The sequence below is a fragment of the Nocardia sp. NPDC004711 genome (assembly GCF_053601595.1).
Genome location: NZ_JBSGCB010000023.1, coordinates 1 through 112,617 on the forward strand (window position 1 = coordinate 1; position 112,617 = coordinate 112,617).

The 112,617-nt window shown below is 68.2% G+C and carries 106 protein-coding genes, 1 pseudogene and 1 riboswitch (1 of these 108 only partly in view); of the genes and pseudogenes, 60 read left to right on the forward strand and 47 right to left on the reverse strand.

Features of this window, described 5'->3' with window-relative positions; all coding sequences use genetic code 11:
• Positions 1 to 243: 243 nt before the first annotated feature.
• The 6 genes from ACWEKS_RS23675 (at position 244) to ACWEKS_RS23700 (ending at position 4,337) form a co-directional block, all read left to right on the forward strand.
• A complete protein-coding gene (locus ACWEKS_RS23675; RefSeq protein ID WP_452342081.1) occupies positions 244 to 687 on the forward strand; it encodes a PaaI family thioesterase in 444 nt (147 codons plus the stop codon).
• 129 nt (positions 688 to 816) lie between these two features.
• Entirely contained in the window at positions 817 to 1,119 is a 303-nt protein-coding gene (locus ACWEKS_RS23680; protein ID WP_452342082.1) for an urease subunit gamma, read from the forward strand.
• Positions 1,120 to 1,124: 5 nt separating this feature from the next.
• A complete protein-coding gene (locus ACWEKS_RS23685; protein ID WP_452342083.1) occupies positions 1,125 to 1,436 on the forward strand; it encodes an urease subunit beta in 312 nt (103 codons plus the stop codon).
• A complete protein-coding gene (locus tag ACWEKS_RS23690) occupies positions 1,436 to 3,157 on the forward strand; it encodes an urease subunit alpha (protein ID WP_452342084.1) in 1,722 nt (573 codons plus the stop codon). The genes ACWEKS_RS23685 and ACWEKS_RS23690 overlap by 1 nt, the downstream gene beginning before the upstream one ends.
• A gap of 121 nt (positions 3,158 to 3,278) precedes the next feature.
• Positions 3,279 to 3,950 carry an O-methyltransferase gene (locus ACWEKS_RS23695; protein ID WP_452342085.1) on the forward strand — a complete coding sequence of 224 codons (672 nt, stop codon included), beginning with the start codon at positions 3,279 to 3,281 and terminating at the stop codon, positions 3,948 to 3,950.
• 117 nt (positions 3,951 to 4,067) lie between these two features.
• Positions 4,068 to 4,337, forward strand: a complete 270-nt coding sequence (locus ACWEKS_RS23700; protein WP_452342086.1) for a hypothetical protein — start codon at positions 4,068 to 4,070, stop codon at positions 4,335 to 4,337.
• A 40-nt stretch (positions 4,338 to 4,377) separates the two neighbouring features.
• On the opposite strand, the gene ACWEKS_RS23705 is transcribed toward ACWEKS_RS23700, so the two are convergent.
• Positions 4,378 to 4,932, reverse strand: a complete 555-nt coding sequence (locus ACWEKS_RS23705) for a PadR family transcriptional regulator (RefSeq protein ID WP_452342087.1) — start codon at positions 4,930 to 4,932, stop codon at positions 4,378 to 4,380.
• Positions 4,933 to 5,019: 87 nt separating this feature from the next.
• On the opposite strand from ACWEKS_RS23705, the gene ACWEKS_RS23710 reads away from it, so the two are divergent.
• Positions 5,020 to 5,427 carry a nuclear transport factor 2 family protein gene (locus ACWEKS_RS23710; RefSeq protein WP_452342088.1) on the forward strand — a complete coding sequence of 136 codons (408 nt, stop codon included), beginning with the start codon at positions 5,020 to 5,022 and terminating at the stop codon, positions 5,425 to 5,427.
• 4 nt (positions 5,428 to 5,431) lie between these two features.
• The gene (locus ACWEKS_RS23715) at positions 5,432 to 5,842 is read left to right on the forward strand and encodes a YchJ family protein (protein ID WP_452342089.1); all 411 of its coding nucleotides are present in this window, start codon (positions 5,432 to 5,434) and stop codon (positions 5,840 to 5,842) included.
• A 30-nt stretch (positions 5,843 to 5,872) separates the two neighbouring features.
• On the opposite strand, the gene ACWEKS_RS23720 is transcribed toward ACWEKS_RS23715, so the two are convergent.
• The 4 genes from ACWEKS_RS23720 to ACWEKS_RS23735 all read right to left on the reverse strand — a co-directional run bounded on the left by ACWEKS_RS23720 (position 5,873) and on the right by ACWEKS_RS23735 (position 10,959).
• The gene (locus ACWEKS_RS23720) at positions 5,873 to 6,814 is read right to left on the reverse strand and encodes a formylglycine-generating enzyme family protein (RefSeq protein ID WP_452342090.1); all 942 of its coding nucleotides are present in this window, start codon (positions 6,812 to 6,814) and stop codon (positions 5,873 to 5,875) included.
• Between the two features lie 11 nt (positions 6,815 to 6,825).
• Positions 6,826 to 9,177, reverse strand: a complete 2,352-nt coding sequence (locus ACWEKS_RS23725; RefSeq protein ID WP_452342199.1) for an arylsulfatase — start codon at positions 9,175 to 9,177, stop codon at positions 6,826 to 6,828.
• A 168-nt stretch (positions 9,178 to 9,345) separates the two neighbouring features.
• Positions 9,346 to 9,936 (reverse strand): cadmium resistance transporter, encoded by a 591-nt coding sequence (locus ACWEKS_RS23730; protein WP_452342091.1) that lies wholly within the window; start codon positions 9,934 to 9,936, stop codon positions 9,346 to 9,348.
• Between the two features lie 354 nt (positions 9,937 to 10,290).
• Positions 10,291 to 10,959 (reverse strand): TetR/AcrR family transcriptional regulator, encoded by a 669-nt coding sequence (locus tag ACWEKS_RS23735; protein WP_452342092.1) that lies wholly within the window; start codon positions 10,957 to 10,959, stop codon positions 10,291 to 10,293.
• Positions 10,960 to 11,071: 112 nt separating this feature from the next.
• Here ACWEKS_RS23735 and ACWEKS_RS23740 point away from each other — a divergent pair, with 112 nt between their 5' ends.
• Positions 11,072 to 12,571, forward strand: coding sequence for an MFS transporter (locus ACWEKS_RS23740; protein ID WP_452342093.1), 1,500 nt, complete (start codon positions 11,072 to 11,074; stop codon positions 12,569 to 12,571).
• Here ACWEKS_RS23740 and ACWEKS_RS23745 read toward each other — a convergent pair.
• Positions 12,568 to 13,404 (reverse strand): hypothetical protein, encoded by an 837-nt coding sequence (locus ACWEKS_RS23745; RefSeq protein WP_452342094.1) that lies wholly within the window; start codon positions 13,402 to 13,404, stop codon positions 12,568 to 12,570. The genes ACWEKS_RS23740 and ACWEKS_RS23745 overlap by 4 nt on opposite strands.
• Before the next feature lie 187 nt (positions 13,405 to 13,591).
• On the opposite strand from ACWEKS_RS23745, the gene ACWEKS_RS23750 reads away from it, so the two are divergent.
• Entirely contained in the window at positions 13,592 to 14,425 is an 834-nt protein-coding gene (locus ACWEKS_RS23750) for an SDR family NAD(P)-dependent oxidoreductase (RefSeq protein ID WP_452342095.1), read from the forward strand.
• Here the strand turns inward: ACWEKS_RS23750 and ACWEKS_RS23755 are convergent.
• A complete protein-coding gene (locus ACWEKS_RS23755; RefSeq protein ID WP_452342096.1) occupies positions 14,414 to 15,391 on the reverse strand; it encodes a zinc-binding dehydrogenase in 978 nt (325 codons plus the stop codon). The genes ACWEKS_RS23750 and ACWEKS_RS23755 overlap by 12 nt on opposite strands.
• A 206-nt stretch (positions 15,392 to 15,597) precedes the next feature.
• On the opposite strand from ACWEKS_RS23755, the gene ACWEKS_RS23760 reads away from it, so the two are divergent.
• The 4 genes from ACWEKS_RS23760 (at position 15,598) to ACWEKS_RS23775 (ending at position 17,940) form a co-directional block, all read left to right on the forward strand.
• Entirely contained in the window at positions 15,598 to 15,825 is a 228-nt protein-coding gene (locus ACWEKS_RS23760) for a hypothetical protein (RefSeq protein ID WP_452342097.1), read from the forward strand.
• Positions 15,826 to 15,886: 61 nt separating this feature from the next.
• On the forward strand, positions 15,887 to 16,519 hold the full coding sequence (locus tag ACWEKS_RS23765) for an urease accessory protein UreF (RefSeq protein WP_452342098.1): 633 nt from the start codon (positions 15,887 to 15,889) through the stop codon (positions 16,517 to 16,519).
• Positions 16,520 to 16,586: 67 nt separating this feature from the next.
• Positions 16,587 to 17,300: an urease accessory protein UreG gene (ureG, locus tag ACWEKS_RS23770; RefSeq protein WP_452342099.1), complete on the forward strand. Its 714-nt coding sequence runs from the start codon at positions 16,587 to 16,589 to the stop codon at positions 17,298 to 17,300.
• Positions 17,290 to 17,940: an urease accessory protein UreD gene (locus ACWEKS_RS23775; protein WP_452342200.1), complete on the forward strand. Its 651-nt coding sequence runs from the start codon at positions 17,290 to 17,292 to the stop codon at positions 17,938 to 17,940. The genes ureG and ACWEKS_RS23775 overlap by 11 nt, the downstream gene beginning before the upstream one ends.
• A 25-nt stretch (positions 17,941 to 17,965) precedes the next feature.
• Here the strand turns inward: ACWEKS_RS23775 and ACWEKS_RS23780 are convergent, their stop codons facing one another.
• Entirely contained in the window at positions 17,966 to 18,970 is a 1,005-nt protein-coding gene (locus ACWEKS_RS23780) for a nucleotidyl transferase AbiEii/AbiGii toxin family protein (protein ID WP_452342100.1), read from the reverse strand.
• Positions 18,971 to 19,375: 405 nt separating this feature from the next.
• Between ACWEKS_RS23780 and ACWEKS_RS23785 the strand changes: the two genes are divergently transcribed.
• Positions 19,376 to 20,077: an SDR family oxidoreductase gene (locus tag ACWEKS_RS23785; protein ID WP_452342101.1), complete on the forward strand. Its 702-nt coding sequence runs from the start codon at positions 19,376 to 19,378 to the stop codon at positions 20,075 to 20,077.
• A 28-nt stretch (positions 20,078 to 20,105) separates the two neighbouring features.
• A complete protein-coding gene (locus ACWEKS_RS23790) occupies positions 20,106 to 20,525 on the forward strand; it encodes a tautomerase family protein (protein ID WP_452342102.1) in 420 nt (139 codons plus the stop codon).
• A gap of 117 nt (positions 20,526 to 20,642) precedes the next feature.
• On the opposite strand, the gene ACWEKS_RS23795 is transcribed toward ACWEKS_RS23790, so the two are convergent.
• The 4 genes from ACWEKS_RS23795 to ACWEKS_RS23810 all read right to left on the reverse strand — a co-directional run bounded on the left by ACWEKS_RS23795 (position 20,643) and on the right by ACWEKS_RS23810 (position 24,054).
• The gene (locus ACWEKS_RS23795; RefSeq protein ID WP_452342103.1) at positions 20,643 to 20,894 is read right to left on the reverse strand and encodes a hypothetical protein; all 252 of its coding nucleotides are present in this window, start codon (positions 20,892 to 20,894) and stop codon (positions 20,643 to 20,645) included.
• 361 nt (positions 20,895 to 21,255) lie between these two features.
• On the reverse strand, positions 21,256 to 22,704 hold the full coding sequence (locus tag ACWEKS_RS23800; protein WP_379386127.1) for an NAD(P)/FAD-dependent oxidoreductase: 1,449 nt from the start codon (positions 22,702 to 22,704) through the stop codon (positions 21,256 to 21,258).
• Between the two features lie 217 nt (positions 22,705 to 22,921).
• Entirely contained in the window at positions 22,922 to 23,812 is an 891-nt protein-coding gene (locus ACWEKS_RS23805) for a serine hydrolase (RefSeq protein ID WP_379400213.1), read from the reverse strand.
• An 89-nt stretch (positions 23,813 to 23,901) separates the two neighbouring features.
• Positions 23,902 to 24,054, reverse strand: a complete 153-nt coding sequence (locus ACWEKS_RS23810) for a hypothetical protein (protein ID WP_326361853.1) — start codon at positions 24,052 to 24,054, stop codon at positions 23,902 to 23,904.
• Between the two features lie 231 nt (positions 24,055 to 24,285).
• Here ACWEKS_RS23810 and recC point away from each other — a divergent pair, with 231 nt between their 5' ends.
• The 5 genes from recC (at position 24,286) to ACWEKS_RS23835 (ending at position 35,695) form a co-directional block, all read left to right on the forward strand.
• Entirely contained in the window at positions 24,286 to 27,606 is a 3,321-nt protein-coding gene (gene recC / locus ACWEKS_RS23815; RefSeq protein WP_452342104.1) for an exodeoxyribonuclease V subunit gamma, read from the forward strand.
• Between the two features lie 334 nt (positions 27,607 to 27,940).
• Complete coding sequence (locus ACWEKS_RS23820; protein ID WP_452342201.1) at positions 27,941 to 31,285, forward strand: UvrD-helicase domain-containing protein; 3,345 nt, start codon at positions 27,941 to 27,943, stop codon at positions 31,283 to 31,285.
• Complete coding sequence (recD, locus tag ACWEKS_RS23825; RefSeq protein WP_452342105.1) at positions 31,282 to 33,174, forward strand: exodeoxyribonuclease V subunit alpha; 1,893 nt, start codon at positions 31,282 to 31,284, stop codon at positions 33,172 to 33,174. The genes ACWEKS_RS23820 and recD overlap by 4 nt, the downstream gene beginning before the upstream one ends.
• A 189-nt stretch (positions 33,175 to 33,363) precedes the next feature.
• Positions 33,364 to 34,206 carry an alpha/beta fold hydrolase gene (locus ACWEKS_RS23830; RefSeq protein WP_452342106.1) on the forward strand — a complete coding sequence of 281 codons (843 nt, stop codon included), beginning with the start codon at positions 33,364 to 33,366 and terminating at the stop codon, positions 34,204 to 34,206.
• Between the two features lie 34 nt (positions 34,207 to 34,240).
• On the forward strand, positions 34,241 to 35,695 hold the full coding sequence (locus ACWEKS_RS23835) for a flavin-containing monooxygenase (protein WP_452342107.1): 1,455 nt from the start codon (positions 34,241 to 34,243) through the stop codon (positions 35,693 to 35,695).
• 35 nt (positions 35,696 to 35,730) lie between these two features.
• Here the strand turns inward: ACWEKS_RS23835 and ACWEKS_RS23840 are convergent, their stop codons facing one another.
• Positions 35,731 to 36,270, reverse strand: a complete 540-nt coding sequence (locus ACWEKS_RS23840) for an SRPBCC domain-containing protein (RefSeq protein ID WP_452342108.1) — start codon at positions 36,268 to 36,270, stop codon at positions 35,731 to 35,733.
• The gene (locus tag ACWEKS_RS23845) at positions 36,267 to 36,578 is read right to left on the reverse strand and encodes an ArsR/SmtB family transcription factor (protein ID WP_452342109.1); all 312 of its coding nucleotides are present in this window, start codon (positions 36,576 to 36,578) and stop codon (positions 36,267 to 36,269) included. The genes ACWEKS_RS23840 and ACWEKS_RS23845 overlap by 4 nt, the downstream gene beginning before the upstream one ends.
• A gap of 74 nt (positions 36,579 to 36,652) precedes the next feature.
• Between ACWEKS_RS23845 and ACWEKS_RS23850 the strand changes: the two genes are divergently transcribed.
• Positions 36,653 to 36,997, forward strand: coding sequence for a hypothetical protein (locus ACWEKS_RS23850; protein WP_452342110.1), 345 nt, complete (start codon positions 36,653 to 36,655; stop codon positions 36,995 to 36,997).
• A 259-nt stretch (positions 36,998 to 37,256) separates the two neighbouring features.
• Here ACWEKS_RS23850 and ACWEKS_RS23855 read toward each other — a convergent pair whose 3' ends face one another.
• Both ACWEKS_RS23855 and ACWEKS_RS23860 read right to left on the reverse strand, forming a co-directional pair.
• Positions 37,257 to 38,174, reverse strand: a complete 918-nt coding sequence (locus ACWEKS_RS23855) for an NADP-dependent oxidoreductase (protein ID WP_452342111.1) — start codon at positions 38,172 to 38,174, stop codon at positions 37,257 to 37,259.
• A 121-nt stretch (positions 38,175 to 38,295) separates the two neighbouring features.
• On the reverse strand, positions 38,296 to 39,003 hold the full coding sequence (locus ACWEKS_RS23860) for a TetR/AcrR family transcriptional regulator (protein WP_379386104.1): 708 nt from the start codon (positions 39,001 to 39,003) through the stop codon (positions 38,296 to 38,298).
• An 89-nt stretch (positions 39,004 to 39,092) separates the two neighbouring features.
• Here ACWEKS_RS23860 and ACWEKS_RS23865 point away from each other — a divergent pair, with 89 nt between their 5' ends.
• From ACWEKS_RS23865 to ACWEKS_RS23875, 3 genes are all read left to right on the forward strand, one after another.
• The gene (locus tag ACWEKS_RS23865) at positions 39,093 to 40,664 is read left to right on the forward strand and encodes a succinic semialdehyde dehydrogenase (RefSeq protein WP_452342112.1); all 1,572 of its coding nucleotides are present in this window, start codon (positions 39,093 to 39,095) and stop codon (positions 40,662 to 40,664) included.
• Between the two features lie 35 nt (positions 40,665 to 40,699).
• On the forward strand, positions 40,700 to 41,530 hold the full coding sequence (locus ACWEKS_RS23870) for an SDR family oxidoreductase (protein WP_452342113.1): 831 nt from the start codon (positions 40,700 to 40,702) through the stop codon (positions 41,528 to 41,530).
• 212 nt (positions 41,531 to 41,742) lie between these two features.
• Positions 41,743 to 42,471: an Imm52 family immunity protein gene (locus ACWEKS_RS23875; RefSeq protein WP_452342114.1), complete on the forward strand. Its 729-nt coding sequence runs from the start codon at positions 41,743 to 41,745 to the stop codon at positions 42,469 to 42,471.
• A gap of 30 nt (positions 42,472 to 42,501) precedes the next feature.
• Here ACWEKS_RS23875 and ACWEKS_RS23880 read toward each other — a convergent pair whose 3' ends face one another.
• Complete coding sequence (locus ACWEKS_RS23880) at positions 42,502 to 42,951, reverse strand: DUF3592 domain-containing protein (protein WP_452342115.1); 450 nt, start codon at positions 42,949 to 42,951, stop codon at positions 42,502 to 42,504.
• Between the two features lie 274 nt (positions 42,952 to 43,225).
• Here ACWEKS_RS23880 and ACWEKS_RS23885 point away from each other — a divergent pair, with 274 nt between their 5' ends.
• Positions 43,226 to 44,029, forward strand: a complete 804-nt coding sequence (locus ACWEKS_RS23885) for a thioesterase family protein (RefSeq protein ID WP_452342116.1) — start codon at positions 43,226 to 43,228, stop codon at positions 44,027 to 44,029.
• Positions 44,030 to 44,177: 148 nt separating this feature from the next.
• Here the strand turns inward: ACWEKS_RS23885 and ACWEKS_RS23890 are convergent, their stop codons facing one another.
• Both ACWEKS_RS23890 and ACWEKS_RS23895 read right to left on the reverse strand, forming a co-directional pair.
• Positions 44,178 to 44,687, reverse strand: a complete 510-nt coding sequence (locus tag ACWEKS_RS23890) for a DUF4442 domain-containing protein (RefSeq protein ID WP_452342117.1) — start codon at positions 44,685 to 44,687, stop codon at positions 44,178 to 44,180.
• 494 nt (positions 44,688 to 45,181) lie between these two features.
• Positions 45,182 to 46,000: a thioesterase family protein gene (locus ACWEKS_RS23895; RefSeq protein ID WP_452342118.1), complete on the reverse strand. Its 819-nt coding sequence runs from the start codon at positions 45,998 to 46,000 to the stop codon at positions 45,182 to 45,184.
• Between the two features lie 329 nt (positions 46,001 to 46,329).
• Between ACWEKS_RS23895 and ACWEKS_RS23900 the strand changes: the two genes are divergently transcribed.
• From ACWEKS_RS23900 to ACWEKS_RS23915, 4 genes are all read left to right on the forward strand, one after another.
• Positions 46,330 to 46,656 (forward strand): helix-turn-helix domain-containing protein, encoded by a 327-nt coding sequence (locus ACWEKS_RS23900; protein WP_452342119.1) that lies wholly within the window; start codon positions 46,330 to 46,332, stop codon positions 46,654 to 46,656.
• A gap of 119 nt (positions 46,657 to 46,775) precedes the next feature.
• A complete protein-coding gene (locus tag ACWEKS_RS23905; protein WP_452342120.1) occupies positions 46,776 to 47,327 on the forward strand; it encodes an ATP-dependent Clp protease proteolytic subunit in 552 nt (183 codons plus the stop codon).
• Positions 47,328 to 47,675: 348 nt separating this feature from the next.
• The gene (locus tag ACWEKS_RS23910; RefSeq protein WP_452342121.1) at positions 47,676 to 48,590 is read left to right on the forward strand and encodes an alpha/beta fold hydrolase; all 915 of its coding nucleotides are present in this window, start codon (positions 47,676 to 47,678) and stop codon (positions 48,588 to 48,590) included.
• Positions 48,591 to 48,603: 13 nt separating this feature from the next.
• The gene (locus tag ACWEKS_RS23915) at positions 48,604 to 49,368 is read left to right on the forward strand and encodes a MerR family transcriptional regulator (protein WP_452342122.1); all 765 of its coding nucleotides are present in this window, start codon (positions 48,604 to 48,606) and stop codon (positions 49,366 to 49,368) included.
• 355 nt (positions 49,369 to 49,723) lie between these two features.
• On the opposite strand, the gene ACWEKS_RS23920 is transcribed toward ACWEKS_RS23915, so the two are convergent.
• Entirely contained in the window at positions 49,724 to 50,122 is a 399-nt protein-coding gene (locus tag ACWEKS_RS23920) for a VOC family protein (protein ID WP_452342202.1), read from the reverse strand.
• 104 nt (positions 50,123 to 50,226) lie between these two features.
• Here ACWEKS_RS23920 and ACWEKS_RS23925 point away from each other — a divergent pair, with 104 nt between their 5' ends.
• The 3 genes from ACWEKS_RS23925 (at position 50,227) to ACWEKS_RS23935 (ending at position 53,742) form a co-directional block, all read left to right on the forward strand.
• Entirely contained in the window at positions 50,227 to 51,222 is a 996-nt protein-coding gene (locus tag ACWEKS_RS23925) for a helix-turn-helix transcriptional regulator (protein ID WP_452342123.1), read from the forward strand.
• Between the two features lie 528 nt (positions 51,223 to 51,750).
• A riboswitch (ZMP/ZTP riboswitch) is annotated at positions 51,751 to 51,830 on the forward strand.
• Between the two features lie 28 nt (positions 51,831 to 51,858).
• Complete coding sequence (locus ACWEKS_RS23930; RefSeq protein WP_452342124.1) at positions 51,859 to 53,004, forward strand: phosphoribosylaminoimidazolecarboxamide formyltransferase; 1,146 nt, start codon at positions 51,859 to 51,861, stop codon at positions 53,002 to 53,004.
• 507 nt (positions 53,005 to 53,511) lie between these two features.
• Positions 53,512 to 53,742, forward strand: a complete 231-nt coding sequence (locus ACWEKS_RS23935; protein WP_357280022.1) for a DUF6400 family protein — start codon at positions 53,512 to 53,514, stop codon at positions 53,740 to 53,742.
• 329 nt (positions 53,743 to 54,071) lie between these two features.
• On the opposite strand, the gene ACWEKS_RS23940 is transcribed toward ACWEKS_RS23935, so the two are convergent.
• A complete protein-coding gene (locus tag ACWEKS_RS23940) occupies positions 54,072 to 55,571 on the reverse strand; it encodes a cytochrome P450 (RefSeq protein ID WP_452342125.1) in 1,500 nt (499 codons plus the stop codon).
• A gap of 113 nt (positions 55,572 to 55,684) precedes the next feature.
• Here ACWEKS_RS23940 and ACWEKS_RS23945 point away from each other — a divergent pair, with 113 nt between their 5' ends.
• Positions 55,685 to 56,869 (forward strand): sensor histidine kinase, encoded by a 1,185-nt coding sequence (locus ACWEKS_RS23945; RefSeq protein ID WP_452342126.1) that lies wholly within the window; start codon positions 55,685 to 55,687, stop codon positions 56,867 to 56,869.
• Positions 56,866 to 57,489, forward strand: coding sequence for a response regulator (locus ACWEKS_RS23950; RefSeq protein ID WP_452342127.1), 624 nt, complete (start codon positions 56,866 to 56,868; stop codon positions 57,487 to 57,489). The genes ACWEKS_RS23945 and ACWEKS_RS23950 overlap by 4 nt, the downstream gene beginning before the upstream one ends.
• Here ACWEKS_RS23950 and ACWEKS_RS23955 read toward each other — a convergent pair.
• Positions 57,479 to 57,673: a hypothetical protein gene (locus ACWEKS_RS23955; RefSeq protein ID WP_452342128.1), complete on the reverse strand. Its 195-nt coding sequence runs from the start codon at positions 57,671 to 57,673 to the stop codon at positions 57,479 to 57,481. The two genes, ACWEKS_RS23950 and ACWEKS_RS23955, sit on opposite strands and share 11 nt — an antisense overlap.
• Positions 57,674 to 58,341: 668 nt before the next feature.
• Between ACWEKS_RS23955 and ACWEKS_RS23960 the strand changes: the two genes are divergently transcribed.
• A complete protein-coding gene (locus ACWEKS_RS23960) occupies positions 58,342 to 59,802 on the forward strand; it encodes a class I adenylate-forming enzyme family protein (protein WP_452342129.1) in 1,461 nt (486 codons plus the stop codon).
• Here the strand turns inward: ACWEKS_RS23960 and ACWEKS_RS23965 are convergent.
• Positions 59,799 to 60,053: an acyl carrier protein gene (locus ACWEKS_RS23965; RefSeq protein ID WP_452342130.1), complete on the reverse strand. Its 255-nt coding sequence runs from the start codon at positions 60,051 to 60,053 to the stop codon at positions 59,799 to 59,801. The genes ACWEKS_RS23960 and ACWEKS_RS23965 overlap by 4 nt on opposite strands.
• Positions 60,054 to 60,133: 80 nt before the next feature.
• On the opposite strand from ACWEKS_RS23965, the gene ACWEKS_RS23970 reads away from it, so the two are divergent.
• Together ACWEKS_RS23970 and ACWEKS_RS23975 are read left to right on the forward strand one after the other, a co-directional pair.
• Complete coding sequence (locus tag ACWEKS_RS23970; RefSeq protein WP_452342131.1) at positions 60,134 to 61,414, forward strand: phthiocerol/phthiodiolone dimycocerosyl transferase family protein; 1,281 nt, start codon at positions 60,134 to 60,136, stop codon at positions 61,412 to 61,414.
• Between the two features lie 199 nt (positions 61,415 to 61,613).
• Positions 61,614 to 61,943: a hypothetical protein gene (locus ACWEKS_RS23975; RefSeq protein ID WP_452342132.1), complete on the forward strand. Its 330-nt coding sequence runs from the start codon at positions 61,614 to 61,616 to the stop codon at positions 61,941 to 61,943.
• A 93-nt stretch (positions 61,944 to 62,036) separates the two neighbouring features.
• Here the strand turns inward: ACWEKS_RS23975 and ACWEKS_RS23980 are convergent, their stop codons facing one another.
• Together ACWEKS_RS23980 and ACWEKS_RS23985 are read right to left on the reverse strand one after the other, a co-directional pair.
• A complete protein-coding gene (locus ACWEKS_RS23980; RefSeq protein ID WP_452342133.1) occupies positions 62,037 to 62,342 on the reverse strand; it encodes a hypothetical protein in 306 nt (101 codons plus the stop codon).
• Positions 62,329 to 62,718 carry a hypothetical protein gene (locus ACWEKS_RS23985; protein ID WP_452342134.1) on the reverse strand — a complete coding sequence of 130 codons (390 nt, stop codon included), beginning with the start codon at positions 62,716 to 62,718 and terminating at the stop codon, positions 62,329 to 62,331. The genes ACWEKS_RS23980 and ACWEKS_RS23985 overlap by 14 nt, the downstream gene beginning before the upstream one ends.
• Before the next feature lie 161 nt (positions 62,719 to 62,879).
• Here ACWEKS_RS23985 and ACWEKS_RS23990 point away from each other — a divergent pair, with 161 nt between their 5' ends.
• From ACWEKS_RS23990 to ACWEKS_RS24010, 5 genes are all read left to right on the forward strand, one after another.
• Positions 62,880 to 63,764: a helix-turn-helix domain-containing protein gene (locus ACWEKS_RS23990; RefSeq protein WP_452342135.1), complete on the forward strand. Its 885-nt coding sequence runs from the start codon at positions 62,880 to 62,882 to the stop codon at positions 63,762 to 63,764.
• Between the two features lie 2 nt (positions 63,765 to 63,766).
• Positions 63,767 to 63,979, forward strand: a complete 213-nt coding sequence (locus tag ACWEKS_RS23995) for a DUF397 domain-containing protein (RefSeq protein ID WP_452342136.1) — start codon at positions 63,767 to 63,769, stop codon at positions 63,977 to 63,979.
• Between the two features lie 265 nt (positions 63,980 to 64,244).
• Positions 64,245 to 65,441, forward strand: a complete 1,197-nt coding sequence (locus ACWEKS_RS24000; RefSeq protein ID WP_452342137.1) for an SPFH domain-containing protein — start codon at positions 64,245 to 64,247, stop codon at positions 65,439 to 65,441.
• Between the two features lie 1,376 nt (positions 65,442 to 66,817).
• Entirely contained in the window at positions 66,818 to 67,672 is an 855-nt protein-coding gene (locus tag ACWEKS_RS24005; RefSeq protein WP_452342138.1) for a hypothetical protein, read from the forward strand.
• Positions 67,673 to 67,696: 24 nt separating this feature from the next.
• Complete coding sequence (locus ACWEKS_RS24010) at positions 67,697 to 68,197, forward strand: hypothetical protein (RefSeq protein ID WP_452342139.1); 501 nt, start codon at positions 67,697 to 67,699, stop codon at positions 68,195 to 68,197.
• A 5-nt stretch (positions 68,198 to 68,202) separates the two neighbouring features.
• Here the strand turns inward: ACWEKS_RS24010 and ACWEKS_RS24015 are convergent, their stop codons facing one another.
• From ACWEKS_RS24015 to ACWEKS_RS24025, 3 genes are read right to left on the reverse strand one after another with little or no spacing between them, the layout of a single operon-like run.
• Complete coding sequence (locus ACWEKS_RS24015; RefSeq protein ID WP_452342140.1) at positions 68,203 to 68,898, reverse strand: HAD family hydrolase; 696 nt, start codon at positions 68,896 to 68,898, stop codon at positions 68,203 to 68,205.
• Positions 68,895 to 69,851, reverse strand: a complete 957-nt coding sequence (locus ACWEKS_RS24020; protein ID WP_452342141.1) for a methyltransferase — start codon at positions 69,849 to 69,851, stop codon at positions 68,895 to 68,897. The genes ACWEKS_RS24015 and ACWEKS_RS24020 overlap by 4 nt, the downstream gene beginning before the upstream one ends.
• A gap of 58 nt (positions 69,852 to 69,909) precedes the next feature.
• Complete coding sequence (locus ACWEKS_RS24025; protein ID WP_452342142.1) at positions 69,910 to 70,800, reverse strand: YdcF family protein; 891 nt, start codon at positions 70,798 to 70,800, stop codon at positions 69,910 to 69,912.
• 242 nt (positions 70,801 to 71,042) lie between these two features.
• On the opposite strand from ACWEKS_RS24025, the gene ACWEKS_RS24030 reads away from it, so the two are divergent.
• Positions 71,043 to 71,891 (forward strand): bifunctional 5,10-methylenetetrahydrofolate dehydrogenase/5,10-methenyltetrahydrofolate cyclohydrolase, encoded by an 849-nt coding sequence (locus ACWEKS_RS24030; RefSeq protein ID WP_452342143.1) that lies wholly within the window; start codon positions 71,043 to 71,045, stop codon positions 71,889 to 71,891.
• 87 nt (positions 71,892 to 71,978) lie between these two features.
• On the opposite strand, the gene ACWEKS_RS24035 is transcribed toward ACWEKS_RS24030, so the two are convergent.
• Positions 71,979 to 72,725: a L,D-transpeptidase gene (locus ACWEKS_RS24035; protein ID WP_452342144.1), complete on the reverse strand. Its 747-nt coding sequence runs from the start codon at positions 72,723 to 72,725 to the stop codon at positions 71,979 to 71,981.
• 203 nt (positions 72,726 to 72,928) lie between these two features.
• Positions 72,929 to 73,567, reverse strand: coding sequence for a cyclodeaminase/cyclohydrolase family protein (locus tag ACWEKS_RS24040; protein ID WP_452342145.1), 639 nt, complete (start codon positions 73,565 to 73,567; stop codon positions 72,929 to 72,931).
• 126 nt (positions 73,568 to 73,693) lie between these two features.
• Here ACWEKS_RS24040 and ACWEKS_RS24045 point away from each other — a divergent pair, with 126 nt between their 5' ends.
• Entirely contained in the window at positions 73,694 to 74,731 is a 1,038-nt protein-coding gene (locus ACWEKS_RS24045; protein ID WP_452342146.1) for an LLM class F420-dependent oxidoreductase, read from the forward strand.
• A 93-nt stretch (positions 74,732 to 74,824) separates the two neighbouring features.
• Here ACWEKS_RS24045 and ACWEKS_RS24050 read toward each other — a convergent pair whose 3' ends face one another.
• The 7 genes from ACWEKS_RS24050 to ACWEKS_RS24080 form a co-directional block, all read right to left on the reverse strand.
• Positions 74,825 to 75,154, reverse strand: a complete 330-nt coding sequence (locus ACWEKS_RS24050) for an STAS domain-containing protein (protein WP_452342203.1) — start codon at positions 75,152 to 75,154, stop codon at positions 74,825 to 74,827.
• Positions 75,155 to 75,351: 197 nt separating this feature from the next.
• Positions 75,352 to 77,655: a SpoIIE family protein phosphatase gene (locus ACWEKS_RS24055; protein ID WP_452342147.1), complete on the reverse strand. Its 2,304-nt coding sequence runs from the start codon at positions 77,653 to 77,655 to the stop codon at positions 75,352 to 75,354.
• Between the two features lie 87 nt (positions 77,656 to 77,742).
• The gene (locus ACWEKS_RS24060; protein ID WP_452342148.1) at positions 77,743 to 78,396 is read right to left on the reverse strand and encodes a SpoIIE family protein phosphatase; all 654 of its coding nucleotides are present in this window, start codon (positions 78,394 to 78,396) and stop codon (positions 77,743 to 77,745) included.
• Complete coding sequence (locus ACWEKS_RS24065) at positions 78,389 to 78,802, reverse strand: ATP-binding protein (RefSeq protein ID WP_452342204.1); 414 nt, start codon at positions 78,800 to 78,802, stop codon at positions 78,389 to 78,391. Before ACWEKS_RS24065 ends, ACWEKS_RS24060 begins: the two co-directional genes overlap by 8 nt.
• Positions 78,792 to 79,181 carry an STAS domain-containing protein gene (locus ACWEKS_RS24070; RefSeq protein WP_452342149.1) on the reverse strand — a complete coding sequence of 130 codons (390 nt, stop codon included), beginning with the start codon at positions 79,179 to 79,181 and terminating at the stop codon, positions 78,792 to 78,794. The genes ACWEKS_RS24065 and ACWEKS_RS24070 overlap by 11 nt, the downstream gene beginning before the upstream one ends.
• A 14-nt stretch (positions 79,182 to 79,195) precedes the next feature.
• On the reverse strand, positions 79,196 to 80,089 hold the full coding sequence (locus ACWEKS_RS24075; protein WP_354832015.1) for an STAS domain-containing protein: 894 nt from the start codon (positions 80,087 to 80,089) through the stop codon (positions 79,196 to 79,198).
• A 166-nt stretch (positions 80,090 to 80,255) separates the two neighbouring features.
• Positions 80,256 to 80,762: a MarR family winged helix-turn-helix transcriptional regulator gene (locus ACWEKS_RS24080; RefSeq protein ID WP_452342150.1), complete on the reverse strand. Its 507-nt coding sequence runs from the start codon at positions 80,760 to 80,762 to the stop codon at positions 80,256 to 80,258.
• 280 nt (positions 80,763 to 81,042) lie between these two features.
• On the opposite strand from ACWEKS_RS24080, the gene ACWEKS_RS24085 reads away from it, so the two are divergent.
• From ACWEKS_RS24085 to ACWEKS_RS24115, 7 genes are all read left to right on the forward strand, one after another.
• The gene (locus ACWEKS_RS24085; RefSeq protein WP_354832019.1) at positions 81,043 to 82,719 is read left to right on the forward strand and encodes a fumarate hydratase; all 1,677 of its coding nucleotides are present in this window, start codon (positions 81,043 to 81,045) and stop codon (positions 82,717 to 82,719) included.
• A gap of 125 nt (positions 82,720 to 82,844) precedes the next feature.
• A complete protein-coding gene (locus tag ACWEKS_RS24090; protein ID WP_452342205.1) occupies positions 82,845 to 83,306 on the forward strand; it encodes a M15 family metallopeptidase in 462 nt (153 codons plus the stop codon).
• Positions 83,307 to 83,404: 98 nt separating this feature from the next.
• The gene (locus ACWEKS_RS24095) at positions 83,405 to 83,581 is read left to right on the forward strand and encodes a hypothetical protein (protein ID WP_452342151.1); all 177 of its coding nucleotides are present in this window, start codon (positions 83,405 to 83,407) and stop codon (positions 83,579 to 83,581) included.
• A gap of 283 nt (positions 83,582 to 83,864) precedes the next feature.
• A complete protein-coding gene (locus ACWEKS_RS24100; RefSeq protein ID WP_452342152.1) occupies positions 83,865 to 84,473 on the forward strand; it encodes a carbonic anhydrase in 609 nt (202 codons plus the stop codon).
• A gap of 72 nt (positions 84,474 to 84,545) precedes the next feature.
• Positions 84,546 to 85,016 (forward strand): cyanase, encoded by a 471-nt coding sequence (gene cynS / locus ACWEKS_RS24105; RefSeq protein ID WP_364618095.1) that lies wholly within the window; start codon positions 84,546 to 84,548, stop codon positions 85,014 to 85,016.
• A gap of 126 nt (positions 85,017 to 85,142) precedes the next feature.
• Complete coding sequence (locus tag ACWEKS_RS24110) at positions 85,143 to 86,540, forward strand: metallophosphoesterase family protein (protein ID WP_452342153.1); 1,398 nt, start codon at positions 85,143 to 85,145, stop codon at positions 86,538 to 86,540.
• 211 nt (positions 86,541 to 86,751) lie between these two features.
• On the forward strand, positions 86,752 to 87,024 hold the full coding sequence (locus tag ACWEKS_RS24115; RefSeq protein ID WP_379386021.1) for a hypothetical protein: 273 nt from the start codon (positions 86,752 to 86,754) through the stop codon (positions 87,022 to 87,024).
• 499 nt (positions 87,025 to 87,523) lie between these two features.
• Here ACWEKS_RS24115 and ACWEKS_RS24120 read toward each other — a convergent pair whose 3' ends face one another.
• The 5 genes from ACWEKS_RS24120 to ACWEKS_RS24140 all read right to left on the reverse strand — a co-directional run bounded on the left by ACWEKS_RS24120 (position 87,524) and on the right by ACWEKS_RS24140 (position 97,261).
• Positions 87,524 to 88,717, reverse strand: a complete 1,194-nt coding sequence (locus ACWEKS_RS24120) for a hypothetical protein (protein WP_452342154.1) — start codon at positions 88,715 to 88,717, stop codon at positions 87,524 to 87,526.
• 339 nt (positions 88,718 to 89,056) lie between these two features.
• Positions 89,057 to 93,523, reverse strand: coding sequence for an SbcC/MukB-like Walker B domain-containing protein (locus ACWEKS_RS24125; RefSeq protein ID WP_452342155.1), 4,467 nt, complete (start codon positions 93,521 to 93,523; stop codon positions 89,057 to 89,059).
• Positions 93,523 to 94,941 carry a TIGR02678 family protein gene (locus ACWEKS_RS24130; protein ID WP_452342156.1) on the reverse strand — a complete coding sequence of 473 codons (1,419 nt, stop codon included), beginning with the start codon at positions 94,939 to 94,941 and terminating at the stop codon, positions 93,523 to 93,525. Before ACWEKS_RS24130 ends, ACWEKS_RS24125 begins: the two co-directional genes overlap by 1 nt.
• Positions 94,941 to 96,491, reverse strand: a complete 1,551-nt coding sequence (locus ACWEKS_RS24135) for a TIGR02677 family protein (RefSeq protein WP_452342206.1) — start codon at positions 96,489 to 96,491, stop codon at positions 94,941 to 94,943. Before ACWEKS_RS24135 ends, ACWEKS_RS24130 begins: the two co-directional genes overlap by 1 nt.
• Before the next feature lie 197 nt (positions 96,492 to 96,688).
• Entirely contained in the window at positions 96,689 to 97,261 is a 573-nt protein-coding gene (locus ACWEKS_RS24140; RefSeq protein WP_452342157.1) for a GlcG/HbpS family heme-binding protein, read from the reverse strand.
• A gap of 231 nt (positions 97,262 to 97,492) precedes the next feature.
• On the opposite strand from ACWEKS_RS24140, the gene ACWEKS_RS24145 reads away from it, so the two are divergent.
• Both ACWEKS_RS24145 and ACWEKS_RS24150 read left to right on the forward strand, forming a co-directional pair.
• Entirely contained in the window at positions 97,493 to 98,668 is a 1,176-nt protein-coding gene (locus ACWEKS_RS24145; protein WP_452342158.1) for a sensor histidine kinase, read from the forward strand.
• Positions 98,665 to 99,306 (forward strand): response regulator, encoded by a 642-nt coding sequence (locus ACWEKS_RS24150; RefSeq protein ID WP_452342159.1) that lies wholly within the window; start codon positions 98,665 to 98,667, stop codon positions 99,304 to 99,306. Before ACWEKS_RS24145 ends, ACWEKS_RS24150 begins: the two co-directional genes overlap by 4 nt.
• Position 99,307: 1 nt before the next feature.
• On the opposite strand, the pseudogene ACWEKS_RS24155 reads toward ACWEKS_RS24150, so the two are convergent.
• Positions 99,308 to 99,556, reverse strand: a pseudogene (locus ACWEKS_RS24155) (acyl-CoA dehydrogenase family protein); the annotation flags it as partial.
• A gap of 219 nt (positions 99,557 to 99,775) precedes the next feature.
• Here ACWEKS_RS24155 and ACWEKS_RS24160 point away from each other — a divergent pair.
• From ACWEKS_RS24160 to ACWEKS_RS24170, 3 genes are read left to right on the forward strand one after another with little or no spacing between them, the layout of a single operon-like run.
• Entirely contained in the window at positions 99,776 to 100,138 is a 363-nt protein-coding gene (locus ACWEKS_RS24160; RefSeq protein ID WP_354832051.1) for a YidH family protein, read from the forward strand.
• On the forward strand, positions 100,135 to 100,506 hold the full coding sequence (locus tag ACWEKS_RS24165; RefSeq protein WP_452342160.1) for a DUF202 domain-containing protein: 372 nt from the start codon (positions 100,135 to 100,137) through the stop codon (positions 100,504 to 100,506). Before ACWEKS_RS24160 ends, ACWEKS_RS24165 begins: the two co-directional genes overlap by 4 nt.
• Positions 100,503 to 102,404 carry an alkyl/aryl-sulfatase gene (locus ACWEKS_RS24170; RefSeq protein WP_452342161.1) on the forward strand — a complete coding sequence of 634 codons (1,902 nt, stop codon included), beginning with the start codon at positions 100,503 to 100,505 and terminating at the stop codon, positions 102,402 to 102,404. The genes ACWEKS_RS24165 and ACWEKS_RS24170 overlap by 4 nt, the downstream gene beginning before the upstream one ends.
• A gap of 306 nt (positions 102,405 to 102,710) precedes the next feature.
• On the opposite strand, the gene ACWEKS_RS24175 is transcribed toward ACWEKS_RS24170, so the two are convergent.
• The gene (locus ACWEKS_RS24175) at positions 102,711 to 103,304 is read right to left on the reverse strand and encodes a TetR/AcrR family transcriptional regulator (RefSeq protein ID WP_452342162.1); all 594 of its coding nucleotides are present in this window, start codon (positions 103,302 to 103,304) and stop codon (positions 102,711 to 102,713) included.
• 204 nt (positions 103,305 to 103,508) lie between these two features.
• On the opposite strand from ACWEKS_RS24175, the gene ACWEKS_RS24180 reads away from it, so the two are divergent.
• Positions 103,509 to 105,584 (forward strand): alkyl/aryl-sulfatase, encoded by a 2,076-nt coding sequence (locus tag ACWEKS_RS24180; protein WP_452342163.1) that lies wholly within the window; start codon positions 103,509 to 103,511, stop codon positions 105,582 to 105,584.
• Positions 105,585 to 105,930: 346 nt separating this feature from the next.
• Here the strand turns inward: ACWEKS_RS24180 and ACWEKS_RS24185 are convergent, their stop codons facing one another.
• A complete protein-coding gene (locus tag ACWEKS_RS24185) occupies positions 105,931 to 106,731 on the reverse strand; it encodes a DUF2127 domain-containing protein (protein ID WP_452342164.1) in 801 nt (266 codons plus the stop codon).
• Between the two features lie 60 nt (positions 106,732 to 106,791).
• Positions 106,792 to 107,931, reverse strand: a complete 1,140-nt coding sequence (locus tag ACWEKS_RS24190; RefSeq protein WP_452342165.1) for an XRE family transcriptional regulator — start codon at positions 107,929 to 107,931, stop codon at positions 106,792 to 106,794.
• A 245-nt stretch (positions 107,932 to 108,176) separates the two neighbouring features.
• On the opposite strand from ACWEKS_RS24190, the gene ACWEKS_RS24195 reads away from it, so the two are divergent.
• Positions 108,177 to 108,482, forward strand: a complete 306-nt coding sequence (locus ACWEKS_RS24195) for a hypothetical protein (protein ID WP_379385993.1) — start codon at positions 108,177 to 108,179, stop codon at positions 108,480 to 108,482.
• A 71-nt stretch (positions 108,483 to 108,553) separates the two neighbouring features.
• Here ACWEKS_RS24195 and ACWEKS_RS24200 read toward each other — a convergent pair whose 3' ends face one another.
• Positions 108,554 to 109,447: a PAC2 family protein gene (locus ACWEKS_RS24200; protein ID WP_452342166.1), complete on the reverse strand. Its 894-nt coding sequence runs from the start codon at positions 109,445 to 109,447 to the stop codon at positions 108,554 to 108,556.
• A gap of 116 nt (positions 109,448 to 109,563) precedes the next feature.
• On the opposite strand from ACWEKS_RS24200, the gene metH reads away from it, so the two are divergent.
• Positions 109,564 to 112,617, forward strand: the 5' portion of a protein-coding gene (metH, locus tag ACWEKS_RS24205; protein ID WP_452342167.1) for a methionine synthase. The gene runs 525 nt beyond the window's last position; only the first 3,054 of its 3,579 coding nucleotides appear in the window; its start codon is at positions 109,564 to 109,566; its stop codon lies beyond the right edge, outside the window.

Sequence of the window (112,617 nt, forward strand, 5' to 3'; positions counted from 1 at the left end):
CGATTTCAGTTCGCCCATGGTTCGCATGCTGAGGAAGCGGTGCCGGGGTACGTACACGTTCTCGACCACGACGGTGTTGGAACCGGTGCCGCGCACACCACCGGCAGGGGATCGGGGCCACCGCAGCCCTCGGGGCCTCGCTCGATCCTGACGCCGAAGCCAGTATAGGTCAGGCTTACCTAACTAAGCAAGTGGCGCCAACCCGGCGGTCCGGACCGAGATCCCGCGTGCGAACGTGGAGCAATGAGCGACGACTTCTCCTCGATCAAGTCCCTGGCCGATATCACCCCGGAGCTGATGAACAAGTTCAGCGAGGGCACCTTCACCGACCTGCTGGGACTGAAGTTCACCGCGCTGAGCGGTGACGGGGTGGCCGCGGAGTGGGTGGTGACGCCGCAGCAGTATCAGCCAGCGGGGATCGTCAACGGCGGCGTGTACTGCACGGTCATCGAGACCCTCGCCAGCGTGGCGGCCGGCGCCTGGCTGGGCGATCGCGGGACCGTGGTGGGCGTCAACAACAACACCGACTTCCTGCGCGCGGTGCGGGAGGGCAAGCTGACCGGTGTCGCGAGCCCGATCCATCGCGGGCGTTCGCAGCAGCTGTGGCAGGTGGTGATCACCGACGAACAGGACCGGACGGTGGCGCGCGGTCAGGTCCGGCTGCAGAACCTCAACCCCCAGAACTGAAGGCGCGGAACCGGAATCGCCGCGCCGGAACTCGTCGTCCGCGGATCGTATATCACCGAAACATGCTGGTAACGCAGGTCGTGCCAGAATGACCGACGATCCGTCCCCGCGATTCGACGAGGAGTCCGAATGCGACTGTCGCCGCACGAGCAGGAGCGCCTGCTGCTGAGTTACGCGGCCGAGCTGGCCCGGCGGCGACAGGCCCGTGGACTCAAACTGAACCACCCGGAAGCGATCGCGATCATCACCGATCACGTGCTCGAGGGGGCGCGCGACGGCCGCACCGTCGCCGAGCTGATGGCCTCGGGCCGCAGCGTGCTCACCCGCGACGACGTCATGGACGGCATCCCGGAGATGATCCACGACGTCCAGGTCGAGGCCACCTTCCCGGACGGCACCAAGCTCGTCACCGTCCACCACCCGATCGGATGACGGCCGTGATTCCTGGCGAATACCTCTGTGCCGAAGGCACGATCGAGCTCAACGCGGGCGCGGAACGCATCGAACTGGACGTGGTCAATACCGGTGACCGGCCGGTTCAGGTCGGCTCGCACGTGCACTTCCCGCAGGCCAATACCGCCCTCGAATTCGACCGCGCGGCCGCCCGCGGCCGCCGCCTCGACATTCCCGCCGGCACCGCGGTGCGCTTCGAACCCGGTCTGGGGCAGCGGGTTTCGCTGGTTCCGCTGGGCGGCGCCCGCGAGGTGCACGGAATCAGCCTCACCCCACCCGGAAAGCTGGATGCCTGATGGCCGAACTGTCCCGCGCCCGTTACGCCGAACTGTTCGGGCCCACCGCCGGCGACCGAATCCGCCTGGCGGACACCGATCTGCTCATCGAGATCACCGAGGACCGCAGCGGCGGACCGGGTCTCGCCGGTGACGAGGCCGTCTTCGGTGGCGGCAAGGTGCTGCGCGAATCCATGGGCCAGGCCCGCGCCACCCGCGCCGAGGGCACCCCGGACACCGTCATCACCGGCGTGGTGATCGTCGACTACTGGGGAATCATCAAGGCCGACATCGGTATCCGTGACGGCCGCATCGTCGCCATCGGCAAGGCCGGCAACCCCGACACCATGAGCGGGGTGCACCCGGACCTGGTGGTCGGGCCCTCGACGGAGATCATCGCCGGCAACGGCCGGATCGTCACCGCGGGCGCCATCGACTGCCACGTGCACTTCATCTGCCCGCAGATCCTCGACGAGGCCATGGCCGGCGGCATCACCACCCTCGTCGGCGGCGGCACCGGACCCGCCGAGGGCTCCAAGGCCACCACCGTCACCCCGGGCGCCTGGCATCTGGCCCGCATGCTGGAGTCCACCGACTCCTGGCCGGTGAACATCCTGCTGCTGGGCAAGGGCAATACCGTGCGCGAGGACGCGCTGTGGGAGCAATTGCGCGGCGGCGCGGGCGGTTTCAAACTGCACGAGGACTGGGGCACCACCCCGGCCGCCATCGACCACTGCCTCACCGTGGCCGACGCCTCCGGCGTGCAGGTGGCGCTGCACTCGGACACCTTGAACGAGGCCGGATTCGTGGAGGACACGCTCGCCGCCATCCGGGGCCGGGCCATCCACTCGTATCACACCGAGGGTGCGGGCGGCGGGCACGCACCCGACATCATCACCGTCGCTGCGCATCTCAACGTGCTGCCCAGCTCCACCAACCCGACGCGGCCGCACACCGTCAACACCCTCGACGAGCATCTGGACATGCTCATGGTGTGCCATCACCTGAGCCCGTCCATTCCGGAGGATCTGGCCTTCGCGGAGAGCCGGATCCGGCCCTCCACCATCGCGGCCGAGGATCTGCTGCACGATCTGGGCGCGATCTCCATGATCGGCAGTGACGCACAGGCCATGGGCCGCATCGGCGAGGTGGTCATGCGCACCTGGCAGACCGCGCACGTCATGAAGCGCCGTCGCGGCGCGCTGCCCGGCGACGGTGCGGCCGACAACAACCGGGTGCGGCGCTACGTCGCGAAATACACCATCTGCCCGGCGGTTACACACGGCCTCGACGCCGAGATCGGCTCCGTCGAAGTGGGCAAACTGGCCGACCTGGTGCTGTGGGAGCCCGCCTTCTTCGGGGTCCGCCCGCACGCGGTCATCAAGGGCGGCACGATCGCGTGGGCCGCCATGGGCGACGCCAACGCGTCCATTCCCACTCCGCAGCCGGTACTGCCGCGCCCGATGTTCGGGGCCGCGCCGAGCGTGGCGGCGGGCACCTCGCTGCACTTCGTGTCCGAGCACGCCATCGAGGACGGCCTCGCGAACCGGCTGCGGGTGAACCGGAAACTGGTGCCGGTGGCCAATGTTCGCAGCCGCACCAAGGCCGACCTCCCCAACAACGACGCCATGCCCCGCATCGAGGTGGAGCCGGACACCTTCACCGTCCGGATCGACGGGGAGGTGTGGGCCGAACAGCCCGCCACCGAACTGCCCATGGCACAGCGGTACTTCCTGTTCTGAACGGAGCCGGCGCCGGGCGCGGCGAGCGCGCGCCCGGCACCGCGCCCGGCTCCCGAGTGGGAAATCTCTCGGCGTGAGCGCAATGCTGGGAGTGCGCCGGAGGCGGTGGCAGACTTCGGATATGACGACTGCCGAGTGGGCCGAAGTTGATCACTATCTCATCGAAACCCTGGTGGGAGACGAGGATTCGGAAACCTTGCGGGCGAACGCGCAGGCGGGGCTGCCCGCCATCGACGTCTCGCCGCCGCAGGGCAAGTTCCTGTATCTGATCGCGAAATCCGTGCGGGCGCGGCGCGTACTCGAGGTCGGCACGCTGGGGGGATACAGCACCACCTGGCTGGCGCGGGCCGTCGGGAAGGCCGGCCGGGTGGTGACCCTCGAATACGAGCCGAAGCACGCCGAGGTGGCGCGCCACAATCTGGATCGCGCGGGGGTGGGGGAGCGGGTCGACATCCGGGCCGGCGCGGCGCTGGACTCGCTGCCGGTGCTGGCCGAGGAGCAGCCGGAACCGTTCGATCTGGTCTTCATCGATGCCGACAAGGTCAACAACGCCAACTATGTGCGGTGGGCCCTGCGGCTGACCCGGCCCGGGTCGGTGATCATCGTCGACAATGTGGTCCGCAATGGTGGCATCGCCGACGCGGCGTCGGCGGATGCGGCGGTGCGGGCCAGCCGGGAGGTCATCGAATTGATCGCCGCCGAGCCACGATTGGACGGGAGCGTACTGCAGACCGTTGGCGGAAAGGGCTGGGACGGTTTCGCTTACGCGGTCGTGCTCGGCGAGGACGACTGAGTTTCAGGTCACGGAACGGAGGGTGAACTGGGCATACTATGCCCGGTCCGCGTCGCCCGGAAAATTTGCTGCACGTTCGCTTGTCATCCTGTGGGTGTCGTCAATACGGTCGTACGCATGACGGACCCGTACGGCTCGACCTTTCCGCCGCCAGCCTTCGCGGCCCTGCCGGAATCCGGGCATCGACCCGGCGCGCTCGAGCGGTTGCGCTCGGCCGTGTTCGTGGCCGCGCCGGTCGTCGCGCTGGTCGGGACGGTGGGTGTGCTCGCCGTCGTCATCTATCGCGGCGAGCATCCGGCCACCGCCGACCCCGGCCGGAACCAGCGGGCCGGCGTCTCCACCACCGTGTCGGCCAGTCCGGTGCTCCCGGTCGTGCACGCGTCGTAATGCCCTGTGGGGCAATCACTGTCACCTGCCCTGCGGGCGATCACTCTCGCGAACCGGGCGTTTCGTCCGGGTTCGCGGCCAACTCCTCCCAGTAGTCCACGTACGCCTGCTCGTGCATGATGCCCAGCCGCAGCACGCGGGCGCGGGAGGTCGCGCGCTCGCTGTCGTCCGGATCGATCTCGCTGTACAGCGTTCGGTACAGCTCCAGCCAGCCGCGATGCTCGGCGGCCTGATTGCGGGCCAGTGCCACCACGTCACCGGGCTCGCCGAGGTCGGCGAAGAACAGTTTCAGCTGCGCGGGATCGCGGGTCTCCGGCGGCGGCGAGGTGGGGTCGCCCAGCCAGCGGGTGAGTTCGGCGCGGCCGGCTTCGGTGAGATGGAAGACGCGGCGGCGGCGTCCGCTCTCCTCGGCCTCCTCGTGCAGCAGGCCCTGCTCGGCCAGGCGCGGCGGGACGCGATAGAGCTGGGCGTGCGGGATGGGCCAGAACTTGTCGACGCTCTCCTCGAGGCGGACCTTCAGGTCGTAGGGCGTCAGCGGGCCGTGCCGGGCGATGAGGCCCAGCACGATGTGGTCCTGCGGGCCGAGGTCGGTCATTCGGCAACTCCTCTCGGGTTGACACGGTATCGCTGAGACTATACATTCATTCCCGTCATACCGTATCAATGAGACTATGGAGTTGGGATGCGCGACTACGCCATCGACCTGTACAACCGCTGGGCCGCCCTCTGGAACGGCGACCTCGCCATCGCCGCCGAGATCATGGCGCCCGAATTCACCCTCCGCTACGCCCAGCCCGGCGCGTCCGCCTTCGACGACGTCCGCGACCCCGCGGCCCTCGCCGCCGTCGTCGACGCGTTCCGCGTCGAACGGCCGGGCCTGGAGTACGCCCCGCAGGGCGTGCCCGTCGTCGACATGGCCGACAGCCGAACCGGACTCGTCGCCCAGCCCTACGGGGCCCGGATCGTCGATCCGGACGGCACCGTCGTGCGCGACATCAGCGGTACCGACATCCTGCGGTTCGAGAACGGGCGGATCGTCGAGGTCTGGTCGGTGTCCGGTGGACCCACCGGACGCAGCTTCTACGCTTGAGCCCATGTCGAAGCGCCGCACCCCCCGTCCCGTGCCCGAGGACTGCCCGTGCGGGCTGCCCGCCGCCTACGCCGACTGCTGCGGGCGCCTGCACCGCGGCGAGGTCAGCGCGGGCACCGCCGAACAGCTGATGCGGTCGCGCTTCAGCGCGTTCGCGGTGCGGGACGAGGCGTATCTGCTGCGCAGCTGGGCCCCTGAAACCCGGCCCGCCGATGTGGATTTCGACCCGGGACTGCGCTGGGACCGGCTCGAGATCCTCGGCACGACCGGCGGGGGACCGTTCCACACCGAGGGCACGGTGGAGTTCCGTGCCCACTACCGCGCCCACGGCAGGGCGGGGCAGCTGCACGAGAACAGTCGCTTCCGCCGCGACCGCGGGGCGTGGGTCTACCTCGACGGCGACATCGAGAACTGATCAGCGAGTTCGGTTCTGCCGCACCACTCGTCACGGACCTTCGTCGCGCACGACACAACGGAATCCGAGATGGCAGGTGGCGGTGTCCTCGGTCTGCCCCTGCCGGGCGGCCGGGCGGTAGCGCAGACAGTAGTCGGCCGCGCACAGATACGAGCCGCCCTTGACCACGCGGCGCGGAAAGCGTTGCGCCGCTTCGACTTCGGGTGTGTCAACCTGTGGGTTGCGTGGCGCGCAACAGGACGACGCCGAGTGCCCGGGGCGAAAGAAGTCGACCGTCCACTCCCAGACGTTGCCGGTCACGTCGTACAGGCCGTAGCCGTTGGGCGAATAGGTGCCGATCGCCGTGGTGCCGGGTGTGGACGTCTGCCCTCGGCCGGGATGGAACTTCCAGGGGAAGGCGCCGACCCAGACATTGGCCAGGCGCCGGCCGGTGGGTTCGAATTCGTCACCCCAGGCGTAGGTCGCCGAATCGAGTCCGCCGCGGGCCGCGTACTCCCATTCCGCCTCCGTGGGCAGCTGTTTGCCGGCCCAGGCCGCGTAGGCCGAAGCGTCCTCGTAGGCGACCTGGGTGACCGGGTGACGGTCGAGCCCGTCGAGCGTACTGCCGGGTCCGTGTGGATGGCGCCAGCTGGCTCCCGGAACGTACCGCCACCAGCGGCGCCAGTTGTCCAACGACACCGGACCCGAGGTGGGCCCGAACACCAGCGCGCCCGGTGTCAGGTCCGCCGGCTCCGCATCCGGGTAGTCCTCGGCAGCCGGAATGCGTTCGGCGACAGTGATGTATCCGGTTTGCTTGACGAATCGCCGGAAGGCGGCGTTGGTCACCGGGTGCGGGTCGATCCAGAACGAATCGACTCGCACCCGATGCACCGGTCGCTCCTCGGGGAAGAAATCCTCCGAACCCATGCTGAAATCGCCACCGGCTATCCGGACCATGCCGCGGTGGACCTGTGCGCGGATCGCAGTGGCCATGGGCGCTCGCCTCAATCGCGCGAAAAGGCCGCGGCCGCCGCCATTTCCAGATCCTGGTACGGCTTTCCGCTCACGTCCTCGATGACCTGGTGCATGGTCCCCCCGGTGAACGGGAACGGTGACCGGTACCGCGCCGTCACGGACTGGCCGGTGTCCCGGCCGACCCGGACGCCCTCCCCGACACCGGAGAACACGGTCGGCTGGATCCGCATGTCATCGAGTGAACCCACGGGGTTCTCATCGATGTAGAGGACGGCCTCACCCGTGGGCGTGAAGTGGTCGGGCCGGGTGCCGTGCCGTTCGTACCGCACCCCGAGGATGTGATCGCCGAGCGGTACCCGGCGGTCGGAGACGATGGCCTGCTCCTCCTCGCCGAGGAAGTTGTAGATGTAGCACAGGCGACCGTCCTGGACGAACAAGGCGTGCCCGCCGAGCCGCCCACCGTGGGCGAACAGCACTCCCTCCGCGTCCGGGCTGGTGATCGTCGTCTCGGCCAGCAGTGCGAACGAGCGTCCCAGAATCTCGAGCGCCGCGCCCGGTCCGACCTCCGCGCTGTCCGGGTAGTAGACGGCCCGGTCCAGGCCCTTGGCGTAGGTCGGGCGATAGCGCACCATCGCGGAGACGATGTCCAGATCGTTGAGCGGCATCCCGTTGTATTTCTCGGCCTCCGAGAACCACAGTGCCTTCAGTTCCTCCAGCTTCTCGGGATGAACCTCGGCCAGGTCGTGCATCTGGCTGCGGTCCTGTTCGAGATGGAACAGTTCCCAGCGGTCCTTGTCGAAATGTCCCCAGCCCGACGGGCATGCCGCGTGAATGGTGTCGGCGAACCACCCGCGATGCCAGATGCCGCGCGTGCCGAGCATCGAATAGAACTGGGTGTGCTTGCCGATATCGGCGTCGGCGTCTTCGAACAGGGCCCGGAAGCTGACCCCTTCCAGGGGGCGCTGCTCCACGTTCTTCACCGTGTCCGGCGGTGTGATGCCGAGCAGTTCGTAGACGGTGGGGGTGATGTCGCAGACGTTGAGGTACTGGTGGCGGATCTCACCGCGGGCCGGGATGCCGGCCGGCCACGACATCACGCATGGATCGGCGATGCCGCCTTCGTGCGAGGCATACCGCTTGTACAGCTTGTACGGGGTGTTGAAGGCCATCGCCCACCCGATGCTGTAGTGGTTGTAGGTGGTCGGCAAACCCAGCTCGTCGAGCTTGGCCAGACTGTCCTCGATCGTGTCGATGTAGCCGTTGAAGAACTTCATCTCGTTGACCGAACCGTTCGGACCGCCCTCGCCGCTGGCGCCGTTGTCCGAGAAGGCCACGATGATGGTGTTGTCGAGCTGGCCGCTCTCCTCGAGATAGTCCAGCAACCGGCCGATCTGGGCGTCCGTGTAGGACAGGAATCCGGCGAACACCTCCGCCTGCCGGGCGAACAGCCGTTTCTCGTTGTCGGACAGCGAATCCCATGCCCGTACCGTGTCCTGCGCCGGCCACGGCTTGCCATCGGCGCTGGTGATGTTCAGGTACGGGTTCATGGGCGACAGCTCGGTGTTCTCCGGCACCAGGCCCATGCGCTTCTGGTTCTCCAGCACTATCTCGCGATACTTCTCGTAGCCCATGTCGAACCGGCCGCGGTATTTGTCGGCCCACTCGTGCGCGACGTGGTGCGGCGCATGCCCGCATCCCGGGCACAGGTACATGAACCAGGGTTTGTCGGGGGCGATCACCTTTGCGTCGCGAATGAACTCGATCGACTTGTCGGCCAGATCCTTCGACAGGTGATACCCGTCCTCCGGCGGATAGGGCTGCGAGATCGGGTGATTGTCGTACACCAGATTCGGATACCACTGGTCGGCCTCGCCGCCCAGGAAGCCGTAGAACCGCTCGAACCCGCGGCCCAGGGGCCAATGCCGCTTCGACGCCGCGAGATTCTCCTCCTCGAGCGGCGTCATGTGCCATTTGCCGACGGCATAGGTGTTCCACCCGCGCTCGGCGAGCACCTCCGAACACAACGCGGTGTCGGCGGGTATGCGCCCCGACAGGCTCGGGAATCCATCGCTGAATTCTTCGATCGTCGCCATGCCGACCGATGACGCGTTTCGCCCGGTCAGCAGCGAGGCACGCGTGGGCGAACACAGTGCGGTGGTGTGGAACTGCGTGAACTGCACGCCGCGATCGGCGATCCGCTTCATATTCGGCATATCGACCAGACCGCCGTAGCAGTCCCAGGTAGCGATTCCGATGTCGTCCCACACGAGATACAGCACGTTGGGCGCGCCCTGCTTCGCGGTCGGCTCCGCGTACGGGCCCCAGTCGGCGACCGAGTCACGGATATCCAGGGCGACATGTCCTTCGAACTTCCTGGCCATCATTCACCTCGGGAAAAGGAGAATCGTTGGGAGTGATACCCAGCTCCGGCGATACCGCTGGGAGTTCATCGACGCGTCGGTGACCATGCCATTCCTGGACTCGGTGTCCGGAACTCTCGCTGCTCACCGGCCTCTCGTTCCGATAGAAGAGTACCGACCGGAATGGACTCATAGCAGCAGTTGGCCGAACACGAGGCCCGAACGGTCGATGATGTAGAGCCCGAGCACGATCAGCACGACCGGCATCATCCAACGGCTGTAGCGACGCAGGATTTCGGCCGGCCGGCGATGGGCTATCAGCACCATGCCGGCCGAACACCAGGCGGCGGTGAGGATGGCGAACACCATGACGGTGAGCAGCGCGTCCGCCGCCCCCATGATGCGAAAGGCCGGAGTGTAGACGGAGATATTGTCCCCGCCGTTGGCGACGGTCAGTCCCACCACCGACCACAGCCCGGTGCCGGCCGCGGGCGGTGTGCGGTCGCAGCGTCGACGGGCCCGGACCAGCATCCCGATCCCCAGGCTCAGCGGGACCACGCCGAGCAATCCGATCCACTCCACCGGGACGGCGCAGAGTCCCAGCGCCGCCAGCCCGGACACCGCCACGATCAGCCCGACGCCGAGGAACTGCCCGGCCCAGATCTGCCACCGCCGCGGGATTCCCGTGCTGCGCGAGGTGACGTTGAGCACCGTCAACACGACCGCATTGTCGATGTTGGTACCGACGAACATCGCCGCGGCGGTCACGACGGTGGCCATCTCCGCCAAGCCTGGGTGGGCGCCGGATGGGCTAGGGCGCGGTTCCGAGTTCGGTACACATCGACCACCGATCGATGGACGGAACGGATGCCGAATCAGGTCGACGGCAAAAGCGTGTGGCCGGCGCCGGGGTCCCGCTGGATATCACGGCCTGCGACCCGGATGGCCTTGCCTGGGAAGTCGAAAGAGAGTGTTCGAGTCTACGAGTGATCGAACAGGGGCACAAGACGCCGTCGCCGTCTGCACGCAGAAGCCGCGGAACTGCATCGTCCGCAATATTGCAGTCCATGCAAGAGTGCAGGCGATGCCGGACAACGGGATTAGGTGGTGCCCATGATGGTGATTCCGGGCGGATCAGTGAGCGGCGCGGGCCTCGAAGCCGTCGCACAGTGCGGTGAGACCGGTGTCGAGCAGATGCTCCGGATTCAGCAGGGCGGTGTCGCCCGTGCCGACGAGATCGGCGAGCGGGGGCGGGATGGGCCAGCGCGGGTCGCCGTCGAGCAGGGCGGTGAGCCCGGAGCGTTCGTCGGCGCTGCTGTCGCGGCCCTGCAGCAGCCGGGCGCTGACCTCCTGTAGAGCGACCCCGGCGATGTAGCTCCACACCGACAGTGACATACGGGTCGCCTCGCGGGTGTCGACGCCGAGTTCGGCGAAGCCCTCGACCAGCCAGCTCAGCACCACCAGGCTGTGCTCGCCGAAGTTGTAGCGCGGCACCGCGAAGGTGAACAGCACCCACGGATGTTCCTGGTAGAGACGCCAATCCACCTCGGCCGCGATCCGCACCCGGTCCCGCCAGGTCCAGCCCTGGCCCTCGGCCGGCGGGTAGGGGTTGCGCCGCGAGACCTCATCGGTCATGGCCGCCAGCAGGGTGTCCTTGTTGGGGATGTGCCGGTACAGCGACATGGCGCCGGAGTTCATCCGCTCGGCGATGCGGCGCATGGACAGGGAATCCAGTCCGGACTCGTCGGCCAGGGTGATGGCGGTGTCTACGATGGCGGCCCGGGTGAGCTTGGCCTCGGTCATCGGACGAATTGTTCCCTTCCGCGCAGGGGTTGCGTACACTGTACTCGCGCTCGTGCGTACAACGTACGCGCGCATTTTCTTGCAAGCCCGAAATCAGCCCGAAGGATAGGTCATGACGAGTACCCTCGCGCGTCCCGACGCGAAGACGCCGCGCCGCGCCTGGGCGGGCCTGGCGGTTCTGCTGCTGCCGGTGCTGCTGGTGTCGATGGACATGTCGGTGCTGTACCTGGCCATGCCGACCCTCACCCAGAGCCTGGATCCGTCCGCGACACAGCAGCTCTGGATCCTCGACATCTACGGCTTCATGATCGCGGGACTGCTCATCACCATGGGCAATCTGGGCGACCGCATCGGGCGCCGCAATATTCTGCTCGCCGGTGCCACGGTCTTCGGAATCGCCTCGGCGCTGGCCGCTTTCGCACCCAGCGCGGACGTGCTCATCGCGGCGCGGGCGCTCATGGGCATCGGCGGCGCGACACTGCTGCCGTCCAGCCTGGCCCTGATCTCGACGCTGTTCCCGAACGATCGGGCACGGGCCACCGCCATCGGCGTCTGGACCGCGTTCTTCGCGGGCGGGTCGGCGGTCGGGCCCATCATCGGCGGCATCCTGCTGCACCACTTCTGGTGGGGCTCGGTGTTCCTCATCAATACGCCGGTGCTGCTGGTGCTGCTGATGTTCGGTCCGCTGCTGCTGCCCGAGCACCGCGAGGCCGGGCGCGGGCGCCTGGACTGGGTGAGCGTGCTGCTGTCCATCGGTGGCATCCTGCCGCTCGTGTACGCCGTCAAGCATTGCGCGGCCGAGGGATTCGACCTGCCGGCCGTCGGCATCGGGATCCTCGGCGTGCTGCTGCTGACCGCGTTCATCCGGCGGCAGCGGACGCTGGCCGAACCGCTGCTGGATCTGAGCCTGTTCCGGCGCGGGCTGTTCTCGGTGGCCATCGGGTCCAGCACGGTCGGCATGCTGGCGCTGGCCGGCATGAGCTACCTGACCAGCGTGTACCTGCAGTCGGTGACCGGCCGCGACGCACTGCAGTCGGCGCTGCTCGGGATTCCGGGGGCCGTGGTGGTGTTTGTGTTCTCGATGAGCGGCGCGCGGATCGGGCGCAGGCTCGGCACCAAGACCACCTTCGTGCTGGCGCTGAGCATGGCGTCCCTGGGCAATCTCATGCTGCTCGGGGTCGGTGTGGACGGCGGGATCGGCTGGTACATCGCCGGTTCCGTGGTCGCGGGCGCGGGCTTCGGCATCGCGTTCACGCTGGTGTCGGAGGTGGCGGTGTCGTCGGTCCCGGCCGAGCGGGCCGGGTCGGCGGTCGGCATCTCCGAGACCAGCTTCGAACTCGGCAACGGGCTGGGCCTGGCGCTGCTGGGATCCCTGGCGGCCCTGGTGTTCCGCTCCGGCGGGAACTTCGGGCCGACGCTGGGCGAGACCGTCGACCAGGCCGGTGACAATGCCGCCCTGGTCGAATCGGCGCGGGAATCCTTCGTGACCGGTATGCACGTGGCGACCACGACCGGTGCGGTGCTGCTGGCCGCGATGGCGGTGGTGGTGTTCTTCGCCAAGTCCGGCGCCCCCGCGACCAGCGCCGCGGTGCCGGCCGGTTCCGCGCACTAGCCGAACAGGGTGGTCCACACCTCGGTGATGCGGGCGCGCCAGGGCATGACCACCCGCTGATACGCCCAGCGCACCGGGCTCGCGAGGGCACGCCAGGCGCGGGCGACGGCCGCGAAGAGTGGTTGCAGGACAGTGCGGTGGAACCAGCGGCAGGGGGCCACCACCGTGATGTGGACGACGGTGGTGGCCACCCGCCAGCCGAACAGGACCGTCACGACCACGGCGTAGACCAGCGGACGCAGCACCCATCGCCACAGGTGCTCCGCGGGCCACACGATCAACCAGGTGACGAGCGGTTCGAGCACGGTGACCAGCAGCCAGTGGCCGCCGGGCCGCAGGATTCGCCGCCACAGGGCCGAGATCGGGACGGCGACCAGCCACTTCCACGCCATGGCCAGCGTCCACCCGATAGCCTCGGCGATCGGTCTCACCACGGTGCGGAAGATCCACGGGATGCCCGGCTTCAGGACCCGCCGCCACAGCCACTCCTCGATGACGCGCTGGATCGGGCGCAGGACATAGGCGAGCAGGAATGCCCCGATCGGGGTGAGGACCATGCCGAACAGCAGCTGCTGGATCAGCAGGTGCCAGAGATAGTTGCGCACGAAATTGCGCAGCGGGCGGAAGACCCAGTCCCGGAACAAGATCGCCAGCGGTCGCGCCAGATGCTCGTCGAACAGCCTGAATGCCGCGGCGATCAGTCGCGGTATCCGTCTGAGCGCCTCCCACACCAGCCGCGGTGGAACGAACAGCACCAGCACGATGCCGCGTGCGATCCAACCCGGGATCGAGACGTGTTCCGGCGTCGGCTCTTCCGGCGCTCGATGCGACATGACGGATTCCTTCCCCCGGTAGACCGCCTCCCATCCTGGTGCCGGAAAGCGGGCTGCGCCCAGGGTATTTCCACTCAGTTCCCGATCACATACCGGTCCGACGGTTAGGCTCGGAAACGTGGCTGAGCAAGACGCTCCGAACAGTGCGCGACCGGCCGGGTCGAACGGACGTCCGTTGGCGGAACGCGTGGCGACCAGACTCTTCTATCCGACCTCCCGGCCGCGTGAGAAAGCGCTGCGCGAGGCCGTGTCCGGCGAGGTCATCCTGGTGACCGGCGCCTCGCACGGCATCGGCAAGGCGGCCGCGCGGAAACTGGCGGCCGCGGGCGCGACGGTGCTGCTGGTGGCGCGGTCGCTGGCGGACCTCGAACGGGTGGCCGCCGAGATCCGGGAAGCGGGCGGGACGGCGCACGTCTACCAGTCGGACATCACCGAATTCGATGCCGTCGAGGCCCTGGGACAGCGGGTGCTGGCCGAGCACGGCCGGGTCGACGTGATGATCAACAACGCGGGCCGGTCGATTCGCCGCCCGATCGACGAATCCTATGACCGGTTCCACGATTTCACCCGCACCATCGACGTCAACTATCTCGGACCCGTCCGGTTGCTGCTCACCCTGCTGCCGAGCATGCGCGAGCACCGGCGCGGGCACATCGTCAACATCTCCACCTGGGGACTGCGCATGCCGCCCGCGCCGCGGTGGTCGGCCTACGGTGCGTCCAAGGGCGCCTTCGACATCTGGTTGCGCACCGTGGCGACGGAGATCGCCGCCGACTGTGTCACCACCACCTCGGTGTACATGCCGCTGGTACACACCCGCATGAGCGCGCCCACCGATTTCTCCGGCGTGCCCGGGCTCAGCGCCGACGAGGCGGCCGATCTCATCTGCCACGCCGTGGTGGCGCGGCCGCTGGAGATCTCGCCCTGGTGGACCGGTCCGGTGCAGGCGTTCTCGGATCTGCGGCGCGGGGCCGCGCAACGGTTCATGGAGCGCGGCATGGGGCGCCGGTCAGGGAAGTAGCACCACTTTTCCGGTCGTCTCGCGGGATTCGAGGGCCCGGTGCGCGGCGGCGGCTTGCGCGAGTGGGAAGGACTGGACGGCCGGGCGCAGACGACCGGTCGCGGCCTCGGCCAGCGCGCGAGTCTCCAAGGCGCGCAAGCCGCCCGCGCGTTCCAGCATGGGCGGGCCGAGCACGACCTGCGAGGTGATGCCGCGTGCGGCGAGGGCCTGCTCGTCGAGGTCGATCTGTCCGCCGGACCAGCCGAACACCAGTCGCACGCCGCCGGCGCCGAGCAGATCGACCGCGGTGCGGGCGATCTCGCCGCCGACACCGTCGAACAGCAGGGTGGCCGGACGGTCGCCGTAGCGGGCGCGCACCGCGTCCGGCCATGCCGGGTCCAGGTAGTCCAGCGCCAGATCCGCGCCGTTCTCGTAGACCTGATCGGCCTTCGCCTTGCCGCCCGCGAGTCCGATGACGGTCGCGCCCGCTGCGGCCAGGTACTGCACCAGCAGGGTGCCGATGCCACCGGCCGCGGACGGCACGATGGCCACGGTCTCGGCGCTGACCTCGGCGAAGCCGAGAATCCCGAGCGTGGTGCGTCCGGTGCCGATCATGGCGACCGCGGCCCCGGCATCGACACCGTCCGGAATCGCGTGCAGCCGTTCGGCTTCGGTGACGGTGAGTTCCGCGTATCCGCCCGGCATCTGCCCGGTGTGGGCGACGACCGCGCGGCCGAGCCAGCTGTCGTCCACTCCGGAACCGACCCGGTCCACCGTCCCCGCCACTTCCCGTCCGGAGATGGTCGGCAGTTCCGGGATCGGCGTCGGCGATCCCGAGAAGCCCTGCCGCAGTGCGGTATCCAGCAGATGCACCCCCGCCGCGCGGACCGCGATCCGGACCTGGCCGGGACCGGGCTCGGGGTCCGGGACCGTCTCGTACCGCAGATTCTCGGCAGGTCCGAACTCATGAAGACGGATGGCGCGCACAGCAACTCCTGATCTCGGCAATGAACGTGCCCCCAAAGCCTGCAACCTGAAGATTGGTTCAGGTCAAGTTCCCTGGCGCGGGCTCCGCCGCCTGCGGCGCTGAATTCACCTCGCGATTTGAAACGAATTGCCTTCACACTCACGGCCTTCGGGTTAGTCTCGCTGCGTTCCGCTTCCTGTGAGCTTGCTGTGAGAGAGGACGATTCATGAAAACTGTTGTGCTGAAAGCCTGTGCGATCGCGGCCATCGGCTCCGGACTCGGCGCGGCCCCGGCCCTGGCCGCCCCGCTGTCGCTGCAACCCGCCGCCCCCGAACCGGCCGCGGTGAACCCCGTCGCCGGGCTGGTCCCCGAGACCGGTTCCGCGGGCGCGCTCAATTCCTTCACCTGCGCCCTGAAGAGCATCTCGGCCTCGATGCCCTGCCTGCTCACCTAACCGAGGGGCCGCGGCCGGGCACGGCCTAGGATCGGGCCATGCGATATCCGGACGTACGGCGATGAGCCTGGCCACCCTCCTCACCCTCGCCGATTCCCGGCTGCCGATCGGCGGGCACGTGCATTCGGGCGGGGTCGAGGAGGCAGTCGCCTCCGGTCTGCTGCGCGATGTCGCGAGCGTCGAGCTCTACCTGCGGCGGCGCATCCGCACCTCCGGGCTGGTGGCGGCCGCACTGGCCGCCGCCGTCTGCGCGGGGACCCTCGAACCGGCGCGCGCCGAACTCGAGGCCGACGCGCGGACGCCGTCGCCGGCGGCTCGGGCGGCGTCGCGGGCCCAGGGGCGCGGGCTGCTGCGGCTGGCCAGACAGGTCTGGCCGCACGCCGATTGGCGGGCGCTCGGTGCTCGACCGCATCTGTCCACGGTATTCGGGGTGGTCGGTACGGTGTGCGACGCCGCGCCCGAGGACATCGCCGCCGTCACCGTCTACACCACCATGACCGGGGCCGCGACGGCCGCGCAGCGACTGCTGGCCCTCGATCCCGCCGCGGTCGCCGCCTGCACCGTCCGGCTCGCCGAGCTGTGCGACGCCACCGCGCGGCAGGCGGCGAAATCGCTTGCCGCGCTCTCCGACCCGCTGCAGGACGTGCTCGCCGAGCGGCACCTGCGGCGGGACATGCCGCTGTTCGCGTCCTAGCCGGTCACCGGGTTGGTAACAACCGGTTTACGTGGCTGGGCAAGGATGGGGGTGAAAGGAGCCGCACATGCCACCTCACCTCATCGACGGGGAACCGCACGACCACAGCCACGACCGGCCCAAGCGGGAGCGGACGCCGGGGGAGCCGCTGCGGATCGGGATCGGCGGGCCCGTCGGGTCCGGGAAGACCGCGCTGACCGCGGCCCTGTGCCGGCAGCTCCGGGACGAGCTGTCGCTGGCCGTGCTGACCAATGACATCTACACCACCGAGGACGCGGACTTCCTGCGCCGGCACGCGGTGCTGCCCGACGAGCGGATCACGGCGGTCCAGACCGGCGGCTGCCCGCACACCGCGATCCGCGACGACATCACCGCGAACCTGGACGCCATCGACGACCTGATCGAGGCGAACCCGCCGCTGGATCTGATCCTGGTCGAGTCGGGCGGCGACAATTTGACCGCCACGTTTTCCTCCGGCCTGATCGACGCGCAGATCTTCGTGGTCGACGTGGCCGGTGGCGACAAGGTACCGCGCAAGGGCGGACCTGGCGTGACCTGGTCGGATCTGCTGGTTATCAACAAGACCGATCTGGCCCCCATGGTCGGCGCGGATCTGGCTGTCATGGACCGGGATTCGACCAAGGTGCGCGAAGGCCGGCCGTTCGTGTTCACCTCCCTCACCGAGGACCCGGCCGCGACGCCGGTCCTGGCCTGGGTGCGCGAACAGCTGCGCGTGGCCACCGAACAGGACGCGGCGGCGGGCAGTGCCCATTCGCACTGAGCTCCGCATCACCGCTACCGCCGGGACGCTGCCGCACATCCACGCGATCGGCGGCCTGGCGGCGCGGCACACCGGTGTGGACACGGTGCATATCATCGGCACCGCCGCCACCCCGCTCGGCGGCGACGTGCTGGACATCGTCGTGTCGGTGGGTGCGGGCGCGCGGTTGACGGTCCGGTCGGTGGCCGCCACCATCGCGCTGCCCGGGCGCGAGACCCGGAAGTCCGTGGCGCACTGGCGGTTCGACGTGGCCGCCGGCGGCGAACTCGATGTCGATCCCGAGCCGACGGTGGTCGCGGGCGGCGCCGAGCACGACACCTTCACCACCATCCGGCTGGAAGAGGGTGCGCGCCTGCGCCTTCGGGAACGCATCCAGATCGGCCGCACCGGCGAGGACCACGGCTTCTGGAGCGGCGAGCTCACCGCCGACATCGGCGCCACCCCACTCCTGCGGCACCGCCTCGAACTCGGCGCGGACACCATCACCGACGACGCCCTCTCGGCCCCGCGCGCACTGGAGAGTGTGCTCACCTACCCTGACGACCGCCCGGCCGACACCACCGGCCTGGACGCAGCACTCCTACCCCTCGCCGCAGGCGGCACCCTGTTCACCCGGACGGGTCGCCTGCTGACCCGCTGACCCAGGGTTCCCCTCTCGAGGAGATCTATGCCCGGGCTCGGGTGAGCGCTCGGACCAGTCGTTCGAGCCATTCGCGCAGGCTGCCGGTGACGTCCGGATGGTTCTGCCGGAACGTGTCCCAGCGAACGTTCCAGGTGAGGATGTCGTCGGCGTCGAAATCGTCGGCTGCTGCGCCGAGGGCTCTGCGCAGCAGCGGCCGGGGTAGGTGGATGCGCGGGGACTCCGCCAGGAGCACGGCGTCGTAGAGATCCTTGCCCGCGCCGCCGTCGCGGATGTCGACGTACTCCGAGGTTCTGGTGGATTCGGCGAACAGCCACAGGAGTTTCCATGCCAGCGACAATTCCGGGCTCGCCGTGACGCAGGGGGTGGGCGCGCTGCCGTCGCCGCGTGGCACGAGGGTCCAGACGGGGGAGTCGGGGAGGGATTGGTCGGCGGCGAAATCCACTTGGACCGAGCCCGTCATCGCGTCGGGGCCGGTCGTGTACCAGGGCACCCGGACCCTGAGGCCGGGGGTGTCGTTGTAGTCGAGGGCATAGCTCCCGTCCGCAGTGTCGTCGACACCGTCGGCGCTCAGGACCACACCTGCCGGGGTCGCCGGTCGCTGCCGGATCGTCTCGACCAGGTTGTCCAGCAGGGGAGTCCAGGTGTGGTTCTCGCTGTAGTCGTCCGGATCCACCCAGTGCAGGCCCTCCGGCGGCAGGATCGGGCATAGCCCGAACGACTCGAACTGCTCGTCCTCCCACATCTCGCCGGTCACCGCTCCGAACGCGGCCTCGGGCCAGTGCTGTACCCAGGACATGTCCTCGACATAGGGAAACGGGTCGGCCGGATCGGTGAAGGCGACATCGGTCGGGTCGGGCACGATCCAGTCCAGATCGGCCGGCGGCCTCGCCTTGTCGCCGACCCACGCGGCCATGGTGATACTCCCGCGCAGCACCAGCCCACGGCCCCAAGGTGATTCGGCGATCAGCTCCAGCGTGTGGTCCAGCGCCGCCCGATGAGCAGCGCGGAACCGCGGTGTCGTCTCCACCTCCCCGACGCTAGAACAGGGGTGTGACAGGAAGTCACGGTCATTCCGGGTTGTAGGACCGCGAAAGCGCCACGCGCTCACCGGACCTGGACGATCAAGATCAGGGAGCTGTCACTGCGGAATTCTGCCCTGTCCCACTCCGGGAGCTCCCTGATCTTGTCGCCGGGATTGCGCCGCAACAGATTCGGGCCCCCGATCATCGCGCTGCGCGGGGTGGCTGACCGGCGACGGCGTCGCTACTTCCCGGCTCGGGCACGAGATGGCGAAACCGGGTGGTTTCGTAGCGGCCTCGGCGAGATCGATGCCCATCCCGACGTCGGCAGATCCGCGACCTGTATTTACTCGCCCAAGGTGGCTATAGTTAAATATAGTCAGATGGAGCCGTCAGTGAATCAGGAGGTAGATATGACGACAATCGAAGGTGCGAATGTTCTGGTGACGGGCGGGCAGCGTGGGCTGGGCCGTGCATTTGCCCGGGAGTTTCTGGACCGGGGTGCGGCCAAGGTGTACGTGAGCGCCCGGAAGCCGGAGTCGAGTGACGATCCGCGGATCGTGCCGGTCGAGCTGGAGGTCACCGATCCGGATTCGATTGCCGCGGTCGCGGAGCGGGCCGGGGATGTGAGCATCGTGGTGAACAATGCGGGGGTGTTGCGGCCGGCTCCGCTGTTGCAGACCGAGATGGCGGATGTGGTGGAGACGTTCGAGACGAATGTCTTCGGGCCGCTGCGGATCGCGCGGGCCTTCGCGCCGATCCTCGCCGCGAACGGTGGCGGGGCGCTGGTGGATATCCACTCGGTGCTGTCCTGGAGTTCGGGGGCGGCCGCGTACGGCGCGTCGAAGGCCGCGCTGTGGTCGATCACCAATTCCCTGCGGATCGAATTGGCGGGGCAGGGTACGCAGGTGGTCGGTGTGCATCTCGCGTTCGCCGACACCGACATGGTGAAGGCCATCGCGGCGCCGAAGATCAGTCCGGCCGAGGTGGCGGCGGCGGTCGCCGACGGGCTGGAGCAGGGGTCGACCGAGGTGCTCGTGGACGACTTCACCAGGCAGGTGAAGGCCGCGCTGTCCGGCCCGGTCGAGGGCCTCGTGCTGTCGTTCGGTCGCTGAAAATCCGTCTCTTCCAAGGGAGTTCATCATGCCGCTGTGGCACATCTATCACCCCGCCGACACCCTCACGGCCGAGGACAAACAGAATTTCGCCAAGGACATCACGGCGTACTACGCGCGCTTCGGGCTGCCGGAGTTCTACGCGGTGGCGCTCTTCCACGAGGTCCCGGCCGACTCCTTCTACGTCGGTGGGGTATCGATCCCCGCGGTGCGGATCACCATCGACCATCTGGCGCGCCAACTCGAGGACCCCGATCTGCGCAAGCACATGAGCGAGCGTCTGCACGATCTCATGGCCCCGTACACCCTCGATCGGGGGCTGCATCTCGAATTCAATATCAACGAGGTACCCCGGGACACCTGGATGATCGGTGGACTGTTCCCGCCCCCGCCCGGCGGCCATATCGAGCGTGGCTGGGCCGAGGCGAACAAACCCATTCCCTACTGACCGAGGACGTGGCCCGGATCGGCGCGGTGGGATGGCGGGGCCGGCGGGAACCGGCCCTCACCGCCGGTTCCCACCGCGAGCACAGCGGTGCTCGATCGAGCTGCTCGGCGGCGAGGGTCAGTCGCCGACGACGCGGGGTTGAGCATTGAACGCGTTGAACGCACTGGCGGCCGCGCCGGCTACGGCGGCGGCCGGCCGCTGCGCCCTGCGCGCGCCGTCCTGCTGTGCCATCGGAGCGACCTCGGCCGGTGCCGCGTTCGCGGTGCCCGATCCGACGATCGCCGGTATTAGTGGAACCGCCCCTGCCGCAACCACATTGCCGACCTTGTTCCGGTGCGGGTTGAGTGGTCGGTGCTTACCTGCGGCCATGCAGAACCTTTCTGTTCAGGCAGAACATCTAGGGGTACATCGACGCTCGGCATTCGAACCCACCGGTCGCCTGGATTGGTGACAAAGTGGACAACCGGAAATCATTGCCATAACTGAAAATTAGCCACTGTGCTCGTGAAAAGCCATGAAAGAGGCCGGAATCCAGTTCGGGGATTCCGGCCTCAGTGCATCTGCGCTCACTCCTGAGTGCCGACTCGTTCGCGACGGCTCCGCCGACGGGTGCGGAGTCGTCGATTCCCGCTCGCCGACTGCTCGGCCGGAGCACCGAGGGTGGCCAGGGCCAGGTAGTCGGCGCCCGCGGCCCGCCACCACCGGCGCGGCCATCGGGTCGGGCTTGCTGTCAGCCCGCGCGCTGTTGCGAGGACTTCTCCGCTTCCGCATTCGCCGCGGATTTGCCGTTACCGGAAGAACTTTCGCCGCCGATCTGTTTGGCGAGCTGACGCGCCTCGGCTGGATCGTCGAGCGCCTCGAGCGCCAGCCGCGCGAACACCCACTGCTCGGTGGCGGCCATCTGACCGCGGTGGCGGCCCAGGAAGGAGACGAACCATTCGAGCACGGTGACGAAACGGCTGCGGAAGCCGACCAGGTACCACAGGTGCAGGCCCAGCCAGGCCAGCCACGCGAAGAAGCCGCTGAACTCCAGCTTGCCCACCTGGCACACCGCGCTGAATCGCGACACCGTGGCCATGGAGCCCTTGTCGAAGTACTTGAAGGGCTTGCGGTCGGCCACCGTCTGCTTGCCCGCGACCTCGGCCTTGATGGCCTTCGCGGCGTAGGTGCCACCCTGGATGGCGCCCTGCGCCTGCCCGGGCACGCCCGGCACCGACATCAGGTCGCCGACCACGAAGACGTTCGGGTAGCCCTTGATGGTGAGGTCGGGTTCGACGATGACGCGCCCGGCCCGGTCCACCTCGGTGCCCTTGGAGCGGTCGGCGAGGATCTTGCCCAGGCCACTGGCCTGCACGCCGGCCGACCACACCTTGCAGGCGGATTCGATGCGCCGCTCGGAGCCGTCCTGCTCCTTGATGGTGACGCCGCGCGCGTCGACATTGGTGACCATGGCGTTGAGCTGGATCTCCACGCCCATCTTCTCCAGCCGCTGCTGCGCCTTGCCGCCGAGCTTGGGGCCCATCGGGGCGAGCACCGCGCCCGCGCCCTCGACGAGGATGACGCGCGCGTCGCGGGTGTCGATATTGCGGAAGGAGCCTTCCAGGGTGCGGTCGGCGAGTTCGGCGATCTGCCCGGCCAGTTCGACGCCGGTGGGCCCGGCGCCGACCACCACGAAGGTCATGAAGCGGTCGCGGACTTCGGGATCGGTGGCGAGCTCGGCCTCTTCGAAGGAGCCCAGGATGCGCGCGCGCAGTTCGAGGGCGTCGTCGATGGTCTTCATGCCGGGCGCGTAGGTGGCGAAGTGGTCGTTGCCGAAGTAGGACTGCTGCGCGCCGGTGGCCACGATGAGACTGTCGAACGGGGTGACGTAGTCCTGGTTGAGCAGGCGCGAGGTGACGGTGCCGTTCTCGACGTCGATGTCGGTGACCTCGCCCATGACGACGCGCGCGTTCTGCTGCTGACGCAGCACGATGCGGGTGGCGGGGGCGATCTCGCCGGTGGAGAGGATGCCGGTGGCGACCTGGTACAGCAGCGGCTGGAACAGGTGCGTGGAGGTCTTCGAGATGAGGGTGATGTCGACGTCGGCCTTGCGCAGCTGCTTGCAGGCGAACAGTCCACCGAACCCGGACCCGATCACCACCACGCGATGACGCTGTGCGACGGATTTCTCGGCGTTCATCTAGTTCCTGCTCCTCGCCAGACGGGGAAAGTACGACAACTCACCCGTAACGGTAATGCAGTGCGAGTAGCGCGGACCAATCAGGATCGACCGAAAACAGACCTTTTAGACAACAACCTTGAAACTACAATATGGGCGGTCGTCCAGCGAGAATTGCCCAGAAGTGCGCCGCGGGCGGCCCCGGCCGTGCCGGAACCGCCCGCGCGCAGGTTCGGTGTCAGCGCCCCTGGAACAGCAATTGCGCCACGTGCGTGGTGGTTTCGGAGCCGTCGGCGTAACCGCCCTGATCGCCCTGCTCGGTCATGATGGCGAGGGTGTAGCGCTCACCCGGGCCCGCGAAGCCGACCGAATTGACCACCCAGCCACCCTGCTCGTCGGACCAGCCGTTCTTCAGGCCCGGGTTCATGGCCGCGCCCGCGCCCCATACGCCCCAGTGCTGGTTGGTGTCCACGTGACGCATGCGGTCGAGCAGGTAGGCGCGGTCGTCCGGGTGCATGCGGGTGAGGACGTTGTCCATCAGCCGGTCCAGGTCGGCCGGGGAGCACTGCTGGAAACCCCAGTCGGGGAACAGCTTGACCTGCTCGATCGAGGTGGTGGGCGGCATGGGGACCAGTCCGGTCATGCCGTTGGCGCGGAAGGCGTTGTTGAACGACATGCGGTCGATGCCGGCGTACTTGTTCCACAGGATGTCGGCGGCATTGTCGTTGGAGGTTGCCAGCATGGACTCCATCAGCGCGCGGTCGTCGGGGCCGAGCTGGATGGCGCCGATCCGGGCGCGGTTCAGCAGATCCTCGGCGATTGCCAGCTTGATGGTGGAGGCGGTCCAGAAGTTGGTGTCCGCGTTGCCGTTCCGATAAATGCCGCCGGTGACGCGGTCACGCATCACGTAGCCGGTGACGCCGGGGCGGGTGCCGAGGTAATTGTCGACGGCCGCGATGCGGCTGCTCATATCGGCGTCGAATCCCGCGATCGGACCCTGGGTGTGCACCGGTGCGGCACCGGCCATGGGGACGAAGGCGGGGGCGGCCGGAATGAGGGCCGCGGCAGCGAGAACACAAGCGGAGGAGGCCACGCGCCGGGCCTTGGGGGAACGCACGAGGGAACACAATAGAGGGGACCATGCCCGATACGCACGTCTTGAGGTGAATCGGTGGGTGTGTTATCGAATCGACACTGTTGCACGGACTTTCGCGCGAGTCAGTGGAAAGCCGCTTGTAGCTCTTCGATGCTGCGCCCATTGAGGCGGTAGCAGTGCTCGAATGCCTCGGTGTGCCGCTCCCGCGGCCACGACTGCAGCACCACGCCGCGTCCGTAATGCCGGGAGTTGACGAGTTCCCAGCGGTCTCCCACCCGCCGAACGGTGAACCCGGTTCTGGGCACGAGCGGAATCACCGACGCAGACATCGACGCGGACCAGCCTTTCCTGAGAACTTCGAACCTCCCCGAAAGGCACTGTCGCATACCACACTCGAATTTCGGGGTGACGCGCCCTAGCAAATCCTGGGCATGTGGCAGGTGTCACCCGGCGAGCCGGGGCGCTCGGTGTTTGCATGTCGTTCGCCGACTGTATAAACACAGCTCGTGCACATTCACCGGGCCGAACGAGCGGACACGCTCGCCGACGCGCTGGCCGAGCTGCTCGCCGATCCGCTCGGCGATCCGTTCACCCCGGAGGTGGTGGCGGTTCCCGCCAAGGGGATCGAGCGCTGGCTGAATCAGCGGCTGGCCACGGTGCTCGGCAGTGGCGCGGCGAATGACGGTATTTCGGCCAATATCGATTTCGCGGATCCGGCCGCCCTGGTGGCGGCGGCGCTGGCGGAGGCGACGGGAGTGGATCCGGAGCAGGATCCGTGGTCGCCGGAGCGGCTGGTGTGGACTCTGCTGCCGGTGCTGGACGGGGTGCTGGCCGAGCCGTGGGCCGCGGTACTGGCGCGCCATCTCGGGCACGGGGACGCGGGCGGCCATCGGGTCGGCCGCCGGTACGCGACGGCCGCGCGGATCGCGTCGCTGTTCGACAGCTATGCCGCCCAGCGCCCGGCCATGATCACCGAGTGGGCCGACGGCCGCGACACCGACGGCGCGGGCCGGGCGCTGCCCGCGGATCTGGTGTGGCAGCCACTGCTGTGGCGGCGGCTACGCAGCGTGGTCGGGGTGGCGAGTCCCGCCGAGCGCCTGGGCGCGGCGTGCGCGCGGCTGCGGGTGGAGCCGTCCATCGTGTCGCTGCCGGAACGGATTTCGCTGTTCGGCGTGACCCGGCTGACCACCGATCAGCTGGAGGTGCTGTCGGCGCTGTCGGCGGGGCGGCAGGTGCATCTGTGGCTGGTGCATCCCAGCCCCGTGCTGTGGACCAAGCTCGCCGATGCCGAGGTGATCCCGAGTCCCGGTGTGCGCGTGCGGCATCCGCTGCTGGCGGCGCTGGGCCGGGATGTGCGGGAGCTGCAGCAGCGGCTGTCCGGGTACGACCACATCGACACCTATCACCCGCGCCCGGAGACGGCCGCGCCGCGCACGCTGCTGTCGGAGTTGCAGGCCGCGGTGCGGCAGGACCGGTGGTCGCTCATGCCGGAGCCGAACCTGGCCGACGGGACCATCGCGGTGCACTCCTGCCACGGGCCGGCACGGCAGGTGGAGGTGCTGCGCGACGCGCTGCTCGGACTGTTCGCCGCCGACCCGGCGCTGGAGCCGCGCGACGTCATCGTCATGTGCCCGGATGTGGAGCGTTACGCGCCGCTGGTGCGCGCGGCCTTCGGGCAGTGGTCCCTCGACGGGGCCGAGCCCGGGCATCCGGCGCACGGGCTGCGGGTGCGGCTCGCCGATCGCGCGCAGCGGGCGGTCAATCCGGTGCTGGATGTGGTCGGCACGCTGCTGGAGCTGGCCGACGGGCGCGTCACCGTGACCGAGGTGCTGGATCTGTGTGCGGCCGAACCGGTTCGGGTGCGCTGCGGCTTCGACGACGACGATATCGAGCGGCTGCGGGAATGGGCCGCCGAGACCGGGGCGCGCTGGGGGATCGGGCAGCGGCAGCGGCAGGCGTTCGGGCTCGGGGACTTCGCGCAGAACACGCTCAATGCGGCGGTGGATCGCATTCTGCTCGGGGTGGCGGCCGGGGAATCCAGTGAGGACTGGCTGGATCTGGTGCTGCCGCTGGACGATGTGGACAGCAATGACATCGATCTGGCCGGTCGGTTCGCCGAATTCGTGGACCGGCTGGCGGTGTGCCTGCGCGATCTGCGCGGGTCCACGCTGGAGGAACCGGCGGGCACCGCGCGGCCCGCGGCCGAGTGGGCGGCGGTGCTGGGCCGGGCGCTGGACCTGCTCACCGAGATGCCCGCGAGCCAGGGCTGGATGGGGGTGCAGGCGCGCCGGGAACTGGCGACTGCGCTCGAGCCCGCGAGCGGGATTCCCTTGCGGCTCAGCGATATCGGGGCGCTGCTGACCGCCAGGCTGGCCGGGCGGCCCTCGCGCGCCAACTTCCGTACCGGCGAGCTGACGGTGTGCACCATGGTGCCGATGCGGTCGGTGCCGCACCGGGTGGTGGTGCTGCTCGGTCTCGACGACGAGGTGTTCCCCCGCGCGGGCGGTGTGGACGGCGACGACGCGCTGGCCCGGCACCGCTGCCCCGGGGATCGGGATCCGCGCAGCGAGGACCGGCAGCTGCTGCTGGACGCCATCATGGCCGCCGGGGAGCGACTCGTCCTGCTGCACACCGGATCCGATCCGGTGTCGGGTGCGCACCGCCCGCCCGCGATTCCGCTGGCCGAGCTGCTCGACACGATGCGCGCGCATGTCGGCGCGGCCGCCCTGGAGCAGGTGGTGACGCGACATCCGTTGCAGCCCTTCGATCGTCGCAACTTCCGGCCCGAGCAGCCGTTCAGTTTCGACACCGTGGCACTGGCGGGCGCGCTGGCCGCGGGGCGCTCGCCGCAGCCGCGGCCGTTGTTCCTGGGTACGCCGCTGCCCGCGCGTGAACGCGGCGATGTGGAGCTGGCCGATCTGGTGGCCTTCGCCGAGCATCCGGTGCGGGCATTCCTGTGGCAGCGCTTGGGGATCCGGGTGCCGGAGGACGAGGAGGAGATCGCCGACCGCCTCCCCATCGAGCTCGACGGCCTGACCAAATGGAACATGGGCGAGCGCATGCTGTCCGCGCGGCTGACCGGCGTGGACCCGAACGTGCTGCGCGCGGCCGAATGGCGGCGTGGCACCCTGCCGCCGTTCACCATGGGCGCGGCCGTGCTCGACGAGGTCGAGGGCACCGTCGACCAGCTGGTGCGGGTGGCCCGGCCGCTGCACGAGATCCCCGCCCGCACCGTCGATATCGCCGTGGATCTGGGTGACGGCCGCCGCCTCACCGGTACCGTCCCGGACGTCCACGACGACGCGCTGCTGCGCACCACGTTCTCGCGGCTGGCTCCGAAACACCGGATGGCGGCCTGGATTCGCCTGCTCGCGCTGGCCGCGACGGGCACCCACCAGTCGTGGCGCGCCATCACCATCGGGCGTGGCAAACACCATCGCCCCGCCTGGCAGTCCACCCTCACCTCGCCCACCGCGCCCCTGGCCCGCGGCATCCTGCGCGACCTGGTGCTGCTGCGGGACGAGGGCCTGTCCGAACCCCTGCCCATCGCCCCCTCGGCCTCGGCCACCTACGCCGAACGCCGCCTCGCCGGTGCCTCCGCCGAGGACGCCCTGCACGCCGCCGGACAGGACTTCGACGATCGCTTCGGCGAACACACCGACCGCTACTTCCGTCACATCCTCGGCCGGTCGCCGCGCTTCGACCAGCTGACCGAAGCCGCCGCATCGACGCTCCCCGGCGTCGACTCCGAACCCACCCGTTTCGGCGAACTGGCACGCCGGCTCTGGAACCCCTTGCTCACCAACGAGAATCAAGGTCAGCCATGACCACCCCGAGGAGGAACCCCCTGCCCGTCACCGCGCCCGGGAGCCCCGAATGACCGACGACCTCTTCTCCCTCACCGATCCGGACCTGGCGCCGCGCCCGGCCACCCGCACGCGCCGCAGCAGCGACGGTCCCGCCGGCGAGAGGCGCCGTCGGGAGACCGCATCCTCGATCGGCGACACCCCGGATCTATTCGATCTGTCTGCCGCCGAGCCGGATTCGGCGATGCCGGGCGGCGAACCGGACCGCGATCATTCCGGGGCCGCCGACCACGGGCTGTGGGATGCGCCCGCCGATGTCGGCGATGATGCTGGGCCGCAGGATGATTCGGTCGCCATGTCCGCAATTTCCCCGTCGTCCGGGGATTCGGGGAATCGGTTCGAGCTGACGGGGCCGTTGCCGGTGGGGACCACCGTGCTCGAGGCGAGTGCGGGAACCGGGAAGACCTACGCCATCGTGGGGCTGGCGGTGCGGTTCGTGGCCGAGCTGGGGGTGGATGTCTCCGAGTTGCTGCTGGTGACATTCAGCCGGGCGGCGACGCAGGAGTTGCGGGAGCGGACGCGGGACCGGTTCGTGGGAGTGGCGGCGGCGCTGGGGGATCCGGAGCGGGCGCTGACCTCCGGGGACGAGCTGATCCGGCATCTGGCGCAGGGGAATCCGGCGGAGATCGCGACGCGGCGGGAGCGGCTGCTGGCGGCGCTGTCGGACTTCGACACGGGAACCATTGCCACCACGCACAGTTTCTGCCAGCGGATGCTCGACGAGCTGGGGCTGGCGGGGGAGCAGGATCCGGGGGTGCGGCTGGTGGAGGGGATCGAGGATGTGGTATCCACGGTCGCCGATGACCTGTATCTGAGCCGGTACGCACGTGGCGGCGCACCGTTCGGTCCGGCGGACGCGCAGCGGCTGGCCGCGGCGGCGGTGGGCGATCCGCACGCCCTGGTGCTGCCCGAGGCCGAGGGCGAGGAGGATCCGGCGGCCGAGCGGGTGGCGTTCGCGACGGCGGTGCGGGTGGAAACGGCTCGGCGGAAACGGCTTTCGGGCCTGCGGGACTTCGACGACCTGCTGGTGCTGCTGCACGAGGTGCTGGCCGATCCCGAGCACGGGCCGCGCGCCTGCCAGCGCATCCGGGACCGGTACCGGGTGGCGCTGGTCGACGAATTCCAGGACACCGACCCGCTGCAGTGGGACATCCTGCGCCGCGCTTTCCACGGACGCGCCACCCTGGTACTGGTCGGTGACCCGAAGCAGGCCATCTACGCCTTCCGCGGCGCGGAGGTGCTCAGCTATCTGGACGCGGTGGCGCACGCCGACAGCAAACGCGAGCTCACCACCAACCGGCGCAGCGACGCGGGCCTGCTGACCGCGCTCGAGCATCTCCACGGCGGTGCGGCCCTGGGGCACAAGGAGATCACCGTGCACCGGGTGGCGGCGACCAGGCCGTTCTCGCGGCTCTCCGGTGCGCCGGAGCGGGTCACGCCCCTGCGACTGCGGTGCCTGCCGCGCAGTGGCGCGGGTCCGCTCAACAAGTCCGGGTATCCGACGGTCGGCCGCCAGCGGGAACGGGTCGCCGTCGACGTGGCCGCCGATATCGTCGGCCTGCTCGAATCCGGGGTGCTCATCGACGCGGGCACGCCCGGCGAAAGGCCGATCGGGCCGGGCGATATCGCGGTCCTGGTCCGCAACCGGAATCAGCTGGAAATGGTGCGCACCGAACTCGAGGCGGCCGGTGTCGCCTCGGTGCTGGCGGGCGGCGCGAGCGTGTTCGGCACGCCCGCGGCCACCGAATGGCTGTGGGTGCTGCACGCTTTGGAGCAGCCGCATCGGGCCGACCGGGTGCGCCTGGCCGCCGGCACCGCGTTGCTCGGGCTGCGCGCCGAGGACATCGACGCCGGGGGCGCGGATCTGGTCGGCCGCCTCAGCGCCGAACTGCGCGACGCGGCCCGGCTGTTCGCCCGCGCGGGCTTCGCCGCCGTCGCCGAAAAGCTCAGCGCCGAAACACAATTGGCCCCCCGCCTGCTCGCTCTCGAGGGCGGCGAACGCCAGCTCACCGACCTGCGCCAGATCGCCCAGCTGCTCGACGACGCGGCCCTGCGCGAGGGCCTGGGCCTGTCGGCGCTCACCCGCTGGCTGGCCGACCGGGTGCGTGATCCGGCCTCCGGCAGCGTCGCCGACCGCAGCCGCCGCCTGGACCGCGACGCCGCCGCCGTGCAGGTCGCCACCGTGCACGCCAGCAAGGGTCTCGAATTCCCGGTCGTGTACCTGCCTTTCGCGTGGGACGCGGCCAAACTACGCAACCCGCCCACCCTGCTGTTCCACGACGAGCAGGGCCGCCGCGTCCTCGATGTCGGCGGCCCCGACGCACCCGGCTACAGTTCCCGCCGCCTGCGCGCCGAGGCCGAGGAGCAGGCCGAGGAACTGCGCCTGCTGTACGTCGCCCTCACCCGGGCCGGCGCGCAGATCGTGGCCTGGTGGGCCCCCGCCTACGACACTCAGACCGCGCCCCTGCACCGCATGCTGCTGGGCCGTGAGCCCGGCAGTCCGGCCGTGGCCGACAAGGTGCCGGTGCCCGCGGATTCGGTACTGCTGGAACGCATCCGGGAGTGGGCCGCCACCGCGGCGCCGGGCGTGATCGCCGTCGAGCCGGTGCGCGAGATCACCCGTGCCCGGCTGCCTCTCGACGACACCGCCACCGCCACCGAGCCTTTGGCGGCCGCCCACTTCGGCCGGGCCCTCGACCAGGCGTGGCGGCGTACCTCCTATTCGGCGCTCACGGCGGGCGCGCACGACGCCCTGCCTGCCGCCGATCTGCCCGAGGGCGGCGTCGCCGACGAACCGGCCACCCCGTCCGTGCTCGCCGAGGACCTCACCGCCTTCGCGGGAGCCAGGCCGTCGCTGATGAATTCGCTGCCCTACGGCGCGGAGTTCGGCACGCTCGTGCACGAGGTCCTCGAATACGTCGACACCGACGCACCCGACCTGGCCGCCGAGATCCGCGCGCGGGTCCAGCACGCGGTGAGCGAGCAGATGTTCGACGCCGACCCGGATGTGCTGTCGGACGCGCTGCTGGCGGTCATGCACACGCCCATCGGTTTCGGTGCGCTCGCCGACTTCCCGACCCGGGATCGCCTGAGCGAGCTGGACTTCGAGCTCCCGCTGGCCGGTGGCGACCATCCGGTCGCGGCGCGGGTGACCGTCCCGCGCATTGCCGACCTGCTGCGCCGCCACCTGCCCGCCGACGACGTCTTCGCCCCCTACGCCGACCAGCTGGCCCACCTCGACGACACCCCGCTGCGCGGCTACCTCACCGGCAGCATCGACGCCGTGCTGCGCACCACCGGACCGCGATTCGTGGTCGTCGACTACAAGACCAACCGGCTCGGCACCGGCGACCTCACCGTCGCGCACTACACCCACGAGCGCATGGCCGCGGAGATGATGCGCTCGCACTACCCGCTGCAGGCCATCCTGTATTCCGTTGCCCTGCACCGGTATCTGCGCTGGCGGTTGCCCGGCTACGATCCGGCCGCACACCTCGGCGGCATCCGCTACCTGTTCGTGCGCGGCATGGTCGGACCCGACACCCCGGACGGCTGCGGCGTTTTCGACTGGCTGCCGCCCGCGGACCTGATCGTCGAGCTGTCGGCCCTGCTGGCCGGGGACCCGGAGGTGGCGCGATGACCGCGATCCAGCTGGCGCAGCGGGGCACCGGCCCGCTGCAGGTGTTCAATGCCGCCGGGGTGCTGTCGGCGGCCGACGTGCATGTGGCGCTGCGGCTCGCCCGGCTCGGCGGCGAGCGGTCCCCGGCCGTCGTCTTCGCCACCGCGCTGGCCGTGCGTGCGGTGCGCTCCGGGTCGGTGTGCCTGGAGGTCCGGCGCATGCACGAGATCGGTGTCGACGCCGAGGGCACCGAGGAATCGGCGATCGACCCGGCCACCCTGCCGTGGCCGGACGTGGATTCGGTCATCGCGGCGCTGCGGGTGAGTCCGCTGGTGACCGGCAGCCCGTCCGGGCCGCTGCGCCCGCTGCGGCTCATCGACCCGCCCGGCGCGAACGACTCTGGCCCGCTGCTCTACCTCGACCGGTACTACCGGCAGGAGGAGACCATCCGCCGCGTCCTCACCGAGCGCGCCGCCACCCATCCCATGGTGGACGCCGAACTCGTGCGCCGTGAACTGGATCGGCTCTTCCCCGACCACGCCGGACCGGGCGAGCCGCCGGACCGGCAGCGGCTGGCGGCCGCCCTGGCCACCACCCAGTGGACCACCGTGATCGCGGGCGGTCCCGGTACCGGCAAGACCCACACCATCGCCCGGGTACTGGCCCTGCTGGTCGCGCATCAGCAGGCCGTGCCCGGTGCCCCCGCCCTGCGCATCGCCCTGGCCGCCCCGACCGGCAAGGCCGCCGCCCGCATGCAGGAATCGGTGCGCGAGCAGGCGGGCGAGATCGGTCTGCCCGAGCTGACCGCCGCGACCCTGCACCGTCTGCTGGGCTGGCAGCGTGGCGGCGCGGGCCGGTTCAAGCACAACGAGTTCAACCGGCTGCCCTACGACGTCATCGTGGTCGACGAGACGTCCATGGTGTCGCTGACCATGATGAGCCGCCTGCTGCCGGCCGTGCGACCCGACGCCCGCCTGGTGCTGGTCGGCGACCCGGACCAGCTGGCCTCGGTCGACGCGGGCGCGGTGCTCGCCGACCTGGTCGCGGGACCTGTTCCGGGACAGGCGAATCCGGCGCTGGAACGCATCCTCGGCGGCGATCCGGCCGCCGCTGCCGCCCATCCGGACGCCCTGTCCGGGCGCGAGCGGGAACGCCTGCGCGGCGGCATCGTCCGGCTCACCCGCGGCCGCCGCTTCGGGGGGCGCATCGCCGAACTGGCCGTCGCGATCCGGGCCGGCGACGCGGACTCCGCCCTGGCCCTGCTGGCCGACGGCGGCGACGAACTGTCGCTCTACCCGCCCGACGACATCACCGAGGTGCGCGCCGACGTCCTGCGCGCCGCCCGCGAGGCCACCGATGCCGCCGTCGACGGGAACGCGACCGCCGCGCTCACCGCGCTGGAATCCCATCGCCTGCTGTGCGCCCACCGCCAGGGCCCCTACGGTGTCGAGCGCTGGGATCGCCTGGCCGTCGGCTGGGTCACCGCCGCCGGGATCAGTACAGATCCCGGTGCCGGGCACTGGTACCCGGGCCAGCCGCTGCTGGTCACCGCCAATGACCACGAGGCTCGCATCTACAACGGCGACACCGGCGTCATCGTCCGTGCGGCCGACGGCACCCTGCGCGCCGCCCTGCAGCGCGGCAGCGAGCCCTACCTGGTGCATCCCACCCAGTTCCCCGGCGTGACCACCGTCTACGCCATGACCATCCACCGCAGCCAGGGCAGCCAGTACGACACCGTGTCGGTCGTGCTGCCCGGACCGGAGTCCACGCTGCTCACCCGCGAACTGCTGTACACGGCCATCACTCGCGCCCGGCGGCACGTCCGCATCCTCGGCACCGAGGAATCCATCCGCTCCGGCATCGCCCGCCGCGTGCTGCGCGCCAGCGGCCTGCGCAACCGGGAATGACCCGCCGCGCCGACCTCGGAACACGCGCCGACCTCGGAACACCTGGCCGCCGCCGGAGTATCCCGCTGGCAGGCCGGCCTGCGGTGGCGCGATCGGCGTAGCGTGGACGGGGCCCGATACGGCTGTCGCCGTGGTCTTTCGGAGTGTGCGGCCGAAAGTGGCGCGTGCGGCCGAAGCGGAAGGTTGCCCATGGCCGAGTGGGAAGGCGAGCGGTCCACGGATGCCGTGGTGTCCGCGGACGGTACGCGGATCGCCTACGTGACCGAGGGAACGGGGCCGGGGGTGATCGTGGTCCCGGGGGTGCTGGCGCTGGCGCAGGGGTACAGCGGGTTCGCCGACGCGCTGGCCACCGCGTTCACGGTGCACACGATCGAGCGGCGCGGGCGCGGGGACAGCGGCCCGCAGCGGCCCGGCCATGGTGTCGAGGACGACTGCGCGGATGTGCGTGCCCTCCAGGACGAGACGGGTGCGGCGTTCCTGGTGGGGCATTCGTACGGCGGGTTCGTCGCCCTCGAGGCGGCGCGGAACCATCCGGGCACCCGCAAGGTCGCGGTGTACGAGCCGGGCCTGTCGGTCCGGGGTTCGATGCCGTCCGACTGGATGGGTCCCTACGAGAAGTACCTGGCCCAGGGCAAACCCTTCGACGCCTTCGTCGACTTCATTCGTGCGATCGGCCCGGACGGCGCGCGCAAGGTCCCGCGCTGGATGTTCCGCCGCATGATGCCCAGGTTCATGGAGGCGCCCGAGATGGACATGGTCATCGCGCAGCTGCCGCAGAATCTCATCGAGCACCGCCAGTACGTGCGGCTCGACGGTACCTACCACCACTACGCCGAGATCACCGCCGAGGTGCTGCTGCTCGAGGGCGACAAGGATCGGCGCGCGTGGACGGCCTCCGATCAGGAGCTGCTGGCCTCGGTGATCCCGCAGTGCGAACGCGTCACGGTGCCGGGACTCGACCATTTCGGCATCGACAGGGGCGATCCGGACCGGGTGGCGGGCTTGGTGGCCGAATTCTTGTCGCGTTCGTAGTGGTCTCGCTCACCGCGGTCGATAGGCTGGGGCTATGGCCACTACGCCCGAGCACGTCGACGTGCTGATTGCCGGGGCCGGACTGTCCGGTATCGATGCCGCCTACCATCTGCAGCGCGCCTTCCCGTGGCGGACCTACGCCATTCTGGAGATGCGCGAGGCCAGCGGTGGCACCTGGGATCTGTTCCGCTACCCCGGGATTCGCTCCGACTCGGACATGTTCACCCTCGGCTACCGGTTCCGGCCGTGGCTGGGGGAGAAGGCCATCGCCGACGGCGGCTCGATCCTGGAGTACGTGCGCGACACCGCGGCCGAGAACGGGATCGACTCGCACATCCGTTACCGGCACCGGGTGGTTCGGGCGGAATGGTCCTCGGCGGACAACCGCTGGACCGTCATCGCCGACCATGACGGCCGGTCGGTGACCATGACCGCGAACTTCCTGTTCAGCTGCTCGGGCTATTACCGCTACGACGAGGGCTACACCCCGGACTTCACCGGCACCGAACGCTTCCCGGGCCCGATCATCCACCCGCAGCACTGGCCCGCCAACGTCGAGGTCGAGGGCAAGCGGGTAGTCATCATCGGCTCCGGCGCCACCGCCGTCACCCTCGGCCCCGCTCTGGTCGAGGAGGGCGCGCACGTGACCATGCTGCAGCGGTCACCCTCGTACATCATCTCCCTGCCCGACCGCGACGACCTCGCCGACCGCGCCCGCGCATACCTGCCCGCGCGCATCGCCTACGGCCTGACCCGCGCCAAGAATGTCGCCCTCAGCACGCTGATGTACCAACTGTCGCAACGCTATCCGAAGCGCATGCGGGCCTGGATCCGCGGCTTTCAGAAGCGCTGGCTGCCCGACGGCTACGACATCGACACCCACTTCAACCCGAACTACGGGCCGTGGGATCAGCGACTGTGCCTGTCGCCCAACGGCGATCTGTTCCGCGCCATCCGCGAGGGGCGGCTGGAGCTGGTCACCGACCGCATCGAGACCTTCACCGAAACCGGCCTGCGCCTCGAATCCGGCCGCGACCTCGACGCCGACCTCATCATCACCGCAACGGGTTTGAACCTCATCCCCTTCGGCGGCGTCGAGCTGGTGGTGGACGGCCGCCAGGTCCATCTCCCCGACACCATGGCCTACAAGGCCGCGATGCTCTCCGATGTCCCCAACTTCGCCTTCGTCATGGGCTATACCAACGCCTCCTGGACGCTGAAGGCGGATCTGGTGTGCGAGTACGTGGTTCGCCTGCTGCGCCACATGGATGCCCACGGCTACGCCACGGCGACCCCGGTGCGCGACCCGTCCATCGGCACCGCGCCGTTCCTGAACTTCGAGCCCGGCTACGTGCTCCGGGCCCTCGACATCCTCCCCAAAACGGGCGACCGCGCCCCCTGGCGCCTCTACATGAACTACCTTCGCGACCTCCCCAAACTCCGCTACGGCCGAATCACCGACCCCGCCATGCGTTTCGAGCGGGCCTGACCCCGGTGGAAGCAAATCGATTGCAGTGCACGTGATCAGCTCTTCCGGGTGGGGCGACTGACGGGCAGCGACCGCCCCGTCTCCAGCAGGGATTTCAGATCGCTGAGCATGAACGGGTAGCCGCCGCCGAAGCCTTCCGATTCCAGATCGCCGGAGACGATGACCGAGATGAGCGGAGCGCCGGCGACATCGTGGATGACGGTCAGGGCGCAGGTGCCGTCGCCGCGATCACGAATCTCGTATCGCAGATAGGTTTCCGGCTCCGCGGCAAGGTGCTCATCGCCCCGGAAACGTATACGCGCACCCCACAGCACCGGCGGGTCGTAGTCGGTGACCGTGCCGCGGATGATGACCTCCGGTTCGCTGTCGATCGGACGAGGTCCGGAGGGAGCGAACACCGTGAACGCGCCGCCGACCCGAGGCTCGAGCACGCTGCGGCCGCCGAATCCGTAACGCACGGTCCAGTCGGGATCGGTTACGGCCTCCCAGATCCGCATGGCCGGTGCGGCGATGATCACGCGATGGATCTGTGTCGTCTCCGGGCGCGCACGCGAGAGGACGTCCTCGAAGCTCACGATTCCAAGTCCTTCTTCAGATCGGCCAGTGCGGAGAGCTGTTGTTCGGTGAATTTGTCGATCCATCGATCGTGAATCAGCCGGATCGGCACGGGATTGAGGTAGTGCAACTTCTTTCGCCCGCTGCGGACCGCCGTCACCAAGCCCGCTTCCTCGAGCAAACGGAGATGCTTGCTGATGCCGAAGCGGGTCATCTCCAGCCCGGATTCCAGCTCGGTCAGCGTCTGGCCGTCCCTGGCGAACAACGCGTCCAGCAGGTGCCGCCGGGTGGGATCGGCCAGCGCTTTGAACACCGCGTCCTCGTCCACGCCCCCACTCTATACGAGACCAATCGGTCACATGAGCGTTGACATGTGACCATTTGGTCACCTATTGTCGAAACATGAAGCGCTACATAGTCCTCTACCTCGCACCCCTCTCGGTCGCCGAACGATTCGCCCAGGCCACACCCGCGGAAGCTGTGAAAGGCATGCAGCTGTGGGCGGATTGGAGCAACCGGATCGGCGCCGGCCTCGTCGACGCGGGCAAACCCCTCGGCAATGCGCGCCGCATCACACCGACCGGTACCACCGAGACCGACAGCGGAGTGATCGGAATGTCCATCCTCCAGGCCACCTGCATGGACGAGGCGCTGGAAATGGTCGGCGACCACCACCACCTGCACTGGGCCGAGCAGTGCGAAATCGTCGTCCTCGAAGAACAACCCATTCCCGAGCTGCAGCAATGAAGGCTACGACGGTTTCGTCCAGCTGCGTTGATCAATGCGCGAGCCGCATTGCCGTAGTCCGCCTGTGCGCGTAGTGCTCTCCAGACGCGCTCGACGAGGTGATCGTGCTGAGTATCGCCCATTTCGGGTACGGCACATTCCAGCGCTGGTCAAGATCGCCGACGTGATCTGCGCCTGTACCGGCAACCGGTACACGGTCCCCATGGATGCGATGAGGGAGAGGCCGACGATCCGATATCGATTGTGATCGGCGAGCGGTTCACGGCTGGAGGATCATTCGGCCGGGGAGGCCCCCGGCGGCCTTGGCGCTGAAGGCTTTCACCGCTTCTTCGAGGGGGTAGACCGCGCCGACCTGGGGGCGGAGGTGGCCCTCGTCGATAAGGCGGGCGAGTTCGGTCAGTTGGGCGCGGTTGGATTCCTGGACGAAGACGACCTTGCGGATGTCGTCGCGGTCGGTGGGGAATTCGGCTGCTGCCTTGATGGTGATGAGGGTGCCGTTGGGGCGGAGCAGGATCGACGAACCGGTGAGGACGTCGCCGCCGATCGTGTCGACCACCAGGTCGGCCCGGCCTGCGGCGTCGGCCAGTTGCTCGGTGTCCAGGGCGAGGTAGCGGTCGGCGCCGAGTTCGAGTGCGAGGGAACGGGAGTGCTCGCGGCCGGTACCGATGACGTGCGCACCCGCCCAGTGCGCGAGCTGGACGGCCATCGAGCCGACCGCGCCGCCCGCACCGTGGATGACGACGGTCTGACCCTTGTCGAGGTGCCCGTGGTCGAACAGGGATTGCCAGGCGGTGAGCCCGGCACGCGGGACCGCCGCCGCCTGGATGTGGTCGAGGGTGCGGGGTTTGCGTGCGATATTGCGGGCTTCGACGGCGACGTACTCGGCGGCCGCGCCGTTGCGCAGCTGGTCGGTGAGGCCGAAAACCTCGTCGCCGACCGCGAATCCGGCGGTGCCGTAGCCGAGGGCAGCGATCACACCCGAGACCTCGTTGCCGGGAATGACCGAGTCGCGGGGGTGGCCGGCGCGGCAGTTCCAGATGGGCCAGTCCAGTTCGTTGTGCGTGATACCGCACGCCTCGACCTTGATCAGGACATCGCAGAGACCGGGTTTCGCGTCGGGGACATCCTCGTAGACCAGTCCGTCGACGCCGGGCTCGCGGGTGCGAATAGCCTTCATCCTCAGCTCTTTTCGTTGTACGAACGAATCGACGATAGGACGGGCGGATGCGCGGTGTCGGCTGATTTCCTGGGAATTCGATGGCCGGATCCTGATCCGAGCCGGGCAGGAAGTGGGCCGGTTAGTCCTGGGTCGATTCGAACAATCCCGGAATCGTGAGTGCGTATTCGACATCCGCGCGCGTGCCGAGCATGGTGAGCACCCCGCGGATCATGGTCAGCCGGGCCGCGTCGATGGTGGCCTGATCGGGTTCGCCGTGCGGTGCGTCCGCGGAAATGCGGTAGACGACGAATTCGCAGGTCTGCAGCGCGGTATCGAGGTCGAGATCGGTGGGGGCCGGACGCCCCAGGCCGGTGATCTTGGTGCGTACCAGGACCCGGATGTCGTCGATGGCCTGCTCGCGATAGGCCGATACCGGCGAGCCCGGATCGTGCAGTTCGGCGAACAGCGGCGCCAGCATCCGGCCGTGACCGCCCGCCCAGTGCAGATACGCCTCGATCATATTGATGCCGAGATCGACCGGTTGCTCGCTGCGTTCCAGCGCGGACCGGATGCCGCCGACCAGGTCCTCGTTGGAGACCGTGAGCACCGCGTGCAGCGGCTCGACGGCATTGGCGAAATAGCGGTAGAAGGTGGGCCGTGCCAGCCCGGCCTTCTCGATGATCCGCGCCACGCTCAGCCCGCGCGAACCCTGTTCGGCGAACACCTCGGCGGTAGCCAGCACGATGCGGGCGCGCACCTGGTCGGCCTGCTTCTCCGTCTGCGGCGGGCGGCCGCGGCGCGCCGGGGTGCCCTTGCCCGCCGGAGGGCTTGACATGGTGTGCGTCACGTCCATTAATCTAACACCAGTGTTCATGTAACACCGATGTTCAGTTAATAATGGGTTTCACCCCACCCGACTCCTCGAGAGGGCGACCAATGACGACTGCCCCGCAGCTCGCCGCCGCCGATGCGCTGCCTTTTGACCTGGTCCAGCGCCTGCTCGGCCACGCCGTCGCGGGCGGTGCGCCCTCGGTGGAGGTGTTCGCGCCCGCTACCGGCGCCAAGATCACCGACCTGCCGCAGTCCTCGGTCACCGATATCGAGGCCGCCTTCGCCACCGCGCGCGCCGCGCAGCAGGAATGGGCGACCGTGCCGGTCGGGGAGCGGGCCGCGCTGCTGGGCCGCATCCACGACCTGGTGCTGGCCGAGCAGGACACCATCCTCGACATCATCCAGCTCGAGACCGGCAAGTCCCGGGTGCACGCCTTCGACGAGGTCTCCGACGTCGCGGTGAACACCCGCTACTACGCGGCCGAGGGCAAATCGATTCTGGCGCACCGCAAGCCGCGCGGCGTCATGCCGGTCCTCACCCAGGTGGAGGTGCGCAACCGGCCCAAGGGCGTGGTCGCGGTCATCTCGCCGTGGAACTACCCGCTCGCGCTGGGCGCCTCCGACGCGCTGCCCGCGCTGCTGGCCGGCAATGCCGTCATCGGGCGGCCGGACAACCAGACCGCGCTGACCCTGCTCTGGGCCATCGACATCGCCGAGCGCGCCGGTCTGCCCAAGGGCCTGTGGCAGGCGGTGCTCGGGCGGGGCGCCGTGGTCGGCACCGAGGTCATCGCGCGCGCCGACTACGTCGACTACACCGGATCCAGCGCCACCGGCCGCACCATCGCCCAGCAGGCGGGGGAGCGGCTCATCGGGTATTCGCTCGAGCTCGGCGGCAAGAACCCGCTGCTGGTGCTCGCGGACGCCGACGTCTCGGCCGCCGCCAAGATCGCGGTGCGGGCCTGCTTCGCCTCGGCCGGGCAGTTGTGCGAATCGATCGAGCGAATCTATGTGCACGACACGGTGTACGACCAGTTCGTCACCGAATTCGTGGCCCACACAAAGAAACTGGGCCTGGGCAAGACTCTCGACTACAGCTACGAGATCGGGTCGCTGACCTTCCCGCGCCAGATCGACACCGTCAGCACGCACGTCGACGACGCGGTCGCCAAGGGCGCCGCGGTCCTCGCCGGCGGCAAGGCGCGGCCGGATCTCGGCCCCTACTTCTACGAGCCCACCATTCTCGCGGGCGTGCGCGAGGGCATGACCGTCTACCGCGAGGAAACCTTCGGACCGGTCGTGTCGGTCTACCGTGTGTCCAGCGACGACGAAGCCGTCGCGCAGGCCAATGACACCGCCTACGGCCTCAATGCCAGTGTGTGGAGCCGCGATATCGCCCACGGCCGCGAGGTCGCCGCGCGGGTGCGCGCCGGATCGGTGAACGTGAACGAGGGCTTCATCGCCGCGTGGGGCTCGGTGGCCGCGCCCTCGGGCGGGCTCGGCATCTCCGGCACCGGCCGGCGGCACGGGCCCGAGGGCCTGCTGAAGTACATCGACACCCAGACCATCGCGGTGCAGCGGGTGCTGCCCATCGCACCGCTGCCGGGCATGTCGGAACAGCTGTGGGCCAAGACCATGACGCTCTACCTGGGCGTCATGAAGACGCTGCGGCAGAAGTGATTCCGCAGTTCATTTCGACAGGGGTACAGAGGGGTATGAAGACCGTAGCGGGCAAGAAGGTCCTGGTCACCGGGGCGGCCATGGGCCTGGGCAAGTCGTTCGCGCAGCGCGCGGTGGCCGAGCAGGCCGCCGACGTGGTGCTGTGGGACGTCAACGAGAAGGCGCTGAAGGAGACCGCGGCCGAGCTGGCGGCGCTGGGCGGCAGCCGGATTCACCACTACGTGGTGGACGTGTCCGACCGCGACGCCATCGCCGAGGCGGGCGCGGCCGTGCGCGCCGAGGTCGGCGGAATCGACGTGCTGGTCAACAATGCGGGCATCGTGCGCGGCAACGGCTACTTCTGGGAGACCGGCAACCGTGCCGACATCGACAAGACCATGGCGATCAATTCGCTTGCGCCCATGTACATCACGCTCGAATTCCTGCCGGCCATGGTGGCGAACAAGGGCGTCGAGGGCCGCGTCCTGAACATCGCCTCCTCCGCCGGGCTGGTGGCCAACCCCCGCATGAGCGTCTACGCGGCCTCCAAGTGGGCGGCACTGGGCTGGTCGGACTCGGTGCGCCTGGAGCTCGAGCAGTCCGGCAACGAGCACGTGAAGTTCACCACGGTCTGCCCGACCTACATCAACACCGGAATGTTCGACGGCGCCAAGGGTTTCTGGTTCACCCCCATCCTGGACCAGGAGGAAGTCGTCGACACCTCCTGGACCGAAATGAAGAAGGGCTCCGCCCTGGTAGTCCTACCCTGGACCTCCCGCCTCAACCGCGCCATCTCCGGCCTCCTCCCGCTCAAGGTCCGCGACTTCTACCTCAACACGGTGGGCGTCTACCACTCCATGGACGAATTCACCGGCCGCAAGCAGTAATTCGCGCCCGAGCAACGAGCGCGCTCCGACGCGACACACCGACACCACCCGACCGACCGGTCCGGGTGGTGTTCGTTACCGGGCGTCCCGGTACGGATCGACACCGAATACGGCCGGGCCTGAAACAGCGGGGACAGGCTGTCGGTCCCCTGATCTACCGTGGCGGTCACGCCACACAGGGCGGGGAACCGAGGCCTGAAGGGGAACATATCGTGCTGGACGTCGTAGTCAACGGATGCTGGGGCCTTCGCGCGGAATCCGTGCCGGGCATCGCCGAACGCTGGTACGGCACGCTGCGTGTGCTCGCGGACATCGACGGCTCGACGTTTCACAGATGGCACGAGGCCGGCCGCGACCGCCCGTCCGATCCCGTGGTGGAGCCCTCGGTCCCCGCACTGGCGGACTACATCGAGCGGACGAACACCGGTCCCGACCTCGACGTCGTGGGATACACGACGTCGCTGTGGGCGCAGAACCCCGCTGCGGCGCACGTCTCCATGGCGATTCACGCGGGCAGCACCTCACACTACGCGGTGAACTCGGTCGTGCTCGCCTTCCGGTCGCGGGAGGTCGACGAAACCGCGGAGGTGATCCGGCGCGCTCCGCAGGTCCTGCGCCTGCTCGCGGAGCACTGGGAGATCGACGCCGGGCAGGTGTACGGCAGGCACGAGTACCGTGCGGTGGCCGAGCGGTGGGACCTGGCGAACAGCGACCCGCGATGCGGCCGTGCAGTCTTCCTCTCCGCCGGCCGCGCCGCCCTGGCACCCGGGGGGCTGCCCGCGACGTACGTCCGCACCGCACACGGTGGACTGGTGATCGATCTCACCAGTGGCGGTACGGAGTCCCCGGCCATCGAGACGATCCTCGACGCGAACGCACGACTACGGGCGGCCGGGGCACTGGAAAAGCTCCCGATCCCGTTCGACCGCGCCACGTTCTGACGCCTGCGCGCCGCTGTGCGGACGTGTTTCTCAGAGCGAGACCCGCATGGCCACGAACCCCGCTAGCAGCCCCACCGCGAACACCCCGAGCCCGAGCGCGAACACCGCGGGCATCACCACCGGACCCCACGCCCCGGGCCCGGCCACCGTGGAGTTCGCCGCCGGGTCCGCCGGGTCGTAACTGACCCGGACCGGCGCCCCGACCGCCACGCCGAACGGGCCCGGGGCATGGTCGGTGAACTCGATGTCGCGGCCGTCACGGGTGCGGAACGCGAAGACGTACTCGGTGGTGTAGCTCCGCTCCATGCCCGGCCCCCGGTCGACAGTCCGGCGCTCCACGCACCGCCCCTCGACGTGCTCGCCGTGCCGCAGCAGCCGCAGCACACGGTTCAAACGCAGTGCGGAGCGGATCGCGAATCCGCCGACGAACAGGCCGAACAGCAGCAGGAAGGTGGCCGTGCCGCCGGGCAGGATGTGCATGGAATCGCGCTCCCAATCTGCTACGTGAAACTCGTACCCGATCCGGCCTACGTCGCGGCGCTGTCGGCAGATCCGATTCGAATCATCATGGAGCACAACGCCCTGCCTTGCCGCGACCCGCGCGGTTCGGGTCGGCCGAAGTACCCGTCGGCGAACGCACCATCACGCCGAATTTCGTGCGCTCGACTAGAGCTGGATGATCTTCTGGGAGGCCATGAAACGTGCTCTAATCGATGCGTTTTGACGAGCCGGAGACAGAGGGGGGCCGATCGCGGTGGTGTCGTTCTTCGTAGCGCGAGACGGGCAGTACCAAGCGCATGGCTACGGGGTCAGCCAGTGGTCGTCGAAACAGGTGAACGGGCCGGCGGTGTGCGGGCTGTTGGCGCGTCAGCTGGAAACGCATTGCCCCGCGGAAGGCTTCATACCCGCGCGGCTCACAGTCGATATGCTGCGGCCGGTACTGAACGAACCGATCGCGGTGCACAGCGCCGTCATCCGCGAGGGCACGCGGGTGATCGTCGCCGATGCCTCCATCGTGCAGCAGGGCGAGCTCCGTGCGCGGGCGAGTGCGGTCTTCCTCGCGTCAGCTTCTGCGGCACCGGGTGAGATGTGGCAGCCGCAGGCGTCATTGCCCGCACCGCAGGCTCAGCTGACATCGCCGGATGGTGAGCCTCCGTTGCTCAAGTGCGGCGAGTCGGAGTGGACTGACAACTTGACCGCAGGCCGGAACGCAGACCGTAAAGTGCTGTGGCAGAACCTCATTCCCTTGATCGAGGGCGAACCGATCTCCCCGTTTCAGCGAGCGGCTGCGATGGGAGACGCCACGAACTTCGTTTGCCATTGGGGATCTGCGGGGATCGGCTACATCAATACCGACATGACCTTGACGCTGTCGCGGTTGCCCGAAGGCCCCGAACTCGGGCTTCAGGCTCAGGATCAGGTCACCGGCGACGGTATCGCGGTCGGCACCGCAACGCTCTACGATCGCGTCGGCCGGTTGGGCACCTGTGTGGTGACGGCCGTCGCAGATGCCCGTCGGCCAATGTCGGTCGCAGGCCATGCGTCGGCCGCAAACTGATCGACCAACATCCCCATCCCGCAACGCATACCGCGCTGACCGGACCGGCCGGCGCGGCACGTCCGACGATGAGACCGACTGCGGCACAAAAACATCCGCTACTGTCGAGTGCTGACGTTGTGGGTCGGCATTTAGGATGGTGTGGTCACTAGTTGACGCGTCGCACGTACAGCTGCTGGCTGGCTCGGGCAACTAGAACGCCTTGATCGGAAACGATATCGGTGGTGTGAGTTGTGATCGACTTGCCGCCATCGCTCGTGGCGTCACGGATGACCGCGACGTGATCAGACGGGAGCGACATGGAGGCGGTCACCATCTCGCGGCCGGGCGCGATGAACTCAATGCTTGCGGCGCTCGTCCAGACGCGATAGCCGCGCCCGAGTTGACCGCGGGCCATGATCCCGAAGAACGGATCTGTCATCGAGTACAAGGTGCCACCGAATGCGGACCGGTTAGGGTTCCAGTTCCACGGACGAACTCTGTGGGTAGCACGCACCGAGGTCCAGTCGTCCGCGATATGAGCGACGCGCACACCAGCGAACAAGAGCGGCGGATATGCGCTCATAATCAGCCGAAGTACCTTAGGACTAGGCAATTCTCGTGTGCCTCGGCTCCCAGCGATGGAATCGGACGATCGACGTTCTGCTGAGGCGGACATCACTTCACCTGTCTACATTCGGTACCAGAATCGTTGCGGCTCATCCTTTCGGACGCAGCTCTACCGGGCAACATCCGCTCCTGCCGCTGGCCGCGCTGGCCGCACCGGCCGGCGCGAACAGATAGATGCCGCCACGCCAGGAGATCGCGGTCCACCGCAGATCGCGGATGTCCCGAAGTGCCGCAAGAATTTCCCCGACCACGGGCCAGCGCGAGTACACCGGCAAGTCCGCCCAGCAGTGACGACAACACACTGTCCGTACACGCGCCGGAAAACCCGTACACCAGTCCCGCCGGCAGATAGACGTTCGGCGATAACCGCTCCCCGGTATGCACTCAATTGCCGCTTCCGCGCAGACCGAGCCGACCGGTGCGGGCACGCGAAAGTCAACTGGCCCTGCCGATCCGACGCCGGTGGAATGTCCGCAACTGCCGGAGGCCGTGCGTCACCACCGGTGGCACTTCGCGTCCTTCCCGTGGAGTCCCGCGAAGGTACTAGAAGTGAACCTGCCGGTGGGTGTTTGCTACCGCGGTGACGGAAGATACTCCGAGGACGCCGTATTCGTCATAGAGCGTGGCGGACCCGATTGCGATGCCGTCCGCCGCGTGTTGTCCGTTCGATTCCAGGCCCAACCCGTCCGATTCGGGCATTCGGTACAGGTTCAGGGTGACATCGACGTTGATGAAGGGCACGCTGTCCCCGTCCCAGTTGGTGATGAAACTCGTAGCCTCCGCCAGCGTGGCGACACGAGTGAAGGGGGTCGCCTTCTCACCTGCAACGGCGGGGATCATCGTCGGTGTCCACATCCGTTTGCGGGCATTGTTCCGGTGGTCAGCGAAGTCGCCCGACCAGTCGTCGGGATACCCAGCACTGCTGAACATCGGTGCCGGCGCGATCGCCTCCCCGGAACTCGCCACGATGGCTGGGCGTGAAAATTCCGAAGCGGGTGTCCAGGCATTGCCGTCTGCCCTGTCCGTTTCCACGGGACGGACGAAAAGCGCCGAGGCCCGGACGACCACGCGATCCGACTGAAGCAGCTCCGAATGTAGGAGCGTCACTCGCGTGCTCGATCGGACGAGTTCGGTCCGCGTTTGAATCGCGTCGAACGTGGTCGGCCTGACGAAGTCGAGAGTGAGCCGGCATCCGGCCGCCTCGATCGGGCAGTGGCGCTCTGCTTCCCGGGCGGCGAGCGCGGTAAGCCCTTGGCCGCCAATCGTGCCGTGCCCCCACGGTCCCCGTGCTGCTTCGAGCGGAACGAACCCACCGTCCAGGGGTTCGAAAAACCCGGCTCGCGACTCCTCCGCATCCGACATCTCCCGCGCCCCTCCCGGTCTTATTCCGCATCGCGGCGATACTCACCGATGCTAGAACACGTTTCACTGTCTGGTCGATCGCCGACCTGAACGTTCTGCGACGCAAGGAAATCCACACGCCGCACTATCGCGCCGCGGCGGACCACGGCAGTGATCGATTCGCAGTCTCAGCACACCATCGAGTCCGGTCCCTCGCCTGTAGCCGATAAGCGCGTTGGAAGGCGCGGCGGTGCTGATCGTGGATCTCGTCGGATCCTTCTTGCTGGTGCAGCTGACGCGCTTCGCTTCAGGACCTGGCGATATATCTAATGTGAGATATCGTTGTAGGTATGAGCGAGGAGGTGAGCCAGTCGCCGGGCGAGGAATCTCTCCCGGTGCTACCCGGGTTCCGGGAGATGGCGCTGCGCAGGATGTCGGAGGATCGTGCGCGGCTGGTTGCCGAACTGGTGGAGCGGCGGCGGGCGGCGGGGTTGTCGCAGACCGAAGTTGCTGCCCGTATGGGTACGTCGCAGTCGGCGGTGGCGCGGTTGGAGACGGAGAACGTCGATGTGCGGACCTCGACGCTGCAGCGGTACGCCGCTGCGGTCGACAGCCGCATCACGTTGCAAGTGACGAGTACGACAGCTGAATCGAATCGGATCGGAGAACAGCCTTGAGAATCGAGACGAGCACACCCACTTCGCAATGGCAGCCTTGGCCGGCGGAGTTTCCGAACTACTACCCGGCGAAACGTGAACAACCGCAGCCTGTTCCGGCCCCGCCGCCCTCGACACACGTGTGGATCGATCCTCACCCGGACGGTCCGGCGGAAGCGTTGCTCATGCAGCGGACGGTTATCGCGCGCGGGCACTTGGACGCCGCGGCTGCCACCGAGTTGTGCGCTCGGTTGCTGACGCTCGATGCCGAGAGCGCCCGACCGATCCGGCTCGAAATGTACGGGCTGGAAGCGGATCTGCTCGACGCCAGCACTGTCACCGATGTGCTGGACGTGCTTCGCGCGCCCGTGAGCGCCTACGTGAGTGGCACGCTCGGCGGTGCAGCGCTGGGATTGCTCGCATCGTGCGAGCACCGCTACGCCTACCGGAGTGCCCAGTTCGTGTTGCGGGAGCCGTCGGTGCGTCTGGATGGTGGGTTCAGTCGTGTCGAACCGCGACTCGAACACGCGCGAGCCATGTTCGACACACTGCTCGCTCGCCTGGCGGAACTCACCGGTCGCGACTCGGACCAGATCCGTCAAGACCTCGAACAGCAACGGACACTCACCACCTCCGCCGCTGTCGAGTACGGGTTGATCGAGGGCCCCGCAACCCGCGAACAATCGCGCTGAACGCACAAGCCGGTCGACTTCCCGATCCGAACGAGCATCCACCAAGATCAGCGGGTGCTCGTTCGCCGTCGGTAGGACCACGGAAATGGAACTGAGCGTCTCTGACGAGCTTTCGCGGGCAGTCGCCCCGGATACTGGTCAGAGGCTGACACGCACAGTCTGAACGCGCAAATCGCCCCTCTGACAAGGCTGCCCGTCGCACGCGGCCAGCTCAGCCTCGGAACCGGTTCACGGCTCACGCGTAGCGGATCGCGCGATTTTTCCAGCCAACCATCGAGCGGCCGCGTGTGCCCGAGGGCCACGGGAAGGCTTGACCCTGACGCTGCGTCGGGGTTGCACCCTTGCTTCATGACGAAGAACATCGCTCCCGCGGCTCGGCCTGCTCCGCCGATCGGAGAGTTTCAGGAGGTCGACGGCCGCCGCGTTTTCGTGCATCGGTTGGGTAGTGGCGGGCCGGCTGTCGTGTTCCTGCCGGGAGCGGGTGCGGTCGGTCTGGACTATTTCGCTGTGCAGCAAGGGGTTTCGCAGTTCTGCACCGCGGTGGTGTACGACCGTGGCGGCAGCGGGTACAGCGATCCGGTCCCGTTGCCGCGCACCGCCGCCGCGGTCGCGACGGAACTACACGAGTTGCTGCACGCCCAGGACCTCGCAGCCCCGTACATCCTGGTCGCGCACTCTCTCGGCGGCGCCTACGCGCATCGGTTCACGCAGTTGTATCCGCAGGAGGTGGCCGGGCTGGTCTGGGTGGATGGTTTCCATCGCGACTGGGAGGATTTCATGCCCGCTGCGGCGAGCCCGGCTGCCGGCCGGCAGCCGGGGTCCGGTCCCGAGCAGATCCGGCAGATGCGCCCAGCTCTGCACGAGATGTACGCCGGACTGGTGGCGGACTACCCGCGACACATGCGACAGCCGCTGATCGAAGCCCATGTCAGCGACGAATGGCTCCGGGTCGGCATCGCCGAGCGGGGCAGCTTGGTTGCACTCGCGGACGAACTGCGTGCCGGCCCGGACATTCCCGACGTACCGGTGGTCGCGCTCACCGCCGAAGGCACCGACCCCGGCCCGCGGGCGTCGATGCCGGAGCAGACGATACATGCGATACACGAGGGCATGAGGAGGATGGCCACGGCCGTGGTGAGCACGGTGTCGGTCGGGGAACATCGCGTCGTCTCCGATGTCGGCCACCACCAGCTGTGCTTCACGCGCGCCGATGTCGTCGTCCAGGCGATCCGCGACGTCGTCGACCGGGTGGCTCGCGCCTAAACTCGGCTTGGCCATGTTTCCCGAAGACCGGAGGCATACGGTGCTCACGATCGGCCAGCTCGCGGCAACCGCCCGCGTGACCGTGCGGGCCGTCCGCCACTACCACCAGGTCGGCCTGTTGCCCGAGCCTGAGCGTGATGTCTCCGGCTATCGCCGCTACAGCGCGCAGGCGGCGGTAGATCTGGTCCGGATCAGGACTCTTGCCGATGCCGGAGTGCCGCTGGCCCGCATCGACGCGCTGCTGCACGCACAACCAGCCGAATTCGCAGCTGCCATCACCGATATCGACACCGCCTTGCGGACCAAGATCGAGCAGCTCACCGAGCATCGCCGCCGCATCGCCGAATTGGCAAGCGGCGAAGAGCTTGTCCTGCAACCCGAGATGGTCGCCATCCTGAACCGGCTTCGCAGTCTCGGAGTCAGCGAACGGACCGTCCGACTCGAACGCGACTGGTCGATCCTGATGCAGGCGTCGGACCCGCATGCGGTGCCGCAGTGGATACGGGACAAGAACGCCGGCTTCGACGACCCCGAGAAGATGCGCCTGTATCTCGTGTGTGATCAATCAGTCGACTGGGATCCGGACGATCCGCGCGTGGATCGGCTCATCAACGACCTGGAAACATGGGAGATCGAACACGAAGGCAACAGCAGCCGGCCAGCGAACCCGACGCCTGTCTTTTCCCTGATCCTCAGGGAGTCACCGGCATGGCATCGAATCGTCGATACGCTCGCCCGCCGTGCCGAGCGGCGCCGAACCGCCATGCCCGGCAGCTGACCGCCGGCCCCTGGTGTCACGGGTCGTGCTGCGATATGTCGGTTGGGCCGGCCATCCCGGCTCGCCGACATATCGAACCTGAGCCTCACAAATCCCGAATCGCCTTTGCTCACCGGCGATTACGACTGAGGAGTGGATCCTGACCATCGCTCAGCACCATCACTGAACGCTGTGGACGGGCGCGACCACGGTGTTCTTGCCGTCTTTCGGCTACGACGCCAGCTGTTGCGGGCGGCCCGGGACCGAAGCGCTATGCCGCATAGTGCGCGGCCCGAACCGGCCGGCGCGGGCCTGTGGAAGATCGATGAGCCCAGCGCCCCACAGGCGCCCGCACACACATGCCGACGCGCGGATGTCAGCGGGCAAATTTTGCGACGGCCTGCGCGGTGACCGGCGTGAAGAGGTTGATCAGGTTGCCGTCGGGGTCGCGAAGCAGCAATGAGCGATTGCCCCACGGCATCGTCGTGGGCTCGTTGACGAAATCGTCGACCGTATCGCGCAACCGCTGGTAGTCGGCATCGACGTCGGGGACCAGGAACTCGATGATCGCGGTGTGGTTGTCCGCTGGGCGCGCGCTGCCGGCCGCGAACAACGCGACGGTGCGGGTGCTTCCGATCGCGAGTGTGCCGGACGGTGTGACGATTTCGGCGAAATCCGGTGTCGCCCAGGTGGCTTCGACACCGGTCAGGTGCTGATAGAAGCCGACCAGTCGTTGGATGTCGCCGGTGATCAGACGGATCGAGACGAGATTCATGCGTACTCCTGTTTGTTGGTTGGGGCGGCGGTTGCGCCGCCCGCAGGCCACGTTAGTGCCAATACCGGACAGTTTCCGCCCGGTATACATGCGAGAATTTTCTGATGACGCGCCCCACCGCCCGAGTGCTGGCCCTCCTCGAGTTGTTGCAGGCCGGCGGCACCCATACCGTCGGCGAACTCGCCGGACGGCTGGGCGTCGATGAACGCACCGTCAGGCGATACGTCACCCATCTCACCGACCTGGAGATCCCTGTTCGATCGGTGCGTGGCCGCTACGGGGGATACCGCCTCGCCCCGGGGTACCGAATGCCGCCGCTGATGCTGACCGATGACGAAGCGGTGGCTGTGTTGCTCGGACTCCTCACCACCCGCGGCGTCGGTCAATCGACAACAGCCGCCCACGCGGCAGACAGCGTGACGGCCAAACTCCGTCGTGTCCTGCCCGCACGTCTGACGGCGCGGCTGGACGCACTGATCAGCACCGCCGAATTCACCGAGGATGCCCGCTCGGAGGTCGCCGTCGAGACCGCGGTCCTCCTCCGGCTCGCCGAGGCTACCCGCGAGCGCCGACCTGTCGCGATCGGTTACACCGACCGGAACGGGCGCCGCACTGACCGGACCGTACATCCATACGGGCTCGTCGCCCACTCCGGCCGGTGGTACCTGACGGGGATGGACAGCAACAGTGACGAAGTACGTCAGTTCCGGCTCGACCGCATCACGGCGGTGACGACACTGCCCGGAGCGTTCACTCCGCCAGCGGGATTCGAGCCGACCGCGCATCTGCTGTCCGCACTTGCCACGGCGCCCTATCGGTACGAGGTATCGATCCGAGTCCAGGGCACCCTCACCCAGGTCCGCCCACTGCTCCCCGCGACGATCGCGACCGTGCACGAGATCGACTCACCACCCCCTGACACCCACCCGTGGGTCCGGGTCAGAATCCGAGCCGAACAGCTCGACTGGATTCCCCCCGTCCTGGCCGGCCTGAACCTCCCGTTCGTCATCGAACACCCCGACGCACTCAACGACGCCGTCCGCGCCCTGGTCCGCCGACTCACCGCAGCCGCCGACGGTCCATCCGAAGCCCACCGGTAGACCTATGCCGCCACACCGCGCGAACGTACGGGAATACCGCCACCCGCGCTGTTCGACCGGCCGGCGCGCGGCGCCGGAAGCCCAACGGCCCGAGCGCCGTACGGCAGCCGGCACTGCAGGCAAATGCCGAGTTTCGGCGACCGGTGCAGTCCCGCACAGTCCGCCGTAGAACAGTGGTTTCCGGACTGTTGCAAAATGCGCCGAGTCGGCGATTGTGACGTCACGTCGGGGGCAAATGACCTGCGGCCCTGCATGATCGGTCGACAGCGGTCCACGTAGACATGTGTACTCAGGTCATGGCTGAAATCCGCGCCTAATTTGCAACAGCCCGTTTCGCGCCAATTCCTCAGCTGTAGTGCACGTTTAGAACGGTTGGGTTAGCCGTTCATGCGGGCATGGCAGCGTGCTCTTCTCCCGCTGGTCGTATGGTTGGAGTCGGCTGCGGGGCCTGCCGTGCGAGCGCACGCACATACCGAAATCCAGTGCGCCTTGGTCAGTCTGGATGTTCGGTCTGTCATGGGTTAGCGTGTGGTCGATCGCGACTGGCGTTACGTGGGCCGACCACGAGGAAGCGCAGTATCGGAGCGTCGTACGCCTGGGTGCTCCCCATCTCGAGACGAGAGACGGGGTATGGCAATGGACTTGCGCTATGGCATGAATCCACATCAACAGGCGCGGGTATCGGCTGGCGGTGACCATATTCGAGTGGTGCACGGCGCGGCGTCGATGATCAACTACCTCGATGCGCTCAATGCCTGGCAACTGGTCGCCGAGGCCAGTCGCGCCACAGGCAAGGCGGCTGCGGCATCGTTCAAGCACGTTTCCCCGGCCGGTGCGGCGCTCGCCGGAGACCTCGATGAAACCATGCGTGACAGTTGGGGATTGGGCGACAGCTCGGTGGGCCCGATCACGACGGCCTATGTGCGGGCGCGCGACGCCGATCCTCGTTCGTCCTACGGCGACATGATCGCGGTGTCCGAACCGGTTGATCACGAGCTCGCCGAACTGTTGGCCTCGGTCGTCTCCGATGGCATCATCGCGCCGGGTTATGCACCCGGAACTGTAGCGGCATTGGGCCGCAAGAAGGGCGGGCGATTCGTCGTATTCGAGATCGATCCCGCATTCCAGCCACCCAAGACGGAGATTCGAACTGTCTTCGGCGTCAGCTTCGAACAGGACTGCGACCATTCGCCGATCACCGAAGACCTGCTGCATGTGGCTGTCGGCGACCCCATCAGCCGCAACGCGACGATCGATGCACTGCTGGGCATGGTGACCGCCCGGTACACCCAGTCCAATTCCGTCGTTTACGTCCGGGACGGCATGAGTATCGGTGTCGGTGCCGGACAGCAGTCGCGAATCGACTGCACATTGCTCGCCGGAAGTAAGGCACGCACCTGGTGGACCCGGCGGCACCCCGCCGTTCAACAGATGCCACTGCCTGCGACGATGGCGCGTCAGCAACGGTTGAATTGGCAGATCTCCACCGCCGCAGGCACTCTCACTCCCGCACAATCGCGTGAGCTCGTCTCGAGCCTCACCCGATCCCACAGATTCCTGGAAGAGGCCGAACGGGTCAGCTGGGCCCATCAGCTCGCGGGCGTCTCACTCGTCTCCGACGGGTACCTACCGTTCCGGGACAACATCGACGTTGCTGCCGAACATGGGGCTGAGCTCGTCATCGAGCCCGGCGGTGCTCTCCAATCAAACGTTATCGCCGATGCTTGCCGCGAACACCGCATCACCCTCGCCCGCACCGGAGTTCGACTCTTCCACCACTGAATCGCGGCGACTGCCGAGGCCCATCGATCGCAATCATCCGCTCGTGCCGGATACCGCGCTGGCCGAACCGGCCAGCGCGAACACTCCGAAGATCAACGGGCTGAGATCATCTCACCCGACTGGGCCCGGCCAGGAGTGCACGGAAATGCCGAATATCGCGCGCTCGTCACCGGCCGCTGATGTCGTACGGCCCAGTTCGGGTTCGATCGGTGCGGGGTTTTCGCGTCGGAGTAAATAGCATCAGGTCGGCTGGCAATAGGACCTCGCCAGCGACGGCCATTGGCGAGTTCCGCTCTGTTGGCGGTGTGGCGTCGCCACGCCCGATTTCAGCGGTGGATGTGTCGTGGCGACTATGTGGACGCATCTACTCCGCGGTCCAGTCCGCGCGCACGGGCATCAAATGTGACGAAGTCCAACCGTGAAACGTGATGCAGGTCATTGCCCAAGGCGGCGTGATTGGGCATCGTCGTCAATTCATTTTGGAAAGAACCTGGTTGGAGATGCCAAATGGCCGACCACAATTTTGCTTACGACCTCACGCTGGACGAGGTGCGACGGCGCAGCGCCGTCCTCGAGGCGCTCGGTGACGACTGGGATCCGGTCGCGGTGCTCGCCGAGGAAGAACTGGCGTACGACATGCTGTACTCGAATCTCGACGATGAGCAGCAGCGGATCTACGACGAACTCGTCCAGGCCGGCATCCTGCCGGATCGGGCGATGCGCCCTATCGCCGACTGATCTCACCGCCTAGCACAAACCATGACCGGTGTTCGGCTGGTTGCCTCCAGCGAGTGGCGACCTGGCCGCTCCGGCTCTCGGCTGCGTTTCGTGAGCGGAGGATGCGCGAGTTCGACAGCTCACTGCGGTCGGCCGAGTCGGTTTTACGGCCGTTGCCGGTAGCGAAGACCCGCACCTGCGCCGAGAGTTTCGCGGGCACGTCCAGGGCGGATTCACCATCGTGGAGCCCGCACCGAATATCGGATACGGGGTCGGCCATCGGTGGGTGAGTTGATCGACGACGAGCACCCTGAACTCGACGCCCCCACCGCGCCGGCCGCGCTCGATCGCTACCCGGAGGCTGCCGGGTTGGTGTTCCGGGTGCTGATATGCATGGGGACTGGCCCGTTGGGGCCACCGGTGAAGGAGAATTGGGGGCGGATCGGCGTGGTGGTCGCCGGGTTCATCTCGACGTGCTGGGCGATGGTGGCCAGTGCGAGGACCGCTTCGGTGTTGGCGAAGACGTGGGCGACACACATGCGTTTGCCGGCCCCGAAGGGCAAAGTGGCGTGACGTTGCGTGGCTGTCAGGTTTTCGGTCAGGTAGCGGGCAGGGTCGAAAGCGCCCGCGTCCGCCCATACTCCGCTTTGATGGTGGAGGGCGTGGAGGCTGACGATGACGGTGGTTCCGGCGCGAACCGGAAAGTCGCCGAGCATGTCGTCGGTCTTTGCGACGCGGCCGAGTCCGACGATCGGTGGATAGAGTCGCATGGTCTCGGCGACAACGGCTTTCGTCCATGGCAGGAGGTCGACGTCGGCAGCGGTGGGGGTGCGTCCGCCCAGGACGTCGTCGAGTTCGGCGTAGAGGCGGGCGCGGGCGTCGGGGTGTTCGCCGAGCAGTTTCCATGTCCATGCGAGTGCGGTCGCGGTGGTTTCGGTGCCGGCGCCGATGAAAGTCATCAGTTCGTCGTGGATCTCAGCGTCGGTATAGCGGTGTCCGGTTTCTGGGTCCTGGGCATCCATCAGCAGTCCGAGCAGGTTGTCGCGGCGGGTGATCGCACCACTGCGGTGATCGGCGATCAACTGGTCGATCACCTTCTCGACGTGACGGAGGTCGGCGGCCATGCGCGGTGCGAGAATCCAGCAGGCGGACCGCATGACGCGTATGGGCAGGTCGTGGCGATTGGTCAGCTCGGCGAGTGCGTGTAGCCCTCGGGAGGTGCCGGCGATGAACCCGACCCCGAACAGCCGCAGCATCCGGGACAGGGTGATCTCCGACATCGGTCCGGTCAGGTCGACGCCGAACATGGTGCGGGCGACGATATCGAGGGTGAGCCGGCTCATTTCGGCGTTCATGTCCACCGACGCTCCATGGGCGCCGAGTTGGAGAATGCGCTGGGCGCAGTCCTGGGCGGCGTCGGTGATGGGGCCCGAGAGGGTGGCGATGTTGCGTTTTCCGAAGACGGGTGCGACGAGCCGGCGGTTGCGTTGCCAGCGTTGTTCGTCGAGCTCGGTGACCAGGCCGCGCCCGAACGCGACGGCGAGCATGTCGTACTCTGCGCTCTTGGTGTAGTTGGCCTGGTTGGTCACCAGGATATGCCGTGCGTGCTCGGGGTTGCGTATGACGACGAAGCGCAGCAACGGCATTCGTGCCACGAGTATGTCGTCCTGTCCGGGCAGCTGTGCTCCATAGAACTCGGCCAGGGTGCGGTCGCGCCGCAATGGCATGCCTTGTACGGCGAGTTTCCACGACTGCCGCCACGACACCGGGGTGCAGTGCCAGCGCAGCGGCGCGGGTTGCCAACGGGGCGGGTAGAGCGTCTCGTCGGGTGTTACCTGTGTAGTGGTCATGGCCAATCCCCCTGTACGCGTGGACTTTTGTCGCAGCGTATGCCGCCGGTCAGGGGGTACACGTCCGCCGTTCGGAGGACACCGCGGGACACGATCCGGGTTATCGTCGGATCATGACTACGCCCGGTGCTGCGCCCGAGCGGTGGGACTTCTGGTACCGGATCTGGAGCGCTTACGTGGTCGGTGGCCTCATCGCCACCGGAGTTCTCGTCATCGTGTTGCGGCGCACCTATGCCGGCGAAACGTGGGCGGGCTTGACGGCATTGGCCTGTCTGCTGGCGTGGTCCGCGTTGCTGGCTCCGCGTCGCGGGAATCCCGATGCGTTCTATCGACGTAAGGTGGACCGGAATTCGGCGCTGTTCGTGGTCGGTGTGCTGGTGTTGTTTCACGCCGCCGCCTGGTGGTCGCCACCCGCGCTCGCCGCGGTGATGGTGGTATATGCGCTGATCTACATGGCGCTGCCGGTTCGAGCCGCGATTGCGGCCGCGGCCGCGGTCAGTTTCACGCCTGTGGTCTTCGCTCTTCTCGCTCACTCCCAGGTGCCGCTGGGACTGGCGATATCGTTGATCGCGGTCGTGTTCAACCCGGCGATCGGTGCGACGATCACCCTGGCCATCGACCGAGGTGAGCAATTGGCGGTGCTCGTGGACCAGTTGGAACGCAGCCGCGCCGATGTCGCGCGACTGTCCCGGGAAGCAGGTTCGATGACCGAACGTGCCCGCCTGGCCAGAGAAATTCATGACACTCTGACCCAGGGGTTCACCGGGATCGCGACACTGGCCCAGGCCGTGGAATCGGAGATGGATAACGACCCCGGAGCCGCTCGCCGGCATCTGGCCTTGATCGAGGCCGCCGCGAGAGAGAACCTGATCGAAGCACGCACCATGGTCGAAACATTGACGCCACCGGACCTGAGGCGTGGCTCCCTTGCCGAGTCCCTGCGCCGCCGCGGTCGCAAACTCACCGACGAGACCGGAATCGCGGTGACCGTGAACGTGGATCCCGCTGTGCCACAGCTCGATACCAGCACCGAGGTGGTGTTGCTGCGCGCCGCGCAGGAGGCGTTGACCAATATCGGCAAGCATGCACGCGCCGACCGGGTCAGGGTCGATCTCGTACGAACCGAGCATGGTGTGCGACTGTCGGTGGCGGACAACGGAATCGGCTTCGACGAGGACGACGTCGATGGATTCGGGCTGCCCGGCCTGCGCAGCCGGGCACAGGAGATCGGCGCGGCCGTCACCGTGCAGACCAGCCCGGGTGCTGGTACTCAGGTCGATCTCGTGGTGCCCGCATGATCACCGTCCTGCTCGTCGACGACCACCCGGTGGTGCGCGAGGGCATGTGCGGAATGCTTTCCCGCGAAACCGATCTCGCCATCGTCGGCGAGGCCGCCGGAGGGGCCGAGGCCATCACGGTGGCCACCGCACTTCGACCTGACGTGGTGCTGATGGATCTGCGGATGCCCGAGATCGACGGCGCCGCGGCGACCCAGGCGATACTGGCCGCCTGCCCCGAGACCCGGGTAGTGGTCCTCACCACGTACGACACCGACACCGACATCCTGCGTGCTGTGGAGGCAGGCGCGTGCGGATACCTACTGAAAGACAGCTCACGGGCCGAAATCGCCACCGCCGTACGCGCAGCCGCACGCGGCGAGACGGTCCTGACACCCTCGGTGAGCGCCCGGCTGCATCGCCGAAACCGCCAGTCGCAGACCGAGCTGTCAGCGCGTGAACTCGAAGTCCTACGACGCGTCGCACACGGATCGACCAATGCCGAGATCGGTCAAGCCCTGCACATCAGCGAAACAACCGTCAAAACCCACCTCCAGCGAGCATTCGCCAAGCTCGACGTGTCGGACCGCACCGCTGCGGTCACAACAGCCCTGGCACGCGGGCTCCTTGTCACGCCGTAAAGTGCCACGCTTCATCGGAAGCCAATACGCCTTCCACGCGTTCGGCATCAATCCCGGGCAACGTGCGCTCATGCCCGAGTTTCGGACGGCCGGTGCAATCCCGCACAATCAGCTGTAGAACAGTGATTTCGCGCCAATTTCTCAGCTGTAGTGCGTGTTTGGAACGGTTGGATTGGCCGTTCATGCGTGCATGGCAGCGTGCTCTTCTGGCGCGAGCACCGATCAGCTACGACAGCATCCCGCCGCACTGTTCCTGTTCCAAGCCCGCCACAACCGGCTTGATCTGCAAAGCCTGACCCGGCAATGCGTCACTCCCCGCAGAGCGATAAACCTCGCAGCCGCACTGGATTTCGACGTGCCCGAACTACCCGGATAGTCGAAACACCCGGATCAACTCGGCCCGGCTACTATACGGCCGCAGCGCATTTCCATGCCGCTGGTCGCCCGACCGTGGGGTTTGACATGCCGAATTCAATGGCTGTTTACTTCGTTCGCTTCCCGGCGCCGAGCTCGAGAACACTCGGACCCTTGGCCTTCGATGATCGATAGCACGGTGTTGTCAGCGGAGAAGAACTCGTCGCGGACACGGAAATCGCTTGCGACAGGACCGAATTGAGGTGCCGTCGCCTGGACTTGAACTGAGCCTCCTTGTCTCGCTGGTCCTTTTGGCGGCGGCATCCAGCCATTTTCAATGACGACCACGATAAAGGCTTGGTTTGGAACTGGCAGAAGCTTGGACGTTCGATACCGGCGTTCTCCAACTGACTTGCCGGCGTAATCGCTGACGGCTTGTAGATGCCGCATCCCACTTCTATCCTTACGAACAGAGGGGGCGGACCCTGCGGAGTAGAGATGATCTACGACAACCTGCTCGCGCTGACAGCGCGGGCACCGATCACCAGCGGATTGCGGCAGGGTGAAGCATTTACGCCCTACGCCGCTTTGGTCGAGCGGATCGGCCGGCTCGCCGCCGGCCTTATCGACCGTGGCATCGGGCGCGGTGATCCCGTTGCCCTGCTGATACCGAACTCGCCCGATCTTTTCGTGACCGCCCACGCGCTCTTCGCCATCGGCGCCATCGCGATGCCTCTGGGCGAGACGGCCACGCGATCCGAACTTGCCGCACTCGCGCAGAAGACCGGACCCCGCGCAGTCATCTCAACTCCCGGTCTTGCCGTTGTTGCCGAGACACTGATCGCAGATGCGGCCCCCGGCATTCCCTTGCTCTTGACGAGTGCCCTTCCCGAAGGAAACGCAACCACCCAGCTGCCGAAACTGGGAGGCGATACAACGGCGCTCTACCTCTTCTCGTCCGGCTCGACCGGGTTGCCCAAGGTGGTGCCGCACACCCATGCCGAACTCGTCGCTGATGGTGAACGAGCCAGCACAGCCTGGGAAATTCAGCCGGACGATATCGTCGTGGACATTCTGCCGGGCAACTTCTCGCTGGGCTTCTTACTGGGCGCTACGCAAACCGTCGCCGGCGGTGCGACGACGCTCTATTGGAGCGATCGCCTGCCGCTGGCGCTTTCACGCAAGAAGCTGCTCGACACCATGGTCCGCGAGCGCGTCACCGTCATGGGCGCCGTTCCGGCAATGTACGAAATCGTCACTGGTCAGACCGGCAGTTTCGACCTGAGCATGCGCCTGGCCTTCTCGGGCGGCGTCGCACTGAAACGGCCGATCTTCGAAGCGGTGCGCGAGCGCCTGGGTACCCCACTTCGTCAGGATTACGGCTCGACCGAAGCGAGCATGTTCTCGCACAACAACTCCGCCGATCTCGACGCGAGCTGGGCCTCGGTGGGCAAGCCCGCGGGCGACGCCAGGGTCCGCGTTGTCCCGTTCGACACCGAATTCGGCCCAGCCGTCGGCGAAATGGAAATCAGATCATCCTCGCTCATGCAGGGCTATCTCGGCGATGCCGTGGCCAATGCCGAGGCGTTCGATGAGGGCTGGTTCCGGACCGGCGATCTTGCCTCGCTCGATGAAGAAGGTCGCATCTTCATCCGTGGCCGCAGCAAGCTGTTGATCGAGGTATCCGGCTACAAGATCGACCCCATCGAGGTGGAGGAGACGCTCATGACCTTGCCTGCTGTCGCCGAAGCCGCAGTAGCGGGTCTCCCGGACTCGCGCAACGGCAATCGGCTGATCGCGTTTGTCGTCAAAGGGGCGGAGGTGTCGGCCGATGAGTTGATCCGCTATGCCCGCGACAGGCTGTCGGTTCAGAAAGTCCCGGACGAGATCGCGTTCATCGACGCACTGCCGCGGAGCGCGGCCGGCAAGGTGCTCCGTGCGCGGCTGCGCGAGCTCTAGGCGGGCTGAGCCGCTCGCTGCGAAACATAGGCCGCTATGTTCGCAGGCGATTCGAATAGCTCCGGCCGTATCTCCGTGTCCGGGATGCTGATCTTGAATCGTTCCTCGAGGAAATACACAAGTTTTACCAAACTGATCGAGTCCAGCAGGCCTGCCTCGAGCAAAGGGGTCTCGCGATCGACCGGCGAACCGCCGGTTTCGGCCACCATCGCGGAGATATACTCGACTATCGGTCGTTCGACATCGTTCATCACTGAGTCCCTTATGTAGTCGGCATGCTAGCCAATTTCAGCGCGACCTGGAATGGTATTCGAAAACGTGGGAGGAAGGCTTGGGCGATACACGTCCGCTGGGCGAAAAGGAACAACTGCTCAGCCATTTGCATGTACACGGCGGGCTGATCACCATGCAGGTGCTGCATGTGCGCGGCCGCCTCGATCCGGCGCTGGTGACGGCCGCGCTCGCCTGGCTACAGACCCAGCACCCTATCCTTCGCGCTCATATCCGCTACGGCAAGCTCGTCTGGCGACACATGCCGTTCTTCGCCTATCGCCGGCCCTGGTTCGACACCGAGGGCACGACGGAGATCCCGTTGAACGTGCTCGACGACACCGACCCGGACGCTTGGCGCACGGTTTTCGCCTCTGAGATCCGCACACCGATCCCGAAGGGCAACCATCCGCGCTTGCGGATAACACTGGTGCGGCAGTCGCCCGACGCCGACCTCAACCACATCCTCATTTGCGCCGATCACGCGACGCTCGACGCCCAGTCCGCCAACATGCTCGCTCGCCAGCTTCTCGAGTTCCTCGCCGATCCAGCCGCGGCGCAACTCAAACGCCCGCTCGACACCACGTTGCCCCCGTCGATCGAGGACAGCCTGCTCAGCAAGTCCGGCAATGGCAAGAAGACCACCTATACGCCGGCCATTCGGCTACCCAAGCAGGTGGTACCCGACCGGAAGAAAGAAACGCGAGTACTGGCTCGTCGCCTCGAGCCCGGCGTAACGGCAACGCTCATGGATGCCGTCAAAGCCAACAGAACGACGCCTCACGGTGCGGTAACGGCAGCCTTCCTGCTTGCCATGCGCGAGCGGTACAGGCTCGATGCCATGACCGTGTTGACCACGGTCGACCTTCGTCGCCTCAGTAGACTCGCGCGGCCGCGCGAGACCTTCGGTTGCTATGTCGACATCCTGCGCACCGAGCACCCGATAGCCGACGACTTCTGGGCAACCGCCCGTGACGTCTCGTTCAAGCTGATCGCCGCGCTGGCCAAGGACCACGAGTCCGCCTCGATGATGAAGTTTCCGGGATGGGAGGTGTATCGGCACGAAGCCGGCCCAGGGATCCGGAACAACCGGCGCCTCGACGGACTTGCTGTGACCACGACCGGCGAGTCCGGCCTGCAGGCCGGCTACGGCGACTACACGCTCGAGGACGTCACCAGGGCCGTTTCGCTCGACATGTTCGGCCCATCACTGTTCGTGATCGCCAACGAGCGGCTCGGTGGCCTCGACCTCAGCGTCGGGTACTCGGCACTTGCGATGAGCGATGACGAGGTATCCAAGCTCACCGACAACGTAGTGGCCCGGCTCGAGCTGGCTGGATAGAGCGCCACGCCGATCGCAGCACGCTGCGCGTCGTGGACGAGGTCCCGGAGGCCGACCTGGCCGGCCGCCGAGTCGTCATCTGGCGCGGGCGGATTCGAGTCCTTCGAGAGCGCCCTCGCTGATGAGGTCGTTCGCCGGCCGACCCGTCGATGCGATCGAAACCGTGCCGTCCGCGGACCGCGGTGGTGGGATGGGTGCTATGAGCTTCCCTCGGCGGGCCGGGCCGGTCGTGATCCTCGCCTCGCTGGCGCTCGTGGCCGGATGCGGGCCGGACAACGATGCCTACGTCGCCCTGCAGAACGCCATGAAGGAGAACATCACCGCCAAGGACCACCGGCCGGTGCGGTCGGTGTCGTGCACACCGCATGTCCACGACACGATGCGAGAGGAGACCGCGCATCTGAAATGCGTCGTGGTGTTCACCGATGGCTCGTCGTATACCGCCAATGCGGTGATCCAGAACCAGAATTCCGGCGGCAGGCACAACATGCCGGATGCCTACAGCTGGGACCGTCTTCCTGCGCAGTGAGGTGCTCCGCACAGCTGCTTCGACGGGGCAGGCTGTCGACCAGTCATCGGAGACCTGCTCGGCCAGGTGCCTGCCTAGACCCGCTGGCCGAATTCAGTTCACGGGCACCGTGTGGCGGTCGATGACGTCGTCGATCGGTCGGTCGGCGGCATCGTGGCTCGCGGGTTCGGCGCCGTCGAGGATGGTGTCGAGAATGGCGGCGCGGTCGAGTGTGGCTGGGAGGCGGTGGCATTCGCGAGCGCTGACGATGACCGCGTGCAGCAGGGTTGCGTAGACGCGGGAGCGGGGGACGGTCAAGCGCCAGCCGTGGCGTTCGCGGTCGCGCAGACGGGTTTCGATGGTGTCGAGGACGTCCTGGATGACCTGGATCTCGATCAGGTCCGGGTCATCGCAGGGCATGGCGACCACCGAAAAGCAGTGTGCTGTAGCCGAATACCGCGGCACGTAGCAGGGTGAACAGGGATCTGTGTGCCGACGGCGGTGTTCGCGCCGCCCGGGGGTCGAGGACCATGCGCCCGGATGTGACCAGGGCGGTGCGCGCCCGCCAACGCACCGCACAGGTGTCGACTCCGCATTGGAGATGCAGTTGCATCGCGATATGTGCTTGTGCGGCAGTCAGTTCGCCGGGATCGGAGTAGCACGACCACAGCCCGCGCACCGAATACCCGACCGTAGCGCTCTCCTTCGATGGAGGTTCGGGGTCGGCGGCTTGTCGCTTCTCTCGTTCGATGCGGTCGATGATCGCCTGCACAGACCACGGGTTGTTGCTGGACATAGTCACCTACCTGTGTGCCGTCGTTGTCGTACCAGCACATCACCATCGACCTCCTATGACATTGTCATTCCGGGATTTTCGGGAAACGAGGGCAAAGCCGCAGCAGCGGTGTCACTCTGGGATCGGAGCAGTGCCACCCTGACAGAGTCGAGGAGTTAGCGATGCCCGAGGAGATTCCGCGCGCTTCGCTGCCACGTCGGCAGCTCGGGCGATACATACGCCGTCAGCGCGAGGAGAACACGGTACTCACGCAGGCCGAGGTTGCGGCTGCGATGCAATGGAGCCACAGCAAATACTCCCGGTTGGAGCGGGGTGAGCCCGGCAGGATTCTCGATCGAGATCTTCGTGAGCTCGGCAAGATCCTCGAGATTGCGGACGCGAAGACCGACGCCATGATCGAGCTCGCCCGGCAGGTTGCCGAAAAGACCTGGTACAACAGCTTCAATGACCTCATTCGGGCGAACTTCGATGTCTACATGCGGATGGAAACCGAAGCGGGCGCGATGGAGATCTACCGTCCCGATCTCGTCCCTGGACTGTTCCAAACCTCCGACTACGCCCGATCGCTGAACAGGATCTACTTTCCGAAAGACGGTGAGGAAGAACAGGATCGACGGATCGAACTGAAGCTCAAACGCCAGACGATCATCACTCGCAAGAGGGCTCCCATCACCATCGATCTCGTGCTCCACGAGTCAGCGCTGCACACAACAGTCGGCAATGACGTGACGATGGCGGCGCAACTGCGGCATCTCGCCGACCTCGGTACCCGCCCGAACATCACCATTCGTGTCCTGCCCTTCCGCGCCGGATTCCCACTCGGGACCCCAGTCGGGCCGTTCGTCACGCTCGACTTCAAACCGGACCCGAAAGGTGTCGCCGAACCGACGGTCATCTATGTCGAGAGTTACACCGGGGATATGTACCTTGAGGAAGAAGCCGACGTCGGCAAGTACCGTCGGGCGTTCGCGACGATCCAGCACGCCGCGTTGGACGCCGCGATCAGCCGGAACCTGCTGCGGCAGGTCGCAAGAAGGGACTCCTGACAGTGAATGATCGCCTCCGTACCCGGGAGCAGTGGTTCAAGAGCACGCATAGCTCGGGGAACTCCGAATGCGTTGAGGTCGCGTTCCTCGATGGGGGACTGGTCGGGATTCGTGACTCCAAGAATCCGACCGGCGCAGCGCTGGTGTTCGCCCCCAGCGAGTGGGACGCCTTCACCGCAGGTGTGGTGGCCGGGGAACTCGACTCTCCCGCCTGATCCAGGCCCGCCGGATCCACTTCTCCGGCAAGATCGTTTGGCTCGGTGGGGGATCGCGACGATGAGCTCCGGGCGCGACGGGGATTTGGTAGCGGATTGATATGGCCCGCGCGGGAAAGCCCGCGCGGGCCATGGTCGTTCATGAATGATTAACACTGCCTGTGGTTGGCTCGATAGCCACACGACGGTGACCGCGCGCGCCGGCGACCCTGTGCCATACTCGGCCGGGGTCGGGCGCAGCGCCCGAGGGAGGAAAGAGAACTCAATGGGCCTGTTCGACATGATCCGCGGCGAATTCGTCGACGTCATCGAATGGTTGGATGACACTCGCACCACGCTGGCGTGGCGGTTTCCCCGCTACGAGAACGAGATCAAGAACGGCGCGGAACTGATCGTCCGGGAGGGGCAGCAGGCGGTCTTCGTCTACCGCGGGCAGCTGGCCGACAAGTTCGGTCCCGGCCACTACCAGCTGACCACCGAGAACATGCCGATCATGTCCACCCTGCAGGCCTGGCGGCACGGCTTCAACTCGCCGTTCCGGTCCGAGGTGTACTACATGAACACTCGCGCCGTCACCGACATGCGCTGGGGCACACCGCAACCGGTCACCGTGCGTGACCCCGACTTCCGCATGGTGCAGATCCGCGCCAACGGCACCGCGAACGTCCGCGTCACCGACATCGAGGTGTTCCTGCGCCAGATGATCGGCACCAATGCCGAGGTCGACGCCGACGTGCTCAGCGAGCAGCTGCGCGCCAATGTCGCGCTGGCCTTCTCCGACATGGTGCTGGCCAGCGGCCTGGGCGCCATCGATCTGCAGGGCCGCCAGGTCGAATTGTCCGACAAGCTGCGCGAATTCGTCGGTCAGCGGCTGTCCGGCTTCGGTATCGGGGTCGAGGGCGTCACCATGACGATCTCCCTGCCGGAGGAGATCCAGCAGGCCATGACCCGCGGCGTGGCGCGCGGCGTCGAAGCCGGCGGCTTCATGAACAATGTCGACCTCAACCGCTATCAGCAGATGCAGGCCGCCGACGCCATGCTCGCCGCCGCCCAGAACCCCGGCGGCGGAATGGGAGCCGCCATGCAGGCCGGTATGGGCGTGGTCCTCGGCGGCCAGATGGCCGGCGCCATGCAGGGCAGCATCGCCCAGCCCCAGCAACCCGGTTACGCCCAGCCCCAGCAGGGTGGCTACGCGCAGCCCGCCGCGCCCCAGCAGGCGGCCCCGCCGCCGCTCCCCGGCCAGCAGCAGTTCCACTTCGACAACGCCGGCCAGGCCGCGGGACCGTTCCCCATCGACCAACTACGCCAGTACGTCTCGTCCGGCCAGCTGACCCGCGACACGAACGTCTGGACCGAGGGCATGCCCGGCTGGCAACCCGCCGGCTCCGTCCCCGCCCTCCAGCCCCTCTTCGCCACCCCGCCCCCGCTCCCGGGCACCCCGCCGCCCCTGCCCCCGCAGTAGCAGTCTCCCCGCCCAGCCCGGCCGACCCGGCCCGGCCGCACCCGTCGGCACCCTCGACTGCCGACGGGTCCGCCGCCGTACCCCGCTGGAACCCAACGCCCGACAACTCGGTGCGTCCCGAAATCCCTTCCACCGCAATGCGTGACCCTCGAGTCCGCCGCACCGAGTGAGCCCAGATGAACGACAACCAGCCCCCACACCCCTCCGGCCCGCCGCCGCTCCCGCGTAGCGACCCGGCCACCCCACGCCCGGCCGACCCTCAACCCTGGACGCCCCCGCTCCCGGGTCATGATTCGAGCGAGAGTGGTCTCCCGCCGGTGCACGGCATGACGCCGCCCCCACCCGGGCCGAATGCACCCACTGGTGCGCCGCAGTTCGCTCCCGGCGCGGGATCGCCTGTGCCGCCGCAGAATTTCGGGCAGGCTCCGGCCGGTCCTCCTCCGCTGCCGACCTCCGGGCCCGCCGATGGCGGTGTCCCGCCCATGCCGCAACGCGGGGCGGTCCCGCCTCCGCCGGGACTTCCGTCCGCTCCAGGTGGATACGGGGGAGTCCCGCCCACGCCGCAGGCCGCCCCGCCGCAGAACTTCGGCCCGCCGCCGGTCGCTGCTGCCGGGCCGGGAACCGTTGCGCCGCCTCCGCTTCCGGGGTCCGGGGCTCCGGCACGAACGCCGACTCCCATGCCGCCGCCGATTGCCGCAGCTGGATCAGGAGTTGCTGCGCCGCCTTCGCTTGGGACAGGTGGACTTGGCGGGCCGCCGCCACTGCCCGGTGGTCCGGGCGAGCAGCAGGGGAGATGGCCGTCGGCGTCCCTTGCGGCGCCTTCGGCTGCTGCCGGGCCGGGAACCATTGCACCGCCGCCGCTTCCGGTGCCCGGGGTGACGGCGGGGCCGCCGCCGTTGCCGGGTGGGTTCGGGGCGGGGAATCCGGGGCAGGGGCCCATGGGTGCGATGCCGCAGCCTGTGATCGTGGCGCCGGTGATTGTTCCGGGGGTCGGGGATGGCGGGGCGGAAAGTCCTGTGGCGCAGCCGGAGGCGGGGGTGCCGGATCGGGCGATGTTGCATCGGACGGAGTTGACTCGGACGTATCCGTGTTCCTCGTGTGGGGCGCAGTTGGTGTTCGATCCGGTGGGGCAGGATCTGCTGTGTCCCAGTTGCGGGAATCGGTCTCCGGTGACGGCGCCGGATGTGGCGGTGCAGGCTCGGGAGTTGGGGCCGGCGATCGCGGCGTTGCGGGAGTTGCAGGCGCATGCGGCGGGGCCGCAGGTGACGGGGGAGTGGGAGGTGAAGTGCCAGAACTGTGGTGGGACAACCGGGTTCAATGGGAGTCTCACCGCTACTCGGTGCCCATACTGCGCCACGCCCATTCAGCGTGATGATGTGCACAATGCGCCGGCCCGGCTGCCGGTGGACGGTGTGGTGCCGTTCCGGGTGGGGGAGAAGCAGGCTCGGGAGCTGGTCGAGAAATGGGTGTCGGGGCGGTGGTTCGCGCCGTCGAACTTCCGGAAATATCGGCGGATCGGGGCGTTCTCCAGCCTGTATACCGCGTATTTCACCTACGACGCCGATACCCAGAGCTGGTATCAGGGCGAGCGCGGCGACGACTATCAGGTGCGGGTCGGCACGGATTCGGACGGGGATCCGATCTACGAGACCCGGACCCGGTGGTATCCGGTGGCCGGTGAGGTCGCCAATGAATTCGCGGATCTCCCGGTGCTGGCCAATGACAATCTGAACCGCAACCGGATCCGGGCGCTGGAACCGTGGCCGGTGGAGCAGGCGCGCGCCTATTCACCGGAATTCGTGGCCGGGCACCTGTGCCGCACCTACGACAATGATGCGGAGCAGTCGCTGCCGGAAGCGCAGCAGCGGATGGAGTCGGCGATCGAATCCACCGTGCGCGGCGATATCGGCGGTGACCATCAGCGCATCCACCAGCTCAACACCAACTGGAACTGGCTGGCGTACAAGCATCTGCTGCTGCCGATCTGGCTGCTGACGGTCGTCTACATGGACAAGACCTACCAGGTGTACATCAACGGCCTCACCGGCCAGGTGTCCGGCGACCGCCCCTGGAGCAAGGTGAAGATCATCGCCGCGATCCTCGCGGTGCTCGCGATCATCCTCACGGTCATCCTGGTGTACAGCAAGGTGCACGGCCATCACACCCCGGCGCATCCGACCGGACCGAGCCACTCGACCGTCGCCCCGCCGCACCCCACCACTCATCGCTGACCGACCGACGAAAGTGAGCCGACCATGTTGATTGTCGTGCTGATCGTGCTGATCGCGATCGGGGCCGCCGTGAGTGGCGTGATGCTGGTGTCCTCCCGCCAGAAGACCGCGATCGCGGCCGCCAACCAGGTCGTCCCCGGCACCCCCACCCGCGCCCCCGTCTCCTGGGCGGGCTCGCACGACCCGGAACCGCGCCTGCACCGCCGCCTGCGCGACGCCATGACGGCCCTGCATACCGCCGATGCCCTGGACGACGCCACCACCATCGTGCTGCGCGCCGAACTCGAGCAGGCCGCCCTGGCCTGGGACGACCGCCTGGTCGCCATGTCCGCCCTGCCCGCCGCCACCCGCGGCGACCAGTTGGCGACCGCGACGACGGCGGTGGAATCCATCGAAGCGGCGGTGGCACAGTATGTTTCGGCCGCCACCCAGCGCACCGCCGCCGACGTGAACGCGGGCCTGACCGCTGCCCGGGCGCAGCTAGAGATCCAGGCCGAGATCCGGAAATCGCTCGAGGCGGGCTGAGAGATTCACCCGGCCGGCGAATCCAGTTCCGTCAGTGAGCGAATGACCGTGATCCCGGCGTCCGGGGCGACCCCCGCCCCGCTGCGGACCAGCCAATAGGCCCGCAGCCCGGCATTTCTGGCGCCCAGCGCGTCCCAGTCGTACCTATCGCCGACGTACGCCACCTGCTCCGGCGGCAGCCCGAGCATCTCGCATCCCGCGCGGAAGATCGCCGGATCAGGTTTGGCCGCACCGAATTCGTCCGAGCACAGGATGGCGTCCCCGAAGTGGTGCAGCAGCCCGACCGTGCGCAGCTTCCCGGTCTGGTACAGCTGGGAGGCGTTCGACACCACGCCGAGCGCCCTCCGCCCGGCGAACCGCTCCAGTACCGGCGCGGCATCCGGGAACGCCGACCACGCGGAATCGCGGTGTACCGCATAGCGGGCGAACCATGCGACCGGATCGTCGGTCGTCATGCCCAGGTGCGCGAGAAATCGCTCGGTCCGCACCCGCTGCTGCCCCTTGAAGGTGTGTTCACGGGCCAGGAACCGCGGATACTCTTCCTCCTCGATCGCCCGCCACAGCGCCAACGCCGCCTCCGGCGACTCGACGCGATCCAGGAGCTGTTCCGCCGCGAGATGCCGCAGGAATCCGATCCGCACCGTCGCGGAATAGTCGATGAGCGTGTCATCGATATCGAACAGCACACCGCGAATACTCATGCGCGCGTACCGATCACCACGGTCGCCCCCATGTCCTCACACTCCACGATCCGAGCCGACAGCCCGTACTCCCGCATGATCCCGGCGGCGACCGGAGCCTGCTCCTCGCTCTCCTCCACCAGCAGATGCCCACCGGCACAGAGCCATTCGCCCGCCACGGTGGCAATCCGCCGCAGCACGTCCAACCCGTCCGCGCCGCCGTCGAGCGCCCGCCGAGGCTCGTGATCGCGCGCCTCGGGCGGCATCCAGGCAATGTCCTCCGACGGCACATAAGGCGTATTCGCCAGCAGAATATGCACGCGCCCGCGCAGATCCGCGGGCACGGCGTCGAACAGATCGCCCTCCACGACCAGCGCCCCCACCACGCCGAGATTCTCCCGCGCACAAGCCACCGCCGCAGGCTCGATATCGGCCGCAGTCAGCTCGACCCGAATACCTTCCTCCGCTATTTCTTTCGCGAATGCCAATCCCAGAGCCCCGCAGCCACAACACATATCGAGTGCGATCAGTGTCGAATCCGCGTGAGCGACGGTGGTCTCGACCAGGTGCGTGAGCGTTCGTGGCCGGACGGGCTGATGCTCACCGGCAGCGGTACGGGCAGCAGCGATGGTGGTCCCGGCAACAGCGTTACCGGCCGTGCTGTGGTGTGCGATACCAGCGGACACCGGTGGCCGGATCATGCTGCGGCCCAGGGCGATAGCCTGTTCGACCAGAAAGCTCGTGCGTTGTCGTGGGACGAAAACGCCCGGCCCGACGGCAACCCTGAGGCCGCGGAACTCCGCCCACCCCAGCAGATGTTCCAGCGGGAACCCGGCGATGCGCTGCGTGACAAGCGATTCCAGGTGGTCAGCGTCGGTGGCCGCAGCCAGCAGCAGCGCGGCCTCGTCCTCCGCGAACACGCACCCGGCCGCGCGGAGCCGCGCGACCAGCGTTTCGGTGGCGGAAAGAGTCACCACGTCATTGTGCACGCCCGGACGGCCGCCCCGTTCGAGCGGGGTCCGGGCGTGGGGATCAGCGTTCGGCGGGGAGCAGCAAGGTGCGGGTGGTGTCGAGGTAGATGCCGCGCTGGCTGCTGCGCACGGGCGGCGGCAGCTGCGAGACGAGCTGCTCGAGGGAGGTGGTCGCGCCGATGACCGGCATTCCGGCGACGATGAAGTCGGCCACGGCGCGGCGAATGTGGTTGGGGGAGGTCACCACAATGGCGCTGGTCGCGCCCGCGTCCTTCAGCATCTGCGCGCCGAACAGCGCGTTCTGCACGGTCGACCCGGCGCGGTGGTCGGCCACGATGCGGCTCGCGGGAATGCCGTGCCCGATCAGCCAGCCCTGCATGGCCGCCGCCTCGGTGATCCCGTTCTGCGGATTACCGCCGGTCACCAGGATCGGCGACAGGGGTGAGGCGATCGCCTGCAGCCAGGCCGCCTGCATCCGGTTCACCAGCTCGGGGCGCATGGACCCGTCGGGGAGCAGGCCGTAACCGAGCACCGCGATGCCGGTCTGCGGTCCCGCGATCGCCGGAATCGGATTGGGCAGCGTGCCCACCGCGGCGCCGATGGCCCGGAACAGGGTCCGGGTGTCGTCCGCGAGCCGTCCGTCGATGCCGTTGAGGCGGTTCAGCGCCACCTCGCGGGTGATGATGTCGCCGGTGTAGTCCGACCAGATCGCCTGCAGCGCCAGCGCCTGCGCGTCATCCGGTGATTCACTGAGCAATTGGCGCAGGTCGGCCAGCCCGGCCGCCTCATTGCCGGCGGTGAAATTGTCCTGCGCGGAGTTGTACAGCGCTGCGGGGTTCGCGTGCGCGGCGCCGCTGCCGAGGATGGTGAGGGCGGCGGCCGCCGCCGCGAGCATGAGGGAAAAACGCCTGGCGATCTGCACTGCCGTCGACCTTTCGGGGGTGTCACGCATTGCTTGGTTGCTGGCTATCCACGGAAGTAGCTGGCTATTGGCTCCTATCGAATGGAGACACGATACGACTGTCCACCCTGGTTGTCGGGTATTTGCCGAACTGATTTCGCCGTTTTGCCCGAATCCATCGGGAACGCGCGCGAAGCGTGCGCGTCACGTGTCGTCCCCGGAACGCACCGCCCGCCCGGCCTCCGGTGTGCGCGGGGAGGGCGCGGCCGGGACTCGGGATAAGCTGTGCACCCGTGGATACGACTTCGCTCATCGGCAAGGAACTCGCCGCCGCCATCAACGCCGACACCAAGCAGCGCGCCGCCGCCCTCACCGAGCAGGGCGCCGCCCCCCGCCTGGCCCTCGTGATCCCGAACGACGACCCCGCCAGCGCCTGGTACGTGAAGTCCCTCAACCGTGCCGCCGAGCGCAATGGAATCGCTTGCGAGAACGTCGATCTCGGTGTCGACGCCACCGCCGAGCAGATCCGCGCCAAGCTCACCGAGCTGTCGCAGGACCCGTCGGTGGACGCCATCATGCTGCAGACCCCGCTGCCCAAGGGTGTCGGCCTCGACGACGTCAGCTCCGCCATCGCCGCCGAGAAGGATGTGGACGGCGTCAGCCCGCTTTCACTGGGCCTGCTCGCCGCGGGCCTACCCGGCTTCCCGCCCGCCACCTCCGAGGCGGTCGTGGAACTGGCCAAGTTCCACCAGATCCCGCTCGCCGGCCGGCACGTCGCGGTCGTCGGCCGCTCCAATGTGGTCGGCAAGCCCCTGCTTCAGCTGCTGCTCGCCGAGAACGCGACCGTCACCATCGCCCACTCGCGCACGACCGACCTGCCCGCGGTGACCTCGGCCGCCGACGTCGTCGTCGCCGCGGTCGGCCGCGCGGGCCTCATCACCGCCGACCATGTGCGCGAGGGCGCGGTCGTCATCGATGTCGGCACCAACGAGGACGAGAACGGCAACATCACCGGCGACGTGAACGCGGCCTCGGTGACCGGCAAGGCCGCCGCCCTGAGCCCCGTCCCCGGCGGCGTCGGCCCCGTCACCACCGCACTCCTCATGCGCCACGTGGTCCAGGCCGCCGAGAACGGCCGCTGACAACAGCGAATCAGGGAGCTCTCAGCGCGGGAATCCGTCCGATTCCCCACGCCGGGAGCTCCCTGATCGTGTCCTGACCGGCAATGGTCACCAGTGCGTGGTGACCGGGTCGCCCACGGAGACGTTGTCGAAGTACCACTCGGCGTCGGCGGGGGCGAGGTTGATGCAGCCGTGGCTGACGTTCGAGTTGCCCTGGGAATCCACGGACCAAGGTGCGGAGTGGACGTAGACGCCACCCCAGGTCAGGCGCTCGGCGAACTCCCCGGTGAGCAGGTAGCCCTCCGGATCGTTGAGCGGAATGCCGATGGTCCGGGAGTCGAAGGTGACCGAGCGCTCATGGGACAGCACCGGGAAGGTTCCGACCGGCGTTTCGCGCCCCGGCTTACCCATCGACGCGGGCATGGTGCGGGCGACGCCGTCCACCCAGACCGTGAAGGTGTGCGCCGACATGTCCGCATCGGCGGTGGTCCCGCCATTGGTCTGGAACTTGGCCTGCTCGCGTCCGGCGCTGACCGTGATCGGCGAACGGGCGGGCAGGAGGTTCGCGGGCTGCCACATCAGCTGCCGGTCGTCGATCCAGGTGAAGTGGCCGGCGAGGGAGTCCTGCGCGCGGACGTCGACGGAGCGTTCGGCGGCGGCGCGATCGGTGACCGCGTCGGCGAACTGGACGGTCACGGGGGCGGCGATGCCCACCACCTGACCTGAGGCCGGCGTAATGGCTTGGACGGCTGGGAGATTGGGCGTTTCGAGGGCCGCACCCGCGGCTCCGGTTCCGAACGCGGCCGCCGCGGCGACGAAGCTTGCGACGAACAGGGAGCGAATCGGTTTCCGCATTCTTCCATCCCTTCGAGAGGGTGTGGGGCAGGGTTTCTCAGACTATGACTTGGTCATCAGTCCCATCTGGAAATGTACCCGGTTCGTAACCATTGTCCCGGCGTGGGGGTTATGCGAAGTTCGTATCACCAGGTAGAGGGCCGGAAAATGACTGTGCCCCGTTCCATAACGGAACGGGGCACAGTGCAGGCTGAATTGCGCGGTCAGCGGGTTATGGCCGCGACCACATCGTTGTGCAGGGCATCGGCGCGGGCGATGATCTCCTCGATCTGCTTCAGCACCGGAGCGAACTCGGCGGCGGCCGTGCCGTCCAGCGATGTCACATTGATGGCGATGTTCAGCTGCGAGCTGGCCGCCGCGGACCGGGCGCAGTCGGCCGCCGCGCCGATGTCGGTCACCACGTTGGGGTTGCCGATGGGCAGCAGTTCCGTTGCCAGGGAGACGATTTCGTCGGCCTCGGCGACCACGGCGGCGGGCACCCGGGCGGCCTGCAGCAGCGCGGCGGTGATGGCCTCGCCGCGGGCGGCCTGCTCGGCCTCGGACTCCTTGGGCAGCTTGTAGGCCGCGCCGACCGCGGTGAAGGCGGCGGCGTCGGCGTCGGCCAGGGCCAGGGAGCGCTCGCGGGCCACGTCCGCGGCCGCGATGATGCGGTCGATGACCGGGCGATTCTCGGCATCCTTGGCCCGGGTGGTGTACCGCGCGACCATCGCGACCAGGGCCGCACCCTGGGCCGCGTGCAGCGCCGCGACCGCGCCGCCGCCGGGGGCGGGCACCTTGGCGGCCAGTTCACCCAGGTACCCCCGCAGTGTCGAATCACCGAAGGTGGTGGTGTCCTGAGTCATGAGGGGTGGCCTCCCTTGGCAGTACGGCGAATTCAGGTGATTTCGCCGCTTACCGTACCGGTCGCGGGGCCGTGTGCGGCAACCCGCCCGCTGTCGGTGTGCCGACCGGTGAGTAAGGTCCCGGACATGCGTATCGGACTGTCGATCAATTACACCGACGGCTTCAAGGAGACCGCTGCCGAGGTCGCCGACCTCGAACGGGCGGGCCTCGACATCGTGTTCGTGCCCGAGGCGTATTCGTTCGACGCGGTGAGCGCGCTCGGATACCTGGCCGCGAAGACCGACCGGGTGCAGCTGGCCTCGGGCATCCTGCGGCTCTACACCCGCACGCCCACGCTGACGGCCATGACCGCGGCGGGCCTGGACTACGTCTCCGACGGCCGCTTCATCCTGGGCCTGGGCGCGTCGGGCCCGCAGGTCATCGAGGGCTTCCACGGCGTGAACTACGACGCCCCCATCGGCCGCACCCGCGAGGTGCTCGAGATCTGCCGCAAGGTCTGGAAGCGCGAACGCCTCGAGCACAGCGGCAAGTACTACAACATCCCGCTGCCCGAGGGACAGGGCACCGGCCTGGGCAAGCCGCTCAAGCTCATCAATCACCCTGTGCGCGAGAACATTCCGGTGCTGCTGGCCGCGCTGGGCCCGAAGAACGTGGAGCTGGCGGCCGAGATCGCCGAGGGCTGGCAGCCCATCTTCTTCCTGCCCGAGAAGGCCGACCTGGTGTGGGGCGACTCGCTGAAAGCCGGCCTGGCCAAGCGTGATCCGGCGCTGGGCGACCTCGAGGTGTTCGCCGGCCCCGCGCTCGCCATCGGCGACAATGTCGACAGCTGGCGCGACGGGGTCAAGCCGCACCTGGCCCTCTACATCGGCGGCATGGGCGCCAAGGGCAAGAACTTCTACCACGCGCTGGCCACCAAGTACGGCTACGGCGCCGAGGCCGACCGGATCCAGGAGCTGTACCTGGCGGGCCGCAAGGAAGAGGCCGCCAAGGTGGTTCCGGACGATCTGGTCCGCGACATCAACCTGATCGGTTCGGCCGGATTCGTGAAGGAGCGGATCGCGGCCTTCCGCGAGGCCGGCGTGACCGTGCTGAACGTGGTCCCGATGGCCGGCACCGCGGCCGAGCGCGTGAAGCTGATCGAGCAATTGCGCGAGCTCCTCTGACCGAGCCGTGAACGCCGCGAAGCCGAGTCCGGAATGAACCGGACTCGGCTTCGTCGTCCACGGGTGGCCCGCAGCGGTGTGCGGGCAATACCCTCAGCGCAGCGCGCTGAGCGCTTCGTCCAGGGTGGAATGCAGCGAGAACACCTGGTCCAGGCTGGTCATCTTCAACTGGCGGCTGGTGGCGGGCCCATCGGCCACCACCACGAGGCGGGTGCCCCCGGCGCGCTTGTGGACGCCCACCAGCACCGCCATGCCCGCCGAGGCCAGGAAGCTGACCGGGGACAGGTCGATCACCAGTGCGGCGGGCTTGCCCGCGAGGGCCGCGTCGATCGCGCTCTCGAGGGCGGGGGCGGTCGCCAGATCGACTTCGCCGGTCACGGTGAGCACGGTGGCCTCAGCGTGCGGGGTGACCGAGGTGGTCATCGTCTCGGCGAAAGGATAGCCGTCTCCGGAAGTATTGGTCACGTTTGTTAAATCTGCCATGATCCGTCCGTTCGTGCTGCATCGTCTACCACATCGGTACTGGTTCGGTAGCGGGCGTTATAGCGAAAACCGCAGCTACCGCGCTCTTTCGGAGTCCTCCGAAACCGCCCGCCGAATTTGTGCCGGCGGGCCCAGATTCACATGCGCCCGGCCGCCGAAAATGAAACGGCCATTAGTCGCACCGACATCCGCACTCGGGTGCCCGGACCGGAATTGTCGATGTCGAGCACATCGGTGAGCGCACGCATCATGGCGATGCCGCGGCCCCGGTGACCGGGATCCGCGGGCAGCGGCCGCCACACACCGGTATCGGACACCTCGATGGTGAGAGTGTCCACGCCGCAGTCCGCGCTGAGCCGCACCCGGCCGGGTTCGCCGCCCAGGTACGCGTGCTCGATGCTGTTGCTACAGGCTTCGTTCGCGGCCGCGACCAGATCGACCGCCGTGTCGTGCGGTACCGCGGCGGCGGTGAGCCAGGAACGCAGCGCGCGCCGGATACCGGACAGCTCACGGGCTTCGGCGGGCACGTCCAGGCGCAACGGCCCGGGCGGCTGCCGGTAGACGACCATGGCCACGTCATCGTCGTAGCCGGCGGCGGGCCGCAGCCGCGACAGCACCGAATCGGCCACCTCGCGCGGCAATTGCCCGGCCACGCGCGACAATTCGTCGGCGAGTTCGACGAAGCGGTCATCGATGTCGACCCCGCGCTGCTCGACCAGGCCGTCGGTGAACAGGACCAGGGTGGAGCCCGGAGCCATGGCCGTCGTGGCCTCCGGGCGGCGCGGAATATCGAAGGTGGCCAACGGGACTGCGCGACCGCCCTCCAGCAGCCGGCCGCGCTTGGCGGGCTCGGCCAGCACCGGGGGCATGTGCCCGGCATTGGAGTAGCGCACCAGCCCGCGCACCGGGTCCAGAATGGCCGCGCACACGGTGGTGCACATCGCCCCCGGAATGCGGGAGGCCACCGTGTCCAGTTCGGCCAGCAGCTGGGCCGGGCCGGCGCCGCGCAGCAGCAGAGCCCGTGCGGCCGTGCGCAATTGGCCCATCACCACCGCCGCCGAGAGACCACGGCCGACGCAGTCGCCGACCACGACGCCGATGGTGCCGTCCTCGAGCCGCACCACGTCGTACCAGTCGCCGCCGATCTCCAGCGGAGGCAGGGCGGGCTCGTAGTGCACCGAGAAGCGCGGCGGCAGTTCGATCGGGCCGAGCATGGCGCGCTGCAGGGTGAGCGAGGTGGAACGGGCCTGATCGAAGTTGCGCGCCCGCTGCACGGCCAGGCTCAGATGCCCGACCAGCAGCGAGAACAGCGCCCAGTCACCGGGTGTGATCACGCGTGGCGCGGCGAAGCGCAGCCACAGCGCCGAGTCGCCGCTCTCGCCGAGCGGCGCCACGATGCCCTCCGAACTCGCCGCCCCCTCGGGGATGGCGAACATGGTGCGGCCGGGCTGCAATCGGGCGCGGTCGAGCAGGGCGCGGGCCCGGGCGTCCAGGACGCGCCGGGATTCGCCGCCCTCGGCCGGCTCGGCCTCCCCGCGTCGGCGGATGGGCTGGGTGTCGTGCGGGGCCAGGCCCGCGCCGGTGTACGGATTGTCCTCGGAGACATACAGTTCCGGGCCGGTGTGATGGTTGGGCCAGACCGAGACCACCGCGGCCTCCGCGCCGATAGCGCGCCGCAGTTCCTCCAGGCCGACGGTGAGCACCTCGACCACGCTGGTGGCCGCGCCGACCGCGGTGGCCAGCCGGGAGACCGCCTGGTCGCGGGCCTGGGCGTCGTGCTCGGCGGTCACATCGCGCAGTGTGCCGACGAAAATCCGTTCCCCGTTCTCGGGCTTCACCAGCGAGGACGTCGATACCGCGAGCCAGAGCAGCCGCCCGTCGCGGTGGCGGATGGGCATCACGAAGCGGGCCGCGTCGGTGCCCAGATCCGGGTAGCGCGGTGCCTCGGGCACGGTCCAGGGGTGGGGGAGCGGATACGGAATCCCGTCGGGCCCATAGCCGGTGAGCGCGCCGAACGCCGAGTTGACCTCGACCAGCGTGCCCTGGGCGTCGACGACGAAGAACCCGTCCTGCAGCGACTCCACCAGCGCCGTGCGGAAGGCGTCGCGGCCCGCGAGATCGTCGGCGCGCGAACGCTGTTGCTCGTAGCGCCTGGTCCCGTCCAGGAAGCCGCGGGTGGCGACGTCCAGCGCCGCCATGGTCTGCAGCAGGAACTCCAGCGCCGCCTCGGTGCGGTCGGTGCCGTCGGGCGCGGGCCCGAGGCCCTCGAGTTCGAGCAGCCGGAAGTGATGCTCGGTGAGGTCGAGGATGCTCACGCCCTCCACCAGCGCCCGCCGCCCGAGCTCATAGCCCTCGGCCAGGGTGTTCTGATTGGGGGCGCGCAGGTGCAGCCGGAGCGCGGCGGCGTACGCCTCGCGAAACGCGGCCAGTACCGTACTCACGCTCTGCTCCATGGGCATGAGCGCAGGCCCTGCGTGGTTACGCAAGCTTCCGCCTCCGGGCCTCGACCGCTCATGCCGGGTTCTCGCTCATGGCTTCACACTCGGAATGGGTTGGGAGGGATGGGATTGCCCGCGATGGCGGGCCGCGAGCACGAGCGCGTCGTCGGTGTCCTTGGCGTGGCGGGCCAGGATCTCGGCGGTGATCTCCGCGGTCGGCTTGGACAGGTCGACGGCGTCGGCGAAACTGCTGGTGATGCCGTCGGTGGACATCAGCAGCAGGTCGCCGGGGCGCACGGCCACGGTCTGCGGCTGCAGGTTCGGCGGCAGCAGGTAGCCGACGATGCCGCCCGAGAGCAGGGCCGTGGCGCGGATGGCCGGTTGGCCGGGAGCCGCTGCGACGATGCGGGATTCGACATTGCCGACGCCCAGCCAGTGCACCCGGTCGCGAGAGTCGAACAGCGCCAGCGAGACCGCCGCGCCGCGGGTGTCGGCCATGGCGCGATGGCACAGCAGCAACAGCACATCCAGTGGCTCGGCGCGGTTCTCGGCCAGCACCTGCGCCGCGCGATCGGACGCGTCGGCTGCCGCCGCACCGTGGCCGAGACCGTCCAGTACCGCGAAGAGCACCGAGCCCCCGCCCGCGTCGAGCACGACCGATCGGTCGCCCGAAACCCGTTGCCCGGGCAGTGCGCGACCGGCGACGGCCCATTCGACCGCGCCGATGAAACCGTCCTCACGCACCGGTGGGCACCCACTTCCACATTTCGACGAGGGTGCCTTGTCCCGGCCTGGAATTGATGACCATGCCGTCCATCAGTCGCTTGGCCCCCGGAAGACCCAGTCCCAGACCGCGTCCGGTGGAGAAGCCGTCCTCCATCGCGCGCGGAATGTCGGGAATACCGGGCCCACTGTCCTTGGCCTGCACCACCATCGAGCGCCGGCCGTCCCGATCCTGCACGGCCAGCCGGATCTCCCCGGTGCCCGCGTAGCTCGTGATATTGCGCGCCACTTCGGAAATGGCGGTCGCGATCATGGTGCGATCGGAGAGCGAGAAGCCGAGTTTGGCAGCCAACTCCAGCCCCGCTTGCCGAGCGGTCACGATGTCGTTCGACACGTTCACCGCGATCACCACGTCGTCAGCGGCCACGTTCACGACCGTCTCGTTGGCCTCGGCTCTTGATCTTCTTGTTCAGCCAGGACAGGCCCTCCTCGAGGTCCAGCGCCGTGTGCATGTCCTCGAAGGTGAGCCCCAATTGCACCATCGCGAAAGCGACTTCGGGCTGTAGGCCCACGATGACCGTCTCCGCCCCCCGCAGCTTGGTCATGTGGGCGATGGTACGCAGCGATCTAGCGGCAAAGGAGTCCATTACGTCGATTGCGGTGACATCGACGATGATGCCCTGGGCTCGGTATCTGCTGACGTAGGTCATCAGATCGTCTTGCAGGCGTTCGGTATCCGCGTCGGTGAGCGCTGACTGCACCGACGCAATGAGATAGGTGCCCTGCTTCAGAATGGGTACCGGCATCTGACCCGCCCTGATTACCGTCCGTCGCGATCGGTGACGCGCGACACCTCGTAGCCGAGCAGCCGCTCCGCTTCCTCGATGCCACCCTGGAGGTCACCGACGGCATTCATCTTCGACAGATCCAGGCCGATGGTCACCAGGGTAAGCGCGATCTCCGACGACAGGCCGGTAATGATGACATTGGCGCCCATGAGGCCCGACGCGTCGACGGTCTGCACCAGGTGGTTGGCGACCGTGGAGTCGATCGCGGGCACACCGGTGATATCGATGACGACGACCTTGGCGCGGTTGGCGCGAATGGCGCGCAGCAGCTGCTCGGTGAGCTGACGCGCGCGCTGCGAGTCCAGCACGCCGATGATGGGGAGGATCAGCAGCTGCTCACGCACCTGGAGAACGGGCGTGGACAGCTCGCGAATCGCCTCCTGCTGCTGGCGGATGACACGCTCGCGCTCCTGCACGAAGGACACGGCCACGGTGTTGGCGATGCGGTTCGCGGCCGGTTCGTAGGCGTCGAGCACCAGCTTCAGCAGCTCGAAGTCGGACTGGTACTTCTCGAAGAGGCTGCGCGCCAGCACGTCTCGCAGCAGGAGCACGATGCCGACGACCTCGTCGGTCTCGACTCCTCTGGGGATGATGCGCTCGGACAGGTCGCGCGCGTAGGCCTGCAGGGCTTCGACGCTACCGGTCTCGAGCACCTCGACGTAGTTGTCGTAGACGGAGGTGGCCTCGGAGAAGATCTCCTCGGGCGTCATCGCGGTGAGCAGCTGGGCATCGGTGATGCGACGGGCCCACTCCTCGCGCAGTTCGGTGCGGTTCTGCCGCAGGTGCTCGACGAGCTGCGGAAGCAGGTTGTCGACGGAACCCGCGGGCAGCGAATCCGCCGAGAGACCGATGGACACGTCGGACATGAAAACTCCTGCCCCTTTCGCTAAGGCCAGGTCGGGTGCTCACTTCTACGACCGATAACCGGCCGTGTGCTCGGTGCCGACCGCCGTCGGAAGCCGGTGCCGAGCCTAGTCTTACCCAGTACCCGATGGGTGCCAAACCAAACGCTGGTGGGCTGCGAATTCGGTGTCAGCTGTGCTCGTCACGGGTTTCCGGTCTGCGGTGATGGGTCAGCAGTGTGTCGTAGATATCTGCCAGCGCCGTGAGCTGGCCACGATCGAGCACATCCACCATGTGACGCCGCACACTCTCGACATGCGAGGGAGCGGCGGAATCGAGCACCTGCACGCCCTTTTCGGTGAGGACCGCGGCGGTGCGGCGGGCGTCGTCGGGAATGGATTCGCGGGCGACCAGGCCGCGCTTCTCCATCCGGGTGATCTGATGCGAGAGCCGGCTCTGCGACCACTCCAGCACTGCCGCGAGTTCGGCGAAACTGCGCCGGTGGTCCGGGGCGTCGGCGAGCCGGGCCAGCACGGTGTATTCCACGTAGGTCAGATTGGATTCGCGTAGGGAGTCCCGCCCGACCGCGGCGGCGATGAGGTCGCGGGTGAACACGAATCCCAGCCAGGCGCGCATCTCGACATCATCGAGCCAGCGGGGTTCGGCCACAGTTCCACTCCCGGGTTCCGTTGTCATGCTAAATCCTCCCCGCCGCCGACAAGCGCATCATGCACAGGTAACACCTGCTCGGTTGAAGGTGCAACATGTACCTGTTCGCGGCATCCGGTCGCGGATTGCGGTGTCCTCGACCACGACCCATGGTGCCCGTCGCCGCGTCGTGTACGGCATCGAACGCGCTTGCCGACGAGCGAACATGGCCGGGCCTGGTCATCGGCAGGTGCGCACGGGTCGGTACAGTCACTCTGCTTGAACCGTCGGCTGACCAGCCCCCAGCCCTGCTCGAGGAGTCCGATTCGTGACCGCGCCTGATTTCCTGTACTCGGATCTGCTGCCCATCGGTACGGACGAGACGCCGTACCGGCTGCTCACCACCGAGGGCGTGAGCACGTTCGAGGCGGGTGGGCGTACCTTCCTGCAGGTGGAGCCCGAGGTGCTGCGCATGCTCACCGCGGAGGCGATGCACGACATCAGCCACTACCTGCGGCCGGCGCACCTGGCGCAGCTGCGCAAGATCATCGACGACCCGGAGTCCAGCGGCAACGACCGGTTCGTGGCGCTGGATCTGCTCAAGAACGTCAATATCTCCGCGGGCGGCATCCTGCCCATGTGCCAGGACACCGGCACCGCCATCGTGATGGGCAAGAAGTCCGAGGGTGTGCTCACCGGAGCCGATGACGCGGAATGGATTTCGCGCGGTGTGTTCGACGCGTACACCAAGCTGAACCTGCGCTATTCGCAGCTCGCCCCGATCACCATGTGGGACGAGAAGAACACCGGCAACAACCTGCCCGCGCAGGTCGAGTTGTACTCGCAGGCAGGCGATCCCGCGCACCCGTCCTACAAGTTCCTGTACATGGCCAAGGGCGGTGGCTCGGCCAACAAGTCGTTCCTGTACCAGGAGACCAAGGCGATCCTGAACCCCGATCGCATGCTGGAGTTCCTGGACGAGAAGATCCGTTCCCTGGGCACCGCGGCCTGCCCGCCGTACCACCTGGCGGTCGTCATCGGCGGCACGTCGGCCGAATTCGCCCTGAAGACGGCCAAGTACGCCTCGGCGCACTACCTGGACAACATGCCGACCGAGGGTTCGATGGCCGCGCACGGCTTCCGCGACCTCGAGCTGGAGGAGCAGGTCTTCAAGCTGACCCAGTCCTTCGGTATCGGTGCGCAGTTCGGCGGCAAGTACTTCTGCCACGACGTGCGCGTCATCCGCCTGCCGCGCCACGGCGCCTCCTGTCCGGTCGCCATCGCGGTGTCCTGCTCGGCCGACCGCCAGGCGCTGGCGAAGATCACCCCCGAGGGCGTGTTCCTCGAGCAGCTGGAACGTGAACCGGCGCAGTACCTTCCGGAGCAGACCGACGCCATCCTCGGCGGCGACGTCGTCGAGATCGACCTGAACCGGCCGATGTCGGAGATCCGCAACGAGCTGTCGAAGTACCCGGTGAAGACCCGGCTCTCGCTGACCGGCCCGCTGGTGGTGGCCCGCGACATCGCGCACGCCAAGATCAAGGAGCGCCTCGACGCGGGCGAGCCGATGCCGCAGTACATGCGCGATATGGCCGTCTACTACGCCGGTCCCGCCAAGACGCCCGACGGCTACGCCTCGGGGTCCTTCGGTCCCACCACCGCCGGGCGCATGGACTCCTACGTCGACCAGTTCCAGGCGGCGGGCGGCTCGCACGTCATGCTGGCCAAGGGCAACCGCTCCGCGCAGGTCACCAAGGCGTGCAAGGAGCACGGCGGCTTCTACCTCGGGTCGATCGGCGGTCCGGCCGCGCGACTCGCGCTGGACTGCATCAAGTCCGTGGAGGTCCTCGAATACCCTGAGCTGGGCATGGAAGCCGTGTGGAAGATCGAGGTCGAGGACTTCCCCGCCTTCATCGTCGTCGACGACAAGGGCAACGACTTCTTCGCCGAGACCTCGAAGCCGATCGCCCTGCGCGTGCGCGAGCGGTCCAAGGAACGCGTCTGACGCCAGGAGGCATGCGAATGCGGAGGGCCCACCGGATCGAAACTCGGCACCACCCCGATCCGGTGCCTTCCGCCCGGCGTCGCGGCGGCCGCTACACCGTCCTCGCGCTGGCCGCCGGGGCCGGAATGCTCTGCGGCGCACTGCCCCTCGCGCACGCCGCACCCGCGCCCGGCGTGAGCAGCGGCCCGCTCGCCACCCCGGTCGCGAGCGAAACCGATGGCCTGGACCCCTGGCTGGCGCTGGCCTACAAATTCGCGCTCGCCCAGGCACAGGGACAGGGCGTGCCGCTGTGGATCGTCTCCGGCTACCGCACCCCCGCCGAGCAGGAAGCCCTGTGGGAGGACGGAATTCGCACCTACGGCAGCCCCGAGGCCGCCCGCCGCTGGGTGCTGCCGCCCAGCGAATCCACCCACGTCACGGGCCAGGCCATCGACGTCGGGCCGCGTGAGGGCGCGGCCTGGCTCGAGGCGAACGGCAACCGCTGGGGCCTGTGCCGCATGTACGACAACGAATGGTGGCACTTCGAACTGGCCACCCTCCCGGGCTTCGCCTGCCCGGCCCGCCTGCCCGACGCGAGCAGCCGGTGACCGTGACGGTCGAGCCAGCAGCCAAGTGGATGCGTGCGCAGAGCCCTGACCTATCGACCGCCCCGCGGCGACCGCCGGGAACCCGGAGAGCGGCGGCCGTGGCCGTCCTGGCCAGCGCCGGTCTGATGGGCGGCCCACTCACCGCGGCACACGCTGCCACCCAACAGCTTTCGGACGCGGCACCCACGGCCGACGGCCTGCCCGCAGCCAAGGCCGTCGCCACCACCCCCGACGGACCCTGCCCCGCCCGCCTCCCCGACGCCAGCGACCGCTGACCCCCTCGTCCCACGGGACATAGCACGCCGACACCGAGGGTGAGGCCGCCGCCCTCTCAGCAGTTTTCGACTCTGCGACCACCAATTGTGTTGTGCCCGCGAATCATTGCGGCTCCGGAGTTCGCGGGGACGGCAGCGACGACGCAGTTCGGGTGTCGCGTACCAGCTATAGATCGCAGTAATCGGCATGATCGATATCAAGTCTTGGACACTATAGCTACAGCTCAGGCAAGGTGGAGCAGGTCGGCCCACAGGGGTCGTCGACCCTCGGAGAGGAGTTCCCATGCCGAATCTCGCGGCCGGTCTCGGGCGGTTCCAACGCGATGTCTTCCCCGCCAAGGCCGGGCTGTTCGCCCGCCTCGCCGGTGATCACCGGCCGGGCGCGCTGTTCGTCGGGTGCTCCGATGCCCGCGTGGTGCCGGAACTGATCACCTCCGCCGAGGCCGGGGAACTCTTCGTCATCCGCACCGCCGGCAACCTGGTGCCGCCACACACCCCGGGTGCGGCGGACGGTGTGGTGGCGAGCATCGAGTACGCGGTGGGCGTCCTCGGTGTCACCGACATCGTGGTGTGCGGGCACTCGGCCTGCGGCGCCATGACCGCGCTGTCCGAGGGGCAGGACCTGTCGACCCTGCCCGCGGTCGCGGGCTGGCTGGGGCACGCCGACGCCGCCCGGGCGCTGGTCGACCCCGACATCACCGGTGCCGCAGCGGTATCCGCGCTGGTCCGCCACAATGTGGTGGCACAGCTGGCCAACCTCGCCACCCATCCCGCGGTGGCCCGGGCGCTGTCCCGGCGGACCCTCACCCTGCACGGCTGGGTGTACGACATCGGCACCGGCCGCGTCGAGGCGCTCGGTGCCGGGGGCGAGTTCAGCACTCTCGCCGCCTGATTCCCCGTTCTCTCCGAAATCCGACCTCCGATTTCGCGTCCGCGAAACGGTTTCCCGAAAGGAGGCACCGCCATGGTGCACGCACAGTTCGATCCGACCGCCCGCGAGGCGCTGGCCGATGCCGCCGTCGCCGCCAAGATCGCCAAGGACCTGACCTGGCAGCAGATCGCCGACGCGGCCGGCCTGTCGGTCGCCTTCGTCACCGCCGCGGTGCTGGGCCAGCACCCGCTGCCGGAGAAGTCCGCGCTCGCGGTGGCCGAACTGCTCGAGCTCGACGACGACGCCGCCCGGCTGCTGCAGACCATCCCGCTGCGCGGCTCGATTCCCGGTGGCGTGCCGACCGATCCGACCATCTACCGCTTCTACGAGATGCTGCAGGTCTACGGCACCACGCTGAAGGCCCTGGTGCACGAGCAGTTCGGGGACGGCATCATCTCCGCCATCAACTTCAAGCTCGACGTCAAGAAGGTCGCCGATCCGGAGGGTGGCGAGCGCGCGGTCATCACGCTGGACGGAAAGTACCTGCCGACCAAACCGTTCTGAGGCCCAGCCGCCCGGAGATGACCTGAATGTCCGGAACCGGAAGCTGATCGGTCATGTCCGGGCACCTGGCGGTTCAACTGGTGACCGTACCGTCGCGGCTGAGGGATCACGGCGGACGGAGATGTGATGCTGGAACCACGACTTCGGACCATGTGGCTGGCCAATGCGGCGAGCGGGGCGGCGGCCGTCGCCGTGCGCACGCCGCGCCCGGTGTTCGCCGCCCAGGCGCGGCGGGCGCAGCACGAGGCCGTGGTGGCCTCGGATCTGGAAGTCGTGACGGTGACCGATCATTCGGCCGTCATCACCTGGACGACGCGGACGCGGAACCGGGCGGGGCGGCTGCGGCCCGCGCCCGCCGACACCGAGCTGCGGATCGCTCCCGCCGACGGGCGCGGTGTGCCCCGTGTCCTGGTCTTCGAGGGCATGCGAACGGCGTACCACTATGCCGAGGTCCGGGATCTGGAACCGGGGCGCGCCTATCGATTCGAGGCGTACTCCGACGGGCAGCGCGCGGTGCCCGCCCGGACGCTGGTGACGCGACGGTCCGGAACACCTGAATCCACCGGCATTTTCACCACCTTGACGCCGCCGCCGGGGCGGCTGCTGCGGACCCTCGCCCTGGCCAACGACCTGCACTACGGTGAACCGGCCAGTGGGCTGTTCGCGGGATTCTTCGAAGGGCTGCGGCACAGTACCGACGAGTATCCGGAGTTCATGCTGCAGGCCATGCTGGAGGATCTGCGCCTGCCGGATCGCGGGGCGGACCATCTGGTGGTCGCGGGCGATCTGACCGATTCGGGAACGGCCGAGCAGTCGCGTGGAGTCCGGGACAGCCTGGACCAGTGGGGCAATCTGGGCCGGGATTACTTCGTGTGCAGGGGAAATCACGATGTCCGGCCACCGGAGGAGACCGACCACTGGGGTCAGGTGTTCCATGCCCGGGACCGGCTCGTCGAATACTTCGTGGGTGGCCTGCGGCTCATCGGGCTCGACACCACCCGGGCGCGCGGCGCCGGCGGCACCCTCGACCCGGCGCAGCTGGACCACCTGCGCGAACTGCTGCGCGGCGAACCCGACCGGCCGACACTGATCTTCGGTCACCACCCGGTGACGAGGCATGCGGCGGTGAGCAATCCGGGCGGGCCCGGCTTCGTGCTGGACAGGTTCAACGCGGCCGCGCTGCACGCGCTCTACGCCACCGCGCCCGGGGTGTTCCTGCACCACAGCGGCCACACGCACCGGAATAGGCTGAGCCGCCCCGATTCCGGGATCGGTGTGGAATTCCTCGAGGTGGGCGCGGTCAAGGAGTATCCGGGCGGGTACACCCTGGTGCGGATCTACGAGGGCGGCTATCTGGTGAACTTCTGCAAGACCCGGTCCGAGGCGGCGCGACGCTGGAGCACGCGCACCCGCAGCCAGTACCTGGGCATGCACCCCGATCACGCACTGGGCAGTTTTGTCGATCGCAATCATGTCGTCCGGCGTGATTTCTCCGGCCTGTGCGCGGAGCCCTCGGCGAGTTGACCAGCAACACACCGGTTGACGCACCGGTAGGTCCGGTCAATACGCCCACAGTTCCCGTGCTGTTCGGCATACTGCCTGATGCGAGTGCGCGCCACCCCACCTGGATGACCTACCCAGGCTCGATCGGATATCGCGATGTCCCTTCGTTCACCGCTGTGCGCGCGCCGCGGGTTCGGCATCCTGGGTTCGGCACTTCTCTAGCAACGGAGGCATGGTGGGCAGGCAGGGCGGGCAGTACCGTACGAATCACGGCACACTCCAGCACCAGCGCCCACCCGTTCGCGTCACCCGGCGCCCCGCCCAACCTGCCCCAGATGTCGTATTCGCTACCAGCTGGCTGATTTTCGAACTGCCCACCGCGGTACTGCTGGCCGTCTTCGTCGGCACCGGCTGGCTCGGCTACCTCCAGCACGCCGGCACCCCGGCCCAGCCGCGCTCTGCCGTAGTGGTGCCCGCCGATACCGCCCGCCCGGGTGCTCACTGAGTCGGTTCGGTACCAGCCCCGGCGATCCGACCTGTCGCTCGCGGCCGCCACGATCAACCGCGAGACCGATTGCGCCACCGAGCGTCCGGGTCGTTTCACCAGCCCCGACGCCACGACCAGCGACGGCACCGCGCGCGTCGCGTCACCGGCGCTCGCCGCGATACTGCACCGAAAACCATGTGGCGCACCACGAGCGGGCCAGCGCCCGGTCGGCGCCTGCGGATCTGCTCCGTGAGTGCGTTCAGACGCTCGAGCAGCGCATCGAGGAAGCCCGGGCGACCAAGGAGCTCATCGAGTACGCGCTGAGTGCCCCAGGGCCTTTCAGGACTGCCCGCACGCCGGGAGCGGATTTGTCCCGCATTTCGGACGAAATGCTGGAGTGGTGGATCAGGTCCGGAAAATGACGCGACCCCGGTGCCGCTGGCTGCGGGTCACCGGGGTGCGGGCGGGCGGATCGGCCGAAGCTGGTGCAGCGGCGGCCGATTCGGCGCGAAGGGGGTCAGTCGTCGAGGGAGCTGCCGTTGCGGGAGCGCGACGCGGCGCGGGCGCGGCGGCGGGCGGCCTGCAGTTCGGCGAGTTCCTGCTCGAGGGTCTCGGCGATCCGGAACTGGCCGGTGTCATAGACATTCAGCGGCGGGACCGGATCGGCGAGATCGGCGAGCGGGGAACGCTCGTCCTCTTCTTCGGTCTTGCGGCTCTTGCCGGTGGCGGAGCGGCGCTCCTTGTCGGCGGGTTTCGCGGTGTCCGACTGGCTTTCGGCCCGGGCAGGTCGTGGCTCGACCACCTGGGCTTCGGCATCGACGGTCTTCTCGGGCTCAGCGGGAGCCGCGGGAAGGGCCGGGGTGGGAGTCGGCACCGCCGAGGGGGAAGGGCGGCCGGGCCAGGAGACGACGGTGGGCATGGAGCGGCGGATTTGTTCGCCCGGGTCCGGCAGATCCCGGATCTGGTCCGTGGCACGCACGATGGCCAGACCGTACCGGCCGGCCGCGGCATTGTGGATCAGCAGCGCGACACCGATCATCACCGGTGCGATGGCGTGCACGGCCACTTCATACCAGCTGCCGTTCTTCAGGTACGGGTAGGTGTTGAGCATGACGGTCAGGCCCAGCAGCGCGAACTCGGCCACCACGACCTGCCGGCGGCTGTCGATCACACCCCACTCGGCCACCTTGTTGGTGCCGATCATGATGATTACGAGGCAGACGCTGATCATGCCTTCGAGCAGGTAGCTGAACCAGTACAGCGGATCGCTCGCCCCGCCCGGGGCGATGTTGTGCTGCACGTTGACCGCGGACCAGAGCATGCCGGCCGCGACCACACCGGCGAGCGCACGCTGACTCCACGCCCGATGCTTGTACAGGGACGCCAGTTTGGCGTGCGGGCTCGATTCCCGCCGCTGAGCAGCGATCGCCTTGCGCGCCAGCAGCAAGTCGCGAATGTCGGCCTTCTCAATCTCTATAGTGGTCGTTCGGGCCCGATCGGCCGCTGATGCCGCGGCCTCGGCCTGTTTCCAGCGCTGCGCCCGCTCCTGCTCGCGGATGCGCTCGGCCAGCTCGCGCTCGGCGACGAGCTCGGTCTCCGACAGCGCATCGGTGAGAGCGGGATCGTATTGGTAAGCCAGCCGTCCCCGGGCCTTCTCGACCCGTTGCGCCAGCTGGGTGACCTCGTCCTCGCGCGGATGTTCGATCGTCAATTGGTCCCCCGTCCAGGGAGTCCCGATGGCTGACAGGTGATTCCGGTAGGCACGGAGAACATTTCTAGTCGATACACGCCCAACCGCGAAACTGTTGATTTGCCGATGGTCCAATCCTTACGGCGCGCCGCGCTGCGACACGCGGAATTGAGTGGGAGTCAGGGCAGTACGGAGACGTCGTCCGATCGGCTGTCCAGAGGGGTTGCCGACCGGAGTTCGGGCACCACCATATAGGACCCGGTCGCATTGCGCAGGAACCGCGACCCGCATAGGTGAAGCTGCGTGGGCGAAGGATCGAAAGAGGGGCGGACGGTGGGAGATTCGGCGCGGGGCTCGGGGTCAGCTGATCGTCTCGAGTTCCTCGTCCATCGGGATCGCGCCTTCCAGGCCGTGGGGGAGGCGGCGGCGGTTGGGGGAGCCGAGGGCGGTGGTGAGGTCGGTGCCGTCGTGTTCGGCCAGGAGATCGTCGGAGTCCCAGACCAGCAGCGTTGCGCTGACGGTGTTCTCGGCGGCGGAGTGGGCCAGATCGTAGTGGGCGCAGGCGGGGACGTGGGGGTAGGTGATCCAGAGGTCGTAGCCGGTCATGAAGAGGTCGAGATCGAATTGGACGGACAGGCCCAGGAGTTCGCTGCGGCCGTTGTCGTCGACACCGGCGAAGGCCTCGTCCAGGGCCAGCAGGCGGGGGGCCTGCGGGTCGGCCGAATCGAGCATGACGTGGGCGGCGGCGAAGAGCGGAAGGTGCAGGGACACCGACTGTTCGCCGCCGGAGAGGGCGCTGTGCCGGGCGACGGTGAGGCGGTCCTCGGCACCGTCTGCGGTGACGATGGTGAACGAGAAGACGCGCCAGGCGCGGTAATCGAGGGTGGCCGCGAGGATCTCGGGGAACGAGCGCTCCGGGTGGGCGGCGCGTGCGGTGCGGATCTCCGCGGCGAAATAGGCGCGGATGGTGGACAGGTCCTCGGCGGTGAGCTCGGCGGAGTCGCGGTCCAGGAGCTTGCAGACCGCGCGGGCCGGCTCGGCGAGATTGTCGGCCAGCACCCAGTGCACCCCGATGGTGTTGCCGGAGGACATGCGGCGCTGCCTCATCTCCGCGCCCATGCGGGAGATGAGATCGCGGGCGTCGCAGGTGCGTTCGTGGATCTGCTGGGCCAGCCCGGTCAGCAGCGCGTCCTCCAGGATGCGGCGCTCGGCATCGGTGAGCAGCAGCTCCTGGTCGCGGCGGGCCGCGCCGATGCGCGCGGCGAAATCGGCCAGCGCGGAGAGGCCGTGGTCGTCGTGCACCTGCACCACGGTGAGGCCGTCGGCGGCATCCCAGTGCAGGCGGTAGTCCTGGCGGGCGGCGGTCAGCGCGGCGTCGAACTCCTGCAGGGCGGTAGTGACCGCGCTGCGGGTCGACTTGCGGGCCGCCTCGCCCGCACGCACCGAAGCGGTTGCGGCGGCGAGATTCTCGAACAGGGCGGACACCTCGGCGGGCAGCACCGTGGGCTCCTGCTCCGGATCGCCGTTCTCGATCCGGTACAACAGCTGCTCCGGCGTCGACCACGCGGCATCGCTGCTGGGCCAGCGGCTGTCGACGGGGGCGCCCAGCAGGCTCAGCAGATCCGGGCGCGCGTACGGGGCCAGATGACGGACGTCGGCGAGCAATTCGGTGAGCGCGGTGCCCAGTGTGTCGTGGGCGGCGCGGTGCGCGCCCTCGGCGGTGCCCACCGCCTCGATGGCCTCGGCCGCGGCCTTGCGGGCGGCCTTCTGCTCCGCGCGCGCCGCCTCGATCTTCTCCCGGGCCGCGTCCAGCTCGCGATCGATATCCGCGGCGCCCGCGCCGAGCGCCTCACGCAGCGTCTCCAGCTTGCGCAGCTGCTCCTCGTACCCGGCGCGCGCGGCCTCGGCCTCTTCCGCGAATGCCTCGGCCAGGTCCTTGGCTTCCTCGAGCCGGTCCCCGGCCTCCCGGGCCCGCTCGTGCTCGCGCTGATGATCGCCGCGCAAGCGCAGCAGCCCCGTCCCGGCGTTCTCGAAATGGCGGACAGCGGCCGCCAGCGCATCCAGCTCGGCTGGATCGCGCGGCGCACGATGATCGGCCGCGATGGCCCGAACCTTCTTGTCCGCGTTGGTGTATTCCGCCACGGCCTGATCCAGATCCCGCTCGGCCTGGCCCGCCGCCTCCGAGCGCGAGCGCAGCATGCCCGCCGCCTCGGCGACGCTCCGCAGCGCGGCGGTGACCGCCGTGGTCCGCGGCAGCGCCTTGGCCGCCGCCGAAATCCGCCCCAGCTCCGCGGTGGCGGCCTGTTCGTCGGCTGCGGCGGTATCGGCCTCGCCCACAGCCGTTTCGATGGCAGCGGCCAGCTCAGCCAGCCGCAACTCGCGCCGGCGCGCGCGGGCGGTGGTGCCGATGAACTCGGCGTCGGCCTTGACGTGCCGGCCGACCTGCACCCCCTGCCGGAACCGGCCGTCGGTGGCGATGGTGAGCTGCCCCTCCGCGCCGACAGGCTGTGCCTCGGCCCCGGTGACAGTGCGCCCCTTGCCATCCGCGCCGGCGGCCGTGACCGAGCCGGCGACCTCGTGCAGCGCGATGGATGCCAGAATGCCGGAGACGATCTCGCGCGGCACGGTCAGCGTGCCCGAATCATCTTCGACGACAAGCACATCGGCCAGTGTCCGGCCGGTGGGGCGCAACTGCTGCGGCAGCGGCGTCAGGAACTGGTCCGAAGCATGGTCCGGCAGTTCGGCATCCGCGCACACCCAGGCGTCGAGCAGGTTGGCGGCCTGGAGCGCAGCCTCGATCCCCGCTGCCTCGTGCGCACCGACGCCGTCGGCGAAACGCACCAATCGCCACAGCGGCGCGCCGGCCCGATCGGGTCGCGCATCGGTGCGCGCGGCGAAAGCCGGTGGCGCGTCGTCGCGTTCGGCCGCGACCCGCTCCCGCTCGGCGCGCAGTTCGCCCGCCCGTGCGGTCGCCTGGGCCGCCCGCGCCCGTGACTCCTGCCGCCGCGCCCGGATCTCCTCGGTGAGCGGTTCGGTGCGTTCGGTGAGCACTTCGGCCGGTGTGGCCGGAACCGAGCCGTCGTCGAACGCGTCGACCGGTCCCGGGCCGGTCGCAGCCGTGTCGACGGGTCCGCCGCCATCCGGTCCTGTCGCCGAACGCTTTCCGCCCGCCTTTCCGGTCCCGTCCTGGGCCGCCGAGTCGACACCGGTGCGAGACCCGGCCCCCATCGCGGCCTTCTTGCCGCCGCTGGCCGGGCGCGGGGCGTGCTCGGTGCCGACGTGCCCGAAGGCGCCGTCGAGCGCCTCGAACAGGCCGTTGCGAATCGGCGCATACACGGCGCGGTGCGAGTCCCACCAGTCGCGCAGGGACACAGCGGTGTTCGACCGGGCCAGGGCCACTCCGGCTTCGGCCTCGGCCAGCTCGGCGGCCGCGGATTCGCGCAGCTCCGCCGCGCGCTGTGCGGCGCGTTCGGCCCGGGTGCGTTCGGTGACGGCCTGGTCGACCAGGGTGAGGGCGCGGCGGACGGCGCGGACGTCGGCGTCGCGCTCCTCGGCGTGGGAGCGGACGGTGGTGGTGAGGTGCTCGGCGCGGGCCGATTCGGGCAGGGCCGACCAGCCGATGCCGGCTTCCGCTGCGGCGGAACGGAGTTCGTCCTCGCCGCGGGACAGCGCGAAGGCGGCGTTGGTGACGGCGGCCTGGGCGCGTTCGGATTCCTCGAGCCGCTGGTCCACGGTCTGACGGGACTTGAGGGCCTTGTCGCTCTGCACGGCGGCGGAGGTTTCCAGCCGGCGGACGGCGCCGGCGAGATCGTCGAGCTGCTGCTTGCCCTCGTAAGCGCTGGAACGCTGGAGGGTTTCCCGGTCGGCGAGGGCCTGCTCGTAGGCGCGGTCGGCGTCCTCGGCGCGGGTCTCGGCCGCCGCGCGCTCGGTGTCGCGGCGCTTGCGCAGGGCGGCGGCCGCGTGCAGGGCGGTGCTGGAGTGGGTGACCGCGTCCAGGCGCACCCGTACCTGGTCGATATCCGTCTTCGCCTGTACGGCAAGGTATTTGCGGTAGACGTTGACGAAATCGCGGGTCGCGGTGTCGGCCTGGACCAGGCCCTCGAGGGTGCGCCCGACCTCCTCCATATCGCTGAAGGAGCGGGCGGCGTCCAGGATCAGCTGCTCGTCCAGCGGGCGCAGGCCATCGGTGAGCGCCTGCGAGAGGCCGCGCGGGTCCAGGTTCTTGGCCAGCTGCGGGCGGCGCAGCGTCAGGATCAGATTGATGAGCTGGTCGTAGCGCTGCTGCCCGAGCCCGAACATGCGGGCGTCGATGGCCGCCCGGTACTCGACCGGCCGGTCCACGATGGCGTCGGAGCCGATCTGCTCGGCCAGCTGCTTGCGGGTCAGCGGCCGGTCGTCGGGGCCCAGCAGCGAGAAGTCCACGCCCACCCGGCCGTCGGCGACGAAATACCACCGGGTCACCTTGTCGTTGGAGCGGGTCGCGCGCATGCCGATGCCGATGGTGACCGTCTCCGGCCCGGTCCAGCTGCCGCGCGCGAACTCCATCCACACGTACGAGTAGGCCGATTCCTGCTTGCGGTACAGCAGGTTCGACTTCATGGTGCGCTCTTCACCCGCGAACGGATTGAGCCGCCGCGGCTCGATCCGCCCGTCCAGCACGAACGGGAACAGCACCTCGAGGGCCTTGGTCTTGCCCGAGCCGTTGGGCCCGCGCAGCACCAGCCGCCCGTCGGCGAAGCAGAACTCCTGGTCGCGGTAGTCCCAGAGGTTGATGATGCCCGCCCGGGTGGGGACGAAGCGCACTCCACCGTGAATGTGGTCGGCCATCAGTTCCCGGATCCCTTCTCTGTCGAGCTGTCCGCAGGCACGGCGTTCGCGCCGAGTTGTGTGGGGGAGATGAACAATTCGGTCTCCGCGCGGGTGCGGACGGTGACGATCGCGCCCCGGTACCGGGCCAGCGCGGGCAGGATGAGCAGGCCGCCGTCGACCAGCTCCACCAGCCGCAGCCGCTCCAACAGCGAGACCGCCTCGGCGGTCAGGCCCGGCACATCGGCCTGCCACTGGGCCGCGAAGGTGTTGCCGTACCGGTCGGTCAGCATCTGCACGGTGTCGCGGATCCAGGACGACGCGAGGAACGGGAAGTCGGGGATCTCGGCCTCGGCTGCTTCCACGTCCGGATCCTCGTGCGGCCCGAAGACATCCATCGGATCCGCGAGCGGAGCGAACACGGTATTCGACGGGATGGCGGTGTCGAGTTGCTCCACCAGATCCAGCAGCGGACGGTCCGGCCGCGGCCGGCGTTCGACCGGATTGTCGATGTCCAGCACCAGATCCGCGATCTCACCCGCCAGCAGCAGCGCCACCTGCGCGAGCGTGCCCGTGCCCGGGAATCGCACATCCGACAGCCGCCCCGAACTGTCGATCAGCGCAACGCCTTCCGCACGCCGCTCGGCCCGCAGCCCGGTGAGGTACTCGACCTCGGCGACCAGCTTCTCCTGCCCCAGCAGCGAGCGCTGCGGCTCGTCGAGCTCGTCGGCGTAGACCACGGGCTGCTCGACCAGGGCCCGCCGGACCTCGCGTGCCGCCAACGCCAGTGCGGGGGAACGGGTATCGGATCCGCCCGCCTCCTCGCCGAGCAGTCCGGTGACGCTCTGCAGATGCTGCAGCGCCCGCGGCGGCCGGAACAGCGCGAAGACCACCGATCGGTCGATGTCGTAAAGCGCCTCACCGGCCTCCGGGTCGCTCGCCCAGCCCCCGGCATCGCCGTCGGCCAGGGTGACCGCGCCGCGCGCCGCGAGCCAGCCGACCGCGTCGACGAACGCATCCCGATCCGCGGCCCGATCCGGCGCGAGCTCCAGGCCCTCCACCCGTTCGGTGTAGGCGGCGACCTGATCGGCCAACTCCGACAACGTGATCTGATCCCCGGCGCGACCCAGCGCGGCCAGCGCCAAGGCGAGATAGGCGTAGCGGCGGCGATCGAACAGCCGGTCACCGGTGGTCCGCGCGGGCCGTCCGGCGTCGAGGCGATCCAGCACCGGGAACAGCCGCGCCGTGGTCTCGGTGACCTCCAGCCGGTACCCGAACAGCTCGGCCAGATCCTCCCGCAGCTCCGTCGCCCATCGCCGCAGCAGCGGCAGCGCAATGCGATCCGGATACGTGCGGGTGACCAGGTGATTGGCCAGGATCACCCGCGCCGCACGCTGATAACTGTCCAGCGCCAGCGAATCGATACTTCGCGCGTGCATCAGCCCACCTCCCCGCCGTCGGCAACCCCGCCCGCGGGCGTGACCGATGGATCCGGCCGATTCGACTGCGCGGCAGAGGATTTGCGGCCACGCAGGGCAGCCGTCTCGCGAACCTCGAGTCGCCGGTTGTTGAGGTGCAGCACCCCCTTGGAGGTACGGACGAGCGTGGACCCCTGGTGCTCGGACACGGTGAGTGTCACGCCGTTGTCGGAACCAGAGGTGCCCGGTACCCGCCCGCTCACCGGCACCCACGCGGTGGACGCGGCGTCGAGCAGCTTGAGCAGCACCTCGGTCTCGCCCTCGTCGAGCTCCCGGTCGTAGAGGTCTGCGGCGGCCAGCGAGCGTGCGGCCTCGGCGCGGGCGCGCTGGGCGTCGAGCTGTACCTGGCGCAGGCGGCGAATCCCCGCGTCATTGCGTTGCAGCCGGGCGGGCGCACCCGGTGTCGGCGGCCGCCCGGTCTCGGCGAGGGTGCGGGCGATCTCCAAAGGTGGTGCGTCCCACCAGGATCGGATGGCCGGAATCACGTCGGCGTCCGGGTGCTGCATGGCCAGATGGCGGGGACGGCCCAATCCGAAGACGGCGTCGTACAGCGCATGCGCGGCCTCGGCGGTCGGGGCGGCGGTGAACCATCCGGCGAGGTGTCGCAGCGCCGATTCCCGGCTGACTCCGCCCTTACGTGTCTCGGTGACTCGTCGCAGCAGTGAGAGCACGGCCGCGATGGCGCTCATGGTCGCTTCGCGCAGCCGCTCGCATTCGGTGAGCCCGCCCTCGTCGTCACTGATGAACCAGCCCCGCAGCCCCTGCCAGCGCGCCCGCCAATCCGCTTGGCGCTCAGCGGTATCCAGCAGCACCCGCTCGTCGCAGCGGGCCGCGCGCTCGATGAGATCCGCGACCCCGGTGCCCTCCACCTCGCGGATGGCGGCGGCCAGCCGCGGCGCGAAACGCGCCAGGTCCATGGAGAATTCGCGCATGTGCGCCAGCAGCGCGTCCTTGTGCGCGAGGAAGGCTTCGGGGGTGGCCTCGGTGGTCCGCACCAGATCGCCGAGCGTGAGATAGAAGTGCGCCGCCCGCTCGGCCAGATCCGACAGCGCCCGGTCCAGCCGGTTCAGTACCCGGTAGACGCGCGGCGCGTCCGCGCTCTTGTTGGCCTCGGCGAGGGTGTGCAGATCCGCCAGCAGCTCCGGCAGCACCAGCCGTGAGAGCGCGGCCTCGTCGAGCCGCGCCTCCAGCACATCCGAAACCGCCCGATATGCCTGATAACCCGCCTGTGAGAACTGATAGACGAAATGCCGGTTCCGATACTCGGCCAGCGTCGCCGCCCGGGTCCCGTCGTAACTGCGTTCCAGCACACCCCACTGGTGCAGCTGCTCCAGCAGCGGACCCACCTCGGTGGCGGTCAGCGCGGGCGCGCCCGGGCAACGATCGAGCGAGTCGGCGACGTCGGAGGCGTGCAACAGCACCACGTAGGCGGCGCGGGCGGTGTCGAAGGCCCGCAACACCCACAGGTAATCGGCCCGTTTCTCGGCGGTGGCGAAGGAGAACAGACGCAGCCGGTCGGCGTCGCTCCGCCTCTCCGCGCTTGGAATCTCCTCGGACCCGACCCCCCTCGGGTCGGGCAGCAATCCGTCAGCGGACTCGGTCACCGGGAGAAGGTTAGTACTCCCTCCCGACCGGTTCGGAATCGTGCCGAGTGTCGGCGCGCCCGATCCGGCCCCCCGGCGGCCGATTCCGGGTTCGCGATCGGCGGTCAGTTACCGAGCGCGGCCACGCCCGCCTGCGCGAACTTTTCGTCCTGATCACCGCTCGGCGCACCCGCGACTCCGATGCCCGCGATCGGCGCGCCACCCTTGGCGGCCACCGGGGCGCCGCCCGCGAGGAACAGGGTGCCCTGGATGTCGGCCAGATGCGGCGCACTGTCGAGGCGCTTGGCCAGCTGCGAGGTCGGCGCGTTCCAGGAGACCGCGGTGAACGCCTTCTGCTGCGCGGACGAGTAGGACTGCGGCCCGGCGCCATCGCCGCGCAACGTGACGACGGTATTGCCGTCGCGATCCACCACGGCGACCGTCACGTGCTGGTTCTCCTTCACCGCCGCATCCAGCGCGGCCTGCGCGGCCCTGGTGGCGGCGGCGATGGTCAGATGGGTGCTCTGCTGCAGGTTCGCATTGGCGACATCGGCCGCCACCGGGGCCTTGCTGCCCGGATCCGGATCCTGTGCGTTCACCGACACCACGCCGATCACCCCGGCGGCCACGACCGCCGCGGCCGCGCCGCCGATGACGAGGCGCTTGCGGTTGGAGCTGGACTGCTGCGGGGTGGTCATGATGTCCTCCACGGATCTCGGGTGAAAGCTGTTCGCTCTGTTCGCATTCCAGCGTGCTGCCCAGGCCGGCCGGGCACATCGGCGCAGCGGCTGGGAATTCGCGCGCGGTCCGGCTGATCCCCGTATCAACCGATCGGATGACCCCGGGAGCGGATGGGCACGGCAGAATGAGGGTGTTTGTCCATGTCACCGAGTGTTCGCCCACGTCGCTGCCGCCGAGGAGGTGCCCGTATGCCGTCTCCGGACCAGGTGGGCGCGCAGCCCCGTGACGACACCCGGTTGCTGGGCACCATCGTGCACAGCGCTTTCTACGTCCTGCTGGCTGCGTCGATGCTGCGGTTCGTGCTCCGCCATCCCGACAGTGCGCGCATGCCGTGGGTGATCGGACTCTCGCTCGGACTGGCCGTGTTCTATGTGCTGAGCGAACTGCGCGCCTCCCGTCGTGTGCTGCTGTTCGCGCTGCTGGTGACCGCGTGGGCGGTATTGGTCGTCCTCGCACCGAGTTTCGCGTGGTGCGCGGTGCCGCTGCTCTACACCGGCCTGCGGATCCTCCCGCTGCGTGTCGCCCTCGGGCTGGTCGCAGGGCTGACCGCGCTCGTCGTCTTCGCTCAGTTGAAGCTCGCGGGCTGGGCCGACCCCAACCTGCTGCTGGCCCCGCCCGCCGTCGCCGCCCTGAGCACCGCGCTGTTCGTCGGCCTGATCCGTCAGACCGAACGGCAGGCCGCACTCATCGACGACCTGCGCGCCACCCGCCGGGAACTCGCGGCCACCGAACGCCGCGAAGGCACCCTCGCCGAACGGCAGCGTCTCGCCATGGAGATCCACGACACCCTGGCCCAAGGACTTTCGAGCCAGCGCATGCTGCTGCAGGCGGCCGACCGGATCTGGGACAGCGAACCGGACCGGGCCCGCGAGCACGTGCGCAGCGCGACAGCCGTCGCGGAATACAACCTCGCCGAGGCGCGCCGCTTCGTGCACGACCTCGCGCCCACGGATCTGGCCGCGGGCGGGTCGCTGGTCGCGGCGCTGGAGGCGATGGCCGAACGGGAGAGCGGCGACTCGCTCAGCGTGCGCATCCACGTGGAGGGCGCGCCGGTGGGGCTGCCCGCGGGCGTGGCGGCGGCGGTCCTGCGAATCGCGCAGGGGGCGTTGGCGAATGCGCGCGAGCATGCGGCCGCGACCGCGGTCACCATCACCCTGACCGACCTCGGTGACCGGCTCGTCCTCGACATCGCCGACGACGGACGGGGTTTCGACCCCGCCGAGACCGCCACCACCGCCGACCGCGGCCACGGCCTGCCCGCCATGCGTGCCCGCCTGCGCCAGCTGGGCGGCACCCTCACCGTCGAATCGGCGCCCGGAGACGGCACCGTCGTCTCCGCCGAAGTCCCCCTGGAGCGGTCGTGACCGAAGCCGAAACCACTGTCCGCCTGGTGATCTGCGACGACCACGCGGTCGTCCGCGCCGGCCTGCGCGCCCTGCTGGGCAGCACACCCGACATCGACGTCGTCGGCGAAGCGGGCAGCGGCCCGGAGGTGGTCGCCCTCGCCGAGCGTCTGCAGCCGGACGTCGTGCTGATGGATCTCCAGCTCGGTGGTGACATGGACGGCATCGAAGCCACCCGCCGCATCACCGCGGGCGCTGGTGCGACCCCGCACGTGCTGGTGCTCACCACCTACGACACCGACGCCGACATCACGCGCGCCATCGCCGCCGGCGCGACGGGCTACCTGCTCAAGGCCGAACGCCCCGAGGAGCTGTTCGCGGCGATTCACGCGGCCGCGCAAGGGCGTACGGCACTGTCCCCGCCCATCGCGGACCGGGTGCTCAACCGCATGCGAAACCCGCAGCCCGCGTTGACGGCCCGGGAACTGGATATTCTCGGCCAGCTGTCGCAGGGGCTGGGGAATCGGGAAATCGCCCGGGCACTGCATGTCAGCGAGGCGACCGTGAAGACGCACCTGGGGCGAATCTACGACAAGCTGGGCGTCGACAATCGCGCCGCGGCAGTCGCCGTCGCGAACGAGCAACGGCTCCTGAAGTGAGTCACAGCCACTTGGGCGCAGCCTGCTGCATGAAACCGAAGAGGTATCCTGCCACGCGCCGCATCTGAATCACCTCGCTGCCCTCGGTGATTCGATAACGCCGGTGATGCCGGTAGATGTGCTCGAACGGTGTGTGGCGGGAACAGCCGAGCCCACCGTGAATCTGCATAGCGCGATCGGCCGCTTCACAGCACAGCCGGTTGGACCAGTAGTTGCACATGGACACCTGGGCCGACTGCGTGAACGGGCCTAGCGGTCACCGCGCGGCCGAGGTCCTCGGACAGGAATCGGGCCAGGCCGGCCGTCACATCGCCGGTCATTCGCCCGCCCAGTCGTCATAGCCGGGTTCGGTTGCGTCACTCGCCGTGCCCGTCGAGTATCGAACTGTCGCCGATTTCATGGAATGATCGCTCTTGCTGATCATTTGCTGTAGTCGGACCGCGATCGCGACACCGGACAGGTGGTAGCAGTGGAGAACCAACCCCAGGACAGCGGCGACACGGAACACCCGGAGCTCGACTACCGGTTCACCCTGGCGAACGAACGAACCTTCCTCGCGTGGATCCGCACCGCGCTCGGTCTGCTGGCCGCCGGTGTCGCGGTGCACACGCTGGTGCAGCCGTTCCATCACGCCGGGGTGCGGCGGCTGCTCTCGCTCAGCTGCATCGTGTTGGCGGTCGTGCTGGCCGCCGGCGCGTACACGCACTGGCGCGATGTCCAGGACCGGATGGTGCGCGGTGAGCCGCTGGGGAACACGATGCTCGTCCCGATTCTCGCGGGTGGCATCGCGATCGTCTCCATCTTCGCGGCGATCGCGACGGTGTGGCCGTGACCGCGCCGCCCACCTATCCCGCCGAGCGCACCGCACTGGCCTGGCGGCGCACCGCGATCGCCGCGATGGGGACCGGGGTGCTGTTCGTCAATCATGCGGCGACCAGCGGCTGGCATCCGGCGGCCATCGCGCCCGCCCTCGCGGCGGTCGGACTCATGTTCGTCGCGGGGCTCAGCGTCCTGCGCAACAACTCACTGCACCACGGGCACTGGGCGCACGGGCAGCGGGTCATCGCCATCGCGACGGTCGCGGTGCTGGTGGTGTGCGGGGTGGCGCTCATCATCGGTCTCACCGATCCCGGTAAGCGGCAAGCCTTTTCGATCCCATCGACGTCGGAGATCCCGGCAGTTACAGGAGGCGGACAGTGAGTGCGGTCACCGAACCGAGCCCGTTCATCATCGAGCAGAACCAGCGTGCCCTGAAAGAGCTTCCGTTCGACAACACCGCCGACCAGCAGGACGCCGACCGCGGCTTCATCGCCGAGCTGGAACCCGGAATCGTCAAGGACGACAAGGGGACTGTGGTCTGGGACGGCGACTCCTACAGCTTCCTGCAGGGCTCCTGCCCCAACTCGGTGCACCCGTCGCTGTGGCGGCAGTCGGGCCTGGTGGTGAAACAGGGCCTGTACGAGGTGGTTCCGGGCATCTACCAGATCCGCGGCCTGGATCTGTCGAATATGACGATCATCGAGGGCGACACCGGTGTCATCGTCATCGACCCGTTGATCTCGGCCGAGACCGCGAAGGCGGGGATGGACCTGTATTTCGCGCATCGCGGCCGGAAGCCGGTGACGGGCATGATCTACACCCATTCGCACGTTGATCATTTCGGCGGTGCGATGGGTGTGATGACCGTGGAGGACGCCGAGTCCGGGCGGGTGCCGGTGGTGGCGCCGGCCGGATTCCTGGAACACGCTGTCGCCGAGAACGTCTACGCGGGCACCGCCATGGCCCGGCGTGCAGCCTACATGTACGGTGCCGCGCTGCCCCGCGGTCCGAAGGGCCAGGTCGGTGCGGGGCTGGGGCAGACCACCTCGACAGGCAGTGTCACGCTGATCGCTCCAACCCTCGACATCACCCACACCGGGCAGGAGCAGACGATCGACGGCGTGCGCATCGTCTTCCAGATCACCCCCGGCACCGAGGCGCCGTCGGAGATGAACTTCCACTTCCCGGACTTCCGCGCACTCTGCATGGCGGAGAACGCGACCCACACGCTGCACAACCTGCTGACGCTGCGCGGAGCGCTGGTGCGTGACCCGCACGTGTGGTCCACCTACCTCACCGAATCGATCAACCTGTACGGCCGCGAGAGCGAGGTCGTCTTCGCCTCGCACCACTGGCCCACCTGGGGCACCGAGCGGCTGGTCGAGTACCTGGAGTTGCAGCGCGACCTGTACGCCTACCTGCACGACCAGACCCTGCGCCGCCTCAGCCAGGGCTACGTGGGCAGCGAGATCGCCGAGATGATGGAAATGCCTCCGGCGCTGGTCGATTCGTGGGCCGCGCACGGCTACTACGGGTCGGTCAGCCACAATGTGAAGGCCATCTATCAGCGGTACATGGGCTGGTTCGACGGCAATCCGGCCCACCTGTGGGAGCACCCGCCGGTCGAAGGGGCCAAGCGGCACGTGGAGTTCATGGGCGGCGCGGACGAGGTGCTGCGCAAGGCGCGCAAGTCCTTCGACGAGGGCGACTACCGGTGGGTCGTGCAGGCGGTCAACTACGTGATCTTCGCCGACCCGTCCAACCAGGCCGCCAAGGCGCTGCAGGCCGACGCCTTCGAACAGCTCGCCTTCGGCGCGGAGAACGGCCCGTGGCGCAACTTCTTCCTCTCGGGCGCCTATGAGCTCCGCAATGGCAAGTTCGGTACGCCGACCAAGGCCAGCTCGCCGTCCATGATGGCGGCGCTCACCGTGGACCAGGTCTTCGACGGCATGGCGCTGCGGCTCGACGGTCCCCAGGCCTGGCACGAAAAGGCCACCAGCGACTGGGTTTTCACCGACGAGAACCGCACCGTCCGGCTACAGCTGCGCAACGGCGTGCTGTTGCACTGGGATCGCCGCGACGGTGACAAACTGCCGGCCCCCGACGTCACCTTCACCCTGACCCGGCCCACCCTGATCGGCGTGCTGCTCGCGGGCGAGGACCTACAGGCGGCCGTGCAGGCCGGACGGCTCAGGATCGACGGTGATGTCCAGGCCTTCGCCAAACTGGTGGGCCTCTTCGACCAGCCCGACCCGGACTTCGACATCGTGACTCCGTAGCAGCGGACACGAGTGGGGTCCGGCTGGGAAACCAGCCGGACCCCACTGCTTTTCGATCGGTTTTGTCGCCGCAGGGCGTGAATTCCCGAAGCGGCGGGTGAAGCTTGGCTGGAGGATTGTGTGCTCTCGGTTCGTGCGCGTACTTTCACCCGTTTCGGGTGAGCCGAATCAGCCCGCAATCAGCCGTCATCAGCAACGTAGCGGCAATGCGTGAGGGTTTGCTGAATTCCGGACCCCGAGTCACCCGCGACGGGTGCGGCGGGGGTCCGTGCCCGGCACGGCGGTCGCCAATGGTGCTCGGCCGGTTCAGTGTTCGTGGGTGAGCATGGCGGTGAGCGCGCGGCCGACCGCCTCGGAGGCGGCGCGTGTGGACAGGCCGCGCCGGTCCATCAGGTGGTGGCGGTACGGCCAGCCCACGGTGGCGTCGACGAGATCGAGTAGCTGCTCGCCCTCGGCGTAGTCCAGTTCCGGTGCGAAGGCGCGGGTGAGCGCGTCCCGAATCCGCTTGTCGGTCAACCGCATCCGGGTGTCCACCGCCGGGGTGCGCAGGGATTCGATGAGCCCGAGCACCCGGGGCTCGCGCTGCAGCGTGAAGATGGCCTCGCTCTGGCGCACCACCGCTTCGATGCGCTGGGCCAGTGGCAGTTCCGGGTCGATCTCGGCCAGTAGCGCCTCGACCTGCTCGGACTGCTGATCCACCGCTGCGGTGATCAGCGCTGTCCGGGTCGGGAAGTGCACGAAGATACTGCGTTCCGACACGCCGGCGCGCTCGGCGATGCTGCGGGTGGTGGGGTCGAACTCGCCGTCGTGGACCGCCGACAGCAGGCCCTCGATGATCGCTCTGCGGGTCTGTTCCGGGTTGCGTCGCCGCCGTGGGCCTTCGCCTTTGCCCTCGCTCATGACGAGAATCCGATCACATCCGGCCGGAGCGTGTGCACGCAGGTCCGGCGGAGGGTTCGCGGGGTCATGGGTGGTGTCACACGGCCATCATATTGCAGTATCACTGCAATAGTGATGTACTGTGGCGGCGATGGCAGAACGGCAGCGAATGATCGGCTACTCCTGCTGTCCGGATATCGACCGCATGGAGACAGGAGAGCGCTGATGACCGACGCGGACCTCACGAACAACGGCGACGACCGCAGGCCGGGCGGCTTCACGGTGTCGCGGCGGGGGGTGTTCGGGGTGGGCGCGGCCGCGCTGGTGGCCGCCGGTGTCGGAGCCGCCGTCGCCGGGTGTGACAGCAACGGCGACAACGGTTCCGCCGCCGAGCGGACCAGCAAGGATCCGGTCGATCCGAGCGGCCACATCGTCGACCAGCAGCATCGGGCGCAATCCGCATTGCCCTTCGCCGACACGCAGGACTTCACCGACACCGACAGGGGCTTCATCGCCAAGCTCGAGCCGGACGTGGTGCAGGATTCCACTGGAAAGGTGGTGTGGGACAACGATTCCTACGGATTCATTCAGGGCACCTGCCCCAACTCGGTGCATCCCTCGCTGTGGCGGCAGTCGCAGCTGGTGGTGAAACAGGGCCTCTACGAAGTGGTTCCGGGCATCTACCAGATCCGCGGTCTCGACCTGTCGAACATGACGATCATCGAGGGCAGCACCGGCATCATCGTCATCGACCCGCTGATCTCGACCGAGACTGCCAAGGCGGGCATGGACCTGTACTTCGCGCACCGCGGTCGGAAGCCGGTGACCGGCTTGATCTACACCCACTCCCACGTCGACCACTTCGGCGGCGCCCTGGGTGTCATCAGCCTGGAAGACGCTGCCTCGGGCCGGATCCCGGTGATCGCGCCGCAGGGCTTCGTGGAGCACGCGGTCGAGGAGAACGTCTTCGCCGGCACCGCCATGGCCCGCCGCTCGGCCTACATGTACGGCGCGGCGCTGCCGCGTGGTGCGAAGGGCCAGGTCGGTGCGGGCCTGGGCATGACCACCTCGGTCGGCACCGTGAGCCTGATTCCGCCGAACAAGGACGTCACCCACACCGGCCAGGAAGAGACCATCGACGGGATCAAGGTCGTCTTCCAGATCACCCCGGGCACCGAGGCGCCGTCGGAGATGAACTTCTACTTCCCCGACTTCCGTGCGATGTGCATGGCGGAGAACGCCACCCACACCCTGCACAACCTGGTCACCCTGCGCGGCGCGCTGGTTCGCGACGCGCACGTGTGGTCGCAGTACCTGACCGAGACCATCACCATGTTCTCCGACAAGTACGACGTCGCCTTCGCCTCGCACCACTGGCCCATGTGGGAAGCGGACAAGGTCACCGAATGGCTGTCGCTGCAACGGGATACCTACGCCTACCTGCACGACCAGACCCTGCGCATGCTGAACCAGGGCTACACCGGCATCGAGATCGCCGAGATGATCCAGATGCCGCCGGCCATCGAGAGCAAGTGGTACAACCACGGCTACTACGGATCGGTCAGCCACGATGTGAAGGCCATCTACCAGCGCTACATGGGCTGGTTCGACGGCAATCCGGCGCACCTGTGGGAGCACCCGCCGGTCGATTCCGGCAAACGGCACGTGGACGCGATGGGCGGTGCGAGCGGGGCGTTGAAGGTGGCCCGCAAGGCGTACTCCGACGGCGACTACCGCTGGTGCGTCCAGGTTCTCAACTACCTGATCTTCGCCGACCCGGGCAATGAGCAGGCGAAGATGCTGCAGGCCAGCGCGTTCGAACAGCTCGGCTACGGCTCGGAGAACGCCACCTGGCGCAACTTCTTCCTCTCCGGCGCCTACGAGCTGCGCAACGGCACCTTCGGCACCCCGACCAAGGCCAACTCCGCCGGCATGATCAGCGCCCTGAGCGTGGACCAGGTCTTCGACTCCGCGGCATTCCTGATCAATGGCCCGAAGGCGTGGGACCTGCACCTGGTCAACGACTGGATCATTACCGACCAGAACCGGACCTACCGCACCGAGCTACGCAACGGCGTGCTCATCCACTACGTGATCCCCGCCGACTTCAAGGGTCCGGCCCCGGACGCCACCTTCACCCTGTCCCGGCTGGAGCTGATCGCCACCATGACCGGGACCAAGGACATCGTGAAGGAGATCCAGGCCGGCGCGATCAAGGTCAGCGGCGACCCCGTCAAGCTGAAGCAGTTGAAGGACGTCATGGACAAGCCCGACCCGAACTTCAACATCGTCACCCCGTAGTACTCCGCGCGGTGGAATGCCGCGGCGTGACGGGAGTTACCGGGGGCGTCACGCCGCGACACACATGAATAGATGTGGGGGTTACAGCGTTCCGGTCGTGGCGGCGTCGACCTCACCATCGACCTCGGGGGAAGCCCGTGCGGCACCGACTGCGGAGCGCTGTGATCGTCGGGTGGCTGGCCGTCGCGTCCCTGGCCGCGCCGGTGGCCGCGCGCGCCCCCCGGTCACCGACGACCTGCCGCCGAACGGTCCCATGCCTGGGCCGTCTTCCGCGACGAACTGATCAAATCCTGGCCCACCCTGGCCTACGGTCTCGGCGTGCCCGAGTGACGCGGGCCCGGCCGGGTCAGTGTGCGCGCTGGGTGTCGATGCGTTCGGTCGGCCGCTCGGATTCGGCTGCCACGGCGGCACGTTCGACCGTCATCAAGCTCTCGGAGTGGTGTTCGGCGTAGTACTTGGCGGCACCGCCGTTGAGCCCGAACAGCGATTTGCTCCACAGCAGCCAGATCACCGCCGCCAGGTTGACGATCAGCGCCGCCGCCCGCAGGAAGGTGATCCTCTCGGTGAGCTCGTAGATCTCCAGCGGCAGGAAGATGCTGGTCGCGATGACCGCGAAGTACTCGCCCCAGCGCTTGACCAGCCAGAGGCCCACCGCCTCGGTGAGCTGGATCGCGGCATAGGCGAACAGCGCCACCGCCACCCAGGTGAGCACGGTGGGGGAGAAGGTGAACGCTTTGTCGATGCCCTTGATGATCTTGGAATGGTCAGGGTTGAAACCGATCTGGTCCGCCAGCTGGCGGATGAGCGGAAGATCCTTGTCCCAGTTGGCCTTCCAGTGCTCGCGCGCACCGCGCAGCTTCAGCACGCCCGCGCCCAGCAGGATCAGCACCAGGGCCCGGACGATGCGCTCGGCCGCCAGCAGCCGCATGATGATCCGGTCGCGCAGCAGATGCCCGCGCGGCACCTCGGGCGCGTCGTCGGCCGGACCGGTGCGACGCGGCTCGCCGGGCACGAAATCTCCGCAACGCAGGCAGCGCCAGGATTCACCCGCCGGGGTGGGGACGTGGAGGCGTGCCGCGAGCTCGGGCTCGGTCGGGGCGTAGGTCTCGTGCCCTCGGGCAGCGCAGGTCCACAGACTGAAGTCCATGCGCGTGAGCGTAACCGGTGGACGCGTGCCGAGGGATGTCCCGGCGCGCTGCGAGGGATGTCAGCCCGCAGTCAGTGCGCGCAGCTGATCCAGATAGGTCCGGGTGCGCGGATCGCCGGGGAAGCGCTCGATCATCTCCCGCGCCGTCTCTCCCGCGATCCATATGAGTGAGGGCAGCGAGCGGCGTTTGCCGGCGAAGGCCCGCACGCCCTCGTCGAGGGCGAGCTCCAGATTGCGATCGCGGATGGCGACCACCGCCAGCGTCAGGTGCGCCTCGGCGACCCGCATGGGTTTGCGGATGCTGCCGTCGGGGCGGGTGGAGGTCAAGATCACCTGCCGGGCATAGTTTTCCGCGAGCCGGTCCTGCCCGGCTACCCGGCAGCAGTCCATGGCGTAGAAGTCGAACTTCTGCGGATCGACCACGAAGTGATTGTCCAGATCGGACGGATGCTCGATGGTGTCCAGGATCGAACGGCCCTGGGCGAGCGCCTTTTCCACTTCGCGGCGGTCACCGAGCCGTGCCCACGCCTTGGCGCGCTGTGCGGCCAGCTGGACGCCGACACCCAGGTGGTCGGTGGTGGCGTGCGCGGCCTCGGCGGTCTCGATGGCGCCCCGGTAGTTGGCCTGCGTGAGTGCGAACCAGGCGGCCATTTCGGCTCCCCAGCCGATGATTTCGGCGTGCTCGGCCTCCTGGCCGAGGGAGAGCGCGGCCCGGCGGGTCGCCTCGGCGGCGGTGCGCCAGCCGAGATCGTAATCGACGCAACCGATCAGCAGGGCAACCCATCCGGCCAGCACCAGGACCTCCCGATGCTGCGCGAGAGTCAAGCGACCGTCCAGTAGCGAAGTGATGCGCCGCAGCCACGCCGTGCCCTCGGCATGCAACTCGTGCGGATCGGCGCACGGATACTCCGAACACAGCCGATCAGCGGTGATGCGAATGGCGTCGAGCGTCGAGGCGGACACATCGGACATACGTAGCCGCCCAATGAATTCCAGCGTGTCCATTCCGGTGGCCGAGAGCATCTCGTCGTCCCGATTGGGCCGCGCCTTGGGAAAGAAGGCGGCCGTCACCGTATCGAAAGCCGCCGCGATGATCGGAGCGTAGAAATCGTCCGGCCGCGATTCCCCGGACTCCCAGCGCCGCCAGTTGCGCAGAAGTGTGCTGTCCGTTGGCAGATTGTGGCTCGATTTGCCCCGCATGGCACGGACCGCATCGGCTTGAGACCACCCGCGAGTATCACGTTCGGCACGCATTCGGACGGCCCAGACAGGTCGATCGTCACCGGCGGACACGCTCTGTAGTATCTCACCAGTTAACGAAGGATGGACCCGGATAGGGCATCTCGATGTCAGTGGGTTGACATCTGCAATTGCATTCGTGATTTCGCCAAACTGTTCAACAGGGCACATTCATGACAGCGATCCCCAATCCAACGGAGGTTCGGGTGGAAGCGTTGATCTATGGGTACGTGCGTGACGATCTGGCCGACGGCCGCAGCGAAGAGCTGGAGAACGCCATGTGCGGGCTCGCTCAGTCCGCCGGCCTCTGCTTCGCTGCCACGTTCCATGAATCGACCCCCGGCGACGGCACCGCGTTCGCGGAGCTGACGGCCGAACTCAAGCGTGCCGATGCCCACCACGTGGTGGTGCCGTCGCTCGATCACCTTGCGGGGCAGACCATTCCGCGCGACCTGCTGATCGCGAAGCTGGCCCACGAGGCCTCCGTCAAGATCTGGGCCGTAGAGCACTAGCCGTCGAAACGAACGCCGCACCTGCGCGTGAACGCAGGTGCGGCAATGGTTTCGGTGCGGGAAGCCCGGTGTCAGAGACCGAAGCCGCCCCGTCCGCGGCGGCGCAGGTACTTCTCGAACTCGGCCGCGATGGCGTCACCGTCGATCTTGGCCATGGCGTCGTTGATATCGACCTCGGCATCGCCGCGCTCCTCGAGCGAGCGCACGTACTCGGCGATCTCCTCGTCGCCGGCGGTCATCTCGTTGACCGCGCCCTCCCACTCCTCGGCCTGCTCGGGCAGACCGCCGAGCGGCACCTCGACATCGAGGACATCCTCGACCCGGTGTAGCAGGGCGATGATGGCCTTGGGGTTGGGCGGCTGGGAGACGTAGTGCGGCACCGCCGCCCAGAAGGAGATGGCCGGGACGCCCGCGCGCACGCACGCATCCTGCAGCACTCCGGTAATACCGGTCGGTCCCTCGTAGCGGGTCTGCTCCAGGTTGAAGCGCTCCGCGGCTTCCTTGTTATAGGCGGTCCCGGTGACCGGAACCGGCCGGGTGTGCGGGGTGTCGGCCAGCAGCGCGCCCAGGATCACCACCGTGGACACCCCGAGCTGCTCGACGAATTCGAGGATGTCGCTGCAGAAGCTGCGCCAGCGCATATTCGGTTCGACGCCCCGCAGGAGCACGACGTCCCGATCGCTGCCCGGGGGCGAGCAAACCGACAGCATGGCCGAGGGCCACTGGATCTCGCGGGTCACCCCGTCCACCTGCCGGACCGTCGGCCGGTTCACCTGATAGTCGTAATAGTCCTCGGAGTCGAGCTCGGCCAGCGGCTGCGCGTCCCAGATCAGTTCCAGATGCTCGACCGCGCCACTGGCGGCATCGGCCGCATCGTTCCAGCCTTCGAAGGCGGCCACGAGTACCGGATCCCGCAGCGTAGGCAGGTCCGATTCGGGTGGCACCGGGGATTCACTGGCGTTCACCCGGTCAGCCTACGGTGTGCGTAGACGCAGTGTGCATGCGACGCGCAATGTAGGAGTTGGGGTAGCACCCCACACCGGCGCAGGGATTGTCGGCGTCTCCCACTACTCTTGAGTACATGTCTGTACGCAGCCGCGCCGAATTCGACACCACCCTCTTGGACACGCTCAGACGGCGTGTCGTGATCGGGGACGGTGCGATGGGCACGATGCTGCAGGCCGCGGATCTCACTCTCGACGATTTCCGCGGCCTCGAGGGATGCAACGAAATCCTCAACGACACCCGCCCCGACGTGCTGCGCCACATCCACCGGGCCTATTTCGAGGCCGGCGCCGATGCCGTCGAGACCAATACCTTCGGGTGCAACCTGCCCAACCTGGCCGATTACGACATCGCCGACCGCATTCGAGACCTGTCCGAGCGCGGCACCCGCCTCGCCCGCGAGGTGGCCGACGAGATGGGACCGTCCGCCGACGGGACTCCCCGGTACGTGCTGGGTTCGATGGGCCCGGGCACCAAGCTGCCCACCCTGGGCCACGCGCCCTACGCTGCCCTGCGCGACGCCTACAGCGAGGCCGCGCTCGGCATGCTCGACGGCGGCGCCGACGCCATCCTCATCGAGACCTGCCAGGACCTGCTGCAGGTCAAGGCCGCGGTCACCGGCAGTCACCGGGCCATGGACCAGGCCGGGCGCCGGATCCCGATCATCACGCACGTGACCATGGAGACCACCGGCACCATGCTGGTCGGCTCCGAGATCGGCGCGGCGCTGACCGCGCTGGAGAAGCTCGGCATCGACATGATCGGGCTGAACTGCGCCACCGGTCCGGACGAGATGAGCGAGCATCTGCGGCATCTGTCCAAGCACGCGCAGCTGCCGGTGTCGGTCATGCCGAACGCCGGTCTGCCGATCCTCGGCGCGAACGGCGCGGAATACCCGCTGACGCCGGAGGAGCTCGCGGTCGCGCTGAGCCAGTTCGTGTCCGAGTTCGGTTTGTCGCTGGTCGGCGGTTGCTGTGGCACCACGCCCGAGCACATCCGGCAGGTGGCCGAGGCGGTGCGTGAGGTCCAGCAGGCCAAGCGGGATCCGGTGCACGAACCGAGCGTGTCGTCGATCTACAGCTCGGTGCCGTTCGAGCAGGACGCCTCGGTCCTGATGATCGGTGAGCGCACGAATGCCAACGGCTCCAAGGCTTTCCGGGACGCCATGCTGGCCGGCGACTGGCAGAAGTGCCTGGACATCGCCAAGGATCAGACCCGCGACGGCGCCCACATGCTGGACCTGTGCGTGGACTACGTGGGCCGCGACGGCACCGCCGACATGACCGAGCTGGCCTCCCGGCTGGCGACCGCGTCGACCCTGCCGATCATGCTGGACTCCACCGAAACCCCGGTGCTGAAGGCCGGTTTGGAGCACCTGGGCGGGCGCTGCGCCATCAACTCGGTGAACTACGAGGACGGCGCGGGGCCGGATTCGCGGTTCCAGCAGACCATGGCGCTGGTCGCCGAACACGGTGCGGCCGTGGTGGCGCTGACCATCGACGAGGAGGGCCAGGCGCGCACCGCCGAGAAGAAGGTGGAGATCGCCGAGCGCCTGATCGCCGACATCACCGGCAACTGGGGGCTCGACGAGTCCGACATCATCATCGACACGCTGACCTTCACCCTGGGCACCGGCCAGGAGGAGTCCCGGCGCGACGGCATCGAAACCATCGAGGCCATCCGCGAACTCAAGAAGCGGCACCCGAATGTGCAGACCACACTGGGTCTTTCGAACATCTCCTTCGGCCTGAACGCGGCCGCGCGGCAGGTGCTCAACTCGGTGTTCATGAACGAATGCGTCGAGGCGGGCCTGGATTCGGCCATCGTGCACGCCTCGAAGATCCTGCCCATGGCGCGGATTCCGGAGGAGCAGCGGCAGACGGCGCTGGATCTGGTCTACGACCGGCGCAGCGAGGACTACGACCCGCTGCAGAAGCTCATGGCGCTGTTCGAGGGCGTGTCGGCGGCCTCGTCGAAGGCGTCGCGGGCCGAGGAACTGGCGGCGCTGCCGCTGTTCGAGCGGCTCGAGCGGCGCATCGTGGACGGCGAGAAGGCCGGTATGGACGCCGATCTGGATGCCGCCATGGCCGAGGTTCCGCCGCTGCAGATCATCAACGAGACGTTGCTGGCGGGTATGAAAACCGTTGGCGAGCTGTTCGGTTCGGGGCAGATGCAGCTGCCGTTCGTGCTGCAGTCGGCCGAGACCATGAAGACCGCGGTCGCCTACCTGGAACCGCACATGGAGGCCACCGACGATTCCGGCAAGGGCCGCATCGTGCTGGCCACCGTCAAGGGCGATGTGCACGACATCGGCAAGAACCTGGTGGACATCATTCTGTCCAACAATGGCTACGAAGTCGTGAATCTCGGTATCAAACAACCGATTTCGACGATCCTGGATGCCGCCGTGGACAAGAAGGCCGATGTCATCGGCATGTCCGGGCTGCTGGTGAAGTCCACCGTGGTCATGAAGGAGAACCTCGAGGAGCTCAACGGCCGCGGTGTCGCGGAACAGTTCCCGGTGCTGCTGGGCGGCGCGGCACTGACCCGCGCGTACGTGGAGAACGACCTCACCGCGGTCTACGACGGCGAGGTGCACTACGCGCGTGACGCCTTCGAGGGCCTGCGGCTCATGGACGAGATCATGACCGTCAAGCGTGGCGGCGCGGCCGACCCGGGTTCTCCGGAGGCCATCGCCGCCCGGGAGAAGGCCGCCGAGCGCAAGGCCCGCCACGAGCGGTCCAAGCGGATCGCCGAGCAGCGCAAGGCCTCCGAGGTGCCGGTCGAGGTGCCCGAGCGCTCGGATGTGGCCGCGGAGCTGCCGGTGCCGACGCCGCCGTTCTGGGGTTCGCGCATCGTGAAGGGCCTGTCGGTCAACGAGTACTCGAGCCTGCTCGACGAGCGGGCGCTGTTCCTGGGTCAGTGGGGCCTGCGCGGCCAGCGCGGCGGCGAGGGACCTTCGTACGAGGAGCTGGTGGAGACCGAAGGCCGTCCGCGCCTGCGGTACTGGCTGGACCGGCTGACCGCCGAGGGGGTGCTGCAGCACGCCGCGGTGGTGTACGGCTATTTCCCGGCCGTGTCCGAGGGTGACGATGTGATTGTTCTCACCGAGCCGAATCCCGATGCGCCG

What these genes read in the sequence shown, in the direction of transcription:
- ACWEKS_RS23895 (WP_452342118.1), bottom strand. Translation starts at nt 46,000, where the DNA reads ATGTCGGATGCGGAGGAGTCGCGAGCCGGGTTTTTCGAACCCCTGGAC.
- ACWEKS_RS24075 (WP_354832015.1), bottom strand. Translation starts at nt 80,089, where the DNA reads ATGTCCGACGTGTCCATCGGTCTCTCGGCGGATTCGCTGCCCGCGGGT.
- ACWEKS_RS24130 (WP_452342156.1), bottom strand. Translation starts at nt 94,941, where the DNA reads ATGCACGCGCGAAGTATCGATTCGCTGGCGCTGGACAGTTATCAGCGT.
- ACWEKS_RS23935 (WP_357280022.1), top strand. Translation starts at nt 53,512, where the DNA reads ATGGCCGACCACAATTTTGCTTACGACCTCACGCTGGACGAGGTGCGA.
- ACWEKS_RS23700 (WP_452342086.1), top strand. Translation starts at nt 4,068, where the DNA reads ATGACGGACCCGTACGGCTCGACCTTTCCGCCGCCAGCCTTCGCGGCC.
- ACWEKS_RS24035 (WP_452342144.1), bottom strand. Translation starts at nt 72,725, where the DNA reads ATGCGGAAACCGATTCGCTCCCTGTTCGTCGCAAGCTTCGTCGCCGCG.
- ACWEKS_RS23785 (WP_452342101.1), top strand. Translation starts at nt 19,376, where the DNA reads ATGACGACAATCGAAGGTGCGAATGTTCTGGTGACGGGCGGGCAGCGT.
- ACWEKS_RS23975 (WP_452342132.1), top strand. Translation starts at nt 61,614, where the DNA reads ATGAGCTTCCCTCGGCGGGCCGGGCCGGTCGTGATCCTCGCCTCGCTG.
- ACWEKS_RS23680 (WP_452342082.1), top strand. Translation starts at nt 817, where the DNA reads ATGCGACTGTCGCCGCACGAGCAGGAGCGCCTGCTGCTGAGTTACGCG.
- ACWEKS_RS23900 (WP_452342119.1), top strand. Translation starts at nt 46,330, where the DNA reads ATGAGCGAGGAGGTGAGCCAGTCGCCGGGCGAGGAATCTCTCCCGGTG.
- ACWEKS_RS23950 (WP_452342127.1), top strand. Translation starts at nt 56,866, where the DNA reads ATGATCACCGTCCTGCTCGTCGACGACCACCCGGTGGTGCGCGAGGGC.
- ACWEKS_RS23890 (WP_452342117.1), bottom strand. Translation starts at nt 44,687, where the DNA reads ATGTCCGCCTCAGCAGAACGTCGATCGTCCGATTCCATCGCTGGGAGC.
- ACWEKS_RS23740 (WP_452342093.1), top strand. Translation starts at nt 11,072, where the DNA reads ATGACGAGTACCCTCGCGCGTCCCGACGCGAAGACGCCGCGCCGCGCC.
- ACWEKS_RS24110 (WP_452342153.1), top strand. Translation starts at nt 85,143, where the DNA reads ATGCTGGAACCACGACTTCGGACCATGTGGCTGGCCAATGCGGCGAGC.
- ACWEKS_RS23820 (WP_452342201.1), top strand. Translation starts at nt 27,941, where the DNA reads ATGTCCGCAATTTCCCCGTCGTCCGGGGATTCGGGGAATCGGTTCGAG.
- ACWEKS_RS23835 (WP_452342107.1), top strand. Translation starts at nt 34,241, where the DNA reads ATGGCCACTACGCCCGAGCACGTCGACGTGCTGATTGCCGGGGCCGGA.
- ACWEKS_RS23800 (WP_379386127.1), bottom strand. Translation starts at nt 22,704, where the DNA reads ATGAACGCCGAGAAATCCGTCGCACAGCGTCATCGCGTGGTGGTGATC.
- ACWEKS_RS24010 (WP_452342139.1), top strand. Translation starts at nt 67,697, where the DNA reads ATGTTGATTGTCGTGCTGATCGTGCTGATCGCGATCGGGGCCGCCGTG.
- ACWEKS_RS24080 (WP_452342150.1), bottom strand. Translation starts at nt 80,762, where the DNA reads ATGACAACGGAACCCGGGAGTGGAACTGTGGCCGAACCCCGCTGGCTC.
- ACWEKS_RS23960 (WP_452342129.1), top strand. Translation starts at nt 58,342, where the DNA reads ATGATCTACGACAACCTGCTCGCGCTGACAGCGCGGGCACCGATCACC.
- ACWEKS_RS23715 (WP_452342089.1), top strand. Translation starts at nt 5,432, where the DNA reads ATGTCGAAGCGCCGCACCCCCCGTCCCGTGCCCGAGGACTGCCCGTGC.
- cynS (WP_364618095.1), top strand. Translation starts at nt 84,546, where the DNA reads ATGGTGCACGCACAGTTCGATCCGACCGCCCGCGAGGCGCTGGCCGAT.
- ACWEKS_RS23795 (WP_452342103.1), bottom strand. Translation starts at nt 20,894, where the DNA reads ATGGCCGCAGGTAAGCACCGACCACTCAACCCGCACCGGAACAAGGTC.
- ACWEKS_RS23915 (WP_452342122.1), top strand. Translation starts at nt 48,604, where the DNA reads ATGTTTCCCGAAGACCGGAGGCATACGGTGCTCACGATCGGCCAGCTC.
- ACWEKS_RS24180 (WP_452342163.1), top strand. Translation starts at nt 103,509, where the DNA reads ATGACCGACGCGGACCTCACGAACAACGGCGACGACCGCAGGCCGGGC.
- ACWEKS_RS23990 (WP_452342135.1), top strand. Translation starts at nt 62,880, where the DNA reads ATGCCCGAGGAGATTCCGCGCGCTTCGCTGCCACGTCGGCAGCTCGGG.
- ACWEKS_RS23765 (WP_452342098.1), top strand. Translation starts at nt 15,887, where the DNA reads ATGAGCCTGGCCACCCTCCTCACCCTCGCCGATTCCCGGCTGCCGATC.
- ACWEKS_RS23675 (WP_452342081.1), top strand. Translation starts at nt 244, where the DNA reads ATGAGCGACGACTTCTCCTCGATCAAGTCCCTGGCCGATATCACCCCG.
- ACWEKS_RS24185 (WP_452342164.1), bottom strand. Translation starts at nt 106,731, where the DNA reads ATGGACTTCAGTCTGTGGACCTGCGCTGCCCGAGGGCACGAGACCTAC.
- ACWEKS_RS23705 (WP_452342087.1), bottom strand. Translation starts at nt 4,932, where the DNA reads ATGACCGACCTCGGCCCGCAGGACCACATCGTGCTGGGCCTCATCGCC.
- ureG (WP_452342099.1), top strand. Translation starts at nt 16,587, where the DNA reads ATGCCACCTCACCTCATCGACGGGGAACCGCACGACCACAGCCACGAC.
- ACWEKS_RS23690 (WP_452342084.1), top strand. Translation starts at nt 1,436, where the DNA reads ATGGCCGAACTGTCCCGCGCCCGTTACGCCGAACTGTTCGGGCCCACC.
- ACWEKS_RS23865 (WP_452342112.1), top strand. Translation starts at nt 39,093, where the DNA reads ATGACGACTGCCCCGCAGCTCGCCGCCGCCGATGCGCTGCCTTTTGAC.
- ACWEKS_RS24000 (WP_452342137.1), top strand. Translation starts at nt 64,245, where the DNA reads ATGGGCCTGTTCGACATGATCCGCGGCGAATTCGTCGACGTCATCGAA.
- ACWEKS_RS23955 (WP_452342128.1), bottom strand. Translation starts at nt 57,673, where the DNA reads ATGAACGGCCAATCCAACCGTTCCAAACACGCACTACAGCTGAGAAAT.
- ACWEKS_RS24100 (WP_452342152.1), top strand. Translation starts at nt 83,865, where the DNA reads ATGCCGAATCTCGCGGCCGGTCTCGGGCGGTTCCAACGCGATGTCTTC.
- ACWEKS_RS23725 (WP_452342199.1), bottom strand. Translation starts at nt 9,177, where the DNA reads ATGGCCAGGAAGTTCGAAGGACATGTCGCCCTGGATATCCGTGACTCG.
- ACWEKS_RS23985 (WP_452342134.1), bottom strand. Translation starts at nt 62,718, where the DNA reads ATGTCCAGCAACAACCCGTGGTCTGTGCAGGCGATCATCGACCGCATC.
- ACWEKS_RS23870 (WP_452342113.1), top strand. Translation starts at nt 40,700, where the DNA reads ATGAAGACCGTAGCGGGCAAGAAGGTCCTGGTCACCGGGGCGGCCATG.
- ACWEKS_RS23830 (WP_452342106.1), top strand. Translation starts at nt 33,364, where the DNA reads ATGGCCGAGTGGGAAGGCGAGCGGTCCACGGATGCCGTGGTGTCCGCG.
- ACWEKS_RS24090 (WP_452342205.1), top strand. Translation starts at nt 82,845, where the DNA reads ATGCTCTGCGGCGCACTGCCCCTCGCGCACGCCGCACCCGCGCCCGGC.
- ACWEKS_RS24125 (WP_452342155.1), bottom strand. Translation starts at nt 93,523, where the DNA reads ATGGCCGACCACATTCACGGTGGAGTGCGCTTCGTCCCCACCCGGGCG.
- ACWEKS_RS23760 (WP_452342097.1), top strand. Translation starts at nt 15,598, where the DNA reads ATGAAAACTGTTGTGCTGAAAGCCTGTGCGATCGCGGCCATCGGCTCC.
- ACWEKS_RS23880 (WP_452342115.1), bottom strand. Translation starts at nt 42,951, where the DNA reads ATGCACATCCTGCCCGGCGGCACGGCCACCTTCCTGCTGCTGTTCGGC.
- ACWEKS_RS23980 (WP_452342133.1), bottom strand. Translation starts at nt 62,342, where the DNA reads ATGCCCTGCGATGACCCGGACCTGATCGAGATCCAGGTCATCCAGGAC.
- ACWEKS_RS24140 (WP_452342157.1), bottom strand. Translation starts at nt 97,261, where the DNA reads ATGACCACCCCGCAGCAGTCCAGCTCCAACCGCAAGCGCCTCGTCATC.
- ACWEKS_RS24175 (WP_452342162.1), bottom strand. Translation starts at nt 103,304, where the DNA reads ATGAGCGAGGGCAAAGGCGAAGGCCCACGGCGGCGACGCAACCCGGAA.
- ACWEKS_RS24190 (WP_452342165.1), bottom strand. Translation starts at nt 107,931, where the DNA reads ATGCGGGGCAAATCGAGCCACAATCTGCCAACGGACAGCACACTTCTG.
- ACWEKS_RS23910 (WP_452342121.1), top strand. Translation starts at nt 47,676, where the DNA reads ATGACGAAGAACATCGCTCCCGCGGCTCGGCCTGCTCCGCCGATCGGA.
- ACWEKS_RS23930 (WP_452342124.1), top strand. Translation starts at nt 51,859, where the DNA reads ATGGACTTGCGCTATGGCATGAATCCACATCAACAGGCGCGGGTATCG.
- ACWEKS_RS23850 (WP_452342110.1), top strand. Translation starts at nt 36,653, where the DNA reads ATGAAGCGCTACATAGTCCTCTACCTCGCACCCCTCTCGGTCGCCGAA.
- ACWEKS_RS23790 (WP_452342102.1), top strand. Translation starts at nt 20,106, where the DNA reads ATGCCGCTGTGGCACATCTATCACCCCGCCGACACCCTCACGGCCGAG.
- ACWEKS_RS24070 (WP_452342149.1), bottom strand. Translation starts at nt 79,181, where the DNA reads ATGCCGGTACCCATTCTGAAGCAGGGCACCTATCTCATTGCGTCGGTG.
- ACWEKS_RS23735 (WP_452342092.1), bottom strand. Translation starts at nt 10,959, where the DNA reads ATGACCGAGGCCAAGCTCACCCGGGCCGCCATCGTAGACACCGCCATC.
- ACWEKS_RS23855 (WP_452342111.1), bottom strand. Translation starts at nt 38,174, where the DNA reads ATGAAGGCTATTCGCACCCGCGAGCCCGGCGTCGACGGACTGGTCTAC.
- ACWEKS_RS24050 (WP_452342203.1), bottom strand. Translation starts at nt 75,154, where the DNA reads ATGACCACCTCGGTCACCCCGCACGCTGAGGCCACCGTGCTCACCGTG.
- ACWEKS_RS23720 (WP_452342090.1), bottom strand. Translation starts at nt 6,814, where the DNA reads ATGGCCACTGCGATCCGCGCACAGGTCCACCGCGGCATGGTCCGGATA.
- ACWEKS_RS23925 (WP_452342123.1), top strand. Translation starts at nt 50,227, where the DNA reads ATGACGCGCCCCACCGCCCGAGTGCTGGCCCTCCTCGAGTTGTTGCAG.
- ACWEKS_RS24115 (WP_379386021.1), top strand. Translation starts at nt 86,752, where the DNA reads ATGGTGGGCAGGCAGGGCGGGCAGTACCGTACGAATCACGGCACACTC.
- ACWEKS_RS23730 (WP_452342091.1), bottom strand. Translation starts at nt 9,936, where the DNA reads ATGGCCACCGTCGTGACCGCCGCGGCGATGTTCGTCGGTACCAACATC.
- ACWEKS_RS24015 (WP_452342140.1), bottom strand. Translation starts at nt 68,898, where the DNA reads ATGAGTATTCGCGGTGTGCTGTTCGATATCGATGACACGCTCATCGAC.
- recD (WP_452342105.1), top strand. Translation starts at nt 31,282, where the DNA reads ATGACCGCGATCCAGCTGGCGCAGCGGGGCACCGGCCCGCTGCAGGTG.
- ACWEKS_RS23940 (WP_452342125.1), bottom strand. Translation starts at nt 55,571, where the DNA reads ATGACCACTACACAGGTAACACCCGACGAGACGCTCTACCCGCCCCGT.
- ACWEKS_RS23695 (WP_452342085.1), top strand. Translation starts at nt 3,279, where the DNA reads ATGACGACTGCCGAGTGGGCCGAAGTTGATCACTATCTCATCGAAACC.
- ACWEKS_RS23920 (WP_452342202.1), bottom strand. Translation starts at nt 50,122, where the DNA reads ATGAATCTCGTCTCGATCCGTCTGATCACCGGCGACATCCAACGACTG.
- ACWEKS_RS23965 (WP_452342130.1), bottom strand. Translation starts at nt 60,053, where the DNA reads ATGAACGATGTCGAACGACCGATAGTCGAGTATATCTCCGCGATGGTG.
- ACWEKS_RS23710 (WP_452342088.1), top strand. Translation starts at nt 5,020, where the DNA reads ATGCGCGACTACGCCATCGACCTGTACAACCGCTGGGCCGCCCTCTGG.
- ACWEKS_RS24045 (WP_452342146.1), top strand. Translation starts at nt 73,694, where the DNA reads ATGCGTATCGGACTGTCGATCAATTACACCGACGGCTTCAAGGAGACC.
- ACWEKS_RS23945 (WP_452342126.1), top strand. Translation starts at nt 55,685, where the DNA reads ATGACTACGCCCGGTGCTGCGCCCGAGCGGTGGGACTTCTGGTACCGG.
- ACWEKS_RS24040 (WP_452342145.1), bottom strand. Translation starts at nt 73,567, where the DNA reads ATGACTCAGGACACCACCACCTTCGGTGATTCGACACTGCGGGGGTAC.
- ACWEKS_RS24145 (WP_452342158.1), top strand. Translation starts at nt 97,493, where the DNA reads ATGCCGTCTCCGGACCAGGTGGGCGCGCAGCCCCGTGACGACACCCGG.
- ACWEKS_RS24025 (WP_452342142.1), bottom strand. Translation starts at nt 70,800, where the DNA reads ATGCGTGACACCCCCGAAAGGTCGACGGCAGTGCAGATCGCCAGGCGT.
- ACWEKS_RS23745 (WP_452342094.1), bottom strand. Translation starts at nt 13,404, where the DNA reads ATGTCGCATCGAGCGCCGGAAGAGCCGACGCCGGAACACGTCTCGATC.